Source organism: Hansschlegelia sp. (assembly GCF_035538955.1).
In the GTDB taxonomy this organism is placed as follows: domain Bacteria; phylum Pseudomonadota; class Alphaproteobacteria; order Rhizobiales; family Methylopilaceae; genus Methylopila.
This window is the reverse complement of sequence record NZ_DATLJK010000004.1, coordinates 1-113,128: the sequence shown is the minus strand read 5'-3', so window position 1 is coordinate 113,128 and position 113,128 is coordinate 1. Positions and strand designations below refer to the sequence as shown.

The following is a 113,128-nucleotide window of genomic DNA, read 5'->3' as shown; positions in this document are numbered from 1 at the left end:
CGAACTGGCGGCTGCCCGCGCGCGAGGAGACACGCCGCGCGGGCTGAGCTCGCGGAAGGCTCACGCCCTGCTGTCGTCGTGCTCGGTACCAACCGCCAAACAGCGGGCCGGTTCATCTGCGCCGATGGAGTCGAGCGCCTAAAGCGATTGAAGCGACGCGCCGGCCTTTTCAAAGAACGGCGCGACGCGTTCGAGTTGGTCTGTCATTCCTTCGCGGAAGAGGACCTTCTTCATCCGTTTCGCGATCCAGCGCTTTTTCATCGGCGAGGACCACTCATTGGCGATCGCGTCCGCGACCGCCATCGCCCCGGCGAGTTCGGCGTCGCGATCGTTCAAGAGACGGGCGGCCTCCATTTCCCATCCGCCTGCCTGATAGGCCACCCTCTCGCTCCATTCCCGCGCCTGCTGGAAGAGGCTGAGGGCTCCAGCGGCGTCGCCATTGAGCAACTTGGCCCGTCCACGCTGCATGCGAGCCCAGGGGCTTGGAAAGCGCTCGGCAAGGATCGTGGTTATCCGCTCCGCTTCGGCGAGCAGATTGGCGCCCGTCGCCGCGTCGGCGAACGCGGTCCAGAACCTGGCGTCGTCCGCAAACTGGTCCTCCAGACCAAGAAAACTCGCATGAGCTGCTTCATACTCGTGGCGCTCGAGCTTGGCCGTCGCGTCGGCGTAGGCAGCGGCCGTCGCGGCGGCGTCTTCAGCGGCGAAATAGCTGTTGAAGAACTTCTGCATGACCGCGCCGACCATCGAGTCGCGCACGTGCCGGAGATCGTCGCTCCACGCCAGGTCCTGAGACGAGAGCGTGACCATTTCGTAGCTCGGAAAATAGTCGACGAAGCTGAACTGCTCGGAGATCTCCTCCGCCACGACCCTCAGAACAGATTTGGAGTAAGCGTTCGCGACGATGACGTCAGAGGCCATTTCCGTATGAGAGAGGGGGACGGGCGACGTCGTCAGGACGATGTTCGCGTCTCGATTGGCGGAATGGATGATCTCGATCGTCCTTTGGACCAGCGCGTAGTTTTCCGCATATCCGAGCCTCTTGAACGAGAAGCGTCCCGGGTAGCGCGACTGCACGAGTGGCCCGGGGTTTTGGTTCATGTAAACGCCAAGCTTGTTGTCGAACCAATGCTCTACGAGACCGAGAGTGATCACCAGAACGTCACTTCTGGCGATTGATCCGAAGATATCGCGGATCTGAAGCCGACGCTCTACAACACGCTCAAAGCTCGCTGGCGGCGCCGCGAGCGGCAGGTGAATATCCTTGAACCCTCCCGAAGCATTGCAGGCGACGACATAGTCCGCCGGCTCATGCCTGAACTCGTCAGTGAGCGCGTAGGCGACCTCGAAATGGATCGCACCCGGCGTATACTTCACAAACAGCCCTGATCTCCGGGTCGGATCGCCCACTTCCGGAAACGGATGCGGGAAATCCGCGGAGGCTACCGTCACCCCGGCGCGCCCGAGATACTCTTCGATATTCCGCGCGAAGCACGAGCCGATCGCGAACACCACGTCGTCGTGAGAAAGTTTGAACCGCGGGTGGTGGAACGGCTCGCATTTACCCAGAAGGCGCGACCCAGCCTGACGGCGGGGCCAGTGGGTCCGTTCGCGGCGCGCCGCCGCCGTCTCCGCCTCGTGAGGCTCAGCAACTTCCATCGGCGGATCGCCTCCTACGGGGCTCGCACGGGTCGGTGCGGCGTTCACTTTCGCCTCGACCGTACTCCTTCCCAGTCTTCAGGCGTATGATGTTCTTATAGAGCGCAAGGTCGGCGTTCTGACGGAGAGCGCCCCCTCAGCGAGGCTCACCGCGCTTCGCCGCCTCGCGCATATTCCGCGTCGCTCACCTGCTCCAGCCAGTCGACGAGCCTGCCGTCCTCAGCCTCGCCGATCGCGATGTGGCTCATGGCGGTGGTCGCGGTCGCGCCATGCCAGTGCTTCTCGCCCGGCGCGAACCACACCACGTCGCCCGGGCGGATCTCTTCGACCCGGCCGCCCTCGCGCTGCGCCCAGCCAAGCCCGGAGACGACCACCAGCGTCTGACCGAGCGGATGGGTGTGCCAGGCGGTGCGGGCGCCGGGCTCGAACGTCACGGTCGCCGCCGAGGCGCGCGCCGGCGCCGGCGCCTGGAAGCGGCCGTCGATCCGCACCGCGCCGGTGAAATACTCCGCCGGACCAGCGGTGGAGGCGATCGTTCCGTTGCGCTGGATGTTCATCGGCTTCTCTCCGCCCGTCGTCCTGAGCCTTCTAGCGCAACAGCCGGCGAGTTCGAGGCGCCGACGAAAACGCATTCCGATATATCTTGAATGTCGATATATCTCGACCTACATCGAAGCTCATGAGACACACACATCATCACGGCGGCTTTGGCCGCATGTTCGCCCATTCCGAAGACCGCGAGCGCGGCTTCGGCCATCCCGGTCATCATCGTCGCCATGACCATCACGGGCCGCGGCGCGGCGGGCGTCCCGGTCGGATGTTCGACTATGGCGAGGTCCGCCTGCTGCTGCTCGCGATGCTGGCCGAACGCCCGGCGCACGGCTACGAGCTGATCCGGGAGATCGAGGAGCGCCTCGGCGGCGCCTACAGCCCGAGCCCGGGCACGATCTACCCGACGCTCTCCTGGCTCGAGGACATGGGCTACGCTTCCGTCGAAGCCGAGGCCGGCCGCAAGCGCTACAGCGTGACGCCCGACGGGGAGGCTTTCCTGACCGCCAACCGCGCGGCGGCCGACGAACTGCTCGCTCGCGGCGCTAGGACGGAGGGCCATCGCCACGGCGCACCCGCGCCTGTGACGCGCGCCATGGAGAACCTGAAGCTCGCCATGCGGCTGCGCCTCAAGGCCGGGCTCGACGACGGCGCCGCCGAAAAGATCGCAGCGGCGCTCGACGCGGCCGCCCAGGCCGTGGAGCGAAGTTGATCGCCTCACTTGAAAGAGAGGGCGCGGCGGAAGCACAGGCGCTCGCGGCCGGCTGTCAGGAATATCTTCTGAGATCCAGCCTCCGCTTGGCAGGCTAACCTCCTCGCAATCCAGAGAGGCGCCGCCGGACCGTCCGGCGCGAGTCTGCGCGGCAGGGATCGACTCTCCCGGCCCTGGACCGACTCGCTACGGCGAGCGGCACAAACGTGGCGCTACGATCGCGGACCGCAGATGGGCTAATGCCGGGCCTGCCTAAACCAGCGCGCGGGCGCCGCAGCGCGGCAAACACAAAAAAGTGAGGAGTCCCCGCGCCTCCATGCGCTGGCTGAAGCATCTGCGCCACCCGCCCGCTTCCTGCGCCGTGGCGCCGGAGCGAACAACCATGGCGGGGCAAGTTCTTCTTGCCAGTGATCAGATGAAAACTTTCGGGCCTAAGACAAAAGGTTAGTGGCGGCGGCTTCCGCGCCATCGGAAAACAATCCGCCGCATTTTGGCCACAGGCCGCGGCGGCGGCCGTGGGCCGTCCGCAACAGGGAAGTCGGGGACTCGCATGGAGGAAATCGGCGCGCTGCTCGGCGGCTTCGCGGTCGCCATCACGCCGTACAATCTGATGCTGATGGTCGTCGGCATCGTGCTCGGCGTGATCATCGGCGTGCTGCCGGGACTGGGCGGCGCCAATGGCGTCGCGATCCTGCTGCCCCTCACCTTCTCGATGGAGCCGACCTCGGCGATCATCATGCTGAGCAGCATCTACTGGGGCGCGCTGTTCGGCGGCGCGATCACGGCGATCCTGTTCAACATACCCGGCGAACCATGGTCGGTGGCGACCACCTTCGACGGCCACCCGATGGCCCAGCGCGGCAAGGCCGACGAGGCGCTGGTCGGCGCCTTCACCTCGTCGTTCGTCGGGGCGATCTTCGCCGTCATCCTGATCACCTTTCTTGCGCCGGTGATCGCCAAGTTCGCGCTGCGCTTCGGCCCGGCCGAGTTCTTCGCGGTCCAGTTCCTGACCTTCGCAAGCTTCCTCGGCATGGGGCGCGGCTCGCCGTTCAAGACGCTCGCCTCGATGTGCCTTGGCTTCGCGCTCGCCTCGGTCGGGCTCGACGGCGTCACCGGCTCGCTGCGTCTGACCTTCGGCCATGAGGAGCTGCTGAACGGCTTCAAGTTCCTGGTCGCCGTCATCGGCCTGTTCGGCATCGGCGAGATCCTGTCCTCGATGGAGGAGGGCCTGAGCTTCCGGGGCGCGCACGCCAAGCTGAAGATGGACGCGGTGATCCGCACCTGGCGGCAGCTGCCGCGCATGGGCTTCACCTTCCTGCGCAGCTGTGTGGTGGGTTGCTGGATGGGAATCACGCCCGGCGGCGCGACGCCCGCGTCCTTCATGGGTTACGGCCTCGCCAAGCGCTTCTCGAAGAACGGCCGGAATTTCGGCAAGGGCGAACTGGAAGGCGTCGTGGCGCCCGAGACCGCGGCGCACGCCGCCGGCACCGCCGCGCTGCTGCCGATGCTCACGCTCGGCATCCCGGGCTCGCCGACCGCCGCGGTGCTGCTCGGCGGCCTGCTGATCTGGGGCCTGCAGCCCGGGCCGCTGATGTTCGTCGAACAGAAGGAGTTCGTCTGGGGCCTGATCGCCTCGATGTACATGGGCAACCTTGTCGGCCTCGTGCTGGTGCTGACCTGCGTCCCGTTCTTCGCCGCCATCCTGCGGGTGCCGTTCTCGATCATCGCGCCGGCGATCGTCGTGATCTGCGCGATCGGCGCCTACACGGTGAACAACGCCATGTTCGACGTCTGGATGATGCTGGTGTTCGGCGTCATGGGCTACCTGTTCACCAAGCTCGGCTACCCGCTGCCGCCGCTCGTCCTCGCGCTCGTGCTCGGCGACCAGGCGGAGAGCTCATTCCGCCAGGCGATGCTGAGCTCGCAGGGCGACGTCTCCGTGTTCTGGTCGAACTGGCTGTGCGGCGGGATCATGACGCTCGGCCTCGCGCTGGCGCTGTGGCCGATCGTCCAAGGCCTGCTGGGAAGATGGAGAGGCGGGCCGGTCGCGACGCCCGCCTGAGGGCGCGGCCGGCCGAACTGCGCGTGACGTGTCGAGAAAAGCCGCGACCACAAGCGGCGACCTGGAGGGATAAGATGTTCGTTCGTTCGCTAAAGACCTCGGCTCTGCTGCTGGGCGCCGCGCTGGGGCTCGCGGCCGGCCCGGCGGCCGCGGCCTGGGAGCCGACCAAGGCGGTCACCTTCATCATCCCGGCCGGCACCGGCGGCGGCGCGGACCAGATGGCGCGCTTCATCCAGGGCGTGATCCAGAAGAACAACCTGATGAGCAAGCCCGTCGTGGTGCTCAACAAGGGCGGCGGCGCGGGAGCCGAAGGCTTCCTGGAAATGAAGGCCTCCGCGCGCGATCCTCACAAGATCATCATCACCCTCTCGAACCTGTTCACGACCCCGCTCGGCACCGGCGCGCCGTTCAACTGGAAGGACATGAAGCCGGTCACAATGCTGGCGCTCGACCAGTTCGTGCTGTGGACCAACGCCGAGAAGAACTACCCGGACGCCAAGGCCTATATCGACGCCGTGAAGGCCGCGCCCGACCGGCAGTTCAAGATGGGCGGCACCGGCTCCAAGCAGGAAGACCAGATCATCACCGCCGCGATCGAGCGGCACACCGACGGCAAGAAGTTCATCTACATTCCCTACGACGGCGGCGGAAAGGTCGCGGTCCAGCTGGTCGGCGGCCACATCGACTCGAGCGTCAACAACCCGATCGAGGCGGTCGCGCAGTGGCGCGGCAAGCAGCTCAAGCCGCTCTGCATCTTCGACGCCAAGCGCTCGACGCATACGGCGAAGATCACCGAGGACATGGCCTGGAGCGACATCCCGACCTGCAAGGAATCCGGCCTGCCGGTCGAATACCAGATGCTCCGCGGCATCTTCACGACCAGCGGCGCGACCGACGAGCAGGTCGCCTTCTATGTCGACCTGTTCAAGAAGGTGATGGCGACCGAGGACTGGAAGGCCTTCATGGACAAGGGCGCGTTCAACGAGACGACGATGAGCGGGCCGGAATTCGAGGCGTGGCTCACAGAGGCTGAGAAGACCCATCGCGAGCTGATGCAGGAAGCCGGCTTCCTGGCGCAGGCGCAGTAATCCGGCGACACGCCTGAACCGAGACGACGAGGCCAGCCATGAGCCACGCCCCTGAAGTGCAGGACGAACGCGCGCTGGTCAGCACCCGCGCGGCGGACATCGTCGTGGCGCTGCTGTTCCTCGTCGCCTCCGCCATCGTGATCGCCGACAGCACCCGCCTCGGCTTCGACTGGCGGCCCAATGAGGGGCCGGCGCCCGGCTATTTTCCGTTCTACATCGCCGTGATCATGGCGTTCGCGAGCGCCGTCAACCTCGCCCGCGCCGTGCTGGTCGCGCCGGAAGGCGAGCAGACGCTGACCACGCGGCCGGGCTTCATGCGGATGATGGCGATCTTCGTCCCCGCCGTCGTCTATGCGTTCGCGACCAGCTGGATCGGCATCTATGTGTCGTCCGCGATCTACATCGCGGCCTTCATGATCTTCTTTGGCCGCTTCGCGGTGTGGAAGGCGGCCGCGGTCTCGCTGTCGATCGCGCTGATCGCGTTCCTGATGTTCGAGATCTGGTTCCTGGTGCCGCTGCCGAAGGGCCCGCTCGAAGCTGCGCTCGGCTACTGAGGCAAGAGCTCAGTCGGCGAAATAGGCGAGCTCGGCGGCAAGCCGGGCTGCTTCCCGGCTGGCCGAGACGCCCTCGAAGCCGTGCGGCGCGCGGTCGCCGCGAAAGCCGGTCCATTTCCACCGATCGTCGCGCGCCGAGAACCCGACCCGGCTGACCTGCAGGAAATCCTGCGCCGCGATCTGGCCGGGCGCCGGCACGAGGTGTTCCACCGAAAGCGCTCCGGCCTCGGGGCTGATCCATTCAAGCTGAGAGCTGCGTTCCAGGCTCATGGGCTACTCCGACGCGCCGCCGCATCCTGCGGGGCCGGATCTCTTTAGCGCGTCTTCCCCTTCGGCCGGGTTAAACCCGTTCCTCGGATTCGAGCGGCCTTCTTCACGACCGCCCGGCGTGCTACCGACCGCCCATGTCCCGCCTCTATGTCATCCTCGACGTCTTCGCCGACAAAGCTCTCGCGGGTAATCCGCTCGCAGTGGTGCTCGACGCCTCCGGGCTCGACGCTGCGGCGATGCAGCGGATCGCGCGCGAGTTCAACCTGTCCGAGACGGTGTTCCTGCTGCCGCCGGAAGACGAGGACCGCAAGGCGCGGGTGAGGATCTTCACGCCGCAGCGTGAGCTTCCGTTCGCCGGCCACCCCACGGTCGGCGCGGCTGCGCTGCTCGGGCTGATGGAGGCCATGGCCGGCAAGGGTCGAGAGGCCACGTTCGAGATCGAGGAGGCGGTCGGCGCGATCGCCTGCCGGACGGTCGCGAGCGGCAAGCGCGCCGGTCGTGCGACCTTCGACCTGCCGCGCCTGCCGCAGCCGTCGGGCGCGGCGCCGGATGCGGCCGCCGTCGCCGCGGCCCTGGGGCTGGCGCCGGGCGACGTCGGCTTCGAAGGCCACGCGCCGTCGCGCTTCGACGCCGGCAACGCGTTCTGCTTCGTCCCGCTCGCCGGCCTCGACGCGCTCGCGCGCGCTGCGGCTGATCCAGGGCGCTGGAGGACGGCGTTCGGCGGCGATCTCGGCGCGTTCCTCTACACGCGCGAGACCGCCGACCCCGCCCTCGCCTTCCGCGCCCGGATGCTGTCGCCCGGCATCGGCGAGGATCCGGCGACCGGCTCCGCCGCCGCCGCTTTCGCCGGCGCCGTGATGACGTTCGACCGCCCCGCCGATGGCGAGCATCTGCTGCGCATCGGACAGGGCTACGAGATGGGGCGCCCGAGCGTGATCGAGCTCGGGCTCGTGGTCCGCGACGGCGCGCTGAGCGCCGCCAGCATCGGCGGCGCAGCCGTCGTGGTCGCCGAGGGCACGCTGTTCCTGCCCTGAGCCGCTAACCTGAAAATTTGTTGGAGGCGGAGAATCCGCGTGGCGGCAGGCGACCGGCCTCGGCGCGGTTGCCGACCCAGTCGCGCAGCTCCTCGCCCTTCAGCGACCAGACCTTGCCGCCATTGGTGACGAAGGAGAATCCTTCCGCGAGGTTGAACACCTTCACGTCCGAAACGCTGCCGTCCCGGTAGCGCTGCAGCCGCACGCCGCGCCCGCGCGCCATCTCGGCGACCTGCGAGATCGGGAACAGCAGCAGCTTACGGTTCTGTCCGATGATCGCGACCGTGTCGCCCTCGGCTGGCGCAAAGCACAGGACAGAGGCGCCGTTGTCCAGATTGGCGACCTGCCGGCCCTTGCGGGTCGAGGACAGCAGCTGGTCCTCGCCGACCAGGAAGCCGCGCGCGTCGCTCGCCACGACGAGCCGGCGCGCGCCGGGCCTGTGGGCGAACACGTCGAGCACGTCCGCGCCCTCGTCGACGTCGACCATCAGCCGGATCGGCTCGCCGGCCCCGCGGCCTCCGGGGAGCTTGGAGGCGTCGAGCGTATAGGCCTTGCCGTTCGTGGTGGCGACGACGAGCTTCGCGGTGGTCTCAGTCGGAAAGGCGAGCTTGAGGCTGTCGTCGGCCTTGAAGGTGAGGCCCGAGACGTCCTGGACGTGACCCTTGAGCGCGCGGATCCAGCCCTTTTGGGAGACCACGACGGTGATCGGCTCGCGCTCGATAAAGGCGTCCGCCACCTCGGCTGCGGTCGCGGCGGGCGGCGCCTCGAAGGTGGTGCGGCGCTTGCCGAGCGCAGTTTCGGGCCCGAAGCTCTTGGCGAGACCGTCGAGCTCCTTGCCGACGCGGCGCCACTGCTTCGCTTCAGAGCCGAGCAGGCCGCGCAGCTCCTCGCCTTCCTTCGTGAGCTTGTCGTGCTCCCGCCTGATCTCGATCTCCTCGAGCTTGGCCAGGGAGCGCAGGCGGATGTTGAGGATCGCGTCGGCCTGCAGCTCGGTCAGCGAGAATGCAGCGATCAGCTCGGCCTTCGGCTCGTCCGCCTGCCGGACGATGCGGATCACCTCGTCGATGTTGAGGTAGGCGATCAGCAGCCCGTCGAGGATCTCGAGCCGCCGGACGATGGCGTCGAGCCGATGCTGCGACCGGCGCTGGATCACCTCACGGCGATGGTCGAGCCAGTGCCGCAGCGCATCCTTGAGGCTGAGCACCATCGGCGTCTGGCCGCGGACCAGCACGTTCATGTTGAGCGGGATGCGCGTCTCGAGCTCGGTCAGGCGGAACACCGACTCCATCATCATCGCCGGGTCGACCGTGCGAGCGCGCGGCTCGATCACCAGGCGGATCTCGTCAGTAGATTCATCGCGCACGTCGACGACGAGCGGCAGCTTGCGGTCGGTGATCAGCTCGGCGAGCCGTTCGACCAGCCGGCTCTTCGGCACGAGCCATGGAATCTCGGTGACGACTGCGACCCATGTGCCGCGGCCGAGATCCTCGACCTTCCATCGCGCGCGGGTCCGGAATGCGCCGCGGCCGGTGCGGTAGGCCTCCGCAATCGTCGACGGGCCGTCGATGATGACGCCGCCGGTCGGAAAGTCCGGGCCCTGCACATGGGCCAGCAGTTCGTCGGTCTCGGCGTTCGGGTTCGCGAGCAGCGCGCGGGCGGCCTCGACGAGTTCGGCGACATTGTGCGGCGGAATCGCGGTCGCCATGCCGACCGCGATCCCCTGGCTGCCGTTGGCGAGCAGGTTCGGGAACGCCCCCGGGAGCACGACCGGCTCCTGCTCGGAGCCGTCATAGGTCGGACGGTAGTCGACGGCGTTCTCTTCGAGGCCGTCGAGCAGCAGCCGCGCCACCTCGGTGAGCCGCGCCTCGGTGTAGCGCATCGCCGCCGGATTATCGCCGTCGACATTGCCGAAATTGCCCTGCCCCTCGACCAGCGGCCAGCGCTGCGCGAAGTCCTGGGCCAGCCGGACCAGCGCGTCATAAACCGACTGGTCGCCATGCGGATGGTATTTGCCGATGACGTCGCCGACGACGCGGGCGCATTTCTTGAAGGCCGCCCCCGGGTCGAGCTTCAGCTCCCGCATCGCCCACAGCACCCGGCGGTGGACGGGCTTCAGCCCGTCGCGGACGTCCGGCAGGGCGCGCTGGGTGATGGTCGAAAGCGCGTAGGCGAGGTAGCGCTCCTCAAGCGCCGAGCGCAGCTCGACGGGGAGGACGCCATCCTCCGGCGGAGGCGCGAGTTCGCTCATGCCCCTCGCTTAAGGGGTCGGCCGATTCGGCGCAAGAAGCTCAGGGGCTACGGCGCAGACGCCAAAAAAGATCCCGGCGCGCCGGAGGCGGCCGGGATCTTGGAAAGCGTCTGGTCTCAGGCGTTCGGCAGGTGCTGCAACGGATCGACGGTGGTCGCGCCCTTGCGGACCTCGAAGTGCAGCTGCGGCGAGGAGACGTTGCCGGTCGAGCCGGATTTCGCGATCACCTGGCCGCGGCGGACGCTGTCGCCGCGCTTCACCTTCAGCGCGCTGTTGTGGGCGTAGGCCGTGACCCAGCCGTTCGAATGCCGGATCAGAACCAGATTGCCGAAGCCTTTGAGCTCGCTGCCCGCATAGGCGACCACGCCGTCGTCCGAAGCCTTCACGTCGGTGCCCTCGGGGACCGCGACATTGATGCCGTCATTGGACGAGCCGCTCGCCTTCGAGCCATAGGCCGAGATGACGCGGCCACGCACCGGCCAGCGGAAGGCAGGCCCGGTCTCCGCCGCCGGCGACGGATCGACCTTGAGAGCCGCGGTCTTGACGTTGTCGTCGGCGGGCTTCGCCTCCGCGACGGGCGCGGGCTTGACGACGGGCGCAGCCGCCGCCGGCTGCGCCGCGGGCTTGGGCGCAGGCTCCGCGCCCTTGGCCTGCGGGCCCTGGACGAACTTCATCTCGCCCTTAGGCTCGGCGCTCGCGACCGGGGCGGGCGCAGGGTGACGCGCCGGCGCCGGAGGCGGCGCCATCCGGCTCGCCGGGGCCGGAGCGGCCGCGACCCGCACGGGGCTCGGCGCCGGCGCGGCAGCGGCGTGCTGGCCGGAATAGGACGGGATCACGATGCGCTGGCCAGGCGCCAGCCCATTCGCGTTCTGCATGTTGTTGGCCTGCATGATCGCGCTCGCCGGAACGCCGTAGCGCTGCGAGAGCGTGCGCAGGCTGTCGCCCTGCTGAAGCGTGACGACCGTGCCGCCGTTCGAGGACCAGCCGGGGCCGCCCGAACGAGGCTCGGGGCTCGGCGCCGGCGGCAGGGCCCCGGTCGACGGAGGATCCATGGACGAGGAGCGGTAGCCGCCGCCCGAGCCTTCGAAACCGCGCATCGGCCTCGCCTGAGCCGCAGGAGGCGCGCCAAGCGGCGCGCGCTCGACCCGGCTGCTCGGCGCCGCCTGGACGGAGCTCGTGTAGTTCGGCTCCGGAGCGGGGCTTTCGGCCGAGGAGGTCGAGAACGGGTTGGAGAACGGATCCTCGCCGAAGCGAGTGGTATCGGAGCTGCAGGCCCCAAGAGCGCCAGCGCCAAGAGCGACCACAGCGGCGCGCGCCAGAAGCCGGGAACGCAGGCACGGAACGAAGTTACGCATGTTGGACACTCGCGACGAACTCGACCGACATGATCAGAGTTAAAGCGCGTTGAGGTAAACGGAGCGTTTAGGACGGCGATTTTGGCCACGATGCGGCCGCAAATCTTGCCGGCGGCCCTGCCGTCAGAGGGCCAGCGCCACGCCTTCGAGCATGGGCTGCTGGCGGATGGACCCGATCGTCGTTTCGTCGAGCGAGCCGTCCTTGCCCTTGATGAAGCGGGTGAGCCGCTGGCCGCTGGCGTCGCCGACCGGCGCGATCATCACGCCGCCGGGCTTGAGCTGGTTCAGCAGGGTCGAGGGAGGCTTGTCGACCGCCGCAGTGACGAGAATCCGCTCGAACGGAGCCTGCGCAGGGCGCCCGAGCGCGCCGTCGGCGAAGACAAGCGTGCAGTTCGGCGCGCCGCCAAGCTCCGCCAGGCGACGTTCGGCATTCTCGATCAGGGTCCGAAACCGGTCGACGCTGACCACCCGGCGCGCAAGGCGCGAGAGGATGGCGGCGCAGTAGCCTGTGCCGGTTCCGATCTCGAGCACGTTGTCGAGATCGCCGACCGCGAGCCCATCCACCATCATGGCGATCTGTGAGGGCGATTCGAGCGTCTGCCCGCACGCGATCGGCAGCGAGCGGTCGGCGTAGGCGACCGCCCGGTGGCGCGCCGGCGCGAACAGCGCCCGCGGAATTGTCTCGAGCGCCTTCAGGGTGCGGGTGTGCAGCACGCCCCGGCTTCGCAGCGCGAGCACCAGCTCGGCGCGCCGGGTGCGTTCGGCGTCGTCGGCGCTCATGCTCATGCGACTCGCATCCTCAGACGTCGGCGAAGGCCGCAGCCAGTCCGTCGAAGAGGGCCTCGTCCGTCAAGTCGATCTTCAGGGGGGTCACCGAGATCTGACGCGAACGGACGGCGGCGAGGTCCGTGCCCTCCTGCGCCACGGCATCCGCGCGGCCGAACACGATCCAGAAATACCGGTTGCCGCGGCCGTCCTTGCGGCCTTCGATCTTCAGCAGCTCCTGGTTGCGCTGGCCCTGCCGGGTCACCGCCACGCCGAGCACCTCCTCGCCGAGACAGCCGGGGAAATTCACGTTGACCAGCCGGTCGCGCTGAAAGCCCGCCTTGACGATGCGCCGCACCACCTCGGCGCCGTGCCGCCGCGCAGAGTCGAAAATGTCGTCGAGCTCGCGGGCGCGGTTGAAGTTCTGCGACAGCGCGATCGACGGCACGCCCAGCAGGGTGCCCTCGATGGCGCCGGCGATGGTGCCCGAATAGGTGACGTCCTCGGCCACGTTCTGCCCGCGATTGACGCCCGACAGGATCAGGTCCGGCCGCTTGTCCGCCAGCAGGTGGCGCACCCCCATGATGACGCAGTCGCTCGGCGTGCCGCGCACCGCGAAGCGCTTGTCGCCGATCTGGCGCAGCCGCAGCGGATCGCTGAGCGAGATCGAATGCGAGGCGCCCGACTGGTCCGTTTCGGGCGCGACGATCCAGACGTCGTCGGAGAGCTCCAGCGCGATCTGCTCGAGCGTCTCGAGCCCTTCGGCATGGACGCCGTCGTCATTGGTGAGGAGGATTCTCAAGACGCGCGCTCTATTCTGGCGAGGCCGCCCATATAGGGCTGCAGCGCCGTCGGGATCGTGATCGAGCCGTCCTCCTGCTGGTAGTTCTCCAGCACCGCGACGAGCGCGCGGCCGACCGCGACGCCGGAGCCGTTCAGCGTGTGGACGAAGCGCGGGCCCTTCTGGTCGGCCGGGCGATAGCGGGCGTTCATGCGGCGCGCCTGGAAGTCGCCGCAGACGGAGCAGCTCGAAATTTCCCGATAGGCGTTCTGCGCCGGCAGCCAGACCTCGATGTCGTAGGTCTTCTGCGAAGAGAAGCCCATGTCGCCGGTGCAGAGCGTCACGGTGCGGAACGGCAGGTCGAGCCGCTTCAGCACCTCCTCGGCGCAGCCGAGCATCCGCTCGTGCTCCTCGAGGCTCTTTTCCGGCGTCGTAATGGAGACCAGCTCAACCTTGGTGAACTGGTGCTGGCGGATCAGTCCGCGCGTGTCCCGCCCGGCCGCTCCCGCTTCGGCGCGGAAGCAAGGCGTCCCGGCTGTGACGCGGAGCGGCAGCTCCTCCTCGGAGAGGATCTGCTCGCGCACGAGGTTGGTGAGAGAAACTTCGGCTGTGGGAATGAGCCAGAAATCGAAGCTCGCCCGGAACTGGTCGTCAGCGAACTTCGGCAGCTGCGCGGTGCCGAACATCGCCTCGTCGCGCACCAGCAGCGGCGGGGCGATCTCGGTGTAGCCGTGTTCGCCCGTGTGCAGGTCGAGCATGAAGCTCGCAAGCGCACGTTCGAGACGCGCCACCTGCCCCTTGAGCACGGCGAAGCGGGCGCCGGACATGCGGGACGCCGCTTCGAAGTCGATCAGGCCAAGGGCCTCTCCGAGCTCGTAATGCGCCTTGGCGTCATGAATTTCGCGCGGCGTTCCAACGCGGTGAAGCTCGACATTGCCGCTCTCGTCCTCGCCGTCCGGCACTTCCTGAAGCGGGATGTTGGGGATCTCGGCGAGCGTCGCCTGCAGCTCATCCTCGATCGCCTTCTGCTCCGCCTCGGCGGCCGGGATATCCTGCTTGAGCTGGGCGACCTCGGCGATCAGCGCGGCGGCGCGGGCCTCGTCCTTCTGGGCTTTCGCCTGGCCGACTTCCTTGGAGGCTGCGTTGCGGCGCTCCTGCATGACCTGCAGCCGGCCGATGATCTCGCGCCGGCGCTCGTCGATCGCAATCAGCCGCGGGCTCTGCGGCGTCAGCCCCCGACGCGCGAGGCCCCGGTCGAACGTCTCCGGATTGTCGCGGATCAGGCGGATGTCATGCATGGGGGAGACGGTCCTTCAATAGATCTCGAGCGGAGGTCGCGCGGCGCGACCGCCTCGTCTGGATCGGGAGAGAAGTCGGTTCGCGGCCCAGTCTCGCGCACAGGACGAACAGGGGCGAGGCGCCGGCCGGGCTACTCCGGCGGGCTTGCCGCGGCGTCCGCTTCGGCCCGCTTCTTCTCGACCATCTTCACGACGAAGATGGAGGCTTCGTAGAGAAGCAGCGTCGGCACGGCAAGCGCGACCTGGCTGATGACGTCCGGCGGCGTGAGCACCGCGGCGATGGCGAACACCGCCACGATCGCGTAGCGCCGCTTGGCGATCAGCCACTTGGAGTCAATGAAGCCGGCCCGCGCCAGAAGCGTGAGGATCACCGGCGTCTGGAAGCAGATGCCGAAGGCGAAGATCAGCGTCATGATCAGCGACAGATATTCGCTGGTCCGCGCGACTAGTTCGATCGAGGCATGCCCCTCCCCGCCGGTCTGCTGCATCGACAGGAAGAACCGCATCGCAAGCGGCATGGCGGCGAAATACACGAAGGCCGCGCCAAGCAGGAACAGGATCGGGGTCGCGATCAGGTAGGGCAGGAAGGCCTGCCGCTCGTTCTTGTAGAGTCCCGGCGCGACGAATTTGTAGATCTGGTTCGCGACCAGCGGGAAGGAGATGAAGCCCGCGCCGAACATCGCAAGCTTGATCTGCGTGATGAAGAACTCCTGCGGCGCCGTGTATTGCAGCCGGATCGCCTCGGCAGAGCCGGCCGCGATCTCGTAAGGCACGAGCAGGATGTTGAAGATGTGACCCGCCACGGAGAAACAGAGCGCGAAGGCCACCACGAAGGCGAGGATCGACTTGATCAGCCGCGAACGCAGCTCGATCAGATGATCCATCAGCGGGGCTTTGGTGGCGTCGATGTCCGCCTGGCTCACGCGCGCGCTCCGGGAGCGGGCGCGTCAGTCGTCGCCTCGGGTTCCGAGCCGGCGGGATGCGCCGCGCCGTTGGCCTTGGCGGCGAGCTCCGGACCAGGCGCGGTCTCGCCGCTGGGCGCCGGGATCGCCTCGGGCTCAGGCGCGAGCGCCGAGGGAGCGTCCGCGGCGCCGTTCGCCGCGGATCCGGCGAGCGCGGACGGCGCAGGCTTGGACGGCGTGTTGAGCGCGCCCCTGATTTCGTCGCGCGCCATTTTGAACGGGTCCGGGGCGCTGACCATCTTGCTTGCAGTATCCCTCAGGCACGTGAGGTCCTTCTGCAGGTCTTCGAGTTCGGCCTCGCGCAGCGCCTCGTTGAACTGCGACTGGAAATCGCCCGCCATGCGCCGCAGGGTCGCGACGGTCTTGCCGAGCTGCCGCAGCAGGGGCGGCAGGTCGCGCGGCCCGATGACCACGAGCGCGACCACGGCGACGACCAGGAACTCGGACCAGGCTATGTCGAACATCTGTCAGGCCGCCGGCGGGCAAGGCGAAGAGCGGCTCCTCGCGGCGCCGCCCGTCCAAGCCTGCGGGTTACGACTGGCGGCCGTCGACGCTGCCGACGGTCGGGCGAACCTGCGGATCGGCGCGGTGCTCGATCGTCTGGGCGCCCCGCTGCTGGGACATGCCCTCGGCGACCTCGTCCTCTTCCGAAAGGCCCTTCTTGAAGCTTTTGATGCCCTTGGCCATGTCGCCCATGATGTCGGAGATCTTCCCGCGGCCGCCGAACAGCAGCAGCACGAGAACGCCGACGACCAGCCAGTGCGTGAGGCTCATGACGATTCCTTTCGATCAGCCGGAGGAGCGGTCGCAGCGGCCCGGCGCGCGACGGAGACCCGTCCGACATGACCGGAACCTAGGTCCGGGGAGTCGGAAACACAAGGACTTCCGGCAGTTGTGGCTTCACGCCGCCGTCAGGCGCTAGACGAGAGAGCTAGAGGCTCTCAGCCTTCCTGCGAAGGCTCGCTCTCGTGACGCTCCGGGCCAAGCGCCGCCTCGAACGCATCCTCGTCGTCAAGTGGATCCTCGTCCTCGCGCAGCCCGTCTTGGTCGCTCGGCGGCGACAGGTCGAGGCCCGGCGGGAGGCGGGCGTCAAGCAGTCCCGCAGCCTTGAGCTCGGACAAGCCGGGCAGGTCCGACACCTGCTCCAGCCCGAAATGGTCGAGAAACGCCGGCGTCGTGCCGAAGGTCACCGGTCGGCCCGGCGATCGCCGCCGCCCCCGCAGCCGTATGAAGCCCGCCTCGAGCAGCGTCTCGAGCGTGCCGCGCGAGGTGGCGACGCCGCGGATCTCCTCGATCTCCGCCCGGGTGGCGGGCTGGTGATAGGCGATGATCGCGAGCGTCTCGATCGCGGCCCGGGAGAGCTTCCTGGTCTCCCGCGCGCCCGTGACGACGGCGGCGGCGACGTCGGGCGCGGTGCGGAACGCCCAGCCAGAGCCCACGCGCCGCAAATTGACGCCGCGGGCGGCATAATCCTCGACGAGCGCTCTCAGCACGAGCCGGAGATCGGCGCCGGGCGGCAGTCTTGCGGCGAGCGCGGCCTCCTCCACGGGCGTCGGAGACGCGAACAGCACCGCCTCCACGATGTTCCGATGGAGCAGGTCGAGCCGCGCCCGCTCGTCGGCCGTGAGCCGGCCGTCGAGGCCTTCCAGCGGCAGCGGAGGTGCGTCGCCGCGATCCGTCACTCCTCCTCCCTCGGCGCCAGCGCGAGCGGCGCCCCGCTGCGCACGAAGAGCGGCCCAAAGGCGCGATGCTGCCGGAGTTCCACCCGACCCTCGCGGGCGAGCTCAAGCGATGCGCCGAAGCCGGCGGCCAGCACTGAGGCGCGCATCTCCGGGCTCATGTAGCGCAACAGCAGCGTATCGAGGCGGGACCAGTCGGCGGAGCGTCCCACCAGCCGCTCCAGAGCGGCTCTGGCTTCCGCCAGCGTCCATGTCGGGCGCCGCTCGACCGTGACTGCGGTCTTGAGATTGCGGGTGCGCTGTCGGGCGTAAGCGCTGAGAAGATCGTAGAGAGTCGCGGTCCACCGCGGCGGCGCCTGTTCCGCCTGCGCGGGCGGCTCGCCGCGCGCGAACACGTCGCGGTCGAGCAGCGGACGGTCGAACAGCGCATGGCCTGCGGCCCGCATCGCCTCAAGCCTGCGCAGCCTGAACGCAAGCGCTGCGGCGACCATCGAGGCCGGTGGCTCCTCCTCATCGGCGGGCGCGTCGGGCGCAAGCAGCCGGGACTTTAGGTAGGCGAGCCAGGCGGCCATCACGAGGTAGTCGGCCGCAAGATCGAGACGCTCCGCGCGCGCGATCTCGACAAAGGCAAGATACTGTTCGGCAAGCTCGAGGATGGAGATCCGCGCCAGATCGACCTTCTGCCGACGCGCGAGGTCGAGCAGCAGGTCGAGCGGCCCTTCGAAGCCCTCCAGGTCGACGACGAAGGCGGCCGACGCCTCGGGCCGCTCATCGGCCTCGAATGCGCCTAACGTCTCGCGGGTGGTTTCTGCCAAGGCCGCGCCTCCGGCGGCGTCAGGCGCTTGAGCGTTCGAGCAGCCCGTCGCGCGCCGCCGCGAGCGCCGCGACGTCGACCTCCGGCCGCGGCCGCAACAGGGCGAGCGCCTTGGCGGCCCTTTCGGCCGAACGTCCCTCGAGCCGCGGCGCCGCCGCCGCGACCTCGACCATTTCACTCATCACGCCGTTGCAATGCAAGGCGACGTCGCAGCCGGCGGCGAGCGCCTTCGCCGCCGAACAGCCGACCCCCTCGGAAAGCGCCTTCATGGAGAGGTCGTCGGTCATCAGCAGGCCGTCGAAGCCGATATGGCCGCGGATGACGTCGCCGATGATGATCGGCGACAGCGTCGCCGGCCGGTCGGGGTCGATCGCCTCGAACACGATGTGGCCGGTCATGCCGAGCGGCGCGTCCGCAAGCGCCCGGAACGGGCGGAAATCGGTCGCCTCCAGCGTCTCGCGATCGGCCGCGACGCGCGGCAGGTGGAAGTGACTGTCGACGGTGGCGCGGCCATGCCCGGGCATGTGCTTGACCACCGGCAGCGCCCCGCCGGCGAGAAGGCCGTCGATCACGGCGCGCCCGAGATCGGCGATCGCCTCGGCGTCGGCCGCATAGGCGCGGTCGCCGATCGCGTCCGTCATGCCCTGCGCCGGAAGGTCGAGCACGGGAAGGCAGTCCACGGTCACGCCCAACGCGGCGAGTTCGGCCCCGAGAAGCTCGGCGCCCAGGCGCGCGGCCGCGAGCGCAGCCTGACGGTCGTCGCCGTAGAGCCGGCCATAGGAGGCGGCCGGCGGGTGGATGGAGGCGAGCGGCGGCCGGATGCGCTGGACGCGCCCGCCTTCCTGGTCGATCAGCACCGGAGCGTCGGCGCGGCCGACGGCCTCCCGGAAGTCAGCGCAGAGGCTCCGGACCTGATCGGCCGACGCGATGTTGCGGCCAAACAGGATGAGGCCCCAGGGCTCGGCCTCGCGGAAGAAGCCACGCTCCTCTGGCGTGAGCGCGACTCCGTGGCAGCCTGAGATGAATGCGCGGGTCGCCATGAAGCCGAGCCGAGGGAGGGGCTGTAAGGAGCGAGCCGCGCGGAAGCCCTGCTCCGCGCGGCGTCTCGGTCGGCCGAGGCCTTAGTTGCGCGCGACCACGCAGTCGCCGCCGGCGGCGCGCAGATTGTTGCACACCGTCGAAGCGTCGGTGCTGCTGCCGAACGGCCCAACGCGGACCCGGTAGTAGGTGCCGCGATCGCCGACGGTCGCCGTCTGGATGGAGGCCTGGTAGCTCCCGAGCACCTGCGGGAACCGCTTCTGCAGCGCCGCGAAGGCGGAGCGGGCCTCATCCTCCGAGCGTTGCGAACTCACCTGGACGACGTAACCGCCCGCGGTCGTCCGGGCGGGCGACGGCGTCGGAGCGGGCGCGCGCGGAGCGACGGCCGCGACCTGTTCGGGCTCGGAGCGAGCCGGCGCGGCAGGTTTGGGAGCGGGCTTCGGAGCGGCGGCCGGCGCCGGCTTGGGCGCGGCGGCCACGCGCGGCTCCGTCGGCTGCTGCGAACCTTCCGCCATGATGCCGTCGTCGAAATCGCTGCGCGGCGCCTCGCCGGTCCGCGCCGCCTCGGCGATCGGGTCGACAGGCTGCGCGGGCTGCGCGGCCGGCGCGGCGGGAGCCGCCGGCGCAGCGGGCGCAGCCGGCGCCTCGGCCATGGAGCCGTCAGGGCGGATCGTCATGGTCTTGACCTTGCGCGGCCCCTCGCCGGCCGTCGACGGCGCGGTCCGCTCCGCCGAGGCGGTGGCCTGCGGCAGGATGATGCGTGCGCCCTCGTTTCTCGGCGCGGCCGACGGGGCCGGAAGATCGACCGGCTCTTCCTCGCGGGAAACGACCTTGGAGTTTGCCTGGCCGCCCGCGTCGACCCGGTCGTAAACCGCCTTGGTCGGCTGATGCGCCGTCTCGGACTTCTCGGGAACCGTCTTGACCGGCTCGGTGTCCGCCTTGATCAGCGGCGCCTCGCCGCTCGCGCCGCGTGAGCCGAGCATCTTGTAGCCCACGACGCCGAGGCCGCCGACGAGCGCGACCGCGAGAACGGCGCCGACCATCATCAGTCCGCTGCGGCCGGCGCCGAGCTGCCGCTGCTCCGGCTCGTACTCGTAGTAGAGCGGATTGCCGTCCTGGTCGTAGCCGTAGGGCTCGTCAGGATTGGGCGCATAGGCGCGCGGGTCGTAGATCGGCTCCTGATCGGGATATCCCTGCTGATCGTCCGCCGCCTGCGGACGCCCGGCCTGATCATAATGCTGGCCGGCGCGCAGTTCGTAGTCGTCATACACGCTGAACTCGTCGTTCCGCGCGCCCGCGGCGCCGCCGCGCCTTACAGCTTGGTTTTGCATTTCACCGGCCTCCGCGCGCCTTCCGTAAGAGCGGCTGCGCCCGGTGCGCCGAATTTTTCGGCGTCGGACGCATCACCGCATCTCGTCAGGAGCCGCGACCCCCAGAATACCAAGGCCCGACGCGAGGACCAACACGAGGGCCCTCACCAAGGCCAGGCGAGCATGGGACAACAATGCATTGTTTTCCATAATGAAGCGTAAATCCGGCGAATCCTTGCCCCTGTTCCAATGGGCATGGAACTCGCTCGCGAGGTCGTGGAGGAAGAACGCGATCCTGTGCGGCTGCCGCGCCGCCGCCGCCTGCTCCACCGCCCGCGGCCACGCCGCGATGCGCTTGATCAGCGTCTGCTCGCCCGGATCGCTCAGCAGCGACAGGTCCGCAGTGGCGCTCTCCCCGTGCATCGCCAGCCCGTTCCTGAGGATCGATTGGGCGCGGGCGTGAGCGTACTGAACGTAGAACACCGGATTGTCGCGCGACTGCTCGGTGACCTTGGCGAAGTCGAAATCCAACACGGCGTCGTTCGAGCGGAACAGCATCATGAATCGCACCGCGTCCCGCCCGACCTCGTCGACCACGTCCCGCAGCGTGACGAAGTCCCCGGCCCGCTTCGACATCCGCACCGGCTCGCCGGCGCGGAACAGCCGCACGAGCTGGCAGAGCTCGACGGTCACCCGGGCGGCGCCGCCTGAAAGCGCCCGACCGACGGCCTCAAGGCGCTTCACATAGCCGCCGTGATCGGCGCCGAGGACGAAAACCATCTCCTCGAAGCCGCGCTGGTACTTCGCCCGGAAATACGCCACGTCGGCCGCGAAATAGGTGTAGGAGCCGTCCGACTTCATCAGCGGCCGGTCGATGTCGTCGCCGAAGTCGGCCGAGCGGAACAGCGTCTGCTCCCGGTCTTCCCAATCTTCAGGAAGCTGGCCCTTGGGCGGCGGCAGCCTGCCCTCGTAGACGAGCCCCTGCGCGCGCAGATCCTCGACGGCGCGAACGATCGGTCCGTCGGGCCCATGCAGCGTGCGCTCGGAGAAGAACACCTCGTGCACGATGCCGAGGCTCGCGAGATCCTCCCGGATCATTTCCATCATCGCCGAGATCGCGGCTTCGCGGACGATCGGAAGCCATTCGTCCTCCGCCATCTCGCGCAGCGAAGCGCCGTAGAGATCCACCAGGCCCGTGCCGACGGGCTTCAGATAGTCTCCCGGGTAAAGCCCCTCCGGGATCGCGCCGATGTCCTCGCCGAGGGCCTCGCGGTAGCGCAGGAAGGCGGAGCGCGCGAGCACGTCGACCTGCGCCCCGGCGTCGTTGACGTAATATTCGCGGGTCACCTCGTCGCCCGCGAAAACGAGCAGGTTCGCGAGCGAGTCGCCGAACACGGCGCCGCGGCAGTGCCCGACATGCATCGGGCCGGTCGGATTGGCGGAGACGTATTCGACATTGACCTTGGCGGGGCTCGCCTTCGCCGGCTTGCCGTAGTCCACGCCGGCCGCGAGCGCGCCTTCGAGCGCGCGGCGCCAGAAGTCCTGGGTCATCGTGGCGTTCACGAAGCCCGGCCCCGCCACGCTGACGGCCGCCACGTCGGGGTCGTTCTGCAGCTTGTCGGCGATGACGCCGGCGAGATCGCGCGGCTTCAGCCCGAGATCCTTGGCCAGAACCATGGCGGCGTTGGTCGCCATGTCGCCGTGGCTCGGGTCGCGCGGAGGCTCGACGACGATGCGCGAGAGCTCCGGAAGACGCGCGATCGCGCCCTCGGCGGCGAGCGCCTCGAGGATCGAGCGCAGGCGCGCGGCGAAGTCGGCGAAGACGTTCATGGGCTTTCCGGATGCCAGGGAGGCCCGGCGGCTAACGCAATTCCGGGGTCGCGTCAAACAGACGGCGGTGCTCGGTCAGCGCATAGCGATCCGTCATGCCGGCGATGAAGTCCGCGACCGCACGCGCATGGCTGGTCTCGCCGCCACGGCCGGCCTCGCGCGCCCATTCGGCGGGAAGCGCCTCCGGATCGGCAAAATAGCGGTCGAACAGGTCCGACAGCACGCCCGCCGCCGCCGACATCACCCGGTCGACATGAGCGTGCCGGTACATGCGCGCCGTCAGCAGCCGCTTCACCCCGCGTTCCGCCTCCGCCATCGCGGGCGAGAAGCCGATCAGCGCCTGCGGGGCGGCGCGCACCTCCTCGAGATCGGCCGGCGCAAGCGCTTCGATGCGGCGGGCGCTCTCGGAGATCGCATCCTCGACAAGCCGGGTGATCACGCGGCGCACGGTTTCATGGCCGCGCCGATCGTCATCGAGCCCGGGATAGCGCGCGTCCACCTCGGCGAGAATATCGGCGAGCATCGGGTCCTCGCGGAGCTCGTCCAGCCGGAACAGACCTGCACGCAGCCCATCGTCGACGTCGTGGGCATCATAGGCGATGTCGTCAGCGATCGCGGCCGCCTGGGCCTCGGCGCTGGCATGGCCTTGGAGCGGAACGCCGGAGCGCCCCGCGACCTCCACGATCGCCGGCGTCAGCTCATGGCCGACCAGTGGGCCGTTGTGCTTCGCCACGCCCTCCAGCGCCTCATAGGTGAGGTTCAGCCCGTCGAACTCCGCGTAGCGCCGCTCGAGCCGCGTCAGGACCCGCAGCGACTGCGCGTTGTGATCAAAGCCGCCATAGGCGGCCATCCGCGCGTCGAGCGCCCGCTCGCCCGCATGGCCGAACGGCGCGTGGCCGAGATCGTGCGCAAGCGCCACCGTCTCCGCGAGATCCTCGTCGAGCCCGAGCGCGCGGGCGATCGAACGCGCGATCTGGGCGACTTCGAGCGTATGGGTGAGCCGCGTCCGGAAGTGGTCCCCTTCGTGGTAGATGAAGACCTGCGTCTTGTGTTTCAGCCGCCGGAACGCGGTCGAGTGCAGCACCCGGTCGCGGTCGCGCTGGAATTCGGTGCGGGTGGCGCTCGGCGGTTGCGGAACCGCCCGGCCTTGGCTCAGCCTCGGATCGGCCGCATAAGGCGCGCGCGGCCGCAGAATCCAGCTGGTGACGTCCACGCGCCCTCCGGGTCGGCTGTCGCGCCGCGTTGACCACGCGACGAGGCGTGCTTACCTCTCTGGCGGAAGGCGCGGCAATGGCCCCCGCCCAAATCGATCGAATGTCGCGATAGCCCATGAGCATCGACACAGTCGCCCCCGTCAACGTCACCGAGCGCGCAGCCGGGCGTATCCGCGAGATCCTCGCCCAGGAGCCGCCGAACACGATGCTGCGCGTCAGCGTCCTCGGCGGCGGGTGCTCCGGCTTCCAGTATGATTTCGGCTTCGACACGCAGGCCCAGCAGGACGATCTCGTGATCTCCCGCGCGGGCGCGACCGTTCTGATCGACCCGATCTCCCTGCCCTATCTGGCGGGTTCCGAGATCGATTTCGTGGACGAGCTGATCGGCGCGGCGTTCAAGATCGTCAATCCGAACGCCACCTCCTCCTGCGGCTGCGGAACCAGCTTCTCGGTCTGAGCCGGAGACGCGCGGGATTTTCCCTGCGCGGCTTGACAGGCGCCCGCGCGTGAGTAGGTTGCGCGCTCGCTCGAATTCCAGACTGCGGCGCTTCGCGCCCGCCCGCTCGAGGTTCCGTCATGGCGAAAGCCGCCAACATCAAGATCAAGCTGCTGAGCACGGCCGACACCGGCTTCTTCTACGTGACCAGCAAGAACTCGCGCACCAAGACCGAGAAGATGGTGCTGAAGAAGTACGATCCGGTCGCGCGCAAGCACGTCGACTTCAAGGAAACCAAGGTCAAGTAACCTGGTCTCCTGGTCCAGATCGAGGCGCCCTCCGGGGCGCCTTTTTCGTTTGAGGTCAGGCCGCGTCAGCGACCACGCGGTTCCGGCCGGCCGCCTTGGCGCGGTAGAGCGCGAGATCCGCGCGCTTCAGCAGAGCGGCCGCGTCGTCTTCGGCCCCGAGGAAACTCGCCACGCCGATCGAGACGGTGACCTCGATGGAGCGCTGTCCGCCTGAGATCGCGAATGGCGCAGCCGCGGTCTTGGAGCGGATTCGCTCGGCCACGATCTGGGCCACTGCGGCGTCCGTCTCGGGCATGATGACGACGAATTCCTCGCCGCCGAGACGGCAGGCGAGATCGATGCCGCGAACGCTCGCCTTCAGCCGCCGGGAGAACTCGCGCAGCACGTCGTCGCCTGCGTCATGACCGTAGCTGTCGTTGACGCTCTTGAAGAAATCGATGTCGACCACGAGCGCCGACAGCGGCCGACCGCGCCCCGTCGCCTGATCGAGCAGGCTCTGGAGATGCATCTCCATGTAGCGGCGATTGTGCAGCCCCGTGAGGCCGTCGGTGATCGCGAGCTCCATGCTGGCCTGCAGGTTCGACCGGAGCTGCGCCGTATAGCGCTTGCGGCGGACCTGCGTGCGGATCCGTGCGGTCAGTTCGGCCGGATCGAGCGGCCGGACGACATAGTCGTTCACTCCGACCTCGAGCCCGCGCAGCACGCGCGCATTGTCGTCGGGCCCGGCGATCAGAACCACCGGGGTCATGCGCGTGCGCTCCAGCGAGCGCAGCTGGGCGCACAGCCTGAGCGCGTCGAAGCCGTCGAGCGAAAGCGAGACCAGCACGACGTCGTAGTCGCCCTCGGCGGCGCGGAACAGCGCCTCCTGGGGGCTGGTCTCGACATCGACCGTCTGCGACGCCGCGAGCGCCGCCGCGATCCGCCTCCACGAGTTTTCGCGGTCGTCGACGAGCAGGACGCGACCGTCCATGCCGGGGTCGCTGACCGCCTCCATCAGCGCGTCGGACAGGCCGATCTCGCGCGTGGTCTGAGCCCGCAGCCGTAACTCGTCCCCGAGCATCTTGAGCCGCGCCAGGGAGCGCACGCGCGCAAACAGCGCGACGTCCACCACCGGCTTCGTCAGGAAGTCGTCCGCGCCGGCCTCCAGTCCGCGGACGCGGTCCGCCGGCTGATCGAGGGCGGTGACGATGATGACGGGGATGTGGTGCGTCTTCGGGTCGGTCTTCAGCCGGCGGCAGACCTCGAAGCCGTCCATGCCCGGCATCATGACGTCGAGCAGCACGATGTCGCACTGGGCGCGCGCGCAGACCTCCAGCGCCTGGAAGCCGTCCGAGGCCGTCGTGACCTCGAAATATTCGGCCGTCAGCCGGACCTCGAGGAGCTTGCGGTTGGCGGGGATGTCGTCGACGACGAGAACGCGCGCGGTCATCCGGGCGGCTCAGTCTTCGCCGAGAAAGTGCCGGACGGTCTCGAGGAACTTCGACACCGAGATCGGCTTGGACAGATAGGCCTCGCAGCCGCCGCCGCGGATTCGCTCCTCGTCGCCCTTCATGGCGAAGGCCGTCACGGCGATCACCGGGATGTCGCGGGTGCGCTCGTCCTCCTTGATCCATCGCGTGACGTCCAGTCCGGAAACTTCGGGCAGCTGGATGTCCATGAGGATGAGGTCGGGCATATGGGTGCGGGCGAGATCGAGCGCCTCGATGCCGTTGCGGGTCTCGATGGTCGCGTAGCCGTGCGCCTCCAGCAGATCGTGGAAGAGCTTCATGTTGAGCTCGTTGTCCTCTACGATCAGGACGGTCTTGGGCATGTCGATCCTGTGCTCTTCCGCGCGGACGCTCGCGGGGCCCGAGGCCATCCGGGACCAGAGCGGCCAGGCGGAAATATACGCCGCCTGGCGATCTTCGCCGAACTCTCGTTGTTTCCAAAAATGTTACAGATCATTCGTTGCGAAAAGGCGAACGAACATGCTGAAGCGCCCGTCCGAAATGCCCCCGGCCGAGGCGATCGGCGCGAAGGCGCTGAGCTTTCTGGCGGGCGACATGGAGCGGCTGGGGCGGTTTCTGGCTTTGTCGGGGCTGGAGCCTCGCACCATCCGTGACGCGGCGCGCGACACGTCCTTCCTGCCCGCCGTGCTCGATTACGTGCTCGCCGACGAGCGGCTGCTGTTCGACTTCGTGGAGGCCGAGGGCCTGCCGCCGGAGGCGGTGTCGCGCGCGCGGCGCGAGCTCGGCCCCCGCGAGCCGTTGGTCGACTGAACCGGCCGCCGAAGGCTAACGGGCCATGTCCGACCGGACGCTGCGCTTCTGTCGGGACTGCTTGGCGCCGGCGGACGAGGCGCGGCGCTGCGCCCGATGCGGCAGCCCGCGGATCGCGAGCCATCCGGCGCTTGGCGACATGACGATCGCCCATGTCGACTGCGACGCCTTCTTCGCGGCGATCGAGAAGCGCGACGACCCTTCGCTCGCCGACAGGCCCGTCATCATCGGCGGCGGCAAGCGCGGCGTCGTCTCGACCGCCTGCTACATCGCGCGCATCAGCGGGGTGAAGTCGGCCATGCCGATGTTCCAGGCGCTGAAGCTCTGCCCCGACGCCGTCGTGATCAAGCCGAACATGGCGAAGTATGTCGAGGCCGGCCGCGCCGTGCGGGCGAAGATGCTGGCTTTGACGCCGCTCGTGGAGCCGCTGTCGATCGACGAGGCGTTCCTCGACCTCGGCGGCACCGAGCGCCTGCATCATGCGCCGCCCGCCATCGTGCTGGCGCGCTTCGCCAAGGAGGTCGAGCGCGAGGTCGGGATCACGGTCTCGGTCGGCCTCGCGTCCAACAAGTTCCTGGCGAAGATCGCTTCCGACCTCGATAAGCCGCGCGGCTTCGCGGTGCTGTCGCTGGAGGAAGCGCCGAGCTTTCTGGCGCCGAAGCCCGTCGGCTTCCTGTGGGGCGTCGGCCCGGCCTTGGCCGCGACGCTGACGCGCGACGGGCTGCGCACCATCGGCGATCTACAGCGGGCCGAGCCGCGCGAGCTGGCGCGTCGCTATGGCGAGCACGGCATGAGGCTGTCCCAGCTCGCCTTCGGCCGGGACTCGCGCCCGGTGCGGCCGGACCGCGAGCGAAAGAGCGTCGGGGCCGAGACCACCTTCGAGACGGACATCACAGATCCGGAGGCGCTCGCCGCGCATCTTTGGCGTCTTTCGGAAAAGGTCGCAGGTCGCCTGCGCGCCGATGCGATCGCAGGGCGGACGGTCACGCTGAAATTGAAGACGGCGGACTTTCGACTGCGGACGCGCGCTCAGGCGCTGTCGTCCTCGACCCGACTCGCCGGCCGGATTTTCGAGGCGGCGCGAGAGCTGCTCGCGCGCGAGGCCAACGGCGCGAGCTTTCGGCTCATCGGCGTCTCGATGTCGGATCTGGCGCCCGCCGCGGAGGCGGACCCGCCTGATCTCGAGGGCCGCCTCGCCAAGCTCGACGCGATCGAGGGCGCGGTCGCAAGCCTGCGCGCGCGCTTCGGGGGCGATGCGGTGGAGAGGGCGTTCGCGCAGCGCTCGCGCGAACGATAAACCGTCACCGACAGGCGGTCGGCTTCAGGAACTCGAGCTCCTTCAGCTCGCCGTCGAGCACGAACTCCCCGTAGTCGATCCGGAGCGCGCGACTGACGCCGTTCTCATAGAGGTCGAAGCTCATCTGATAATCGGGCGTCTGCTCGCCATCCGCTTTCTTGCCGCGCTCGAAATAGCTGACCGTCACCGGCCAGTAGCGCGCCTTCGCGAGCTCCTGGACGCGCGCCGGCGCTTCGAGCACGGCGGGCGGCGCATCGCTGCCTTCGCCGACGACGCTGAGCGTGTCGTAGCTCTTGTCGCCATTCTCCGAGCCGTCATAGACCCCCGCCTCGAGCAGCGGCTCGCCGCGCTCGCCGGCCTCGATGATCTTGACCAGATGCTCCGTCGGAAACAGCGTCTTGGGATCGAACGAGCTGGAGGCGCCCGCCGGCTTCTTCAGCGTGACCTTCAGGGCCCCGCCGGAGCGGTCGGCCCGGCCGTCGGTGTCGCGATCCAGCTGCTGATTCAGAAAATTCTGCGCCGTGAACCGGAAGCTCTGCGCCTTGCCGTCCTCCCACGTCGCGGACCGCAGGTCCGAGACATTGGTGCCGCCCTCATCGCTCGCGATCTCGGTCACCTGACGGAAGTTGAGCGCGTAGCCCTCACAGGCGTTGCCGGTGAACTCGTAGACGATGCGGCCCCTCACCTGGTCGACCTGGGTGGAGCCGCGGGTCTCCCGCAGCTTCAGCTCATAAACCGCCCTGTGCGGCGCTAACGTCACCGCCGCCTGGACCGACTGAGCCGCCGCGAGCGGGACGACCAGAGCCGCGGCTGCGACAAAATATCGACGGAGCTGGATCACTGAATGACGGTCTCGCTCGGTTGTCGTTTCATTGTGCGACGCCGTCATCTAAACGCAATCAGGCGACGGACGCGGCGCGTCGATAACGACGCGACGCGGCGGAAATAGGTCCTTTCCACCTCGAGCGGGAGAGACGGATGGCTGGACGCATCGAAACGCGGCTCACGGAACTGGGCGTGGTCCTGCCCGAAGCTCCGGCGCCGGCGGCCAATTACGTGCCGGCCGTCATCAGCGGATCGACCCTTTATGTCTCCGGGCAGCTGCCCTTCGGTCCCGACGGGCTGACGGCCACGGGGCGGCTGGGCGAGAACGTGACGGTTGAGCAGGCTCGCGAAGCGGCGAAGCTTTGCGCCGTGAACATCCTGGCGCAGGCGCGCGCTGCGCTGGGCGATCTCGACCGCATCGGCCGCGTCGTGAAGCTGACCGGGTTCGTCGCCTCGACGCCGGAGTTTTACGACCAGCCCAAGGTGGTGAACGGGGCTTCGGACTTCCTCGCCGAGGCGCTGGGAGAGGCCGGACGCCACGCGCGTTCCGCCGTCGGGGTCGCCGCCCTGCCGCTCGGAGCGGCGGTCGAGGTCGAGGCCATCATCGAAATCTCCTCAGGAGCCGGAGCTTGAAGCTCGACTGGCTGATCGCGGCGCCGATCGCTCACCGCGGTCTCCATGACGCAGCGCTCGGCGTGCTCGAAAACACTCCGGCGGCCGTATCGCGCGCGTTGGACGCGGGCTTCTCTGTCGAGATCGACGTGCGAGAAACCGCTGACGGCGAGGCCGTGGTGTTCCATGACGCGACCCTCGAGAGGCTGACGGGCCGCAAGGGTCGTGTGAGCGAGTCGACCCTGGCGGAGCTGAGCAAGCTGGAGCTGCTCGGCTCCACGGACCGCTTCTGGACCCTCGCGGAATGCCTCGAGCTCGTCGCCGGCCGCGGCGCGCTGGTGATCGAGATCAAGGCGCCCTGGCGCAAGGATCCGGATTTCGCCCGGCGGGTGGCCGAACAGGTCGTCGGACGGGGCGAGCCGATCGCCGTGAAGTCGTTCAATCCCCGGGCGATAGCGGCGGTTCGCGAGGTCGCGCCGAAGCTTGCGCGCGGAATCATCGGAGAGGCCTTCGCCGATGATAACCCGGCGTGGAAGCATCTGACGGCGAGGCAGCGGGCGAGCGCGCGCGATATCAAGCACCGCAAGAAGACGAAGCCGCACTTCTTGTCCTGGGACAGGAACGATCTGCCGCGGCCAGCCGTCGCGGAAGCCCGGGAGCGTGGCCTGCCGGTGCTGACATGGACCGTGACGAACCCCGACGAACAGGTGCAGGCGCTCGCTTATGCGGACCAGATCGTCTTCGAAGGCTTCACGCCAGCCGCGGCCGCGGGCGCCGAAGACGCTCAGGAGCGGCGGGCTTAAAACCGGTAGCCGATCCCGACCGAGCCGCCGCGCTCGTCCATGGCGTCCTTGCCGATCGGGGTCGCGAAGACCGCGCCGTAGACCGTCAGCCGCTCCGTCAGATCGAACAGCGCCGCGCCCTGAAGCTTGTGGATGCGCTGCCTGAGGGCGTAGGGGCCCTTCCATCGCTCAAGACCGATCGTGTTGAACGATTGCGCGAGGATCAGCCAGCGCGGCGCGATCCTGACGCCGAGCGTCGCGTCGAACCGAAGCTCGTCCGCAGGATCGCCGCTGCGCGTGCGGTAGCCGGCCTGCAGGTCCAGGAACCAGGGTCGGCCGAACGCCTCAAAGCTGCGCGCGACGAGGCCGCGAAGATCGATCTGGTCATCCGTCTCGCCGACCGCTGCGAAGCCCTCGCTCTTCTTGGCGCCAGCGAGGGTGACGGAGGCCTGCGCCGAAGCGATCCAGCCGTCCGCCTCGAACAAACGAAGGCGCGCCCCGAGCTCCGACCGGCCAAGCCCCTTCCGGGTGGAGCTGGTTCCGTCTTTCGCCGATATCCTCTCCAGCGCTGAGGATCCGAAGATCGTGAGGCCATCGCGGAGCCCGTACTCTGCGAACGCCTGCAGATCGTATTTCCGGTATCGGCCTCGCGACCTGAGCTTGCCGCCACCGTCGAAATAGCGGTCGCCGGACGTCAGCAGCCCGGAGACGAAGAGCTTCGCTTCGCCCTCCTGAAGCGTGAAAGCGCCCGCGCGCGCCGGCGCCGCGCCTGCCAGCAGCCACGCCGCGGCGATGACCCAGACGATCACACGGCTTCCCAGCCGAAACACCCGACCGTCCCCCGATCGTGACGGATACGCTGCGCCGTCGCCCGGGGCTAACGGCCACCCTCAGATACTGAAGCGGCTCGGGCGACGCCCGCAATGGTTTTGATTCGGCGTCAGCTCGCCACAGAGGCGAGCGCCCTCAGATCGCGCCGGAGACGCTGCGCGAATTCCGCGGTCAGGGGGCCCGTCGGCGCGGCGACGAGCGTCGCTTCGAGGTCGCGCGCGCGGGCGCCCACGACCGCCAGGCCGATCGTCGGAGCGCTTCCGGCGAGGTTGTGCAGCGCCATCCTGAGCGCGTCGCGGGCCGCCTGCGCGGCAGCGTCATCGCCGGAGGCCGTCTCAACGAGCGCTGCAAGCTCCTCGGTCCGCTGCGCAAGGCTGTCGAGCAGCCGCGTGCGCGCCACATCGATCCGCGCGGCGAGCAGAGTTCGGACATGGTCGTCCCGAGCGGCCATGTGGTCCCTTGGACTGCGCTGCCCTGTCAGTAGTCCCACTGCACGGCCACGCCTGCCGAGGCGTTGCCGGCCGCGCCTGCTTCGGCGCGCGCCTTGACGTTCTTGGTCAGATCGATGTCGGCGGTGACGCCGGTGTCCTCGGGCGTCGTGCCGGTGCGGAAGCCGAGATAGATGTTGTCGGAGATGTAGCGGCTGACGCCGACGCCGAAGCCGCCGCCCTGGCCGGCTCCGAGGTCGAGACTGTCGACGCCGAGACCCTTGCGAAGACTTTCGAGCGGCCCCGTCCCGCCGCCGCCGACGCCGCTGTATTCCGCGACCGCCTGGGCGAGCTGCAGCGCCTGCGTCGGCGACAGCTCGCCGGATGACTTGTTGAACAGCAGGCGCGCTAGAACCTCGTCGGTCGGCAAGGTGGGATTCGAGGTGAAGCTGACCTGTGGAGCCGAGGCCGTGCCGGTGATGACCACTTGCGCGGTGATGTCGCCGGCCTTCGTCTCCGCCAGGAAATCCAGCGCGGGATCCAGGTCTCCGGCGAAGGAGACGGCGCCGCGGGTGAAATCGAGCCGGTGGCCGATGACGGTGATCTGGCTGCGCCCCTGACGCAGCTGGAAAGCGCCGACCGGCACGGGATTGGCGGAGGTGCCGGTGATCTTGATCTGGCCGCCAGCCTCGGCCTGCATGCCCATGCCGCGGATGAAGATGCGGTTGTTGGCCTCGACGTCGATGTCGAGCGTCGCGAGGAAGCCCTCGTCGGAGCCGCCCTTCTTCTTGCCGGCGTTCACGCTGTTGAACTGGCGGAGCACGGCGGGCGGCGCGCCCTTGTGACGGACGTCCGGCAGCGGCGTGTAACGGGCCGGGATGCGGTCCGGGATCTGAATCTCGACCGAACGTGTGCGGATCGTGCCCCGCACCACCGGCCGCCGCGCCAGTGGGCCCTGCAGGCGGAGATCCGCGTCGGTGATGGCCGTCACGATGTCGGTGCCGATCACCTCAGCATTGCTGGCCTGGAAGTTGATTTCGCCGGGGAAGCCAGCCGCGGGATTGACCGCGACTCGGCCCGAGCCCGAGATCGTGCCGCCGTTGCGGGTGGTGGCGCGCAGGCTCCGGACGTCGATGTTCGGTCCGTCAGCGACGATGGAAGCCTGCATTCCGCGCAATTGCAGCCCTGCGGCGCGGTTGAAGTAGGAGGCGTTCTCAAGCCGCCCCGCGCCGTTGACGCGCGGCGCGCTGGTCGGACCGGCGAGCTTCACGTCGAAGGTCGCGACCCCGTCGATCCGATCGCCCGAGACGGACAGCGTGTCGTTGAGGAAGGCCAGCGGCGCGCGGCCGGCGACCGCGAGATCGAGATTGCCGGCCCCGAGAGGCGCGGTTCCGCGCGCGGTGACCCGCAGGCCGCGGGCCGCGGTGACCACCGCATCGGTCGAGACCCGATCGCCCTGCAGCTGGCCCTTGGCGTCGATCTGGGCGGCCGGCACGCCGGCGCTGCGGGTCGCTGCTGTCGAGAGGCTGCTGACCCGAAGCGTGTAACTGCCGGTGGGCGCGGCGATCGTCCCGCCGATCTTGGCGTCGCCCTGCAGGGTCCCCTGCGCGCCGAGCCCGGGTGAAAAGCCATTGGCGAGCGCGACCGGCACGCTGCGGAGCGCCACCGTGACGTCGAGCGCGCCCGCGGCGCCGAGCGGCGCCGAGCCGTTCGCCGTCAGGCGGAGGCCGCCGCCGCCCGTCACCGCCGCGTCGGTCGTCACCCTGCCATTGGCGAGATCGCCCTTGGCGGCGACCGTCATGGCCGGCACGCCCCGCGCCTGCGCCGCGGTCAGGTTGGTCACGCGCAGGTCGTAGCGTCCGCCCGGGGCGGTGAGCGGCCCCGTCACACGCGCAGAGCCTGCGAGCGATCCGCCGAGGCCGAGGCTCGGCATGAAGCCATTGGCGATGGCGAGCGGCAGTTGCGCGATGTCGATCGCCAGATCGGCGTCGCCCGACCCGAGCGGGATCGCGCCCTTTGCAGTCGCGCGTACGCCGCCGCCGCCGGTGATGGCGGCGTCGGTCGTCACACGTTGTCCCTCAAGCGCGCCCTTGGCGACGACCTGGAGCGGCGCGACGCCGCGCGCCTGAGCGGCGGTGAGGTCGGTGACCGCGAGGTCGTAGGTCCCCTGCGGAGCGGCGATCGTGCCGCTGACGCGGGCGTTCGCCTTGAGCTTGCCGCCGAGACCGAGCTCAGGCGAGACTGCATTGGCGAGCGACAGCGGCAGGTCGTTGACGGCGAGAGCCATGTCCACCGCGCCCGCGCCATCGAGCGGCGCAGAACCTTTTGCGGTGAGGTTGACGCCGCCCTCTCCGGTCACCGTGGCATCGGTCGTGACCCGCTCGCCCTGCAGTTCGCCGCGCGCCGCGATCTGCAGCGGCGGCGCGCCCTTGGCGCGCGCGGAGCTCAGGCCGGCGACCGCGAGGTCGTAAGTTCCCCGCGGCGCGGTCAGCGGGCCCGCCACTTTGGCGGTCCCGCGCACGGACCCCGCGAGCCCGAGGTTGGGCGCAAAGGCGTTGGCGAGCGCAAGCGGCAGCTCGCGCAGGGCGACGTCCATATCCAGGTCGCCCTCGCCGATCGGGGCGGAGCCGCGCGCCGTCGCCTCGATCCCGCCGCCGCCCGTGATCGTGGTGTCGGTGGTGACCCGCTGCCCCTCCAGGGCGCCCTTGGTGACGACCTTCAGCGCCGGCACGCCCTTGGCGGCGGCGGAGGTGAGGTCGACGATGGTGAGGTCGTAGTCGCCGCGCGGCGCCGTCACCGGCCCCTTCACGATCGCGTCGCCCCGCACGGTTCCGGCGAGGCCGAGCTCCGGGCGAAAACTATTCGCAAGCGCGAGCGGCAGCTCGCGGATCGTGACCGCCATGTCGAGCTCGCCGTCGCCGAGCGGAGCCGAACCCTTGGCGGTGAGGCTGATCCCGCCCTTGCCGGTGATGGTGGCGTCTGTCGTCACGCGCTCGCCCCGCAGCTCGCCGCGGGCCGCCACCTGCAGGGCGGGAACGCCCTTGGCGTGCGCGGAGACAAGGTCCGAGACCTGCAGATCGTAGGTTCCGACAGGCCGCCGAACCGGGCCGGTGAGCTTTGCATCCCCACGCAGCAGTCCAGCCAACCCGAGATCGGCGCGGAAGTTGTTCGCGAGCGCGAGCGGGAGTGACCGGATCGACGCGGTCATGTCGATGTCCCCGTCGCCGAGCGGCGCGGACCCATTCGCGACGACGTCCAACCCACCGCCGCCGGTGATCTCCGTCTGCGTCGTGACGCGTTTGCCTTCAAGCGTTCCGCGCGTGTCGACCTGAAGCGGCGGCGCGCCCTTCAGCAGAGTGGCGTCCAAGCCCGAGATCCGCAGCGCATAGGTTCCGCGCGGCGCGCCGATCGGACCGAGGAGCTTCGCCTCGCCCTGGGCGGCGCCCGCAACGCCGAGTTCCGGGACGAAGGCGTTGGCGATGGCGAGTGGGAAGGCGCGGAGCGCGACGTCAAGGTCAAGGTCGCCGTCGCCGATCGGCGCGGCGCCCTGCACTGTCGCCTCGATGCCGCCGCCGCCCGTGATGGCAGCGTCGGTCGTGATGCGTTTCGGCGCAAGGGCGCCCTTCGCGGCGACGCGGAGCGCCGGCACGCCGCGCGCTTTGCCGGAGGCGACGTCCACCGCCGTGACGTCGTAGCTGCCGCTCGGAGCGGCGATCGGCCCCGCCAGATGCGCCGAACCGCGCAGCGTGCCGCTGACGTCGACATCGGGCGCGACGGCGCTCGCGAGCTGCAGCGGCAGCGCGCGGATCACGACGTCCATGTCGAGATCGCCGTCGCCGATCGGGGCGGCGCCCTGCGCGGAGAGATCTACGCCGCCGCCGGTCACGGTCGTCTGGGTCGTCAGGCGACGCCCTTCGAGCGCGCCATGCGTGGTGATCTGCAGGGCGGGCGCCCCCTGCGCCATGGCGGCGGTCAGACCCGTGACCTTGAGGTCATAATTGCCGCGCGGCGCGTCGACTGGGCCACTGAGCCGGACGTCGCCGCGCAGAGCGCCGCCGAGGCCGAGGTCGGGCCGCACGGCGTTCGCGAGCTTGAGCGGCAGATCGCGGATCGCGATCGCCATGTCGATTTCGCCCTTGCCGAGCGGCGCGACGCCCTGGGCGGTGACGCTGATCCCGCCCCCGCCGGTGATCGTGGCGTCGGTGGTCACGCGTGAACCCTCGAGGGCGCCCTTGGCCGCGACGGCGAGAGGAGGAACGCCCTGCGCCCTGCCGCTCACGAAATTGGCGACTTTGACGTCGTAGGTCCCGCGCGGCGCAGAAAGCGGCCCGGCGATTTTCGCGTCGCCCTGCAGGACGCCGCCGAGCGCGAGGTCGGGCATGTAGAGATTGGCGAGCGCGAGCGGCACGCTGCGGAGCCCCACGGTCATGTCGAGCTCTCCCGCGCCCAATGGCGCGGCGCCCCGTGCGGTGACGCTCAGCCCCCCGGCGCCGCTGACGCTCGTGTCGGTCACCACCCTGTCGCCCTCGAGGCGGCCCGTGGTGGCGAGCGCGAGCGGCGGGACCTTGGCGTCGCGCAGCTGCGCGATGGAAAGATCGCGGCCCTTCAGGCTGAAGGTCGCCTCCGGCGCAGTGGCCGCGCCCGTCACGCGCGCGTCGCCTTCGAGCACGCCGCCGAGCCCGAGCCCCGGCGTAAACGCGTTGCCGAGCGCGAGCGGCAGCGCCCGCAGACCGACCGTGAGGTCGAGCTGACCGCCCGCCTTGCCGGCGACGTTCAGCACGCCGCCTTCGTTCGCCCGCAGCGAGAACGCGTCGATCATCACGTCGGACCCGACGAGCCGCAACTTCGCGGGCGCGTTCAGCGACGCGGTCTTGCCGCCGCCCGCGAGATCAAGCCGGGGGACGTCGATCTTGGTCTCGGTCGGCGCGTAGACCACCCGACCCGCGGCGGAAGCCGACGAGCCCTGCGCGCTCATGTCGAGCGTCACGTCCATGCCGTCCGGCGCGCCTTTGGCCACGATGGAGAGCTTGTCGATCGCCTGGCCGCCATAGGACAGGCCCGACGCGTCGGCGGTCCCGTCCAGCCTGATCTTGCCCGCGGGATCGACCACATTGGCGGCGATCTGAAGCTGGCCGATCCGGGCGCCGGCGCCTGCGACGTTCGCGCCTGTGGCGTTGATCGCGATGCGCTGGACGTCGTTCTCGGCGGAGAGCGCGACGTCGCCCTTGAGGCTGCCGGCGAGCTCCGTCAGCGCTAGGGCACCTACGTCAGAGAGGTCCGCGGCGTCGATGGCGAGCTTGCCCGTGGCGAGGCCGCTGGGCGCGACTGCGACGTCGCCCTTGATGTTCGCGGAGGCGACTGTGAGGTCCAGCGCTTCGACGCGACGGACGCCCGATTCCTCGGTCACCAGCCTTCCGCCGCCCCGCATCGGGTTGCCGTCGAGCGAGCCCGAAAGAGCGAATGTGGCCCGCAGATTATCGGTCACGTCGGTCGCACCGACGTCGAAGGCGAGGTCCTTCAGCCTGCGGTCCATGGCGCGCCCGTCCGGCACAGAGAGCCGCGCCTTGACGCCGAGATCCTCCAGCCGGCCGCTCAGCGTGGCGTCGACCGTGGCGGCGCCGCTCAGCCGGGGGTCGACCAACGCAAGATCGTCCACCTCGGCTTTCGCCCTGGCGTCGGCGTTCGTCTGCGTCGCGGAGCCGTCCGCCGTCACCCGGACATGCTCGCCTTTGACCCGGAGGTCGCGGAACGCAAAAGAGCCGTCGGCGCCGCGGGTCACGCCGCCATTCAGCGCGAGAGAACCGCCGGACAGCGCGTCGACCTGCGGAACGCCCGTCTTGAGCCCGCTGGCGTCGCCGGCGACGTCAGCCGACAGTCGGGAAAGATCGTAGGCGAGATCGAAATTCGACGTCAGGTCGACAGCGCCCGCAAGTGGTCGACCCACGAGCGGCGCAAGCGTGGAAAGGTCGCTCGCCTTCAGGGTCGCCTTGCCCTTTGCGGCTTCAGGCGAGACCTGCCCGGAATAGGTGGCGACGGCGTTCGCAAGTTTGATCTCGGCGCGGCGGACCTCGGCCTCGCCCCGCAGGGTCGTGGTCGCATCGGCGGACAGCGCGAAACTGCGCCCGAGCGTAAACAGCCGGTCGTCGGCGAATTTCACCCCGTCGGCGGTTGCGTCGACGACCGCGGCGACGCGAGTGCTGTCCTGCGTCAGCGGGCCGTCAGGAGTCGCGGTGAGCGCGATCCGCGCCGTCTCGGCGCCGCCTTGCGGCGCGGCCAGTCCGCCGCCGTCGATCGTCGCCTTGATCTCGGGATGGTCGAGCGGGCCCTTGGCCGTGCCCACTGCCGAAAGCGAAACCCAGCTGACGCCCGCCGGGAGCATGCTGCCGAACCGCCCGACCTCGCCGGCCTTCAGATCGTAGGAGATCGCGATCGTCTCAGCCGTCGGGTCCACCGTTCCGCGCGCGCCGAGCTGGAGCGACGGCGCGTCGAGCGTCACGTCGCTGATCTCGATCGGCCCCTCGTCGGGCGCGAGCGCCTCCGCCGAAAGCTTCGTGGTGCCCTCGACGAGGGGCGCATAAGCGGGCTGCACGAGGCGGCTCACGTCGCCGTTGAGGCCGATCTTGATGCGGCGCGCCCTGCCCTCTCGGCTGACCTCGGCGGCGCCGTCGATCCGCCCCTGATCGCCCGCGATGAGCACGAGTTGCGCGCGCAGCGCGTCGAGCGTGCCGGAGCCCTGCATGCCGATATTGACCGGCGGCAGCCCGGGGATTTCGGCGAGCCGCGCCACCAGGCCGCCGGCCGGCTCGCTGCCCTTGAGCGAGAGCTCGACGCCATTGTTGGCGGGGATAAACCTTCCCTTGCCTTCGATCTGGCCTGCGGCGTCGTCGATCCGGTGCACCTCGAACTCGGCCGCGACGCCCTCCGACGGCTGGCGGATCGTCGCCGAAGCGCTCGCCGCAAGCCGCGCGGGCGCGCCGATCACAGGCTGCGCGAGATCGAGGTCCGCCAGCAGCAACCGCCCGAGGCGGATCTCGATCGGCAGTTGCGGGAACAACGGCGCATTGGGATCGACGGGGACTTGAGGCTCCTCGGACGGCGGAATGTCCGGAGTCCGCGCGACCTGGACATGGCCGACATCGACGAGATCGACGGTCAGCTTGCGCGAGAACAACTGCAGCGGCGACCACACGATGCGCGCGCGGTCGACGGCGAGCCACTCGCCTTTGCGATCGGCGAGCCGAAGGTCCCGAACGGTCAGATCGGTCGGAAAAGAGCCTTCGATCTTGCCGATGGAGATCTTCGCATCGGCCGAGCTCGCATAGCGCGACGTCAGGCTTGCGACCGTAGCCAAGCCAGGCGCGGTGGTGAGGTAGAGGAAGGCCGCCGCCAGGACGACCACTGGGATCAGCAGCAGGACGCCGAGCACGATGAGAGCGCGCTTCAGGATCGCCATCAGGTCGCCTCCCCCGCCGCAGCGGAAAGGATCGTCGCGTCGACGGCCATCAGAACGCCTGCCCGATGCCGATGTAGAGCGCGACGCGCGAGTCGTTCTTGCTGCGGCCCATCACGGGGGTCGCGACGTCGACGCGGATCGGGCCGATCGCCGTATAGTATCGCAGACCGATGCCGGCGCCGACGCGAATGTTCTCGCTGAAGTCCGGATAGGTCTTGTCGAAGGCCGCCCCGGCGTCGACGAAGGGCACGATCCCGATCGTGTCCGTCACCTTGATCCGGGCCTCGATCGAGGCCTCCAGCAGGCTGCGTCCGCCGATCGGCGTGTCATCGTCGCATTTCAGCGCGTGTTTCGGCCGCGGATTGATCGGCGTGCAGTAAGGGCTCGCGCTCTGATAGGCGAAACCGCGGATCGAGCCGCCGCCGCCCGCGAAGAAGCGCCGGTTGGCCGGCACGTCCGCGAGATCCTTGGGACCGACGATGGATCCGACGCCGATCTTCCCCGCCAGGATGAAGCGGTGAGCCTCGTCGAAGCTGAGATAGCTCGACACTTGCCCCTTGAAGATGTTGAGGCTCTTGGTGTCGCCCTGGAAATTGTAATACGGCGCTGCGCTCAGCGTTGCGCGAATTCCCTTGGAGGGGTCGAGCGGGCTGTCTGTGCTGTCGAAAGTCGCGAGCAGCGGGATCCCGGCGAGCAGGTAGTTCTTCTCGCCGAAGGTGTCCCGAATGGTCGAAGCCTCGACCTCCAGGCCAGCCTGGATGGAGAGTTCGCTCGTCAGCCGCCGCCTGATCGCTGCCGCGCCGCGGACGCCGTCGCGGTCATAGGCATCGGGCCGCTCGCGCAGCGCCTCGAGATCGACGAGCAGATCGTCGAAGCCGGTCCAGATGCCGGGCTTCTCGAAATGCGCCTTCAGCGTGTACTCGTAGTCGCGCGGCTTGTTGGTGATCAGCCGTGAAGCGCCCGCGTCGATCCGCAGCTTCTCCGCGCCTCCGAACAGGTTCCGGTGCCCCCAGAAGGCGTTGACGCTGGCGCCGTCGATCGTGTCGTATTTCGCGCCCGCGCCGACGTAGCGGAACTTTTTTTCCTCGACCTCGATGGCGACCGGCACCCGGCCTTGCGCGTCCGGCGCGGTCGCCTCGCGGATGCGGATCGAGGAGAACACGTCGAGCTTGGCGAGCTCGGTGCGCAGCTCGGCGACCTTCTTCGGGCTGTAGCGTTCGCCGGCCCGGAACGGCACGCGGCCCAGCACCACCGACGGATCGACCTCCCGCGTGCCCGTCACCGTGACGTTGCCGAAGGGCGCCCGCGGCCCCGCCGCGACTTTGATCGTGACGTCGAGCTGGTTGCGCGAATGGTCCGCGACCGCGTCACGACCCTTGACGGCTGCGAAGGGATAGCCGTCGTCGCGCAGCTGATCGACGATCCTGGACTCGGCGGAGAAAATCGCCGTCGAGGGCGCCGGCTGGCCCGGAGCGAGGCCGATCTTCGCGGGATCGAGCGAGGCCGCCTTGCCGGCGCCGCCGTCGAGACTCACGATCCGTACCCGCCCAAGCGTGAACACCGGCCCGGGATGCACCCGGATCACCACCGGAACAGGCTTTCGCGCCCGCTGCGCGGCGTCGGCCGCGCGCTCGGAGGTGACGGAGACGCCCGCCACGGTCACGTCGACGGTCGCCGCATAACGGCCGGTCGCCATCAGGGCGGCGGCGATGCGTTCGATATCCGCCTTGGCGCGTCCGACGAGGCCAGGAGGCCCGGGCGGCGCATCCTTCTGGAGCGTCTGGAGCGATGAGGTCTCGCGCGCGATCTTCTCGACTTCGGCGTCGCCGCCGTCGACCGCGAAACTCGTGTCGTAAGTGATGCCCGGAATCGCGGCCGCCGCGGCCGGCGGAGGGCCCGACGGGGCGGGCTGCGCAAGGGAAGAGCCGCCGCCGGCGAAGGCGAGACAGGCGACCGCGATCGCCAGGCCCGGCGCGCTTCCGCGGCCCTTACGCACTACATTCAAAAGAGCCGTCCCCGCGTAACACTCGGATACCTTCATAGCCGGTTACCCTGCCGGCGGGAAGGCGTAGCCCTCCATTCGTTGCGGCGTCACAGCCGCTGGTCCAGCAGACGGCGGCATGCGATCAGCTCCTGCAACGCGGTCGACAGCCGCGCTGTCTGCTCCGCGGTGAGCCGCGCGGCGGCCTGTGGGGCGTCCGGTTCCGGAGACGCAGCCGTCACGGAAGGGCCTTCATCCTCCTCCGCATCCTCGACATACGTCGGCTCCGCCGGGATCAGATCAGGCTTTTGGGGCGCCGGCGCCTCTCTTCGGCCGCGAGGCGCCCACACCTCAGGCCCGGCCGCTCCGCCGGCGAGCCCATATGGCGGCGCCGCCTCTTCCGGCCCGGCGGTCTCTGGAACCTCGCCTGAGGCGGCCAGAATGGCGGTCTTCCGGCCGCCCTGTTCGCGCAGAATCCGCTGCACGCCGCGGATCGTGTAGCCTTCCCCGTAAAGCAGTTGCTTGATGCCGCGCAGAAGATCGACGTCGTTCGGACGATAGTAGCGACGGCCGCCGCCGCGCTTGATCGGCTTGATCTGCGGAAAACGCGTCTCCCAGAAGCGCAGCACGTGCTGCGGCAGGCCGAGCTCCTCCGCCACCTCGCTGATGGTGCGGAACGCGCCGGGGTCCTTGCCCCCCTCGCGTGCAGCGTCGCCGGGATCAAACGTCAAGTCGAGCCGTTCCTCTTCGCCGGGGGTTCTTCGACGTGGTTGATCCGGCTCTTCAGGATATTCGAAGGCTTGAACACCATGACGCGCCGTGGCGGAATCGGAACCTCCTGCCCGCTTTTCGGATTGCGTCCGACCCGCTGCCCCTTGTCACGCACGACGAAGGAGCCGAACGAGGAGAGCTTCACCGTCTCTCCGCGCTCCAGGCAGTCGCCGATCTCGGCAAGAACCATTTCTACCAGCGAGGCGGACTCGGTGCGTGACAGGCCGACCTTCTGGTAGACCGCCTCGCACAGATCCGCGCGTGTAACGGTGCGCCCCGTCATCCCCCGTTCCCCCTGCCCTTGAAGTCGCCCGCGCGATCTGACGCCGCGTCTTTCGACCTCCGGAAGGCTATGTGTCCCGCCAGCGGCGGTCAACGCTCCTAATCGCCGACGGCGTCAGGGATATTCACCTACCAGCGCAGCAGCGCCGAACCCCAGGTGAATCCCCCGCCCATGGCTTCAAGCAGGACAAGGTCGCCTTCCGCGATCCGCCCGTCCGCCCGCGCCTCCGCAAGAGCCAGCGGAATGGAGGCGGCCGAAGTGTTGCCGTGGTGGTCCACGGTCACCACCACCTTCTCGGGCGCAATCGCGAGCTTCTGGGCGCTCGCGTCGATGATCCGCCGGTTGGCCTGATGGGGCACAAACCAGTCGATCGTCTCGGCGCTCTCGCCTGTCGCCTCGAAGGCGTCGCGGATCACGTCGGTGATCATGCCGACCGCGTGCCGGAACACCTCGCGTCCCTCCATCCGGACATGGCCGGTGGTGCCGGTCGAGGACGGCCCGCCGTCGACGAACAGCTTGGCCTTGTGTCGGCCATCGGACCGCAGATGCGTGGTGAGGACGCCGCGGTCCTGGGACGTGCCGGGCTGCTCCACGGCCTCCAAGACGACCGCCCCGGCGCCGTCGCCGAACAGCACGCAGGTGGTGCGGTCGGTCCAATCCAGGATGCGCGAGAACGTCTCGGCGCCGATCACCAGCGCGCGGCGATGCTGGCCGGAGATCAGAAACTTGTCGGCGATCGCGAGCGAATAGACGAAGCCCGAGCAGACCGCCTGAACGTCGAAGGCGAAGCCATGCGTGATCCCAAGCGCCGCCTGCACGGAGGTCGCCGTCGCCGGGAACGTGTTGTCGGGCGTCGAGGTTCCGAGCACGATGAAGTCGATGTCGGACGCTTCGAGTCCCGCGTCGGCAAGCGCAGCCTTGGCGGCCGCGGTCGCAAGGTCCGAGGTCATCTCGCCCGCGGCCGCGATGTGGCGGCTTCGGATGCCGGTTCGCTGGACGATCCACTCGTCCGACGTGTCGACCGTCTTGGCGAGGTCGTCATTGGTGAGGACTTCGGCCGGCAGATACGATCCGCAGCCCTTCACGACGGAACGGATGCGGGTCACGAGGCGGCCTCGGCCAGGACCGGCTCGGCGTTCCCGTCGCCCGCAGCCCTCGCGGCGCGTTCGTGAACATGGCCCTGCAAGATCTTGGCCGTCAGGTCGTAACGGGCCATGTCGTAGCCGAGCTCCACGGCCGACGCGAAGCCTTCCGCATCGGTTCCGCCATGGCTCTTGATGACCACTCCGTCGAGCCCGAGAAACACGCCGCCATTCACCTTTCGGGGATCCATCTTGTCCTTGAGAGTGTCGAAGGCGTGCTTCGCCAGGAGATAACCGATCTTCGACAGAAAGGTTCGGCCGAGCGCGGAGCGCAGATATTCGCCGATCTGGCGCGCGGTGCCTTCCGCGGTCTTCAGCGCGATGTTGCCCGAGAAGCCCTCGGTGACGACGACGTCCACCGAACCCTTGCCGATGTCGTCGCCCTCTACGAAGCCGCGGAAGTCCATGCCCGGGAAGGCCTGCTCCTTCAGCAGCCGCGCGGCCTCCTTGACCTGCTCGACGCCCTTGATCTCCTCGACCCCGACATTCAGGAGGCCGACGGTCGGACGCTCGATGTCGAACAGGATGCGGGCCATCGCCGAGCCCATGACGGCGAAGTCGACCAGTTGCTTGGCGTCCGCGCCGATCGTGGCGCCGACGTCGAGCACGATGCTTTCTCCGCGCAGCGTCGGCCAGATCGCGGCGATCGCCGGGCGATCGATGTCGGGCAGCATGCGCAGGCAGAAACGCGACATCGCCATCAGCGCGCCGGTGTTGCCCGCAGACACTGCGACGTGCGCGCGCCGGGTCTTCACAGCCTCGAGCGCGAGCCACATGGACGACCTGCGACGACCCTGACGCAGCGCGACGCTCGGCTTGTCCTCCATCCGCACCGCCACATCGGTGTGCTGGATCTCGGAGACGGCGGCGAGCTTCGGCTGAGCGTCGAGCAGCGGGCGAATCCGGGCCTCGTCGCCGACGAACAGAAAGCGCGTGTCAGGCTTGCGGGTGAGCGCCACGGCGGCCCCCGGCACGACCACCTCGGGGCCGTGATCGCCGCCCATGGCGTCGAGTGCGATGCAAACCTTGTCTGTCATTCGTCTTTGAAGCCGGAGACCGTGCTCTACGCGATTGGGGCGCCGAGATGGACCGGCGACATGCGCGGTTCGGACGCGCGCGGACCATAGCGTCTGCCGCTCAGGTGGCAACCCTTACGGGCCGGGGCTCAGCCTTCGCCGGAACCGTCGCGCGCCAGCCGGCGCAGCACCGCGAACGGCGATTCGGCCTCGCCGGGCGCCGCCTTGGGCTCGAACGCGGCGCCGGGCTTGCGTGGATAGGGGTCAAGCCCGAGCGTGAAGAACTCAGACGCGATGGCTCCAAGATCCACGGCGCCGCCAACCAGCGGGTCCGGCGCGTCCTCGTCGACATCCTGTTCGCCGCCCCCGAGCGGCGCCCGCGGCGAGAACCTGACCGACACATCTTCGTGCACGGGCTCCTCGAAGGGCTCGAGCGTGAGGACGCAGGTCCGCGTCGTCCGCGCGTCCACGACGCCACGCACCTCGAGGCCCTCCGCGCCGAAGGGGCGGACATGGAAGCGCGCCACGAGGGATTCGACGGAGATCACGTCGTTCAGCGCCGCGACCGCCTCGCGCTCGCGCGGCGAGGCGACGATCTCGACGTCGAGCCCCTCTGACGGAACCGAGGCCGCCTGAACGGGGTGGGAGAGCGGGGCGTCGCTCACGGCGCGACCTCCTGAATGGCCGGGAAGGCAGGTCCGATGGCGACCAGGCTTTCAACCGACTGGGACTGCACGGCGTCAGCCGCACCGAGAACATAGGCCGCGAGGTTCGCAGGAGCGTCCGCTGCGGCGGGAGCGTCGCGATAAACGATCCTTGTGAGCGCCGCTGCGAGCGCCGGTCCGTCCCGCCGGTCAAGCGCGGCGTCATATTGCGCCGCCCCATCGTAGAAGGCGCGGATGATCGGCTTCATCTTCTTCGGCACCGACAGGTCGCCCACCCCCATCTCCCGCAGGCTGGCGTCGAGACTGCGGAACATCTCTTCGATCACCTCCTGGGCTCTCGCGGCGGCGTCCGGGCCGCCGCGGCGCAGGCCGCGGAGATAGAGCGCGACGTGCAGCACGATGAGCTCGAAGCGCGCCGGCAGCGTGTCCGGAACAGACAACTCCCGATAAAGCGCGGGCCGGCGGGCGGCGGACACCAGGTCTGCGTAAATCCGCTCGGCCGCCGTCGGCTCGGCGGCGGCGCGTCTCCTGAGAAGCCCGAAAATCATCGCCGCCACGCCCGAGGTGAAGGCGCCGGCCGCGCGCCTCCGCTGTTGAACTGGGGCCTCCCGCGAGGTACGCCAAGAGCGGCGGAGCGGCAAGCCTCGGGGGCAGAGGCGCGTGCTGCGCCGGCGCCGCGTCCGGGCGCCCTGTTGGGTCGCGTTTCGGGAGGAAGCTTCAGGCATGAGCATCAAGAGTTCGCCGGCGCTGGTCCGGGCGGCCGGTCTGATCGTGGCCTCCGCTCTGGCCCTCGGGGCCGCCGGCTGCGCCGAAGACCAGTCCAAGGGCTATGTCTTCTCCGAGACCGCGCTGCAGCAGGTTGCCGTGGGCTCCAGCCAGGAACAGGTCCTGGTCGTGCTCGGAACGCCCTCGACGACCGCGACCCTGAAGGGTCAGGTCTTCTACTACATCTCCCAGAAGACGCACCGGCCGGTCGCCTTCATGAACCCGAGCATCACAGATCAGCGCGTGCTCGCGATCTTCTTCGACCAGAACCGCAAGGTCGAGAAGATCGCCGATTACGGCATGAAGGACGGCCGCGTGTTCGACTTCAGGAACCAGGTCACGCCGACCGCCGGTCAGGAGCAGAACTTCATCGAACACATGTTCAAGGGCCTGCTCTCCAACGACGAGTGAGAGCACCGTGTCGCGGGAGGTTCCGATCGTCACGCTGAGGCGGGCTGTCGCCGTTTTCTGCCTGGCGGGCATGGCGCTCGCCGCTCCCGCCACAGCCGCGCCCGGCGACAGGCAGTTCGTCGGCGTCGACCGCCACGATCCGTCCGCCTTTCTGCGCGCGGTGCGGGCCGGCGCTGATTTCGTAAAGGGCGGCCGCGGCCGGCAGTTCAGGGTGATCCTCGCAAATTCCGGCGTGATCGTCGCGATACCCGGAACATCGACGGTGCAGATGCAGTTCGTCGAGGCCACGCGGGGCGCGCGCGGACTGCAGATCATCGCCTGTCGCGAAACGATCGACGCGCTCTCCAAGGCGAACCGTCGGCGCGTGCCGGTGCTTCCAGGCGTCACTCTGATGCCGTGCGCAAGCCTGAGGAACAAGATGACGGTCGCGGGGTGGCAGGAGGCTCCGGGACTCGGGTATTAGCCTGCCGAGAGGACGCGCCGGCGAACGGGCAATGCCGCTTCATCTGCAAAAGCTCTGCGTGGGATGCGATTCGCCGGAGGACCTCCGCAGCTGGATCGACGAGCGCATGTCGGAGCGCCGGCGTCGCGGCGCCCCCGAGGAGCAGATCCACGTCACCCGGATGGCCCCCAAGCGCGCGGCGGAGCTGCTCGACGGCGGCTCGCTCTACTGGGTGATCAAGGGCGTCATCCTGGTCCGTCAGCCGCTGATCGATCTCAGATCCGTCACGGGGGCGGACGGCGTGGAACGTTGCGAACTCGTGCTGCGGCCGGAGCTGACGGCCGTGCGGCCTGCGCCGCGCCGGCCGTTCCAGGGCTGGCGCTATCTTCCCGACGCCGACGCGCCGGCCGATCTCGCCGAGGACGAGCGGCGCGCGCCCGGCCTGCCGCCTCACCTCGTCACAGAGTTGCGCACGCTGGGGCTGCTGTGAGCGGCCCGGTCCGACCCGCAGGGGCGCGGCCGTGACCCCGTTCACGATTCTGGACCTTGCGGCGCTCTGCGTCTTCTTCGGCGTCTGGTTCGCCCATCACCTGATCTCCGAGTTCTCCTCGGGCGGCCTCAGCACCGTGATGGCGCGCCGGCGCCGCGAGTGGATGGGCAGGATGGGCGCACGCGAGGCCCGGATGCCGGACTCGATCACCATGCAGGGTCTGCAGAACGGCTCCGCCTTCTTCGCCTCGACTTCGCTGATCGCAATTGGCGGCGGCCTTGCGGCCCTGCAGGCGAGCAATCAGGCGATCGAGGTGTTCGCCGCCCTGCCCTTCGGCGTCACCACGACCCCGCAGCTATATGACGTCAAGGTCGTCGGCTTCTCGGCGATGTTCGTCTACATCTTCTTCAAGTTTGTCTGGGCTTACCGGCTGTTCAACTACTGCTCGATCCTGATCGTCGCGGCGCCGCCGCCGGATCAGTGCGGCACGCGCGAGATGGAGATCGCAGTCGAGCGCGCCGCGCGCATGAACATCGAGGCCGGCCGGCACTTCAACCGCGGCCTGCGCGCGCTGTTCTTCGTGCTGGCCTATCTGGGCTGGTTTCTCAGCCCTGCCGTGCTGATCGTCTCGAGTCTCGCGGTCTGGCTCGTGCTGTACCGTCGCCAGTTCGCCTCGGAGTCGCTACGCGCCGCAAGCTTCGGCGAGTGAGGCGGCGCCTGCGGGCGCGTCCGCCTTGAGCAGCTTGTACGTCACGCTGTCGACCAGCGCCTCGAAGGAGGCGTCGATGATGTTCGGCGAGACGCCCACGGTCGTCCAGCTCTCGCCATTGCCGTCGGTCGACTCGATCAGCACGCGGGTCACGGCCTCGGTGCCGCCGTTCAGGATCCGGACCTTGTAGTCGGTGAGCTTCAGGTCGGCGATGAGCGGCTGATAGCGGCCGAGGTCCTTGCGGAGCGCGACGTCGAGCGCGTTCACCGGCCCGATGCCCTCGGCCGCCGTGATCAGCGGCTCTCCGTCGACGATGACCTTCACCACCGCCTCCGAGACCGTGACGAGTTCGCCGACCGCGTTGTGCCGACGCTCGACCATGACGCGGAAGCTCTCGACGGAGAAGTAGTCCGGCACCCGGCCGAGCGCGCGGCGGGCGAGCAGCGCGAAGGAGGCGTCCGCGCCCTCATAGGCGTAGCCCTGCGCCTCGCGCTCCTTGACGAGCGCAAGCAGCGCATCGACGCGTGGATCTGCGCGGTCCGCCTCGACGCCGACGCGCGCGAGCTCTGCGAGCAGGTTCGACTTGCCGCCTTGGTCGGAGACCAGCAGGCGGCGGTGGTTTCCGACGCTCTCCGGCGGCACGTGCTCATAGGTGCGCGGATTCTTCAGGATCGCGGAGGCGTGAATGCCGGCCTTGGTGGCGAACGCGTTGGCGCCGACATAGGGCGCGTAGCGGTTCGATGGCCGGTTCAGCAGCTCGTCGAAGGAGCGCGACAGCTGCGACAGCGAGGCCAGCGCGTCGTCGCCGACGCCGATCTCGAACAGCTCGGAGAATTCCGGCTTGAGCTTCAGGGTCGGGATCAGCGTCGTCAGGTTCGCGTTGCCGCAGCGCTCGCCGAGCCCGTTCAGCGTGCCCTGGATCTGCCGCGCGCCGGCCCGCACGGCCGCGAGCGAATTGGCGACGCCGAGGCCCATATCGTCATGGGCGTGGATGCCGAGCTTCTCTCCAGGAACCATCCGGGCCGCCTGCGCGACGATGGCCGCCACTTCGTCCGCAGTGGTCCCGCCATTGGTGTCGCACATCACCGCCCAACGGGCGCCGGCGGCGATCGCCGCCTCGAGGCACGCCAGCGCATAGGATGGATTGGCCTTGAAGCCGTCGAAGAAATGCTCGCAGTCGATCATCGTCTCGCGGCCGGCGGCGACGGAGGCCTCGACGGTCTCGCGGATCTGCCGAAGGTTCTCGTCAAGCGAGATGCCCAAGGCCTCGGCGACGTGGAAGTCCCAGCTTTTCGCGACGAAGCAGCAGGCCTGAGCCCTCGCCTGCAGCACCCCCTGAAGACCGGGGTCGTTCGAGGCCGAACGTCCGGCGCGCTTGGTCATGCCGAAGGCGGTGAAGATCGCGCGCGTGGTGCGCGGCGCCGAGAAGAACTCGGTGTCCGTCGGGTTCGCGCCCGGAAAACCGCCTTCGACGTAGTCCACGCCCAACCCGTCCAGCAGCCGCGCCACCAGGATCTTGTCCTGGAGCGTGAAATCGACGCCCGCCGTCTGGGCGCCGTCACGCAGCGTGGTGTCGAACAGGTAGACGCGGTCGCGGCTCATCTGGCGATTTCCCAGCTTGTGCCCGACGCGCCGTCCTTCAACACGACGCCTTTCGCGAGGAGCTCATCGCGGATGCGGTCGGCCTCGGCGAAGTTGCGCTCCTTGCGGGCCGCGATGCGGGCGTCGACCAGACGCTCGATCTCCTCACGCGGAAGGCTTGGCTCCGGAACGCGGGACGCCTGCCAGTCCTCATAGACGTCCTGCCGGAAACCGAGGAAGCCGAGCGTCCCGGCGAGCGCCTTGCGGCCGCCCTCGGAGCGCAGCCGGTGCATCTCGGCGATCATTTTCGGCGTGTTGAGATCGTCGGCGAGCGCCTCGACAACCCCCGGCGCGGGCCGCGGATCGGCGTCGGTCGCCGCCGCTTCGAACCACTGGCCGAGCGTCCGCTCCGCCTCCTGCAGCCCCTTCAGCGTCCAGTTGATCGGCTGGCGGTAATGCGCGGTCAGCATCGCAAGCCTGGCGACGTCGCCGGGCCAGTCCGCCAAGACCTCGCGGATGGTGACGAAGTTGCCGAGCGACTTCGACATCTTCTCGCCCTCGACCTGCAGGAAGCCGTTGTGCATCCAGAAATTGGCCATGCGGTCGTGGCCGAAGCAGCAGGTCGACTGCGCGATCTCATTCTCATGGTGCGGGAAGATCAGGTCGATGCCGCCGCCATGGATATCGAACACCTCGCCAAGCAGGGCGGCCGACATCGCGGAGCATTCCAGGTGCCAGCCCGGGCGCCCCATGCCCCACGGGCTCGGCCATGCCGGTTCCCCCTCCTTCGAGGGCTTCCACAGCACGAAGTCCATCGGGCCCTTCTTGTAGGACGCGACCTCGACGCGGGCGCCGGCCTCCATCTCGTCGAGCGAGCGCCGCGCCAGGCGGCCGTAGGCCGGCATCGAGGCGACGTCGAACAGCACATGGCCGTCCGCCTCATAGGCATGGCCGCGCGCAATCAGCCGCTCGACCAGCTTGACCATGTCGAGCTCGCCCTCGCCACGGCAGATATATTCCGTGGCCCGCGGCTCCTCGGTCGGCGGCAGGCAGCCGAGCTCGGCGACGTCGGCGTGGAAGCCGCGGGCCGTCTCGGCGGTCAGCTCGTGGATGGAGACGCCGCGCTCCGCCGCCCGGGCGTTGATCTTGTCGTCGACGTCCGTGATGTTGCGCACATAGGTGACGCGCTCGGCGCCGTAGACGTGGCGCAGCAGACGGTACAGCAGGTCGAAGACGATGACGGGGCGCGCGTTGCCGATATGCGCCCGGTCATAGACGGTCGGGCCGCACACATACATCCGCACGTCCTGCGGATCGATCGGCGCGAAGGCGTCTTTCGCGCGCGTCAGGGAATTGTAGAGCTTGAGCGCGGTCACGCCCCGTCCTCCTCGTGGGCCGGGGTGTCGTTCTTCTCTCAAAAGATCAAGAAAAAACCGCCGCGGCCAGCCTCAGCTATCCGCAGATGATGACGATCCGGTTGATGGCGTCGGCGCGTCGGGCGGCGTTCATGGCCGGGACAATGATCACGCGGGCAGGCGCCGTCAAGCCTCGGCCGCAGCGAACGAAATCGTCACGCCGGCGCGGTCGGAATTGGGCGATGATGTGGCCGAGGCGCCGTCTCCTAGCGCCCATTGTCCTGCGGTAATCCTAAGAATATCTTGAGGAATTCTGGCTTGGATTACCAAGATTTAAGGCGCGATGCGCTGGCGCCGCCGCGGGCGCAAAGCTATCTTCCCTGGCGCGCCAAGAGAAGCGGCTCCGCTTCTTGAAGGTGCGAAGTCTTAGGGAACCTTAGGAGGCTATCATGGCCATTTGGACCGCTCCGATCGTCGAAGAGACCCCCGTCGGTCTCGAAGTCACGTCGTACAGCCCGGCTGAGCTCTGAGCTGAAGCCGTGACTGTATTCGGGACGATCTGAGGAAGGATCGGCTTACGCCATGTCTCTTCGGATGATCGTGCTCGGATCAGCCGCCGGCGGCGGCTTTCCCCAGTGGAATTGCCGCTGTCCGGTGTGCGCTCTGGCGTGGGACGGCGACCCGCGCGTCAAGCGCCGCACGCAGTCCTCGATCGCGATCGAGACCGGGCGCGGGACCTGGACGCTGTTCAACGCCTCGCCCGACCTGCGGGCCCAAATTCTCGCGACGCCGAAGCTGCAGCCGACCGGGCTGCGGGAGACGCCGATCCGCTCGGTAGTTCTCACCAATGGCGACGTCGATCATGTCGACGGGCTGATCACTCTGCGTGAGAGGTCGCCGCTGACGGTTTACGCGACGTCGCAGATCTCCGCTGTGCTGGACGCCAACCCGATTTTCGGCGTGCTGGCGAAGGACGTCGTCGGGCGGCGGACCGTCCAGCTCGACAAGCCGTTCGCGATCGACGAAGCCACGATCGAGTTCTTCGGGGTGCCGGGTAAGGTGCCGCTCTACCTTGAGACCGAGGATCTGAAGATCGGCGACACGTCCGGCGACACGGTCGGCGTCGACATCCGCAAGGATGGCCGTCGTCTGGTCTACATACCCGGTTGCGCGGTCGTGAACGAAGACGTGCTGCAACGGGTCGACGGCGCAGACGTTCTGCTGTTCGACGGCACCGTGTTCGAGGACGACGAGATGCGAAGAGCCGGCGTCGGCGAGAAGACCGGCCGGCGCATGGGCCACGTGCCGCTGTCCGGCGACGGCGGCTCGATGACGGCTTTCGACGGCGTGAAGGTGGGTCGCAAGATCTACATTCACATCAACAACACGAACCCGATCCTGATCGCCGGCTCGCCCGAGCGCCGGGAGGTCGAGGCTCGTGGCTGGGAAGTGTCGGAAGACGGGCTTGAGGTGACGGTCGGAGAGGCCGTCCGGCCGGTCGAGCGACAGGATCGCGGGTCAACCGCGGCGTAGACTGCGGAGGATTGCGATGACGGACCTGCTCACCGCGAGCCAGCTTGAGGAGCGCCTCCGCGAGGTCGGCGCGACCCGTTACCATCACCTTCACCCGTTCCAGTTGCGGCTGCAGTCCGGCGCGTGCTCGCGCGGCGAGGTCGAGGCCTGGGCGCTCAACCGCTACCTCTACCAGGCCTGTATCCCCCAGAAGGACGCCATCATCCTGTCCCGGATGGAGGACGCCCAACTTCGCCGCGAATGGCGCCAGCGCATCATCGATCATGACGGTGAGCGCGAGGGCGAAGGCGGCATCGCCAAATGGTTGAAGCTGACCGACGATCTCGGGCTCGACCGCCAGACGGTCATGAGCGGCAAGCTCGCCTTGCCGGCCACCAAGTTCGCGGTGAACGCCTATCTGAGCTTTGTGCGCGACCGTTCGCTGCTGGAGGCGATCGCCTCCTCGCTCACCGAGCTGTTCTCGCCGATGGTGATCGCGACCCGCGTTTCCGGAATGCTGGCGAATTACGACTACGTTACCAAGGAGACGCTCGCCTATTTCACGGCGCGGCCGGTGCAGGCGAAGCGCGACAGCGATTTTGCGCTCGACTACTGCAAGAGCCACGCGCGGACGCCGGAGCAGCAGCAGGCGGTGATCGGCGCGCTCGAATTCAAATGTTCGATGCTGTGGACCATGTTGGACGCGCTCGAGCATGCCTATCTGTACGCCAAGCCTTGGCCCGACGCTTTCCAGCCGGCGGGCCAAGCTGATCGGCAGGCGGCGGAATGACCGAGGTTTCGTCCGACGCCACGCCAAAACTTCCGCGAGGCGTGCGTCTGCGGAAGGATGAGGTTCGGAACCAGTGGCTGCTGCTCGCGCCGGAGCGCGTGCTGCATCCCGACGCCATCGCGGTTGCGGTGCTCGAACGCTGCGACGGGGTAAGGACGGTCTCGGCGATCGTCGACGACCTGGCGACGGCCTATGCCGCGCCGCGCGAGACGATCGAGACGGACGTCAAGGCGATGCTCACGGACCTCGCCAACAAGCGCGTGCTGGACCTCGGCTGAGGAGGCCGAAGCCATGAACGACATGACGATTCCAAATCCGGCGGAAGCGGCCCGCGTGCCGCCGCCGGCGCCGCTCGGCATGCTGGCTGAGCTGACCCATCGTTGCCCGCTGTCGTGCCCCTACTGCTCGAACCCGGTGGAGCTCGACAAGCGCTCCGGCGAACTCGACACCGAGACCTGGAAGCGGGTGTTTTCCGAAGCCGCCCAGATGGGCGTGCTGCACCTCCACCTTTCGGGCGGCGAGCCGACTGCGCGCAAGGACATCGTCGAACTCACGGCGCACGCCGTGAAGATCGGGCTCTACACCAACCTCATCACCTCGGGCATCGGCGTCACCCGCGAGAAGCTCGAGGAGCTCGCCAACGTCGGTCTCGACCACGTCCAGCTGTCGATCCAGGACGCGCTGCCGGAAACGGCCGACCGGATCGCGGGCCTGAAGGGCGCGCATGAGAAGAAGCGGATCTTCGCCGGCTGGGTTCTGGAGCTCGGGCTGCCGCTCACCATCAACGCCGTGATCCACCGCGCCAACATCGAGAACATCGAGCCGCTGGTGAACATGGCGCTGGATTTCGGCGCCCGCCGGGTCGAGATCGCGCATTCCCAGTACTACGGCTGGGCTCTCGAGAACCGCCGGATGCTGATGCCGACCCGCGAGCAGGTCATGCGCGCGGCTGAGACGGTCGAGCGGCTGCGCGACGAGCTCAAGGGCAGGCTCGTGATCGACGCCGTCGTGCCGGACTATTACGCGCGCCGTCCGAAGCCCTGCGTCGGCGGCTGGGGACGCCAGTCGCTCAACGTCACCCCCTCCGGCAAGGTCCTGCCTTGCCACGCGGCGGAGACCATCAAGCACCTCAAGTTCGACTACGTCACCGAACGCAGCCTGCCGGACATCTGGGCCAACTCCTCGGCCTTCGAGGCCTATCGCGGCACCAGCTGGATGAAGGAGCCCTGCAAGGGCTGTCCGCGCAAGGAGATCGACTTCGGCGGCTGTCGCTGTCAGGCGCTCGCGATCACCGGCGATCCGGAGCAGGCCGATCCCGCCTGTTCGCTGTCGCCGTTCCACGCGAAGATCGTGGCGCTGGCGATCAAGGACGCCGCGGTGGACCAGACGGACTATGTCTACCGCCGGTTTGGCGGCGCGCCCGATCCCCGCGTCACGATCACGCGCAGCAACGCCCCGACGCCGGCGGACGCCGTCGACTGACACGACGCCGGCGCGGCGCCCTGGCCGCAGCCGGGGCCCCACGCCGGCTCCTCACTTCAAACTCATTGCTCGGCCTCTGTGCGGATCGGGTCCCAGCGGCTAAACAAGCCGGGGGCAAGGCGGCGCCGACTCGCGTTAAGGACTGGCATGAGGTCGTTTCTCGCCGCGGTCGCGGCATTTCTGCTCGCCGTCACGGCCAGCGACGCTCAGGCGCAGGAGGGCTCGGAGACCTGCCTTCGGCTCGAGGCGCAGCTCGCCTCGCTCGGACGCCCGCGCCAGGCCGACCCGCGCCAGCTGCAGCAGTCGGCCGCCCGCCAGCAGGCCGAGCTGGACCGCACGACCGCCTACGCCAAGGGTCTCGGCTGTGGGCGGCGTTTCTTCTTCTCGCCCGATCCGCCTGCGGAATGCGGCCCCCTCAACGAGCGGATTCGCCAGATGCAGGCGAATCTCGATCGGCTGAACGCGCAGACCGCCCAGGCCGCGCAGGGCGGCGGCGGCGATCCGCGCCGGCGCGACCTGCTGATCGCGCTGGCCCGCAATCAGTGCGGGCCGCAATACCGTCTGGTCGAGCGGCGCGTGCAGGGTCCGCAGCAGAAGCGCGGCTTCTTCGACTTCCTGTTCGGCGGTTCCGGCTCCGAAGACTCGTCTCAGGGCGAGACTGTGATCGAGCCGGAGATGTCGCCGGAGGCGACGCCGCGCGTCTCGACCTTCCGAACGGTCTGCGTGCGGACCTGCGACGGCTTCTTCTTCCCGATCTCGTATCAGACCACCCGCAACGCTTTCGAACGCGACGAGGCGATCTGTCAGGCCACCTGTCCGGGCGCGGAGGCGAAGCTCTTCGCCTATCCCAACCCGGGCGGCCAGATGGAGCAGGCGACAGGCGTCGAGGGCGAGCCCTACGCCAAGCTCCAGAACGCGTTCCGCTACCGCAAGGAGTTCGTGTCGGGCTGCTCCTGCAAGCCGGAAGGCATGAGCTGGGCGCAGGCTCTGCAAGGCGTCGAGGATAAGACCGTCAAGAAGGGCGACATCGTCGTCGACGAGCAGAAGGCGCAGGAGCTGTCGCGTCCGCAGGGAGAGGCTGCGCTGCGCGCCGCCCCAAAACCGCAGAGCCCGTCTCCCCGCCCCGCGCAGGGCTCCGACACGCCACAGGCGAGGGACGACGACCGGCCGACCGGCGGGGCCGCGCCCTCCCCGTCCGCGCCGCCGGACGACGTGATCATCCTGAAGCAACCGCCGCTCGACCGCGGGCAGATCGAGCGACGGCCGCTCGACGGGCCGCCGGTCGAACGCGCGCCACAGCAATGACAGCGGCGCTGCCGCCCTTGACGCGAGGCGCCGCTGCGCATTGAGTGCGCGCCTTGAGAGAGCCGCCGCGATGACCGCCGTCACCCTGATCGACAATTACGACAGCTTCACCTGGAACGTGGTCCACGCGCTTGGCGCGCTCGGGGCCGAGGTGAAGGTCGCGCGCAACGACAAGGTCACCGTCGAAGAGGTTCTGGCGGAAGGCCCCGATGCGATCGTGATCTCGCCGGGCCCCTGCACGCCGCACGAGGCGGGCATCTCCTGCGAGCTGATCGCGCGCTCCGCCGGTCACGTGCCGGTCTTCGGCGTCTGCCTCGGCCACCAGGCGATCGGCGAAGTCTTCGGCGGCGCTGTCATACGCGCCCCAAGCCCCGTTCACGGCAAGCTGGCGCAGGTCAACCATGGAGGGCGCGGCGTCTTCCGCGGCCTCAACGGTCCGATCCAGGCCACGCGGTATCACTCCCTTGTGGTCCAGCGTGACGGGCTGCCCGACGTCCTCGAGGTCACGGCCGAAACAGAGGACGGGCTGATCATGGGCCTCTCGCATCGCGCGTTCCCGATCCATGGCGTGCAATTTCATCCCGAGAGCATCGCCTCGGAGCATGGGGCGTCGATCTTCGGGAATTTCCTCGCCGACGCCGCCGAGTGGAACGCCGCGCGTCGGCGCCTCGCGGCTGCGCGCGCCTTCTGAGACGCCGGCCATGAACGGATTCAAGGCGGTGCTCGCCCGGGTAGCCGACGGACGTCCGCTCGACCGCATGGAGGCCGAAGCCGCGTTCGGCCAGCTGATGGCGGGCGAGGCCACGTCGGCGCAGCTGGGCGGCTTCCTGATGGCGCTGCGGGTGCGCGGCGAAACCGTCGACGAGATCGCCGGCGCGGTCGCCGCGATGCGCGCCCGCATGACGCCGGTGGCCGCGCCCGCGGACGCGGTGGACGTGGTCGGCACCGGCGGCGATGGCTCCGGCTCCGTCAACGTCTCAACCTGCGCCGCCTTCGTGGTGGCCGGCTGCGGCGTGCCCGTCGCCAAGCATGGCAATCGCGCCCTCTCATCGAGGTCCGGCTCCGCCGACGTGCTGCGCGCGCTGGGCGTTTCGGTCGACATCGACGCGAACCGGATCTCCGCCTGCATCGCCGAGGCCGGGATCGGCTTCATGTTCGCGCCGAACCACCATTCCGCCATGCGGCATGTCGGTCCCGCTCGCACCGAGCTCGGCGTGCGGACGATCTTCAACCTGCTGGGACCGCTCTCGAACCCGGCTGGCGTGAGGCGGCAGATGGTCGGCGTGTTCGCGCGCAGATGGGTCGTGCCGATCGCCGAGGCGCTGGCGCAGCTCGGCTCGGAGCGCGCCTGGGTGGTGCACGGCTCCGACGGGCTCGACGAGATCACCACGTCCGGGCCGACCTTCGTGGCCTCGCTCGAGAACGGCGCCGTGACGACCTTTGAGGTCTCGCCCGAGGACGCCGGCTTCGCGCCGCATCCGGTCGGGGCGCTCGCAGGCGGCGACGCCGAGAGCAACGCGCGCGCCATGCGGCAGGTGCTGGAAGGCCGGCCCGGCGCCTATCGTGACGTCGCGATCCTCAACGCGGCCGCCGCGCTGGTCGTCGCCGGCCGCGCGGCGACTCTTGGCGAAGGCGCAGCGCTCGCCGTCGCCGCGCTCGATTCCGGCGCAGCGCTCGCCCGGCTCGAGGCGCTCGTCCAGGTCTCGAATGCGGAGCTCGCCGCGTGAGCGACATCCTCGACCGCATCGGCGCGTATAAGCGGCGCGAAATCGCCGAAGCCAAGAGCGTCCGCCCCTTCGTGGAGGTCCGCCGCGCCGCCGACGTGGCCTCGCCGCCGCGGGGCTTCGCCGACGCCATCCGCCGCAGGATCGACGCGGGCGGCACGGCGCTGATCGCAGAGATCAAGAAGGCAAGCCCGTCCCGGGGCCTGATCCGCGCCGACTTCGACCCGCCCGCGCTCGCCCGCGCCTATGCGGAGGGCGGCGCGACCTGCCTGTCCGTGCTGACGGATGGGCCGTCCTTCCAGGGCGCGCCGGAGTTTCTGGTGAGCGCCCGCGAGGCGGTTTCCCTGCCGGTGATCCGCAAGGACTTCCTCTACGAGCCCTATCAGGTCGCCGAGGCGCGGGCGCTCGGCGCCGACTGCATCCTGGTGATCATGGCCGCGGTCACCGACGCCGAGGCGCGTGACCTCGTCGCGGCGGCCGCAGATTTCGGCATGGACGCCCTGATCGAGGTGCACGACGCCGCAGAGCTCGACCGCGCGCTGCCGCTCGCCGCGCCCCTGCTCGGCGTTAACAACCGGAACCTCAGAACCTTCGAGGTGACGCTCGAGACGACGGAGAGGCTCGCCCCTCTGGTTCCCGCCGGGCGCATCCTCGTCGGCGAGAGCGGCATCTTCACGCCGGCGGACGTGGCGCGGCTCGCCGCCGTCGGCTGCCGGACGCTGCTGGTCGGCGAAAGCCTGATGCGGCAGGCGGATGTCGCCTCCGCCACCCGCGCGCTGCTGGCGCCGCCGCCGGCGTCCTGAGCGGAACAGGGCGGGCCCTATGTCGAACGACCGGCACGCCGAGCTCGACCACGCGGCAGAGCGCTGGTTCGGGAAGAGCGCCGAGACGCTGACCGAAGCCGAGGCGCGCGTGCTGAAGCACGCCAAGCATCGCAGCGTCCTGATCCGGCATCCGGCGCTCCGCGACGAGGAGAAGACGTTCGGAGAGAACCTCGCCGATCATGTGGCGTCGTTCGGTGGCTCCTGGACCTTCATCATCAGCTTTGGGGTGTTTCTCACCCTGTGGGTCGGGGCCAATGTCTGGCTGCTGTCCCGGCCGTTCGACCCATACCCGTTCATCTTCCTCAACCTCATGCTGTCGATGCTCGCGGCGCTTCAGGCGCCGGTGATCATGATGAGCCAGAACCGCCAGGCGATTAAGGATCGCGAGAACGCCGCCCGCGACTACGAGGTCAACCTGAAGGCGGAGATCGAGATCATGGGGCTGCACGAGAAGCTGGACCGGCTGCGGGACGAGCACATCATCGTGCTGCTGGGCAAGCAGCAGGAGCAGATCGACCTCCTCGCGAAGCTCTTGAACAAGGATGACGGCGCAGGTGCTTAGGGAGCCGGAAGCCGAGCCGAGGGATGCAGAGTCCCGGCCTCCGGTCCCGGCAGAGGCCATGATCGAGGCGGTCTTCCGCAACGGCACGATCACGGCCTTCGGCATCACCGTCTCCTTCACGCTCGGCTTCCTCTCGCAATGGGCCTCGAGCCCCGGCGTGTGGCGCTGGTATGATCTTCCATCCGTCTTTGCGGTGTTCTGCGGGGCGCTGCTTCAGATCCGCGCCCTCGCGCTGCTGCTGCCGGTCGAAGGCTTGCTGAAGACGGTCTATGACCGGGCCACGCGCCTTTATCTGATCGGACTCGCGTTCACCGGGGCCGGCGTTTTCGCGGCCGTGTCGTTCGACGTCGCGACCGGAATTCTCACCAGGAGCCCCAAGTGACCTCGGAGCAGACCGGCCTCACCCATCTCTCCGCCTCCGGCGAGGCCAATATGGTCGACGTCGGCGACAAGCCTGCGACGACGCGCGAGGCGACGGCCGAGGGCATGATTGTGATGGCCCCCGAGACCCTGGCGCTGATCCTGGCCGGCGACGCCAAGAAGGGCGACGTGCTCGGCACGGCCCGGATCGCGGGCATCATGGCGGCGAAGCGGACGCACGAGCTGATCCCGCTCTGCCACCCGCTGGCGCTGTCGAAAGTCTCGGTCGATCTCAGGCCCGACGAGACGCTGCCGGGCGTCGTGGTGACCGCGACCGCGCGGGTGACCGGCCCCACCGGCGTTGAGATGGAGGCGCTTACCGCGGTCTCCGTCGCGTGTCTCACGGTGTACGACATGACGAAGGCGGTCGACCGCGGAATGCGGATCGAAGGCGTGCGGCTGCTCGCCAAGTCCGGCGGCCGCTCCGGAGACTTCAGGGCCGAAGGATGAGCGGCCTTCTCCCTGTCGCGGAGGCTCGCGCCCGTATCATCTCGGGCCTGAAAACGCTTCCGTCCGAGCAGGTTCGATTGGGCGAGGCGCTCGGCCGAACGCTTGCCGCGCCGCTCCATGCGCTCCGGACGCAGCCGCCATGGGATTGCTCCGCGATGGACGGCTATGCGGTGCGCTCGGCCGATGTCGCGACCGCCCCGGCGCGTCTGCGCGTCGTCGGTGAAGCCGCGGCCGGAAAGGCTTTCGGCGGCGAGATCGGCCGCGGAGAAGCCGCACGGATCTTCACCGGCGCTCCGCTGCCCGCGGGGGCGGACGCGGTTCTCCTCCAGGAGAACGCCGCGCGCGAGGGCGACGAGGTGGTCGCGCACGAGGCGGTCCCGGTCGGCCGCCATGTCCGTCGGGCGGGCCTCGATTTTACGGCCGGCGAGACACTGCTGCCCGAGGGCCGGCGGCTCGGGGCGCGCGATCTCGCGCTCGCCGCGGCGCTCGGCCACGCCTCGGTCCCCGTCGCGCGGCGGCCGCGCGTGGCGATTCTGGCCACTGGCGACGAACTCGCCCTACCCGGCGCAGAGACTGGCCCGGACCAGATCTTCGCATCGAACGGCTTTGCGATCGCGGCCGCCGTGACCGGCGAAGGCGGCCTGCCGCTCGATCTCGGCGTCGCGCCGGACGATCCAGCGGCGATCCGCGCCGCCATCGAGCGCGCCATCGACGAGAGGGCCGATGTCCTCGTCACGCTCGGCGGCGCTTCCGTGGGCGACCACGACCTCGTCCGGCCGGCGCTGGAGGCCTGCGGCGTCGCGCTCGACTTCTGGAAGATCGCGATGCGGCCCGGCAAGCCGATGATGGCCGGGCGGCGGGGCGAGATGCTGGCGCTTGGCCTTCCCGGCAATCCCGTCTCGGCCATCGTCTGCGCCGTGCTGTTCTTGATGCCCGCGCTTCGGCGTCTCTCGGGGCGCGCCGACATCGAGCCGCAGATCATCCCGGGGCGGCTTGGCCGGGACATGCCGGCCAACGACCATCGCGAAGACTATCTGCGGGCCGCCCTGACCTTCGATCCGGATGGAGTCGCCGTCGCGACTGGCTTCCCGCGGCAGGATTCGTCCATGCTGCGGCGGCTCACCGAAGCCGAATGCCTGCTCGTTCGCCCGGCCGGCGCGGCCGCTGCCCGGGCGGGCGATCCCTGCATGATTCTGCCTCTGCCGCATCCGCTCTGAAGCCGAAGCGCAGGAGCGGATTCCCGACGTCCGCCCCGGCATGAACCGAACGTTAACTGTTGCAGAACACATCTAGAACAGGTAGATTTCTGTTCATGATTTGTTTTGCACCGTCGCGGACCCGCCCATGTTGACCCGCAAGCAGTACGAGCTTCTGCGCTTCATTCATGAGCGGCTGAAGGAGGCCGGCGTGCCGCCCTCCTTCGAGGAGATGAAGGAGGCGCTCGACCTCAAGTCGAAGTCGGGCATTCATCGGCTCATCATGGCTCTCGAGGAGCGCGGCTTCATCCGGCGCCTGCCGAACCGGGCGCGCGCGCTCGAAGTGCTGAAGCTGCCAGAGGCCGCGGCCCCCTCGGTCACGCGGCCGACCCCCCGGTTCTCGCCGAGCGTGATCGAAGGCAATCTCGGGCGGCTCAAGCCCGCTTCTTCGAACGACGACGACGGCGAAGATCGGCGCTCGGCCGTGCATGTGCCGGTGATGGGCCGGATCGCCGCCGGCGTGCCGATCTCGGCGATCCAGACCAGGAGCCACACGATCGCGGTGTCTCCGGACCTGCTGTCGACCGGCGAGCACTTCGCTCTCGAGGTGCGCGGCGATTCGATGATCGAGGCCGGCATTCTGGATGGCGACCTCGTCCTCATCCGCCGTCAGGACACCGCCGACACGGGCGACATCGTGGTCGCGCTGGTGGACGAGGAAGAGGCCACTTTGAAGCGGCTGCGGAAGCGCGGCGCCTCGATCGCGCTTGAAGCCGCAAACCCCGCCTATGAAACGCGGATCTTCGGCCCCGACCGCGTCGCCATCCAGGGACGGCTCGTCGGGCTGATCCGCCGCTACTGATCGTCCGGAGAGGTCTCGTCTTCCTCCTCCGCCTCGGCGGAACCGGTGGGGTCGACCGGCGGAGGCCTGAGGTCCTTGACGGGCGCCGTCGGGGCGAACGCCAGACGCGCAGCGGCGGCCGGAGGCGGCGTCGGGGGCTGGCGCGTCCATGGCCTTGAGCCCGCGGGGTCGAGGGCGGCGACGCCCGAAAAGCCATCGCCGGAGCGCGTGAGGCTCAGCGCGCCGGTCGCTGCGAGGATTCTTCGGTCAACCACCGCCGCCGTCTCCGCGCAGGCCGCCGGCGCGTCAAGGCGCGTGACGACAAGCGCCGCCCGCCGGCAGTCCTCCTCCAGTCCCCTCGGGTCCCACGACAGCGCGACGACGCCACCGCCCGCGAGGGGCGCGGTGCAGCCATAGGCGTCGCACCGCACGTCGCGTGCGGCGTCCCGCGTCGGCGCAGGCGAGCCGTCGGCCGCAAACCAGACCTTGGCGGCGAACCGGCCCGGGCTGGCGCCGAGCAGCGCGAGCCGGCCATCCGGCGCCCGCGCCGCAAGCGCCCGACCCGATGCGTCGATCACGACGTCCGGCCGCGCCGGAAACGCCGCAAGCGCGAGCGCCGCCCCGAGAATCGGGAGCCCGCCCCAGCGCAGCGCCGTTCGCCAGAGGCAGAGCCATGCGATCCCCAGCGCGAAGAGGCTGAGGGCGCCCGGCCCGAACGCCACGACGTTGCGTTCGGCGCCTGGCCAGGCGGCGACCGCTCCAGCGACGGCGAGCACGCCCTCGAGTCCGAAGCCCATGAGACGCCACCAGATCGCGTCCAGTCCTAGGGGCGCGAACAGCAGCCCGGCGATCGCCGCCGGCATCACGATCAGCCCGACTAAGGGCTCCGCGAGCGCGTTGCCCGCCAACGCGTAAGGCGTCAGGCGCTGGAAATGATAGGCGGCGAACGGCGCGGTCGCGAGCCCGGCGATGAGGGTCGTCATAACCGCGAGCGTCGCCGCGCGTCGAAGGCGGCGCGTGAGCGCCGCGCCGCGCGAGGCCGGCGGCGGCGCGGGAGGCAGGTCACGCCTGGTCTCGAACCACGCCACCAGGCCGGCCACGGCGGCGAAGGACATCTGAAAACTCGGCCCAAGCAGCGCATCGGGCGTCCAGGCGGTCACCAGCAGCCCGGCGAGCGCGAAGTTGCGGGGCGCCAGCGCGGACCGGCCGATCATCACGGCGAGCAACGCGACCGCGATCATGACGTAGGAGCGCTGCGTCGCGACCTCCGCGCCGGAGAGCGCGAGATAGAAGGTGGCCCCGGCGAGCGCCACCGCTGCGCCGATTTCCTTGACCGGCAGGCTGAGCGCCGCGCGCTGGGAGAGCGCGAGCAGCGCCCGCGCGAACCAGAACAGCGTGCCGGCCACGAGCGCCATGTGCAGCCCGGAAATGGACAGGATATGGCTGAGGCCGGCGGCGCGGAGGTCGTCCGAGACCGAGGGCGGGATCGGGCCTTGCACGCCCGTGACCAGAGCCGCCGCCACCGCGCCTTCCGGGCCGCCCACGGCGGCCGAGATGCGCGCGGTGAGGTCCGCGCGCAGTCGCTCCAGCCGCGCCGCCGCGTCCGACATGACGCCACCCGGAGAGGCCGGCAGAATACGGATGTCCTTCGCGCCGTAGCCGGTCGCGCCGATCTGCTCGAAGAAGGCCACGCGCGCGAAGTCGTAGCCGCCGGGGCGCACGGGCCCCTCCGGCGGCCGCCAGAGCGCCGTCAGCGCAATGCGGTCGCCGGCCGCCAGCGGCGGATCTGCGCGCGCGGTCACCCGAACGCGGGCCGGCATGTCGCGCGCGGCCAGCGTGATGAACCGTTCCGGCGCGATCGTCAGCCGCCGCATGCCGCGCGCGCGCGGCTCGACGAACAGGACGCGGCCGACCACCTCCCCGCGCAGCGGCCGCTCGAGCGTCGGCGCTTCTGCGCGGACCGTCGCGAGCTTGCCGGCGAGAAAGCCCGCGCCGCCGAAGGTCAGGCCGAGCGCGAGCCAGAGCGCGAGGAATCTGCCGCGGGCAAGCCAGAGCAGCCCGAGCCCGAGACCGAGGGGCGCTGCGCTCGCCCACAGTTCGGGCTCGCGGCCCGCCGAGAAGTAGATCGCGGCGCCGCAGCCGAACGCGACGGGAAGCCAGAGCGCCGGTCGACCGGCCTCCGCCTCCTCGGCGAGCAGCGCCGACAGTCGGGCGGAAGCCGCGCCGCCCCATGCCGTCGCCGCGCGGTCGGGACCGGCCGCCCGATCCTCCGGAATGGCCGCTGCGCGCGCCCTGCCCCGCTTTGGCCGGCCCGGCTGCTCCGCCATCGGCGCGTCTTTCCCCCGGTCGCAGGCCCATGCTACACCGGCGCGCCGCGGCGTACAGACGACGCCGCACCCCTCCCCCGAGCGCGAGAGAACGACCTGAAGTGAGCGAGACCGTCGTCACACGCTTCGCGCCGTCGCCGACGGGCTTCCTGCACATTGGCGGCGCGCGGACCGCGCTGTTCAACTGGCTGTTCGCCAGAAGTCTCGGCGGCACGATGCTGCTGCGGATCGAGGACACCGATCGCGCCCGGTCGACCGACGCCGCGATCGCGGCGATCCTCGACGGCCTGAAGTGGCTCGGTCTCGACTGGGACGGCGAGCCTGTCTTCCAGTTCGCCCGCGCCGCCCGGCACCGCGAGGCGGTGGAGCGGATGCTGGCCGAGGGCCGCGCCTATCGTTGCTACGCGACGGCCCAGGAGCTTGAGGAGATGCGCGCCAAGGCGCAGGCCGAAGGGCGTCCGCCGCGCTACGACGGCCGCTGGCGGGACCGGCCGGAGACCGATTGGCCGACGGACCGCCAGCCGGCGATCCGGCTCAAGGCGCCGATCGAGGGCGAGACCGTCATCGACGATCTCGTGCAGGGGCGCGTCGTCATCCCCAACAAGGACCTCGACGACCTCGTGCTGCTGCGCTCGGACGGAACGCCGACCTACATGCTGGCGGTCGTGGTCGATGATCACGACATGGGCGTGACGCACGTCATCCGCGGGGTCGACCATCTCACCAACGCCGCCCGCCAGGCGCAGATCTACGACGCCATGGGCTGGAGCGCGCCCAAGATGGCGCATATCCCGCTGATCCATGGCCCGGACGGGGCGAAGCTCTCGAAGCGCCACGGCGCGCTCGGCGTGGAGGCCTACCGGGAGATGGGCTTCCTGCCGGCAGCGCTGCGCAACTACCTCGCCAGGCTCGGCTGGAGCCATGGCGACGATGAGATCTTCTCGACCGAACAGGCGGTCGAGTGGTTCGATATCGGCGACGTCGGCCGTTCGGCGGCGCGCTTTGATCAGGTCAAGCTGCAGAACCTGAACGGCCATTACATGCGGGCGACGCCTGACGCGGAGCTGATGGAGGCTTTCCGCGCCGCGCTTCCCTACCTGCCGGGCGGACCCGCCGCGATCGCGCGGCTCGATGAAACCGGCCGCTGGCCGGCGCTTGAGGGAGCGCTTCCGGGCCTCAAGGAGCGCGCGAAGACTCTCGTCGAACTGCTGGACGGCGCGCGCTTCCTTCTCGATGAGCGGCCGCTGTCGCTGGAGCCCGCCGCAGAGCAGTTGCTGACGCCCGACGCGCGCCGGCTGCTCGCGCTGCTCGCCGAGCGCCTCGCGGCGATCGACCCCTGGACGGCCGCCGAGGCGGAAGCCGCCGTGCGTGCGGTGGCGGAGGAGGCCGGCGTCAAGCTCGGCACGGTGGCGCAGCCGCTGCGGGCCGCCCTGACCGGACGCAAGACTTCGCCGGGCATCTTTGACGTCCTGGTCGCCCTCGGACGGCAAGAGAGCCTGGCGCGGATCGCGGATCAGGCCGCGCAGCCGGCGTGATCCGGCCAGGACTGGCGCTGACGTTTGACAGCGCTAGTTCGCACTGCAACAAAAGTAGCGTCGCGCCGTCCCTGCGCCCTCCCCCTCCTGCGAGCCGGAGAGCCACGTGCCGTTCCTGGCGCGACAAGGCCATAATTCCAGCGAAGGGGCATGGCGCATGAATGCGACGACCAGCACGCTCAAGGTTCAGGAAGGCTCGCCGGAAGCCGGTCATCTGAGCGTCGAAGGGGCGGAGCTTGATCTTCCGATCAAGCACGGCTCGATCGGCCCGTCCGTTCTCGACGTCCAGACGCTCTACAAAGACACGGGCCTGTTCACCTACGACCCGGGCTTCACCTCGACCGCCAGCTGCGAGTCGAAGATCACCTATATCGACGGCGACGCGGGCCTGCTGCTCTACCGCGGCTACCCCATCGACGAGCTCGCGGAGCACGGCGACTTCCTTGAGACCTGTTATCTGCTGCTGTTCGGCGAGCTGCCGACCTCGGCGCAGAAGGCGGAGTTCGACCGCCAGGTCACGCGCCACACCATGGTCCACGAGCAGATGTCGCGCTTCTACAGCGGCTTCCGGCGCGACGCGCATCCTATGGCGGTGATGTGCGGCGTCGTCGGCGCGCTCTCGGCCTTCTATCACGACTCGACCGACATCACCGATCCCGAGCAGCGGCTGATCGCCTCGATCCGCATGATCGCCAAGACGCCGACGCTTGCGGCCATGGCGTACAAATATTCGATCGGCCAGCCCTTCGTATATCCGCAGAACGCGCTCGATTTCTCCGCGAACTTCCTCAACATGTGCTTCGCGGTGCCGTGCGAGGAGTACAAGGTCAACCCGGTCCTGGCGCGCGCGATGGATCGGATCTTTATCCTGCACGCCGATCACGAGCAGAACGCTTCCACCTCGACGGTGCGGCTCGCGGGCTCTTCGGGCGCCAATCCGTTCGCCTGCATCGCGGCCGGCATCGCCTGCCTGTGGGGTCCGGCGCATGGCGGCGCCAACGAGGCCGCGCTCAAGATGCTTGGCGAGATCGGCACGCCCGACAAGGTCGAGCTCTATGTCCAGAAGGCCAAGGACAAGAACGACCCGTTCCGCCTGATGGGCTTCGGCCACCGCGTCTACAAGAACTACGACCCGCGCGCCAAGATCATGCAGAAGACCTGCCACGAGGTCCTCGCCGAGCTCGGCATCCAGGACGACCCGCTGCTCGAGGTGGCGGTGGAGCTCGAGAAGATCGCGCTCAAGGACGAGTACTTCATCGAGAAGAAGCTCTACCCGAACATCGACTTCTATTCGGGCATCACGCTCAAGGCGATGGGCTTTCCGACGGCGATGTTCACGGTGCTTTTCGCAGTGGCGCGCACCGTCGGCTGGATCGCGCAGTGGAAGGAGATGGTGGAGGATCCGTCGCAGCGGATCGGGCGTCCGCGCCAGCTCTACACCGGCGCGCCCGAGCGCGACTACGTGCCGATCAATGAGCGCCGCTGAGGCGGCCGCCTGAGCATGAAAAAAGCCCCGCCTGCCGGCGGGGCTTTTTTTATTTGTCGACCAGCATGGCCGAAATCTCGGCCTCGCACACCAGCGCGCCGGCCACCTTCGCCTCGCCGCGGAACCACCACATGTTGGCGCGCTTCCTGATCTGCGTCATGTGGTACTCGACCACGTCGCCAGGCGTCACCGGCTTGCGGAACTTCGCCTTGTCGATCGTCATGAAGTAGACGATCCGCGGCGAGTTCGGCGCGGTGCGGGACGCGACGCAGATCGCCCCCGCCGTCTGCGCCATTCCCTCGATCAGCAGCACGCCCGGCATCACCGGCGCCTGGGGGAAATGGCCCTGAAAATGCGGCTCGTTGAACGTGACGTTCTTGATCCCGACGCCGGACCTGTCGCCGTCGATGTCGATGATGCGGTCGACCAGCAGGAACGGATAGCGGTGCGGCAGATAAGACATGATCGCCGCAATGTCGGCGGCGGCGAGCGTGGTCGGCTCCGAGGATGGCGTCGCGGTAACGTCGTTCATCTCAATTCTTCCCTGGGCGCCGGGTCGGCTCTGCGGCCGGCGTTTCAGCGCATGACATCCGAGGATCCGCCGAACCCGGTGGACGGCAGGAACCTTCGCCCCCTTCGCCGCTCTCGGCGCAGATCTAAATGGTGGGCTCGAAGCTCCCCACGACGGCGAAATCGTCCAGCGTCGCCCCAGGAGGAACCTGGCTTCGGGCGAGCACGACGCAGTGGCGGCCGACGGTGACGTTGTGGCCGATCCTGACCAGGTTGTCGATCTTTGCGCCCTCGCCGATCACGGTGTCGCGATCGGCGCCGCGGTCCACCGTGGCGTTGGCGCCGATCTCCACATCGTCCTGGATAATCGCGCGGCCGACCTGAGGAAGCCGGGTCCGGCGTCCGTCCACGGACGCCAGCGCCGGGCCGTCCTGACCGATCCGCGCGCCCTGCCTCACGATCACCCGGTCGCCGACCAGCGCATGCACGATCGAGGCGCCGGGTCCCACGACTGCGCCGCGGCCAAGCCTGACGTCGGCCCCGATGACCGCATTGGCGCAGATCACCGCGCCGCAGCCGATCTCGGCGCGGGGGCCGACGACGGCTCCGGGATCGACGGTGACGTCGTTCTCGAGCTTCGCCTCAGGGTGGATCACAGCGCCCGGCGCCACTCCGTCCCCAAAGATCGGTTGCGGGCGCAGGGCGGCCGGAAACAGCGCGCCCGCCACTTTCGCGAAGGCCCGGGCGGGGTCGGGCGTGACCAGCGTGATCGCGCCTTCAGGGGCGAGCGCCTCGAATTCGGCCGCCACCAGGATCGCCCCTGCGAGGCTGTAGCGGATTGCGTCGGCGCCCTCCGATCCGAGCAGCAAAGCGATGTCGGCCGGACCGGCCCAACCGATCGGCGCGAGGCCGGTGATCGAGACGTCCGCCGGCCCCCGCCCGCGCCGGGCGCCGGTGAGCGAGACGAGCGCGGCGAGATCGAGCGGCTGCGGTGCCGGAAAGAAGCGGGGTTCGGTCATTGGGCTCCGGCCGCCGCCGGCGAAAACGAAACGGGCGGCGGATGTTTCTCCGCCGCCCGTTTATGAGATTTGTGTGAAACCCGAAAGCCTGTTCTCAGAACCGGGTGCCGCCCGAGAACCGGAACACCTGGGTCTCGTCATACTTCTCCTTCGACAGCACCTTGGCGAAGTCGAAGCGGATCGGGCCGAGCGGCGAGTTCCAGAGGATCGAGGCGCCGACGGACGAACGGATCTTCTTGCTGTCGGCCGCATTCACCGTGACGGTGCTCGTGCCGCCACCGCCGCCGACGCCGTTCGGAACGCCGCTGATGCTCTTGATGCCTTCGTAGCCGAAGACCGTGCCGGCGTCGGCGAAGACCGCGCCCTTCAGGCCGATCTCCTTGGGCAGGCCGAAGATCGGGAACTGCGCTTCAGCAGACGCGCCGAAGTAAGTCGTGCCGCCGAGCGGATCGTCGTTCGGGCTGCCGCGCAGCGGGTTGGCCGTGCCAAGGTCGCGCGGACCGAAGCCCTGGGGCTCAAAGCCGCGCACGAGATCGGGGCCGCCCGGGAAGTGATCGAGCACGCGCAGATCGTCGCTGCCGAACGCCTTCACGTGACCGCCCTGCAGCCGCAGAATGCCGACCACGTCGTCAACGAACAGCGGATGATAGTAACGGCCGTCAAAGGTGCCGCGGACATATTTGGCGTCGCCGCCCAGGCCCGCCACGTCGCCCTTGAGCTCCGCATAGATGCCCTGGGTCGGGTTCACCGGATTGTCGAGCGTATTGTAGATCAGCGAGATGCCGGCGAGAGACGTCAGCGTCTTGCCTTGGGCCTCGAAGATGGCCGCCGACGCGCGGTCGCGGTTCACGGTGCCGTCGCTGTTATAGATGTCCCGATAACGGCTCGGGATCTTCAGATCCTGCTGGTAGACCTGATAGCGGGTGCCGATCGTGAACTCGTCCGTGATCGGGAAGCCGAAGCGCAGGCCGCCGCCATAGGTGTCGACCTTGTAGGAGGTGTAGTCCGTGTCGTCGCGGCGCTTCACATAGGCGTCGACGCCCGCCGACACGCGATAGCCGAGGAAGTACGGCTCGGTGAAGGAGAAGTCGAAGCCGGAGGTGTTCTGGCCGAACTGCGCCGCGATCCGGGCGTACTGACCGCGGCCGAGGAAGTTACGCTCGCCGAGCGCGACTTCGCCGATGATGCCGTCCTGCGAGGAGTAGCCGCCCGCGACCGAGAACTCGCCGGTGGGCTGATCCTCGACGTCCACATTGACGATGACGCGATCCGGCGCCGAGCCGGGCTCGGTCGTGATGCGCACGTTCTTGAAGAAGCCGAGCGCCTTGATGCGCCGCTCCGCGCGGTCGATGAAGATCTGGTTGTAGGCGTCGCCCTCGCCGATATCGAACTCGCGGCGGACCACATAGTCGCGCGTGCGGGTGTTGCCGCGCACATTGATGCGCTCGACATAGACCCGCGCGCCTTCTTCGACGACGTAGGTGATGGCGATCGTGCGGCCGTTCACGTCGCGATCGCCGCGCGGACGAACCTGCGCGAAGGCGTAGCCGCGCGAGGCGAGCTCGAGCGACATGTTCTCGACCGACTTGTCGACGTCCTTGGCGCTGTAGACCGAGCCCGAAGAGGACTCGATCCGGCTCTTCAGGGTCGCGGCGTCGACTTCGGCGACGTGCGACTCCACGTCGACCGGGCCGAAGCGGTACTGCTGACCTTCCTCGACCACGATCTTCAGCGTGAAGGCGTTGGTTTCGCGGTTGAGGTCGGCGTTGGCCGAGACCACCCGGAAATCAGCATAGCCGTGGTTCAGATAGAACTTGCGGAGCTGCTCGAGGTCCGCGTTGATCCGGTCCGGATCATAGACATCGGAGGTCTTGATCCAGCTCAGCCAGTTCGACTCGGTGGTCGACATCTGGTCGCGCAGCGTGCCGTCGCCGAAGGCGTCATTGCCTTCGAATTCAATGGCTTGGATCTTCGTCTTCTCGCCTTCGTTGATCTCGAAGACGAGGTCGACGCGGCCATTCGACTGATTGATGGTCTTCGGCTCGACGGTGACCTGGTAGCGGCCCGAGCGGCGATAGATCTCGGTGATGCGCTGGGCGTCGGCCTGGACGACCGCAGGGTTGAACGGGCCGCGCGCCTTCGACTGGACTTCCGAGGACAGGACAGCGTCCTTGACCTTGGAATTGCCCTCAAACGCCACCCGGTTGATGACCTGGTTTTCGCTGACGCTGACCACGATGCCGCCGCCGGCGCGCGTGACCCGCACATCGGAGAACAGGCCGCTTGCGTAGAGCCCGCGAATGCCTTCGTCGACAACCGGCTGGGTCAGCGGACCACGACCCGTGAAATAGGAACGGATCGTCTCCGCGTCGACGCGCTGGTTTCCCCGGACGGTGATGCCGCTCGCGCTCTGCGCGCTGGCCGCCGTAGCGCCGAGAAGGCCGGCCCCCACGCCCGCTATCATCGGCGCGACTGCGACCGACGAGGCAAGGGCAAGGCGCCCGACTACTCGAACCATACGCTTCATGGGCTGACGGACCCCCGTGCCGTGTGCCGCGCTTCCGCAACCGCTTGCAACGGCTGAAATCCGCGGAGCGACCCCGTCCGCTTCTATAGAACTTTGACGCACGTGCAAACTCGCTACTCAACGCTTGCCGACGTTTCGCCCCTGCCGTTGCGGCGGGGCCACGCCACCCCGATTTCAGCCTAGTGACGAAAGATGAACGATGTCGTTCCACGTCGCGAAGACCATCAAGGCAAGCACGAGAGCGAAGCCCACGCGCATGCCCATTTCCTGCGTGCGCGGCCCCAACGGCCGGCCGCGCAGCGCCTCGATCGCGTAGAAAAGAAGATGGCCGCCATCGAGCATCGGGATCGGAACGAGGTTCAGCAGCCCGATCGAAACCGACAGAATCGCTGCGAGATTCAGCAGCGCCAGGAAGCCGAGGCTGGCGAAATCGCCTGAGGTCTTGGCGATCCTGATTGGGCCGCCGATCTGGTCCGTCGACTCGCGGCCGACCAGCATCCGCCCGAGATAGGCGCCGGTGCGCGACACCTGGAACCAGGTCTCCTGCGCCCCCGCCCAAACAGCGTCGAGCGGCCCGTAGCGCTCGAACCGCAGGTTCTGCGGATTGGTCGAGCGCTTGATGCCGAGCAGGCCGATCTTGAGCTTGTTGCCGAACGGGTCGGAGACCTCCTTCAGCTTCGGCGTCGCCTCCAGCGTCAGCCGCTGGCCCGCGCGCTCGACGATTACGCGCAAGCTCTGATCGGCGCTGACCTCGACGATTCTCTGCATGTCGCTGAACGAGCGGATGGCCGAGTCGTTGATCTGCAGCACCAGGTCGCCAGGCGCGAATCCCGCCGCGGCCGCGGCGCTGCCCGGCTCGATCTCGTCCACCACCGCGTCCGTCACTGGCCGACCGGCGGCCATGAAGACGCCCGCGAAGATCGCGATCGCCAGCAGGAAATTCGCGATCGGCCCGGCCGCCACGATCGCGGCGCGGCTTGGCAGCGGCGCGAAAAAGAAGCTGCCGCGGCGTTCCTCTGGGGACATCCGCTCGAGCAGTTCGACGTCGGGCGCACTGGCGCCGTTCTCGTCGCCCGCGAAGCGGACATAGCCGCCGAGCGGGATCGCCGCGACGCGCCAGCGCGTGCCACGCCGGTCAAAGAAACCGAACAGTTCCGGTCCGAAACCGATTGAGAAGGTCAGCACGCGCACGCCGGTCCAGCGCGCGACAAGGAAATGACCAAGCTCGTGGAAGAAGATCACGAGCGTGAGCACGAAGAGGAACGGGACCAGATAGCCGAGAGTGGCCGACCCCGCGCCCAGCATCTCGTGGAGAAACGTCATCAGATCCTCGATTCAGGCGGCGCTTCCGGCCGGGCCACGACGGCGAGACTGCGCCCAGTCTACCGCGCCCGGAGCCGGGTCTCCAGCAGACAGGCGGACGCGATCGCGCGAGCCTCGCAGTCGAGTTCGATCGCCTCGTCGATGGAGGCCGGCGCCGCGTTGAGTCCGAGCCGACCCGCCTGATCGAGAGCATCGGCCACGATCCGCGGAATGTCCATGAAGCCGATCCGCCGCTCCAGGAACAGCCCGACCGCGACCTCGTTCGCCGCGTTCAGGATCGTCGCCGCCGCGCCGCCGGCCGCGAGCGCCTCGCGCGCCAGGCGAAGCGCCGGGAATCGGCCGACATCCGGCGCCTCGAAGGTCAGCGCGCCGGTGCGGACAAGATCGAGCCGGGGAGTCGGCACCTCGATCCGCTCGGGGAAACCGAGCGCATGGGCGATCGGTACGCGCATGTCGGGAGCCGCCAAGCCGGCTGTAACGGCGCCATCCCTGAACGCCACGAGCCCGTGCACGACGGACTGCGGATGCACCACCACGTCGAGTCGCTCCGCCTCGATGGCGAACAGATGATGCGCCTCGATCAGCTCAAGGCCCTTGTTCATCAGGGTGGCGGAATCGATCGTGATCTTGGCGCCCATCGACCAGGTCGGGTGCCTCAGCGCGTCCTCCGGGCGGGCGGCCGCGATCCGCTCCGCAGGCCACAGCCTGAACGGTCCGCCCGAGGCGGTGATCGTCATCTTCTCGACGTCCGCCACCGACTGCCCGCCGAGCGCCTGCAGCAGGGCGTTGTGTTCCGAATCGACCGGCAGCAGCGTCGCGCCGGCGCGCGCGACCTCGGCCATGAAAGCCGCCCCCGCGCAGACCAGGCATTCTTTGGTCGCGAAGGCGACCGCGCCGCCCGTGCGCACCGCCGCGACAGTCGGGGCGAGCCCGGCGGCGCCGCTGATCGCCGCCATGGTCCAATCAACCGGCAGCGAGGCCGCATCGAGGCAGGCGGTCGGGCCGGCGCCGGAGGAGACGCCGGAGCCGTCGAGCGCAGCGGCGAGCCGAGCGCCCTGCGCTGGATCGGCGATCACGGCCCGGCGCGCGCCGACCCGGATCGCGAGTTCCGCGAGCGCAGCGGCGTCGCTTCCGCCGACGAGCGCCTCGACCTCGAAGCGCTCGGGATGGCGCTCGATCAGGTCGAACGTCGCGCGGCCCACCGAGCCGGTCGCGCCCAGAATGGTGACGCGGCGCTTGCCGCCCTGGCTCACCATCGCAGGAGCCCCTGCCCCGCACCGTCGAGCCCGCCGCGCGCGATCCCGATGGCGGCGGCGAAGGTCGCTGCGACAAGAAAGCCGTCGAGCCGGTCCATCAGCCCGCCATGGCCCGGAATGAGCTGGCTCGAATCCTTGGCGCCGAAGGCGCGCTTGACGCCGGATTCGAACAGATCCCCGAGTTCGGCCAGGATCGCCGTCGCCAGAGCGACCGCCGCCACCGGCCAGAGATTGACCACGCCGCCAAGCGCCGCGACCGCTACGCCCGCTCCGGCCGCAGCAGCCGCGCCGCCCACGGCGCCCGACCACGTCTTCTTGGGTGAGATGCGCGGCGCGAGCTTGGGGCCGCCGAGCGCCCGACCCGTGAAATAGGCGGCGATATCGGTCGCCCAGACGACTGCGAAGAGCCAGAGCGTGGCGAGCAGCCCATCTTGCGCATCGCGCCGCAGCAGGATGACGCCCACGAAGGCGGCCGCCCCATAGGGAACGGCGGCGGCGGTCAGATAGACCGGCCGCGCCACCACGGCCGCAGCGGCGGCGCCGAGGGCGAGCGCCGCAGCGACCACCCAGAGCGAGATGGTCAGGTAGCTCGCAAGGCCGACCAGCGCGCCGGCGATTCCGAGCGTAAGCGCGACCGTCTGCGCAGCCCGCCGCCGCGCCTTCGGGTCAGGGGCCGAAAGCCACGCCCATTCGACCCCGACCGCAACGCCGGCGATGGTCCAGAAGATCGCGAACAGAATGCCGCCAAGTCGCGCCACGAGCAGCGCCGCGGCGATCATGACGACCCCCGACAGGACGCGCCTCATGAGCTCGGACGAGCCCCCGGACGCCTTGGAGCCTCCCGTCACGCGCCGGCCCGCGCGGCGCGCCCGCCGTAACGGCGCTGCCGCGACCGAAAACTCGCGATTGCCTCCTCGAAGTCGGCCCGGTCGAAATCCGGCCAGAACCGCGGGAGGAACACGAACTCCGCATAGGCGCTCTGCCACAGGAGGAAGTTCGACAGGCGAAGTTCGCCGCTCGTGCGGATGACGAGATCCGGATCCGGCATGTCGGCGGTGTCGAGATGGTCGGAAATCGACGCCACGTCGATCGCGGCGGGATCAAGCCGGCCTTCCTGCACCGCCGTCGCGATGCGGCGGACGGCGCTGACGATTTCCTGACGGCCGCCATAGTTGAAGGCGACGACGAGGTTCAGCCCGGTGTTGGCGCGCGTGAGGCTTTCGGCGTCGTCCAGCAGCTTCGCGATGTCCCGGGGCAGGCCTTCGCGCTCGCCGATCACCCGCACCCTCACATTTTCGCGGTGCAGATCCGTCAGGTCGCGACGGATGAACAGCCGCAACAGGTTGAGCAGATCGGAGACTTCCTCTGCGGGCCGCGTCCAGTTCTCCGACGAGAAGCTGTAGAGCGTGAGGTAGCGGACCCCGAGGTCATAGGCGGACCGGACGGCGCGCCGCAGCGCCTCGACGCCGCGGCGGTGGCCTTCGAGGCGCGGCAGGCCGCGCGCCGCGGCCCAGCGGCCGTTGCCGTCCATGATGATCGCGACGTGTCGCGGCGCCCCGCCGTCAGCCGGCTGCTCGGCCGGGCTCCCACTCAATCGGCTCAGACTGCTTGGCGACATGGCAGGGCCCGGACCAGAATGCTCAAAGTCCCGGTCCGGCGCGGCCAGGACCTTCGTCATGTTCGGCCTGACGCGGCCGAGTCGGCTGTCGAGCCCGCAGGATATCACACCTGCAGGATATCTTTTTCCTTCGCCGCCACCGCCTGATCGATGTCGGTGACCGCAGCGTCAGTCGCCTTCTGGACCTGATCCGCGAGCCGGTCGTGATCGTCCTGACTGATGTCGCCGTCCTTTTCGTTCTTCTTCAAGGTGTCGAGGCCGTCGCGGCGGACGTGGCGCACCGCGACCCGCGCCTGCTCGGCGTATTTGTGAGCGACCTTGACGAGCTCCTTGCGCCGCTCGGCGTTGAGCTCCGGCAGCGGGATCCGCATGAGCTGACCCTCGGTGATCGGGTTGAGGCCGAGATTGGCCTCGCGGATCGCCTTCTCGACGGCGCCCACCATGGAGCGGTCCCAGACCTGCACGCTCAGCATACGGGACTCCGGCACGCTTACGGTGGCGACCTGGTTGAGCGGCATCTCCGCGCCGTAGGCGGTCACCGTGACCGGATCCAGCAGGTTCGCCGAGGCGCGCCCGGTGCGAAGCCCCTGGAGATCGGTCTTCAGCGAGGCGATCGCCCCCTGCATGCGGCGCTTGATGTCATCGATGTCGAACGAACCGGCGGACATGATGGAAATGCTTCCTGCTTGCGGGCCTGGAGGAGCGCTCGGTGCCTCTGTCAGCTCGTGACGATCGTCGCGCGCCCTCCGCCGCAGATGACCGCCGGGATCGAGCCGGGCTCGTGGATGGAAAACACGATTAGCGGAAGTGCGTTCTCGCGGGCAAGCGCGAAGGCGGCGGCGTCCATCACCTTGAGATCCCGCTGCAGGACTTCGTCATGGCTGACGCGATCGAACCGCGTGGCGGTGGGATCACTCTTCGGATCGCCGGTGTAGACGCCGTCGACCTGCGTCGCCTTGAGGAGCGCCTCGCAGCCGGTCTCGATCGCGCGCAGCGCCGCGGCGGTGTCGGTGGTGAAGAACGGATTGCCGGTTCCGGCCGCGAAGATCACAACGCGGCCGCGATCGAGATGGGCGAGCGCGCGCGGCCGGGTGTAGGTCTCGCACACCGCCGGCATGTCGAGCGCCGACAGCACCCGCGTCTGGACGCCCTGGCGCATCAGGGCGGCCGCGAGGGCGAGCGCGTTCATGACGGTCGCCAGCATGCCCATATAGTCGCCGGTCGCCCGGTCGACGCCCTGGGCCGAGACCTGCACGCCCCGGAAGATGTTGCCGCCGCCGACCACGACCGCGAGCTCGACCCCGAGCGCATGCGCCGCCGCCAGATCGGCGGCGATGCGGTCCACGGTGGGCTGATGGAGCCCGAAGGCCGAAGGCCCCATCAGGGCCTCGCCCGACACCTTGACGAGGACGCGTCGATAGAGCGGCGTCGTCTCGGAGGCGGGCGTCACGGCGTCAGCTTTTCGTGCCGGCCGCCGCGGCGACTTCCGCCGCGAAGTCGGATTCCTCGCGCTCGACGCCCTCGCCCAGCGCCAGCCGGACGAAGCCGGTGATCTGGATCGGCGCGCCGACCTCGGCCTCGGCCGCCTTCACGGCCTGCGCGACGGTCTTGGACCCGTCATGCACGAAGGGCTGATCGACGAGGCAGACCTCCTTGTAGAAGGTCTTGACGCCGCTCTCGACGATCTTCTCGACCACGTTCTCGGGCTTGCCCGAGGCGCGCGCCTTGTCGGCCAGCACGCCGCGCTCGCGCTCGACCACCGCCGGATCAAGCGACGCCGCGTCGAGAGCCTGCGGGTTGATGGCCGCGATGTGCATCGCGACCTGACGGCCGAGCGCAGTGAGCGCGTCGACCTTGCCTTCCGACTTCAGCCCGACCAGCACGGCGATCTTACCGAGGTTCGGCCCGACCGGCGAATGCACGTAGGAGCCGACGACGCCGGCCGGCACGACGACCTGCGCCGCGCGACGGAGCGTCATGTTCTCGCCGATCTTGGCGACGGTCGCCTGGATCTTCTCCTGCACGCTGCCGCCGCCCGGATAGCCGGCCGCCTCGATCGCCGCGACGTCGTCGCCGGCCTCAAGCGCCACGGTCGCGATGGTCGCGACCATCTCCTGGAATTCCGGATTGCGCGCGACGAAGTCGGTCTCGGCGTTCACCTCGATCGCGACGCCCTTCTGGCCCGCGACGGCAAGCGCCACCAGACCCTCGGCTGCGACTCGGCCAGCCTTCTTGGCGGCCTTGGCGAGACCCTTCTTGCGCAGCCAATCGACCGCGGCCTCCATGTCGCCGCCGACCTCGGCGAGCGCGTTCTTGCAGTCCATCATGCCGGCGCCGGTCTTCTCGCGAAGCTCCTTCACCATGGCTGCGGTGATGTTGGCCATTGTTTCCTCTAACTCGCGTCGTCCCGCGGGGCGACGAATTCCGGTTGGGACCCGCGCCCGAAGGCGCGGGCGTCCCGATCGATTCAGGCCGCGACGCCGGCGAGGTGCTCGCGCGCCTGCGCGACCCAGCCTTCACGCTCGATGCGGCCGTTGAGCTTCATGTCGGCGTCCGCCTTGGCGACGTCTTCCGGCTTCATCGCCGAGAGCTGCCAGTAGTGATAGATGCCGTACTCGTTGAGCTTCTGCTCGAGCTGCGGACCGACGCCCGAAAGCTTCGACAGATCGTCCGGCGCGCCGCGCGGCGCCGCCAGCAGCTCGAACGCCTCGCCGGGCGCTTCCGGCTCGGCCGTGTCGGCGGCGAGCGTCGGCTCCTCGAGCGCGGGCTCTTCCTGCGCGCCGAGATCGACGCCGAGGTCGCCCTGGCCGCGGCCGATGCCGTCAAGCGCGGCGCGGGCGATCAGGTCGCCGTAGAGCGCCAGCGCGCGGCCAGCGTCGTCATTGCCCGGGATCGGATAGGTGATGCCTTCCGGATCCGAATTGGTGTCGAGGATCGCGGCGACCGGGATGCCGAGGCGCTGGGCCTCCTTGACCGCGATCTGCTCCTTGTTGGTGTCGATCACGAAGATCAGGTTGGGCAGGCCGCCCATGTCCTTGATGCCGCCGAGCGTCTTCTCGAGCTTGTCGCGCTCGCGCGACAGCGTCAGGCGCTCCTTCTTGGTGAAGCCCTGGGCCTCGCCGGAGAGCATCTCCTCGAGCTTGCGCAGCCGCTGGATCGAGCCGGAAATCGTCTTCCAGTTGGTCAGCATGCCGCCGAGCCAGCGGGAGTTGACGAAATACTGCGCGGACCGGCGGGCGGAGTCCGCCACGATCTCGGCCGCCTGGCGCTTGGTGCCGACGATCAGCACGCGGCCGCCGCCGGCCACGACGTCGCTCACCGCCTGCAGCGCGCGGTGGAGCATCGGCACGGTCTGCGCGAGATCGATGATGTGAATGTTGTTGCGGGCGCCGAAGATGTACGGGCCCATCTTCGGGTTCCAGCGGTGGGCCTGATGGCCGAAGTGCACGCCAGCTTCGAGCAGCTGACGCATCGTGAAGTCGGGAAGCGCCATTTTCGTATTCTCCGGTTGCCTGCGCGGGCGCCGCTGGCTCATTGGGCCAGCGCCGGAACGGCTTGGTTATCGCCGCCTACCCGCGTGTGGGATGGCGCGGCTTATAGGCGAAAGGCGCAGCCGAAGGCAAGCCAAGAGCCAGCGCGCCGTTCGGCTCCGCGGCGGCCGAAGCCGAACGGCCGGCGTTCGCGTCAGGCGGCTTCGACCGCCACCACGCCAGGCACCGTCTTCAGCGCGCCGGCGATCTGCGGCGAGACCCGGTAACGGCCGGGCAGTCGAATCTCGACCTCAGTCTCCTCCTCGTCGAGCAGCAGCACGACCGAGACCTCCCCGTCGCCCGCCTCGAGCCGGCGCGACACGTGCTCGATCGGCTCCGCCGCCCGCATGAAGATTCGCACCGAGCGCTGCAGCCGCTCCGCCGCCTGGTCGAGCGGCTCGACATGCTCGAGCCGCAGCCGCAGCTCGTCGCCCTCCACGGCCGCCGCGACCGAGACGATCACCGGCGTGTTGGGCTCCAGCAGGTCGCGATATTTGGCGAGCCCTTCGGAAAAGATCACCGCTTCGTAATGCCCTGTCGGATCCGACAGGGTGACCACGCCCATCCGGTTGCCGGTCCGGGTCTTGCGCTCCTGCCGCGTCAGCACGGTCGCGGCAAGCCGACCCGCCGTCGCGCCGGCCTTGGCGGCCGCCGCGAAGTCCGCGAAGCGCCGCACCCTCAGCTTCTCGAGCAGCGTCTGGTAGTCGTCGAGCGGATGGCCGGACAGGAAGAAGCCGACCGCCTCATACTCCCGCTTCAGCCGGTCGCCCGCCGACCAGGTCTCATGCGGCTGGGGGCGGATCGGCTCCTCGGCGGCCTCGAAGAAGCCGAACTGCCCGATCGCCTCGTCGTCCCGTGTGCGCGACGCGATCGCCATCACGGCGTCGACGCTCGCAAGCGCTCGCGCCCGGTCCGGCTCCAGAGCGTCCAGCGCGCCGGCCTGCACCAGGCTTTCCAGCGCGCGGCGCGGCAGCGCCTTGGCGTCGAGCCGCTTGGCGAAATCCCGCAGGTCCCGGAACGCGCGCTCGCGCCGCTGGGCCACGATTCCCTCGACGGCCTGCGGGCCGACTCCCTTTAGCGCCGCGAGCGCATAGAAGATCGCGCCGTCCTGCACGTCGAAGGCGACGTTCGAGCGGTTGACGCAGGGCGGCCGCACCGGAATGCCGAGGCGCATCGCCTCCTGGCGAAACTCGGCAAGCTTGTCGGTGGAGCCCATGTCGAGCGTCATCGACGCCGCCAGGAACTCGACCGGATAGGTCGCCTTGAGATAGGCGGTCTGGTAGGCGACCAACGCGTAGGCCGCCGCATGGCTCTTGTTGAAGCCGTAGTCGGCGAACTTCGCGAGCAGCTCGAAAATCGTGCCGGCGTCCGCCTTGCCGATGCCGCGCTCGACCGCGCCTGAGACGAACCGCTCGCGTTGCGCGTCCATCTCGGAGCGGATCTTCTTGCCCATCGCGCGGCGCAGCAGGTCGGCTTCGCCGAGCGAATAGCCGGCGAGCGACTGCGCGACCTGCATCACCTGTTCCTGGTAGATGATGACGCCGAAGGTCTCGGCCAGGATCGGCTCGAGCTTGGGGTGGAGATATTCCGGCTTCTCCAGCCCGTGCTTGCGCGCGCAATAGGTCGGGATGTTCGCCATCGGCCCTGGGCGGTAGAGCGCGACCAGCGCGATGATGTCTTCGAACCGGTCGGGCTTCATGTCCGCGAGCGCGCGCCGCATCCCTGCGCTTTCGAGCTGGAACACCCCGACCGTCTCGCCACGCGACAGCATCGCGTAGGTCGCCTCGTCGTCGATCGGGATCTTCTCCAGATCGAGCTCCACCCCGCGCTGCCGCAGCAGCTTCGCAGCGGTCGAAAGCGTGGTGAGCGTCTTGAGGCCGAGGAAGTCGAACTTCACCAGGCCCGCCGGCTCGACCCACTTCATGTTGAACTGGGTGACCGGCATGTCGGAACGCGGGTCGCGGTAGAGCGGGACCAGCTGCTCGAGCGGCCGGTCGCCGATCACGATGCCGGCGGCGTGGGTCGAGGCGTGGCGGTAGAGGCCTTCGAGCTTCAGCGCGATGTCGAGCATGCGGCCGACGGTCGGGTCCGTGGTCCGGGCCTCCGCGAGCTTCGGCTCGTCGCCCACCGCCTGCTTCAGCGTGACCGGGTTCGCCGGGTTCTGCGGCACGAGCTTGCAGAGCTTGTCGACCTGCCCGTACGGCATCTCCAGCACGCGGCCGACGTCGCGCATCACGCCGCGCGCCTGCAGGGTGCCGAAGGTGATGATCTGCGCCACGCGATCCTGGCCGTAGCGGTCCTGGACGTAGCGGATCACCTCCTCGCGCCGGTCCTGGCAGAAGTCGATGTCGAAGTCGGGCATCGACACGCGCTCGGGATTGAGGAAGCGCTCGAACAGCAGCCCGAACCTGAGCGGGTCGAGGTCCGTGATGGTGAGCGCATAAGCGACGAGCGAGCCGGCGCCCGAGCCGCGGCCCGGCCCGACCGGGATTCCCTGCGCCTTCGCCCATTTGATGAAGTCCGAGACGATCAGAAAGTAGCCCGGATATTTCATCCGCTCGATCACGCCGAGCTCGAACTCCAGCCGCGCCTCATAGTCCTGGACCGAAAGTCCCGGCGCGGGATCATGGGCGGCGAGCCGCGCCGCGAGGCCGGCCTGCGCCTGCCGCCGCAGTTCCGCGGCCTCCGCGTCGGCGCCGTCGGCGGTCGCCTCCCCCACCGTGAAGCGGGGCAGGATCGGCTTGGCGGTGCGGGGCCGATAGGCGCTCCGGCGCGCGATCTCGACCGTGCTCTCGAGCGCCTCGGGCAAGTCGGCGAACAGCGCCGCCATCTCGGCGCGGGTCTTGAGGTAATGATCCGGCGACATCTGCCGGCGGTCGGTCTCGGCCAGCACACGGCCGTCGGCGAGGCAGATCAGCGCGTCATGCGCCTCGTGGTCGGCGCGCTCGACGAAGCGCGCCCCGTTGGTCGCGACCAGCGGCAGACCCCGCTCATAGGCGAGCCCGACCAGCGCCGGCTCGACCGCGACCTCTCGGGGGAGGCCATGACGCTGGAGCTCGACATAAAGGCCGTCGCCGAAAAAGCCGGAAAGCCTGCTGAGCCGCGCGCCCGCGACATCGTCCGCGCCTTCGGCGAAGGCGCAGTCGAGCGGCCCCTCGGGCCCGCCGGTGAGGGCGATCAGCCCGTCGCAGAGCCCTTCCAGCATTTCGAGCGTGGCGTGCGGCGGCGCGTCCGGGTCGCTCTGCAGGAAGGCGCGGCTGCTGAGCGCCATCAGGTTGCGATAGCCCTCGGCGGACCGCGCCAGCAGCACGATCGAGGGCCGCCGCAGATCGCGCACGGGTCGCCCGCCCCGCTGCTCGCGATCCTGGAAGTCGATCGGCAGCGTCAGCCCGACGATCGGCTGGACGCCGGCGCCGGCGAGCTTTTCAGAGAATTCCAGCGCGCCGAACAGATTGTCGTCGGTGAGCGCGATCGCCGGCATCCGGTCGGCCTTCGCCGCCGAAGCGAGCTTCGCGATCGTCAGCGCGCCCTCCAGCAGCGAGAAGGAGGAACGCACGTTCAGATGCACGAAGCCTGGGTCGCTCGTCAGCCCTCCCGTCGCCATGTCGTTCCTCCCACGCTCGCTGCGACCTTATCCGGCCTCGTGCAGAAGCGCCCGGCCTCCCCGCCGGTCTCCACAGAAGACGACGTTCAGGCGGCTCCGAGCGCCGCAGCCCATACCATGACCGCGCCGGCGAACAGCGCCACCGAAGCAAGCTCGAGACAGAAGACAGTCACTGCGCGGACGCCGCGATAGGCCATGGTTCTCTCCCCGTTCTTCTATGTACCTATTTTGTTCTCCATCGATGATCCGGAGTCAAGCCCTCGCGCCAATCCGGTGGAGCGTCAGCGCTCGCCGAACAGTTCGCGCTGCGCCTTCTCGAGCTCCTCGGCGTAGCGTCGCCGCACGAAGGTCTCGGACAGCACGCCCAGCACCTCGCTCTCGGGACCGATGACGGCGAGTTCGTCGACCTGGGCGGAGTCGAACAGGCGCATCACGGCACCGATGTCCATCTCGGGCCTCAACGCCACGTCCTTTGCGCTCGCGAGCTCCGCGACCGGAGCGGCGGGATCGACGCCCTCGCCATAGGCGGCGGCCGTGACCAGCACTCCGGCGTATTTGCCCGCATCGTCCTCCAGCACCACGCGGCTGGTCGAGCCCAGCGGGAACCGCCGGCGGAACTCTGCAATCGTCGTCGTGGAGGGCGTCGTGTTGGCTTCGCGGCGCATCATGCGGCCGGCTGTCAACGTCCTCACCCAGCCGACGTCCCGGGCGCTCTTCACGGTCTCGCCGCGCAGATGCAGGCGCCAGGTGGAGAACGAATAGCCGAACGCCTCGCGCACGATGGTGCTCGCGACCAGCGCCGCCGCCAGCACCGCGCCGGTCAGCGTCAGGTCGCGCGTCGCCTCGAGGACGAGCATCGCCATCGTGATCGGACCGCCGACCACGGCGACGGCGAGCGCCGCCATCCCGACCAGCGCCGCGTCGGTGACGTTGACGACGCCGGGGCCGAGGATGACGGCCGCGCCCTCGGCGAACAGGTGACCGGCCAGGGTGCCGAGAAACAGCGAGGCGAAGAACAGGCCGCCACGGAAGCCGAAGCCGAGCGAGACGACCGAGGCGAGGCACTTGGCGACGAACACGATGGCGATGAAGCCGAGCGCCGCGCCGCCCGCCAGATCGAGATGCAGCGCCCCATGGCCGGCCGACAGCACCTGCGGCGAGATCATCGCGAGCGGGATCAGCAGCAGTCCGCCGATCGCCGGCCGCGCATAAGGCGGCAGCTTGATCTTGCGCGTGCCGATCTCGACGAGCGCCGCCGCGCGCATCAGCAGGATGCCGATGACTGCGCAAAGCGCGCCGAGCGGCGCGAGCAACAGAAGATCCGTCGTGCTGAGCGCGCCCCCGGTCGGCGCGCTGACCAGATAGGGCGTCGAGCCGAGCGCATGCGCCGTCACGACGCCGGCGAGCGCCGCGGCCGCGATCGGCGCGATGGCGGACGGCGTGTAGGCGCCGATCACGATCTCAAATGCGTAGAAGGCGCCGGTCAGCGGCGCGCCAAAGGCGGCGGCGATCCCGGCGCCGGCGCCCGCGCCGACCAGCGTCCGGACATCCGACCGCCTGATGCGGAAGCCGCGGCCGGCCAGCGAGCCTCCGGCGGCCCCCATCTGAGCGTAGGCCGCCTCAAGCCCGACCGAGGCGCCGAAGCCGTTCGAGATGAGCGTCTGCCCCGAGATCACGAGGCTGTCGACGAGCGACATCCGTCCGCCATGCAGCGCATTGGCCTCGACCGCGTCCACGAGCGCGCGGCGGCGCGCCCGGACCAGCAGGGTGAAGGCCGCGAGCGCCACGCCGCCCAGCGGCAGGATGAGGAGCTGCGTCAGGCTCAGGGACGGCATGGCGCTGAGCCGCGCCTCGGCCGGCAGGCGGAACAGCAGATGCTGGAGCGTCTCGGAGATCTTGCCCTGCAGCACGGTCATCGCGCCGGCCGCGGCGCCGACCACGAGCGCAAGCGCGACGAACCAGGCCTCGCTCGCCCTCAGACGGCCGCTGATCCAGTCGAGCAACGCCGCGGCCGCGGGCGCCCGCTGGAGAACCGCGCCCTGCTCCGCCGCCTTCAGCTCCCGGGCCCGCTCCGGCTCCGCCGTCGGCGCGGACGCGTCGACCTCGCGGGGGTCCCGGGACGCCAAGCGGCGGCGCCGTTCAGGTCTCGACCAGCACGCCGTCCCGCAGCGTGAGGCGTCGATCCAGCGTGGCGGCGAGCTCGAGATTGTGCGTGGCGACGATCGCGGCGAGCCCGGAGGCGCGGGCCAGCGCCGTCAGCGTCGAGAAGACATGCGCCGAAGTCGTCGGGTCGAGATTGCCGGTCGGCTCGTCCGCCAGCAGCAGGCGCGGCGCGTTGGCGACGGCGCGCGCGATCGCGACGCGCTGCTGTTCGCCGCCGGACAGCTCGGCGGGGCGATGATCGAGCCGCTGCCCGAGTCCGAGATAGGACAGCAGCTCGGCCGCCCTGGCGCGCGCCTCGGCCGCGCCGAGCCCACGGATGAGCTGCGGCATGACGACGTTCTCGAGCGCCGTGAACTCCGGCAGCAGATGATGGAACTGATAGACGAAGCCCACCTCGTTGCGGCGCAGCGCCGTCCGGGCGTCGTCCGAAAGACCCGCGGTGGGCTCGCCGTCGAAGAACACCTCGCCGCCGTCGGGCCGTTCGAGCAGCCCCGCAATGTGCAGCAAGGTCGACTTGCCGGCGCCCGAGGGGGCGACGAGGGCCACCACCTCCCCGGCCGCGACCTGCGCGGAGGCGTCGATCAGCACGTCGACCGCGGACTCACCCTGCCGGTAGCGCCGGGCCACGTGGTCGATCACGAGCAGCGGCATGCCGACCGCTTCGGTCGCGGGGCCGTCCTGTTCCTCCGGAGCGTCCTGAGCTTCGTTCATTCGTAGCGCAGCGCCTCGACCGGATCGAGCTTGGCGGCCCGCCAGGACGGATAGAGCGTGGCCGCGACCGAAAGCGTGAGCGCCATGAGCACCACCGTCAGCGTCTCGCGCAAGTCGGGATTGGCTGGGAGCCGGCTGAGGAAATAGACCTCCGGCGAGAACAGCTCCGTCCCGGTGAGGGACGCCAGAAAGCCGCGGATCGTCTCGATGTTCCAGCAGACGATCATGCCGAGCGCGAAACCAGCCAGAGTCCCGACCACGCCGATGCTCGCGCCGGTGATCAGGAAGATGCGCATGATGGCGCCGCGGGTGGCCCCCATGGTGCGCAGGATGGCGACGTCGCGGCCCTTGTCCTTCACCAGCATGATCAGCCCGGAGACGATGTTGAGCGCGGCCACCAGCACGATCAGCGTCAGGATCAAAAACATGACGTTGCGCTCGACCTCGAGCGCCGAGAAGAACGTCTTGTTCCGGTCGCGCCAGTCCAGCATGTAGAGCGGCCGGTCGGCGGCCTCCTGCAGCTTCGGCTTCACGGCGTCGACCTTGTCCGGATCGTCGAGATAGATCTCGATGCCGGTGACGTCGTCATCCCGGTTGAAATAGGCCTGGGCCTCCTGCAGCGGCATGAACACGAAGGCGCTGTCGTATTCCGACATGCCGATCTCGAACACGCCCGCGACGCGGTAGCCCTTGATGCGCGGGGTGACGCCCATCGGGGTCACGGCACCGCGCGGCGTCACCAAGGTCAGCGTGTCCCCGGCACGCAGCGCGAGCTGGTCCGCGAGGCGCTTGCCGATCAGCACGCCGCCGCCGTCGTCAAAATTCTCGAGGCTGCCGTCGCGGATCGTGCGGGAGACGAACTGCAGCTTGCCGAGGTCCTGGGCGCGCAGGCCGCGCACCAAAACGCCGCCGGAGGCCGAAGGCGACGACGCCAGCGCCTGCCCCTCGACGAGCGGGATGACGAACTTGACGCCGGAGACCTTGCTCAACCGGTCGGCGACCGCCGCATAGTCGGTCAGCGGCCCGTCGAGCGGCTGGGCGACCACATGGCCGTTGATGCCAAGGATCTTGTTCAGAAGCTCGGTGCGGAAGCCGTTCATCACCGCCATCACGATGATCAGCGTGGCGACGCCGAGCGTGATGCCGAGGAAGGAGAAGCCGGCGATGACCGAGATGAACCCTTCCTTCCGCCGGGCGCGCAGGTAGCGGCCCGCGATCAGCCACTCGAACGGCGCGAACGGCCGCGTGGCGCCGAGCGGCGGAGCGGAAGAGGATCTGGGCCCGGCCACGCGCCCTCAGCCGATGATCGCGGCGAGCGCGGAGTCGGGGCTGAGCTGCTCGGCCGCCCCGCCCGACCGCCGCTTCAGCTCGACCGTGCCGGCGGCGAGCCCCTTCGGTCCGACCACCAGCCGCCACGGCAGGCCGATCAGCTCCATGGTGGCGAATTTGGAGCCGGCGCGCTCGTCGGTGTCGTCGTAGAGCACGTCGATGCCCTGCCCTGTCAGCTTGGCGTAAAGATCTTCGCAGGCGGCGTCCACGGCGGCGTCGCCCGGCTTGAGGTTCACCAGCCCCACCCTGAACGGGGCGACCGCATCCGGCCAGATGATTCCGGCGTCGTCGTGGCCGGCTTCGATGATGGCCGCCGCAAGCCGGCTCGGCCCGATGCCATAAGAGCCCATGTGCACAGGCGCGTCCTTGCCGTCGGGGCCGGTCACGAACGCCTTCATCGGCAGCGAATACTTGGTTCCGAAATAGAAGATGTGGCCGACCTCGATGCCCCGCGCCGACAGCCGGTCGGTGGCGTCCAGCGCCTCGAACGCGCCTGAATCGTGCATGTCCTCGGTCGCTGCGTAGAGGGTCGTCCAGCGGTCGACGATCGCCTGAAGCGCGGCCGGATCGCCGAAATCGACGTCTGCGGGCGGCGTATCGAAGTCGAGGAAGTTCTTGTGGCAGAACACCTCGCTCTCGCCAGTCTTGGCCAGAATGATGAACTCGTGGCTGAGGTCGCCGCCGATCGGGCCGGTGTCCGCCCGCATCGGGATCGCCTTCAGGCCGAGCCGCGCGAAGGTCCTGAGATAGGCGACGAACATGCGGTTGTAGGACGTCCGCGCGCCTTCCGCGTCGAGATCGAACGAATAGGCGTCCTTCATCAGGAACTCGCGGGAGCGCATCACGCCGAAGCGCGGCCGCCGCTCGTCACGGAACTTCCACTGGATGTGGTAGAGGTTCTTCGGCAGGTCCTTGTAGGAACGGACGCCGGCGCGGAAGATCTCGGTGATCATTTCTTCGTTGGTCGGCCCGTAGAGCATCTCCCGCTCGTGCCGGTCCTTGATGCGCAGCATCTCCTCGCCATAGGCGTCGTAGCGCCCGCTCTCGCGCCACAGATCGGCGAGTTGCAGCGTCGGCATCAGCAGTTCGATCGCGCCGGCGCGGTTCTGCTCCTCGCGCACGATGTCGGAGATCTTGTTCAGCACGCGCAACCCGAGCGGCAGCCAGGCGTAGATCCCGGCGGCCTCCTGCCGGATCATCCCGGCGCGCAGCATCAGCCGGTGCGAGACGATCTCGGCCTCTTTGGGCGCCTCACGAAGGATGGGGAGGAAATAGCGGCTCAGGCGCATGGAGATCTCAGGCTGACGCGAATCCGGCCGCCGCGCGCCGGCGGCCATGGCCGCGCACGAAAGCGGAAGGGCCCGGGAAACACAAGCGCGGGCTTGGCTGATGGCCGGCGCGCGATCACGCTTCTTTTTTCGGCGCCCTCTGCACAAGGAGGTGACAAACCTTCCCCGCTCGGCTAGCTTTACTTTCATAACAAGGGCCACCGGCGAAGTTGCCTCGCCGGATCCAAAGGCCCGCGCTTGGGAGGATGTCCGCAGGGCGCGCCGCTGAGGTGATCGCCCATCAGACGCCGAAGTCCCGCACCGCTCGCGGCGTCAGAGCGCGGACCATTGCGAACTGCCACAAAACGCAAGGCTTCGGCCTTGCTTTTTTTTGGCCGCTTTCCTGGCGACCGCTCAGCGCGCCTGCTCGAAACGCGGCAGGAACGGGATGTCGTCCAGCCCGAACAGCTCCTGCGTCAGCAGCAGATTGATGGCGACGAAGACCAGCGTCGCGACGATCGTAGTGATCACGATGACGCGGCCCATGCGGGCGCTGAACGGCGCGCCCGGCTCGGTTCCGGGCGTAACGTCGCCTGCCTCGGACTGGCTGCGGCCGCTGAACGGCAGCACGAGGAACAGCGCCGTCCACCAGACGAGGAAATAGATCGCAGCCCAGCTCGCCGCCGAGAAGATCAAGCCTGTTCGAGCTCCACAAGCGCGCCCAGCATGTCCTTCGGGTGGAGGAACAGCACGGGCTTGCCATGCGCGCCGATCTTCGGCTCGCCGTCGCCCAGCACCCGCGCCCCCTGCGCCTTCAGCTGGTCGCGGGCGGCGACGATGTCGTCGACCTCATAGCAGATGTGGTGGATGCCGCCCGCCGGCGAGCGCTCAAGAAAGGCCGCGATCGGCGACTTTTCGCCAAGCGGCTCAAGCAGTTCGATCTTCGTGTTCGGGAGCTCGATGAAGACGACGCTGACGCCGTGCTCGGGCTGCTCGGTCGCCGGAGTGACCTTGGCGCCGAGCGTGTCGCGATAGACCGCAGTCGCCGCCGCCAGATCCGGAACCGCGATGGCCACGTGGTTGAGGCGCCCGATCATGATGATCTCCAGTCATCCAGAAGCGTGTGAAGCTGCGTCGCCCGGCGCGCGGCCGGGCTCGCGTCGCTCATACGCCGAGCACAGAGACGTGGCAAACCGGCTTCTTGCCCCAGACGAGGTTAAGCTCCGCCCTGACCGCGCGCTCGATCGCCGAGGCCACGAGGCCGGCGTCGCGCCGCCGCGGGCGGGCCAGGCCGTCCAGGCAGTCGAGCACGGTGTCCCGGATCACCTCGAGCATCGGCGTGCCCTCGTCGTCGCGCGGCGGCAGCCCGCTGAACCTGACGTCCGGATCGCCGGCGATGTCGCCAAGCTGGTCGATCGCCACCGCGATCGACACCACGCCCGCGAAAGCGAGCTTGCGGCGCTCGGAGATTGTCGCCTCGGTGGCGTAGATCAGCACGCGGCCGTCCTTGAGCATGCGCCCGGAGACGACCTCGTCAACGACCTCCGGTGGACCGCCGGCGATGCGGATCATCTGCCCGTCGCGGACGCGCGCGACGCTCTTGGCGCCGGCCGACTTCGCAGCTTCCAGGTGCTCGGCCATGTGGAGCTCTTCGCCATGAACCGGCACGACGAGCTGCGGCTTGAGCCAGCCGTAGAGGGTCGCGAGCTCCTCGCGGTGCGGATGCCCCGAGACATGGACGAAATGGGTGCGGTCGGTGATGACCTCGGCGCCGCCGGCGATCAGCCCGTTGATGACGCGCCCTACCGCCTTCTCGTTACCCGGAATGGCGCGCGACGAAAAGATCACCCGATCGCCCTTGGCGAGCGTCACCAGCGGATGGTCGCCATTCGCGATCCTGGCGAGCGCGGCGCGCGGCTCGCCCTGGCTGCCGGTCATCAGGGCCACGACCTTCTCGCGCGGCAGATAGCCATAGGCGTCAGCGTCGAGAAAATCCGGAATGCCTTCGAGATAGCCGAGCATCCGGCCGACCTCGAGCGCGCGGTGCATGGCGCGGCCGATCACGACGACCTGGCGGTCGCAGGCGAGCGCCGCCTCCGCGACCGCCCGCAGCCGCCCGACATTCGACGCGAAGGTCGTGACCGCCACGCGGCCGGGCGAATTGCCGATCAGCTCGGCGAGGCTCGCCGCGACCTCCTTCTCGGAGCGCGAGAAGCCCTCGCGCAGGGCGTTGGTGGAATCGCCGATGACGGCGGCCACGCCCTCCTCGCCGATGGCGCGCAGACGCGTCTCGTCCGTCGGCGGCCCGAGCACGGGCGTGAGGTCGATCTTCCAGTCGCCGGTGTGCACGACCGTGCCGGCCGGCGTGCGGATCGCGAGCGCGTTCGATTCCGGAATCGAGTGCGCGACGGCGACGAACTCGACCTCGAAAGGCCCCGCCGTGAAGCGGCCGCCCTGCGGAATGACATGGACGTCGATCTTGGGCGCGCCCTTCTCGGAGACGCGCTTGGCCTCGAGCATCGCGGCCGCGAAAGGCGTGGCGTAGACCGGGCAGCGCAGCTCGGGCCACAGGTCGAGCACCGCGCCGTAGTGGTCCTCATGCGCATGCGTCAGCACGAGCGCCTCGATGTTGGCGCGCTGCGCCTTGGCGAAGCGGATGTCCGGCATGATCAGATCGATGCCGGGCGTGACGGCGGGATCGCCGAACAGAACGCCGCAATCGACCATCAGCCAGCGTCGTCTGGGTCCCTCGCCAAAGCCATAGAGACCGGCGTTCATGCCGATTTCGCCGACTCCTCCGAGCGGCGCGAAAACCAGATCCTGAGCCATTCTCACCCTTGCGCGGCGTGCGTCGCCGCCGCGCCGAAATAAACGTCGCCCGCGGCGATCGCGGTCGCGACCCCGGTGGGGGCGCGGATAACCAGCCGGCCGCTCTCGTCGATCGACTCGAAGCGGCCTCGAATTCTGCGGTCGCCCATATCGACCTCAACCTGGGCGCCAAGCCCTGCCGCCCTTGCCATCCAGGCCTTGCGGACAGCCGGGAGCCCTCTGCCCTCGTTCCAGACCTCGAGCCAGCCGACAAGCGCGTCGGCAAGCGAGGCGAACAGTTCCTCGGCGGTGATGCGGTCGCCACGCGCGGCAAGGCTCGTCGCCGGATAGGGCAGGCCCTCCGGCGCCGACGCCACGTTGACCCCAAGCCCGACCACGACGGCGAGTCGTCCTTCTGAAACCACGTCGGCCTCCAGAAGGATCCCGGCGAGTTTCGCCCCATCGACCACCACGTCGTTGGGCCATTTGAGCTCGGGCCGCGAGGTGCGCGCCTGCAGCGAGGGCGCCGTCAGGCGCAGCGCGGATTCAAGCGCCAGCCCCGCCGCGAAACCGAGCGTGGCGGCGACCGCCGGCGTCGCCTCGACAGTCAGGCCGAAGCTCGCCGCAAGATTGCCGCGCTCCGTCGACCATTCCCGCCCGCGCCGGCCGCGGCCTTCGGTCTGCGACCGCGCGACGACCCACACCAGCCCCCTGCCCTCCCGCGCCAGCGCCAGCGCCTCGGTATTGGTGGAGCCGACGGTGTCGTAGGCGACGAGAGAATGTCCGGCGGCGATCGCGACAGGGCCAAGAGCGAAACTCATGCGGCCTGCCGCGCCGACAAAGCGTCCTTGGCGTTCTGCATTCCGGCCTCAGAAAAGAGACTGCGCGGCGGCGGCGGCCGCGACGCCGAGGGGAGCCGGATAGACGAAATAGAGAATCGTGAAGCCGCCCGCGATCGTGAGCACCGTCTTAGCCGCGAACGTCATCGGCGCGAACTCGACCTTCGGCTCGTCGAGATAGATGATCTTCACGATGCGCAGATAATAGAACGCGCCGATGACGCTGAGCACGAGGCCGATCACCGCGAGCGGGGCCAGCCCGGCGTTCACCGCCGCGTAGAACACGTAGAACTTGGCGAAGAAGCCCGCGAGCGGCGGGATGCCCGCCAGCGAGAACATGATCATCGCCAGCACGAAGGCCATCGCGGGCTTGGTGCGCGAGAGCCCCGCCAGATCGTCGATGTCCTCGACATAGCGGTCGCCGACCCGCATCGACAGGATGCACGCGAAGGCGCCGAGCGTCATGGCGACATAGATCGCCACATAGATCGCGACGCCGCGGACGCCTTCCGGCGTCCCGGCCGCGAGGCCGACCAGCACGTAGCCCATATGGCCGATCGAGGAGTAGGCCATCAGGCGCTTGATGTTGCGCTGGCCGATCGCCGCGAAGGAGCCGAGCGCCATGGAGGCGATCGCGACGAACACCACCACCTGGCGCCATTCGACCGTGACGGTCGGAAACGCTTCGGAGACGGCGCGCACGAACATCGCGACGCCGGCGACCTTGGTGGCCGAGGCGAAGAAGGCGGTGATCGGCGTCGGCGCGCCCTCATAGACGTCCGGCGTCCACATATGGAACGGCACGGCCGAGACCTTGAAGGCGAAGCCCGACAGCAGGAACACGATGCCGAAGATCAGGGCGATCGAGGCGTGGCCGTCGCCGAGCGACGCTGCGATATCGGCGAAGCCGACCGCGCCGGTCGCGCCATAGATCAGCGAGGCGCCGTAGAGCAGCATGCCGGAGGAAAGCGCCCCGAGGACGAAGTATTTCAGGCCCGCCTCGGTCGAACGCCGGTCGTCGCGGTGGATCGCGGCGATGACATAAAGCGCCAGCGATTGCAGCTCGAGCCCCAGATAAAGCGCGATCAGGTCCGAGGCCGAGATCATCAGCGCCATGCCGAGCGTCGAGAGCACGACCAGGATGGCGTATTCGAAACGAGCGAAGTTCTCGCGACGCATGTAGTCGAAGCTCAGCGCGAGCGCCGCGAAAGCGCCGATGAAGGCCAGAACCTTCATGAAGCGCGCAAAGGCGTCGAGCTTGAAGGCGCCGCCGAAGGTCGCCGGCCCGTCGGCGGGGACCGCCAGCACCAGCACGGTCGCAAGCGCGATCACGCCGAGCGCGAGGCCGTTGACGAGGCCCGTCGCGCGGTCGCCCATGATCGCGCCGATCAGGACAAGCCCAAGCGCGCCGATGGCGAGCGCGATCTCGGGCAGTGCAGGGCCGAGCAGCGGAAGGGCGGAGGCGTCCATGCGTCAGCGCTCGATTCTGGAGAAGGAGGCGGCGTGCGTCATCACTGCCCCGCCATGGCGGCCTTGCCGGCCGAGGCGATGGCGGCCTGCGCGGACTGCAGCATGCCGTCGACGGACGCGGCGGACATGTCGAGCACGGGCGCGGGCCACACGCCGTAGATCACGGTTAGGACCGCGAGCGGGACCAGCAGCGCGATCTCACGGCGCGACAGGTCCGGGATCGCCTCGAGGCCCGGCTTGATCGTTCCGAACACCACGCGGCGATAGAGCCACAGCGCATAACCGGCCGAGAGGATGACGCCGGTGGTGGCGAACAGCGCGACCCAGGTGTTGGCCTGGAACGCGCCGACCAGCGTCAGGAACTCGCCGACGAAGCCGGAGGTGCCGGGCAGGCCGACATTCGCCATGGTGAACACCATGAAGGCCGCGGCGTACCAGGGCATCTTGTTCACGAGGCCGCCAAAGGCCGCGATCTCGCGGGTGTGCAGCCGGTCGTAAACGACGCCCACGCACAGGAACAACGCGCCCGAGACGAGCCCGTGGCTCACCATCTGGAACACCGCGCCCTGCACGCCCTGCGGGTTCATCGCGAAGATGCCCATCGTCACGAACCCCATGTGGGCGACGGACGAGTAGGCGATCAGCTTCTTGATGTCCTCCTGCATCAGCGCGACCAGCGAGGTGTAGATGATCGCGACCACGGAGAGCGCGAACACCAGCGGCGCGAAATCGGCGCTCGCGATCGGGAACATCGGCAGCGAGAAGCGCAGGAAGCCGTAGCCGCCCATCTTGAGCAGGATGCCGGCGAGGATCACGGACCCGGCCGTCGGCGCCTCGACATGCGCGTCCGGCAGCCAGGTGTGCACCGGCCACATCGGCATCTTGACCGCGAAGGACGCGAAGAAGCCGAGCCACAGCCACCACTGCATGCCCGCCGGGAACTTGTAGGCCAGCAGCGTCGGGATGTCGGTCGTCCCCGCCACGCCGTACATCGCGAGGATCGCGACCAGCATCAGCAGCGAGCCGAGCAGCGTGTAGAGGAAGAACTTGAAGCTGGCGTAGACCCGTCGCGCCCCGCCCCAGATGCCGATGATCAGGAACATCGGGATCAGGCCGCCTTCGAAGAACAGGTAGAACAGCACGAGGTCGAGCGCCGAGAACACGCCGATCATCAGCGTCTCGAGCACCAGGAACGCGATCATGTACTCCTTCACCCGATGGGTGATCGAGTTCCATGAGGCGAGGATGCAGAACGGCATCAGGAAGGCCGTGAGGATGATGAACGGCGTGGAGATGCCGTCCACGCCCATTCGGTAGTTGATCGCGCCGCCCAGCCATTCCGCGTTCTCTACGAACTGAAAGCCCGGATTGGCGTGATCGAACTTCGCCCACAGCACGAGCGCGATCACGAAGTCGACCACCGTGGTCCACAGCGCGACGTGGCGCACGTTGCGGAGCGCGGCCTCGTCGGTCCCGCGGATCATCAGCAGGAAGCACACGCCGACCAGCGGCAGGAAGGTGATCAGGGAGAGGATCGGCCAGTCGGTCATCCCGTCACATCCCCCGAACCATGAACCAGGTGAACAACGCCGCGACGCCGATCAGCATCGCAAAGGCGTAGTGATAGACGTAGCCGGTCTGCAGCCGCACCACCCGGTCGGTGACGTCGATCACCCGCGCCGACACGCCGTTCGGCCCGAGCCCGTCGATGATCTTCCCGTCGCCGGTCTTCCAGAGGAAGCGGCCGATCCACTTGGCGGGGCGCACGAAGACGAGATCGTAGAGCTCGTCGAAGTACCACTTGTTGAGCAGGAACCGGTAGATCAGCACCTGCTGACGCGCGAGCCGGCCCGGCAGGTCGGGCCGCTTGACGTAGAACAGCCAGGCGATCGCGAAGCCGATCACCATCACGATGAAGGGCGCATAACGGACGAGCGCCGGCACGTCATGCATGTGATGCATGATCTCGTTGTGCTCGCCCGTGAAGAGCGCCTCGCGCCAGAACGCCTCGTGCCCCTCGCCCACGAAGGCGCCGTGGAACACGATGCCGGCGAAGAGCGCGCCGACGCTCAGCAGAAGCAGCGGGACGAGCATCACGCGCGGGCTCTCGTGGACATGGCTCATGGTCTCGAGCGATGCCCGCGGCGCGCCGTGGAAGGTCAGGAAGATCAGCCGCCACGAGTAGAACGAGGTGAGCAGCGCCGCCGTGACCGTCATGACGAAGGCGTAGGTCCCCACGCTCGAATGCGCCGCATAGGTCGCCTCGATGATCGCGTCCTTGGAGTAGTAGCCGGCGGTCAGCGGGAAGCCGGTGAGCGCGAGCGTGCCGATCACCATCATCCAATAGGTGACCGGGATCAGCCGGCGCAGGCCGCCCATGTTCCGCATGTCCTGCTCGTGGTGCATCGCATGGATCACCGAGCCGGAGCCGAGGAACAGCAGCGCCTTGAAGAAGGCGTGGGTGAACAGGTGGAAGATCCCGACCCCATACGCCCCGACGCCGAGCGCCGCGAACATGTAGCCGAGCTGCGAGCAGGTCGAATAGGCGATGACGCGCTTGATGTCCGTCTGCACCAGTCCGATCGTCGCGGCGAAAATCGCGGTCGTGGCGCCGATGAAGGTCACAAAGGCGAGCGTGTCCGGCGCATGCTCGAAGATCGGCGACATGCGCGCGACCAGGAACACGCCGGCCGTCACCATCGTGGCGGCGTGGATCAGCGCCGAGACCGGCGTCGGCCCTTCCATCGCGTCCGGCAGCCAGGTGTGCAGACCGATCTGCGCCGACTTGCCCATCGCGCCGATGAACAGCAGGAAGGAGATGACGGTCAGCGCGTGCCAGTCATGGCCGAGGAAGTGGATCGTCTTGTCGGCGACGCCCGGCGCGGCGGCGAAGATCGTCTCGAAGGAGAGGCTGCCGAACACCGCGAAAGTCGCGAACATGCCCAGCGAGAAGCCGAAATCGCCCACGCGGTTGACCACGAAGGCCTTGATGGCCGCCGCGTTCGCCGACGGCTTCTGGTACCAGAAGCCGATCAGCAGATAGCTCGCGAGGCCGACCCCTTCCCAGCCGAAGAACATCTGGACGAGGTTGTCCGACGTCACCAGCATCAGCATGGCGAAGGTGAAGAGCGACAGATAGCCGAAGAACCGCGGCCGGTGCGGATCCTCGTGCATGTAGCCGATCGAGTAGAGGTGGACGAGCGCCGACACCGAGTTGACGACGACCAGCATCACGGCCGTCAGCGTGTCGACCCGGAAGGCCCAGTCGAGCTGCAGGCCGCCGGCCGAGATCCAGCGCATCACCTTCACATGCGCGTCGGCGTCGTTGAGCGTGACGTCCACGAAGGCGAACCATGACAGGACCGCCGACACCATCAGCAGGCCGGTGGTGACGATCTCCGCCGCGCGGGAGCCGGCGGCGGCCGGCTCGGCCGGACCGTGGGCGTGGTCGTCGTGGCCATGGTCGCTATGCGCGTGGTCGTCGTGCGGCGCAAAGTCCGCGGCCGTCGGGTGCGCGTCGTGGTGGTGACCGTGGCCATGGTGGAAGGCGTCGACCGGGCCGACCGCGCCGGGGTGGCGCTGGCGCGCGCCCGCGAGCGCGATGCAGCCGGCGATGATCGCGCCCAGCAGGGGCAGGAAGACGATGAGATAGTACATCGCGTCCTCAGCCCTTCATCATGTTGATGTCGGACACCGCGATGGTGCCGCGGTTGCGGAAGTAGACCACCAGGATCGCGAGGCCGATGGCCGCCTCGGCCGCCGCGACCGTCAGCACGAACAGCGCGAACACCTGGCCCTTCAGGTCGCCCAGATGGGTCGAGAAGGCGACGAGGTTGATGTTGACGGCGAGCAGGATGAGCTCGACCGACATCAGGATGATGATCACGTTCTTGCGGTTCAGGAAGATGCCGAACACCCCGATCGTGAACAGGATCGCGGCGACGACGAGATAGTGCTCGAGCCCGACGGTCATCGGACGCCTCCCCCTTCGGCGACGCCCTGCCCGACCGGCGCCTTCACGACCTCGATCGCGGCGGCCGGCCGGCGGCCGACCTGCTCGGCGATGTTCTGGCGTTTCACGCCCACCCGGCGCTCGCGCAGCGTCAGCACGATCGCGCCGACCATCGCGGTCAGCAGCACGAGGCCCGAGGCCTGGAACAGCAGGACATAGTCCGTATAGAGCACCCGGCCGAGCGCCTCGGCGTTGGTCATGTCGCTCGGGATCGGCGTCTGAGCCGGCGTCTTGGGCAGCGCGCCCGACACGCTCCAGGCGCCGACGACCAGCACCAGCTCGGACAGCACGACCAGCCCGACCAGCAGGCCGACCGGCAGATATTGCAGGAAGCCCGCGCGCAGCTCGCGATAATCGGCGTCGAGCATCATCGTCACGAACAGGAACAGCACCGCGACGGCGCCGACATAGACGACGACCAGGATCATCGCGAGGAACTCGGCGCCCATCAGCACGAAGAGGCCGGCCGCGTTCACGAAGGCGAGGATCAGGAAGAGCACCGAGTGCACTGGGTTGCGCGCCGAGATCACCATCACGGCGGCCGCGACCGTCACGCTGGCGAACACATAGAAGAAGATGTCGGGCAGGGTCATGGGCGGCTTCCTGAGCCTGGTCCGGCTGAGCGGCGGCTGAGTACGGCGCGACGGGCGGAACGTAAAGGCGCGAGCGGCGCTCCGATGGATTTCCGGCTCACCGGAACGGCGCGTCGAGCGCGATGCGGCGGGCGATCTCGCGCTCCCAGCGGTCGCCGTTCGCGAGCAGGCGCTCCTTGTCGTAGTAGAGCTCTTCGCGGGTCTCGGTGGCGAACTCGAAGTTCGGGCCCTCGACGATCGCGTCGACCGGACAGGCCTCCTGGCAGAAGCCGCAATAGATGCACTTCACCATGTCGATGTCGTAGCGGGTGGTGCGCCGCGTGCCGTCATTGCGGCGCGGCCCTGCCTCGATGGTGATCGCCTGCGCCGGGCAGATCGCCTCGCACAGCTTGCAGGCGATGCAGCGCTCCTCGCCGTTCGGATAACGGCGCAGCGCATGCTCCCCCCGGAAGCGCGGCGAGAGCGCGCCCTTCTCATAGGGGTAGTTGATGGTCGCCTTTTCCCGGAAGAAGTAGCGCATCGACAGGAAGAACGCCGATACGAACTCCTTGAGGAACAGCGAGCGGGCCGCTTGGTCGAGCCGCATTCCAGAACCCTCTCCGCGAGCCTCAGCCCGCCAGCATCTCAGCCGCGACATAGCCGACGACCGCGATCTCCACGATCGTCGTCGCGATGACGATCGGACCGGCGAGCCGGCGGATCGTCGTGAACTTGCGGGCGTCTTCGGGCGACGCCCCAGCGATCTGCCGGTCGAGCCCGGCGTTCAGCGCCTTGGCGCCAAGCGCCCCGATCAATGCGCCGAGGAGCGCGCCGACCGCAGCGCCGACGAGGCCGTAATTCACCCGGGCGCCCAGCCCGTGAACTGCAGCACGCCCGCGACAAGCACCACCATGAACAGCGAGATCGGCAGGAACACCTTCCAGCCGAGCCGCATCAGCTGGTCGTAGCGGTAGCGCGGCACGAACGCCTTCACCATCGCGAACATGAAGAAGACGAACGAGCCCTTCAGGATGAACCAGACCACGCCGGGCACCCAGGTGAAGGGCGCGAACGGGATCGGCGAGAGCCAGCCGCCGAGGAACAGGATGGTGGTCAGCGCGCACATGGTCAGGATCGCCACGTACTCGCCGAGCATGAACAGCAGATACGGCGTCGAGCCGTACTCGGTCATGAACCCGGCGACGATCTCCGATTCCGCCTCGACGAGGTCGAAGGGCGGCCGGTTCGTCTCGGCCAGCGCCGAGACGAAGAAGATCACGAACATCGGAAACAGCGGCAGCCAATACCAGCCGAACAGGCCGGCGGCGGTGTCCTGCGCGCGCACGATGTCAGAAAGGTTCAGCGAGCCGACGCAGAGCAGCACGGTGATGATCACGAAGCCGATCGAGACCTCGTAGGACACCATCTGGGCGGCCGAGCGCAGCGCGCCGAGGAACGGGTATTTCGAGTTCGAGGCCCAGCCGCCCATGATGACGCCGTAGACGCCGAGCGACGAGATCGCGAACACATAGAGCACGCCGACATTAATGTCCGCGATCGCCCAGCCGTCGGCGAGCGGCACCACCGCCCAAGCGGCGAGCGCCAGGAAGCAGGTGACGAGCGGCGCGAGCAGGAAGATGCCCTTGTTCGCGCCCGCCGGAATCACCGGCTCCTTGAGCACGAACTTCAGCAAGTCGGCGAAGGACTGCAGCAGCCCGAACGGCCCGACGACGTTCGGGCCGCGCCTGAGCTGCACCGCCGCCCAGACCTTGCGGTCGGCGAGCAGGATGTAGGCGATGAACACCAGCAGCGCGACCAGCAGCACGACGCTCTGGAGCACGATCAGCAGGACGTGGAGAATCGTGTCCATGGCTTACTCCGCGGCCTGCGCAAAGCGGGCGGCGCGCAGCGCGCTCATCTCGGCCATGACGGCGGACGCGCGGGCGATCGGATTGCTGAGGTAGAAGTCCGGCACCGCGGCGCGGAACGGCTCGCGTCCAAGTGCGCCGCCGGTCCCGGCGAGACGCTCGACGTCCGCGGCGTCGCCCGACGCGATCTCGTTCAGCGCCCGCATGTGGGGATGCGCAGCGAACAGAGCCGAACGGAGCTGAGCCATGGTGTCGTAGGGCAGCCGCGCCCCAACCTGCTCGGACAGCGCCCGCAGGATCGCCCAGTCCTCGCGGCCCTCGCCGGGCGCGAAGGTGGCGCGGTTGGCGAGTTGCACCCGGCCTTCCGTGTTGACGTAGAGGCCGGACTTCTCGGTGTAGGCCGCGCCCGGCAGGATCACGTCCGCGCGGTGCGCGCCGCGGTCGCCATGGGTGCCGACATAGACCACGAAGGCGCCCGGCTGGACGTCGATCTCGTCGGCGCCGAGCAGGAACAGCAGGTCGAGCGCCCCGGCCTGCGCCATTTCGCGCGCGGTCAATCCGCCCTCGCCCGGGACGAGCCCGAGGTCGAGCGCCCCGACGCGGCTCGCCGCCGCGTGCAACACGGCGAAGCCGTTCCAGCCCGCCGCCAGCGCGCCCGCATTCTTCGCAAGCTTCGCCGCTGCCGAGAGCACAGCCGCGCCGCCCTCGCCCGCCGCCGCGCCGGCGCCGACGATGATCAGCGGCCGTTCGGCTTCGGCGAGGACCTTCCCGAAGGAGTGCTTGCCTTCCACGAGCTCGGTCAGGGTCTCGGGACCGGCGCCGAGATGCTCCGCCCCATACGTCAGGTCCACCCGCTCGCCGACGAGGCCGACGCGCACGCCGCCGCGCCGCCAGCGCTTGCGGATGCGGGCGTTCAGCACCGGCGCCTCGTGGCGCGGATTAGTCCCGATCAGGAGGATCGCGTCCGCCTGCTCGACGCCCGCGATGGTCGGGTTGAAGATGTAGCTCGCCCTGCCCTGCGTCGGATCGAAGGCCGCGCCGTCCTGGCGCGCATCGAGGTTCTGCACGCCGAGCCGGTCGAACAGGTCCTTGAGCGCGAACATCTCTTCGACCGCCGCAAGGTCGCCGACGATCGCGCCCACGCGGCCCTTATGCGCAGCCGTGAGCCGGGCGGCCACGACGCCCAGCGCCTCGCCCCAGCTCGCCGGCCGCAGCCGGCCGTTCTCGCGCACGTAAGGCCGGTCGAGCCGCTGCGTTCCAAGGCCGTCCCAGACGAAGCGGGTCTTGTCGGAGATCCACTCCTCGTTCACGTCCTCATTGACGCGCGGCAGGATGCGCATCACCTCGCGGCCGCGCGCGTCGACCCGGATCGCCGAGCCGAGCGCGTCCATTACGTCGACCGACTCGGTCTTGGAGAGCTCCCAGGGCCGCGCCTTAAACGCATAGGGCTTCGAGGTCAGCGCGCCGACCGGGCAGAGGTCGATGACGTTGCCCTGCAGCTCCGAGGTCATCGCGGTTTCGAGATAGGTCGTGATCTCCATGTCCTCGCCGCGGCCGATGGCGCCGATCTCCGGCGAGCCGGCGACCTCCGCCACGAAGCGGACGCAGCGCGTGCAATGGATGCAGCGGTTCATCTGCGTCTTCACCAGCGGGCCGATATATTTGTCCTCGACCGCGCGCTTGTTCTCGAAGAAGCGCGAGCCTGAGACCCCGTAGGCCATCGACTGGTCCTGCAGGTCGCACTCGCCGCCCTGGTCGCAGATCGGGCAGTCCAGCGGGTGGTTGATGAGCAGGAACTCCATCACCCCCTCGCGCGCCTTGCGCACCATCGGGGAGCGGGTGGAGACGACCGGCGGCTCACCGTTCGGGCCGGGCCGCAGGTCGCGCACGCCCATCGCGCAGGAGGCGACCGGCTTCGGCGGCCCGCCTTTCACCTCGACGAGGCACATCCGGCAATTGCCGGCGATCGACAGCCGCTCATGGAAGCAGAAGCGCGGGATCTCTGCCCCCGCCGCCTCGCAGGCCTGCAGGATCGTGTATTCGGCCGGGACGTCGATCTCGGCGCCGTCGACGATGATCTTGGTCATGGTCGCCCTACTCCGCCGCCACGGCCGGCATCGCGTAATCCGCCGGCGTCGAGCGGGCGGTGTATTCGTCGATCCGACGCTCGATTTCATGGCGATAGTGCCGGATCAGCCCCTGCACCGGCCATGCCGCCGCGTCGCCGAGCGCGCAGATGGTGTGGCCCTCGATCTGGGTCGTGACCTCGAGCAGCATGTCGATCTCGCGCTTCTCGGCGCGGCCCTCGGCCATGCGGCTCACCACCCGCCACATCCAGCCGGTGCCCTCGCGGCACGGCGTGCACTGGCCGCAGCTCTCATGCTTGTAGAAATACGAGATGCGGGCGATGGCGCGGATGATGTCGGTCGACTTGTCCATCACGATCACCGCCGCGGTGCCGAGGCCGGACTTCAGGTTGCGGAGCGTGTCGAAGTCCATCGACAGATCCTGGCACTGGTGCTCCGGCAACACCGGGACGGAGGAGCCGCCCGGGATCACGCCCAAAAGATTGTCCCAGCCGCCGCGCACGCCGCCGCAATGCTTCTCGAGAAGCTCGCGCAGCGAGATGCCCATCTCTTCCTCGACATTGCACGGCCGCTCGACATGGCCGGAGATCGAGAACAGCTTGGTGCCGGTGTTGTTCGGCTTGCCGAGGCCGGCGAACCAGTCGCCGCCCCGCCTGAGGATCTCGCCCGCGACCGCGATCGACTCGACGTTGTTGACCGTCGTGGGGCAGCCATAGAGGCCCATATTGGCCGGGAACGGCGGCTTCAGCCGCGGCATGCCCTTCTTGCCCTCGAGGCTCTCGAGCAGCGCGGTCTCCTCGCCGCAGATGTAAGCGCCCGCGCCGTGATGGACGTAGATGTCGAACGGCCAGCCATGCTTGTTGTTCGGCCCGACGAGGTTTTCCGCATAGGCCTCGTCGACCGCGCGCTGCAGCGCCTCGCGCTCGCGGACATATTCGCCGCGGATGTAGACGTAGCAGGCGTTGGCGTGCATCGCGAAAGACGCGATCAGGCAGCCTTCGATCAGGAGATGCGGGTCGTTCCGCATGATCTCCCGATCCTTGCAGGTGCCGGGCTCCGACTCGTCGGCATTGACGACGAGATAATGCGGCCGGCCTTCCTGCGGCTTCGGCATGAACGACCATTTGAGGCCGGTCGGGAAGCCGGCGCCGCCGCGGCCGCGCAGGCCCGAGGATTTCATCTCGGCGATGATCCAGTCCCTGCCCTTCTCGAGCAGGAGCTTGGTGCCATCCCAGGCGCCGCGGCGCAGCGCGGACTTCACGTCAGCGCCGTGGCGGCCGTTGAGGTTGGTGAAGATGCGGTCGCGGTCGGTCAGCATGTTCAGGCCTTCCCGTCCTTGCCCGTCTTCGGCGCGCCTTCGACGGGCGCGACGCCGGGGTCGGCCGGCTTGTCCGGCGAGGTTCCTACGGTCGGCGAACCGGAAGCGACGTCGGTCTTCGGCGTCGGCTGGGCGCCGGAGCCGAGATAAGGCTGGCCCTCGCGCCGGCTGCGGTCGCTCGCGCGGGCGCCCGGAGCAGCGTCAGCGTCGCGCTTGTCCGCGCTGGACTTGGCTTCCGGCCGCGTGGTGTCGCCCGGCCGCCCTGCCTTGTCGGGCGACGTCTGCTCGCCCTCTCCATGGCCCTCGAAGCGCTTGCGCCAGGCGCCGACGCGCGAGCCGTCATAGAGCGTTTCGTCGGTCAGCGAGGTGTCGCCGCCGAACGGCGCGGAGCAGGAGCGGCCCGTCTGCGAGCCAGGCTGAACCTCGCGCCCGGCGCGCAGATCCTCGAGCAGCGCCTCGAAGCTCGCCGGATCGAGATCCTCGAAATAGTCGTAGTTGATCTGCGCCATCGGCGCGTTCGCGCAGGCGCCGAGGCACTCGACCTCGAGCCAGCTGAGCTTGCCGTCCGCGGTGACGTGGCGCTCTTCGCCGATCACCTTCCGGCAGACCTCCTTGAGAGCGTTCGCGCCGCGCAGCGCGCAGGGCGTCGTGCCGCAGAGCTGGACGAAGTGCTCGCCGACCGGGGCCAGGTTGAACATCGTGTAGAAGGTCGCGACCTCCATGACCCGGATCGTCGGCATGCCGAGCATCTCGGCGATCGCCCGGATCGCCGGCTCCGGCACCCAGCCGCCGTTCTGCTCCTGCGCCTTCCACAGCAGCGGGATGACGGCCGACATCTGGCGGCCTTCCGGGTATTTGGCGATCTGCCCTTCCGCCCAGCGCAGGTTATCCTGCGTAAAGGCGAAGCTCTCGGGCTGGACCTCGGCGAGGCGACGGACGGACATTAGCGGCCCTCTCCCTGCCGTTTGAAGCAGTTCACGAGCGCGCTCGAGCGCGGGTCGATCATCATGACGTTCACGTCGCCGAACCGGGAGCGGTTCGCGATCTGGTAGCCCTGCCGGGCGAGGTCGTCGCCGCGCACAGTCTTATCCTCGGTCGGAAGCGAGCAGTCGTAGCGCGCAAGATCGAGCGCCTTCTCGGCCAAGCCCGGGACGGAACTCCCGAACAGCAGCGCAGTCGCGACAGCGGCCCTCACCGGTCGACCTCGCCGAACACGATGTCGAGGGAGCCGAGGATCGCCGAGACGTCGGCCAGCATGGTTCCGCGGCACAGATGGTCCATGGCGGAAAGATGCGCGAAGCCCGGCGCGCGGATCTTGCAGCGATACGGCTTGTTGGTCCCGTCGGAGATCAGATAGACGCCGAACTCGCCCTTCGGCGCCTCGACGGCGGCGTAGACCTCGCCCTCCGGGACCCGATAGCCTTCGGTGTAGAGTTTGAAGTGATGGATGAGGCCCTCCATCGAGCGCTTCATCTCGGAGCGCTTCGGCGGCGCGACCTTGCCGTCGAGCGTCGCGATCGGGCCGGTCTCCTTGCGCAGCCGGGCGCAGCACTGCTGCATGATGCGCGTCGACTGGCGCATCTCCTCCATGCGGATCAGGTAGCGGTCGTAATTGTCGCCGTTCTTTCCGACCGGAACGTCGAAATCCATCTCGGCGTAGCACTCATAGGGCTGCGACTTGCGCAGATCCCAGGCGGCGCCGGAGCCGCGGACCATGACGCCCGAGAAGCCCCACTCCCAGGCCTCATGCAGCGGCACCACGCCGATGTCGACGTTGCGCTGCTTGAAGATCCGGTTCTCGGTCAGCAGCGCGTCGATGTCCGCGAGCGCCTGGAAGAAGCCGTCGCACCAGACGTCGATGTCGTCGACGAGCTCGGTCGGCATGTCCTGGTGCACGCCGCCGGGACGGAAATAGGCCGCATGCATGCGCGAGCCGGACACCCGCTCGTAGAACACCATGAGCTTCTCGCGCTCCTCGAAGCCCCAGAGCGGAGGCGTCAGCGCGCCGACGTCCATCGCCTGCGTGGTGACGTTGAGGAGGTGGCTCAGGATGCGGCCGATCTCGCAATAGAGCACGCGGATGAGCTGCGCGCGGATCGGGATGGCGACGCCGAGCAATCGCTCGGTCGCAAGGCAGAAGGCGTGCTCCTGGTTCATCGGCGCGACATAGTCGAGCCGGTCGAAGTAAGGCATCGCCTGCAGGTAGGTCTTGGCCTCGATCAGCTTCTCGGTGCCGCGATGCAGCAGCCCGATATGCGGATCGACGCGCTCCACGACCTCTCCGTCGAGCTCCAGGATGAGGCGCAAAACACCATGGGCCGCAGGATGTTGCGGGCCGAAATTGATGGTGAAGTTGCGGATGTCCTGCTCAGCCATCCGTCCTGGACTCCCGCCACGCTGCGATCTCGTCCCCGCGCCATTTGCGGGTGGGGTTGGCGAATTCGTAATTGGCTGGCTTCTCTTCGTAGAAGACTTCGCTCTCGAACGGGAAGCGGCCGGGATCGTCGACGGCCTGAGACGAGACGTCCGCGCTGCGGCCGTCGAGCGCGCGCCAGAACACCGTCGAGCCGCAGACCTTGCAGAAGCCGCGCTCCGCGTTCGCGGACGACCGGTATCGTCCGACCGCGTCACCGCCCGTGAGCTCCAGGCTCGCCGGATCGATCGGCAGATACAGGAACGGCCCGCCGACCCAGCGCCGGCACATGCCGCAGTGACAGGCGTGCATCGCGCCGTCCTTGAGCGTCGCGGCGAAGCTCACGGCCCCGCACAGGCACCTGCTCTGAACCCTGTCTCCGGCCGCCATGGCTTGGCTCACTGCGGCTGCTTGGCCTTCTCGTCGCCGGGCAGAACGTAGTCCACGCCCTCCCATGGCGACAGGAAGTCGAAGTTGCGGAACTCCTGGTTGAGCCGGACCGGCTCGTAGACCACGCGTTTGGCTTCGTCGTCCCAGCGGACCTCGACGAAGCCGGTCATCGGGAAGTCCTTGCGCAGCGGATGACCGTCGAAGCCGTAATCGGTCAGCAGGCGCCGCAGATCCGGATGACCCGAGAACAGCACGCCGTAGAGGTCATAGGCCTCGCGCTCGAACCAGAGCGCGCCCGGGAAGACGCCGGTGACGGACGGAACGGGCGTCTCGTCGTCGGCCTCGACCTTCACCCGGATGCGCGTGTTCTTGTACGGCGAGAGCAGGTGGTAGACGACGTCGAAGCGCTTCTGGCGCGCCGGCCGGTCGACCCCGCAGATGTCGATGAAACAGACGAAGCGGCACTCGGGATCGTCGCGCAGGAACGTCAGCAGCGAGACGATGTCGGCGGCCTCGGCTTCCAGCGTCAGCTCGCCGAACGCGACCCGCGCCGCGCGCACGGAGGCGCCGAGGTTTTGCGCGATATGCGCGCCGAGCGCGGTCAGAAGGTCTTCGGCCATCGCCCCGCCCTCACCGCTCGATCGTGCCGGTGCGGCGAATCTTCTTCTGCAGCAGCAGCACGCCGTAGAGCAGCGCCTCCGCGGTCGGGGGGCAGCCCGGAACGTAGATGTCCACCGGAACGACGCGGTCGCAGCCGCGCACCACCGCATAGGAGTAGTGGTAGTAGCCGCCGCCATTGGCGCAGGAGCCCATGGAGATGACGTAGCGCGGCTCCGGCATCTGGTCGTAGACCTTGCGCAGCGCCGGAGCCATCTTGTTGGTCAGCGTGCCGGCCACGATCATCACGTCCGACTGGCGCGGGCTCGCGCGGGGCGCGAAGCCGAAGCGCTCCACGTCATAGCGCGGCATCGACGCCTGCATCATCTCGACCGCGCAGCAGGCGAGCCCGAATGTCATCCACATCAGCGAGCCGGTGCGGGCCCAGGTGATGAGGTCTTCCGCGGTGGTGACCAGGAAGCCCTTGTCGGAGAGCTCGGCGTTGACGTCGCCGAAGAAGCGGTCGTCATGGCCGATGGGGCGGCCGGACCCGTCCACCAAGCCCTTTGGGGCCGGCGCGACCAGGGTCTCGGCGCGGGGAGCGTTCAGTCCCATTCCAGAGCTCCCTTCCGCCACTCATAGACGAACCCGACGGTCAGCACGCCGAGAAAGATCATCATCGACCAGAAACCGAACAGCCCCACGGCCTTGAAGGCGACCGCCCAGGGGAACAGGAAGGCGACCTCGAGGTCGAAGACGATGAACAGGATGGCGACGAGGTAGAACCTGACGTCGAACTTCATCCGCGCGTCGTCGAACGCATTGAAGCCGCACTCATAGGCGGAGAGCTTCTCGGGATCCGGATTCCGATAGGCGACCAGGAACGGCGAGACGAGCAGCGCGACGCCGATGAGCAGCGCGACGCCGAGGAAAACCACCAGCGGGAGATAGTCGGAAAGCAGGTCCGTCATCGCCTTTTCGCCTCCGGCTGACGCCTGAGCCGTCGCGCCAGCGGGCTCCGCCGCGCGCCAGTGCGACGCAGCAAAGCGCCTCGGCGCGGAGGCTTAGACCCCTGCGCCAAAAGGCGCAAGGCATGCCAGACGCGAAACGGAAGAATTCCAAAGAGCGCCGCCGGGTTCTCCCCGAGGGGCCGGCCGTCGCCCTAGCGTGCGGCGGGGCGCAGGGCTGCCCCGCCCCTGACGTTACTCCGCGGTCTCCCGGGCGAGCGGCCCTTCGTCGGTCGAGCCGCCATTGCGGTCGATCTCGAGACAGTCCGATACGGCCTGCATCAGCCGCTCGCAGTTGCGGTCGTCGACATGCCGGAAATACTGCCGCCGCGCCCGCTCCAGCGCGCTGTCCGCGGCGCCCCGGCGGCTCCAGATCTGCCGCACCTCGCGTTCGACCTCGTCGGGCGTCGCCGCCCGCGGCCCTGGCAGGTCGCGCTCGACGTCGATGAAGGCATTCTCGGCGAACCGGTACTCCTCGGCGTCGAAGGTGAAGAACACCGTCGGCCGGCCGATATAGAGCGCGTCGAAGGCGATCGACGAATAGTCGGTGATCACGCAGGCCGCACCGGCGAGAATCTCCTGGATGTCGCTGACGTCGGCGATGTCGTGCGCGCGGGCGCCGAACTGCTCGACATGCCGGGCGATGATCGGGTGGCCGACGAGCCTCAGATTCGCGCCGAGTTCGTCCGCCGCCTCACGCAGCCTGTCGATCGCCGCCGCCCATTGGCCGCAGAAGTTCGACGCGGCGAACTCGTCCAGCGTCATCCGCTCGAGCCCCGGCCGCCAGGTGGGAAATACGATGATGTCCCGGCTTTCGCCGACGCGCGCCTGGGCCAGCCGCACGAGGTTGTCGAACCGCGGGAAGCCGGCGGCGCGGATGCGGCTCGGCTCGTATTTGCAGGCCTTCATCACGAAGCCCGCCTCCTGGGTGGAGCACACCGCGAAGACGTCGAAGGCGCGCCGCGAACTCGCATAGGCGTCCATGCTCTTCTTCAGCGCGGTCACGCCGTGCTGTAGGAAGATCGTCCGCGGGTATCGCGGCAGCAGCGTCTCGGCGAAATAGGGATAGACGTAGGAGGGATGATGCGTGAACGCGATCACGCCGCACTCCACGCATCTCCTGAGGTGCTCGTAGCTGCCGAACGACAGCACGTGCTCGCCGCCCACCTCGGAGCGGAACTCCTCCTCGATCACGTAATAGGAGCGCACGTGGCCGCGGTCGAGCGCGTAGCGGAAAAGATGGGTCGCATTGTCGCGCGCGGCGTTGGTGTATTCGCCGAACAGGCACACATCGCGCGCCGGCGCGCTCGCGGCGTAGCGGGCAAGCTCGTCCCACTGAGCGCTGGTGATCGCCAGCCGTTCGAAGCGTAGCGTTGCGGAAGCGCGGTCGATGAACGGATGAACCACCACTCCGCCGACCGCGAGCGGCTTCTGACGGCCAGAGAAATGCGCGTTGAACGCGTGCAACCCGGTAGCGCGGTCGTCGACATGCAGCGTCACGCTGTAGATCGAGGCCGGCAGCAAGGACCAGTCGAGCGAGAGCTTGACCTCGAAGCGATAAGCCTGCTCGCCACGATAGACCTGGTAGGCGCTGCCGGGCTGCCGGAACACCCAGCCGGCCCGCTTCAGCTTCACCGGCTCCGTCCAGCACTTCCCCTCATCGCGGAATTTGCGGATGCCGAGCGTGGCAGCGCCGATCTTTCGATTGGCGATCAGCACGCCCTTCAGCACGACGGCGTCGTCGGCTGTCTCGACATACTGGATGAAGGCCCGCTGCATCGGGGCGTCCGACTTCGGCATTCCGTATTCGAGATACAGGTGATGCGCCGAAAAGCCCCAGCCGGGCGGCAGGTCGATTCCGGTGTGGAACGGCCGGATGACGCGGTGCCAGGCGTCGTCCTGTCGCAGGAAGAACCGCGCCTGCTCGACGATGTGCCGGGGCTTCAGGGTGAGCGTGTAGAGCACGATCGTGTCGTCCTGGTAGACGAGCTCCGGCTTGAGCGTCGAGCGCGGCTGCCCGCGCGGTCGCAGATAGACGGCGTCAGGGCAACCCGTCGCCGCGCGCGCGACGAGGAAGAGACGGAGCCCCGCTGCGCCCTCGCTCATCCTCACCAGATAGTGCATGTCGCGATCGAGCTTCTGCACCCGATCGGCCTCACGCTCCCAAAGCGACATGACTTCGCGAACGACCTCGAAGGTCGAAATCTCCGCCACCCCAACCTCCGGTTCAAATACAACCCTGCCGCGCGCCATGCTTGCCAAGTGATCACATGATCAAATTCTGTGGCTTGCGATGCTGCGCCGCGCAAAGTAGATAACATATTTATGACGAGACGGGCTAGCTGGGGGACGCGACTTGCATAAATCCGTGTACGGACACCTGAGCGAAGCCGTCCGGGACTTCCTCGACCCGAAGCTAAGCTATACGGTGGTCGACTTCGGCGCTAAAGCAAGCAACGACGCCGCCCTGAAGATTGCCGATCTCTTCAAGGGCTATAGACATGAGTTAACTGGCGTTGACATCGAAGCTGGCGCTGGCGTCGACATAGTGCTGTCCAGCCCCTACGAGATTCCTCTGGAATCGGGCTCTGTGGACGTCGTCATCTGCAGCCACCGTTTCGAAAACATTCCATATTTCTGGACCACCTTCCTTGAGATGGCTCGCCTCCTTAAGGTTGGCGGACGGATCATGCTCGGGGCGCCTTCGCGCGGACACCCCCACGGCGGAGCCATCGACGCTTGGCGCTTCTACTCCGACGGCTTCAAAGCCTTGGCAGCCTTTGCGCATCTTCGCCTGGTGAGAGTCCACAGCGATCAACCCGCCCGGGCCGATAATGGCCGTTATGAATATGGCTCGGTCACGCCCTACAGATATTGGGGCGATACGATCGGCATCTTCATGAAAACAGCGGAATACGACCAAGGATTGATTGATCAGGTACGGACGCCGCTCATTTCATGGTCGAAAGCTGTCGCTGACGTCGACGCGACGCTTTCTCAGTTCGGCCCTGCTCCGCTCGGCAGGGGACAATCTCCAAAGATCACGCATGCGGCCTTCGGTATTGATTTTCCGTTCGATCCGAACCTGATCAATAAAAAGGTCGCGGACAAGATGAAGAACGGGCGCTACGAGATCCGCGAGGCTTCGGCGATTCAGTCCTATATGAAGGGCGGAGAGCGGGTGCTGGAGCTCGGCGGCGGGCTCGGCTTTATCTCGACGCTCGTGTCGCGCTTTAAGCGCCCGGCCTCCTACACGGTCGTGGAGGCCGACCCGCGCCTGATCCCGGTCATCAAGGAGACGCACAAGCTCAACGGCGTCACCGGAATCCGGGTCGAAAATTGCGTTGCGACCTCTGATCCCGCCGCGTTGGCGGCCGGCTTCTGCAAGATGAAGATCGCAAAGACGTTCTGGGGATCAAGCATCAAGGCTGAAGCGCAGGGCTCGGAAGGCGTTCTCGTCGAGGCCATTCCGCTGGAGAAGTTCCTGCAGGAGGACGAACCGGAGGTTCTGATCGCCGACATTGAGGGCGGCGAGCTCGACCTGTTCACCGGGATCGAAATGCCGACCGTCAATCTCGTCATCCTGGAACTGCATCCCACGATGATCGGCGACCACGGCGTGGCGCATGTCGAGGCGGAGCTCGCCCGTATGGGGCTTAAGGCCGAGCCCTACGATCCGGCGACGCGCGTCGGAATCTACAGCAGGCGCGATTGATCTCAGTCGAAGGCCCGGTTCAGAACGGCGGCTAGCCGGATTCCGGCTAAGCGGAGCCTCTGATTGATCAGGGGGGTGGCTCTCTCGGCGTAATCCGGAGCGAGCTCCACGGCTTCCTCCTGCGTACGGCCATCGCGAAAATCGATGCCGTAGGGACCGCTATAGATAAAGTCGCGCGAGATGTCCCTGCTCTCTCCGGCCCAGCTGCCTGGAGTTTTCAATGGGAGCGCCCTAGCTTCCGCTACCGCGCCCTGATCAGCCATGAGCTTGTCCGCGAGGGTTTTGGGGTCGCGGCCCTCCCTCTTTAGCAGGGCGGTCTGCCACAGCCGGTTGATGGTCACGGGCCTGCCGTTGAGGACGACCCACTGGCGGCCTTTGCCCCGCGTGGCATGGGTGGGCTGATGCACCTCAGCCACGAAGTGAACCACGAACTTCAAGGCGCGGAGCCGCTCTGCGTCGGACCGCGTACGATCCTGCAGGACGGCTATGTAGCCATCGAGAGCCTTGACCAGGCACGGCCGAGGTTGGCTGCAGTAGCGCGCGTTCGGACTGTATGCCTGGTGATCGAGCGGGAGCTGAACGGTGTGCCGAGGTCCATCTGGAGCGGCGCTTCTGATCTCGTCCGCCCAGGTGGCGATCGAAGCCAGATCTCCGCCGCCCTCCGAGCTCAATAGCTGCCGAACGCCGTTTCGCGCTGTAGGCGTAAGCAGGGCTTCGGCCTCATAAGCCACCGTCCGATGCCCAAGAGCCCCCCAGGCGCCTGCGGGGGAAGCGATCACCAACGCGAACATCAAGAGCAGTGATCGCATCGGCCTCTCCCAACGGTTGCTGCGTCCCAGAACGACCCATCCGTCAATCCAGGAAAAACGTGGCGCGCCCGTGGCGCTCGGCCCACTTGAACGCCGCACCCGACCGTTGGTTCAGCTTGCCCGACGAGGGAACTGCCAGAATATCAATGAGACCTCGAGCCGATCGGACGCGTCGATCGCCTGGTCGCGTCGAACGCGGCATGCGCCTGACATAATCAGCCCCCTCAGAGACTGGCGGTGGAGGCCGTTGCAGGGCGAAGACGCGCCGTTCGCGTTCGCGGTTCGAGCGGCGTCACCAGGACCCGTGATCACGACGTTTATCAAGGCGCAGGCGGCGCGATTCACTCGGCCGCCCTGATGTCACCCGATTAGTACGGCGCGTTGAGCCACTCGCGCGCCGGGCCGCCGAAGGTTTCGGCGCATGCCTTTCGCTCTGCTTCAAAAAGATGCCGCATAAGGCGCTGCACCGGCTCCGTTCGGGAGGAGACGAATGGCTTTGCCTTCCTGTTATAGCCAGGGTCAAGGAAGGACGATTTGCTGGGGTCGCCGCCAAGCAGCGAGATGAACCGCTCGCGAACCGAGGCCGGGTCGCTCGTCACCTCGTCGAGGAAAAAGAAGTGGAACCGGTCCTCGCCGAAGGCGTCGCGCCACCGTTTCGCGATCTCCGTCGGGTATGACAGCGAACGGTTGAACGGTCTGCGGAAGAAGCGCCGAAGCGAGGGCGCATCCTGCTCGGCCTCCGCTGGTATCTGCCCCCGCGAAATCACCATTCTCCAGTGGGACCAGGCGCGCTCCACGGGATCTCGAAGCATCAGGATGACCTTCGTTCGTGGAAATCGATCCGCCAGAGCCTGTACGGTTTCGCCGTCGAGGACAGAGAAACGCGGCGTGACGTCGCCGCTCAACAATTGGCCTTTCGGCGAGAACAGGCGCGCGTAGTCGTCCATGTCCCGCGTCTTGTTGATCATGTCATAGACGATCTCGAAGAACACGAGATCGGGCTTCTCCAGAGGCCTTACGCCGTCTTTAAGACGGCGGAGGTTCACCTTCTTGATCTTTTTGGGATTGGCGTGGAATCGCTGGGCCGCAAGAACGGCGCTGCCATTTTGGAACTGAGGGAAGAAGAAGTTCAGCTCCTTGATCGGCGTCATCCAGAAATCCGGATGAAACTGAAGCTGATCATAAAGCCACTGCGTCCCCGCCTTCTGTAGCCCGATACAGATGAAATCAGGCCCATCCTCGCGCGCCGTCTCCGCCACTACATTTCCCCTTACGCTCAACCACCGGCGCCGCAAAATGGAACCGCGCGGCCAAAGCCCCGCGGTTGAAGTCTCAGGACGCTGGCGCGCCCCGCGCCCTGATATGCCAGCTCAGCCCGGCAGGCGACCAGTCACGCCGCCTTGCTGGCGAGGCCGTTCTGAAGGATACGCGCGCACTTCCGCGGCGCCTTGATCGTATTGTTGGCCACCGCACGGATCACGGCCCGCATCAGCCGCACCCGCATGCGCTTGGCTTCCTTCGGGGTCGGCGCTTCAGAAATCTTCTTGACTCGATTTCGCACCTTGCGCGGCGTCATTATCTTGGGAGCGGCTGACTCTGAAGTCATTTTAGCCTCCTTAGCGCTTCTTGAAGCGAATATTTAGGACGATTGCAGTGGCCCTGGGAAGAGCTTTGCCCCACTCTGGGTATAGTTCAATTTCCGTCTATGTTGTCAAGTCGGGTCTATGAGGCCTTTTCGGGTGATGAGGCTGATGACGTGGTCGGCGAGTTGTTCGGGGGTGTTGGCGGTGGTGTCGAGGGCGAGGTCGGGGTTTTCGGGCCGTTCGTAGGGGGAGGAGACGCCGGTGAAGT

The 113,128-nt window shown here is 68.5% G+C and carries 107 protein-coding genes (1 of these 107 cut by a window edge); 33 read left to right on the top strand and 74 right to left on the bottom strand.

The features are described 5' to 3' along the window. Positions 1 to 47, top strand: partial view of a peptide-methionine (S)-S-oxide reductase MsrA gene (gene msrA, locus VM780_RS01965; RefSeq protein ID WP_325444570.1) — the 3' portion only. The gene continues 478 nt to the left of window position 1, outside the view; only the last 47 of its 525 coding nucleotides appear in the window; its start codon lies beyond the left edge, outside the window; the stop codon is at positions 45 to 47. Positions 48 to 138: 91 nt separating this feature from the next. On the opposite strand, the gene VM780_RS01960 is transcribed toward msrA, so the two are convergent. Further along, positions 139 to 1,704 (bottom strand): GSCFA domain-containing protein, encoded by a 1,566-nt coding sequence (locus VM780_RS01960; RefSeq protein WP_325444568.1) that lies wholly within the window; start codon positions 1,702 to 1,704, stop codon positions 139 to 141. Between the two features lie 98 nt (positions 1,705 to 1,802). Further along, a complete protein-coding gene (locus VM780_RS01955; RefSeq protein WP_325444566.1) occupies positions 1,803 to 2,213 on the bottom strand; it encodes a (R)-mandelonitrile lyase in 411 nt (136 codons plus the stop codon). 122 nt (positions 2,214 to 2,335) lie between these two features. Here VM780_RS01955 and VM780_RS01950 point away from each other — a divergent pair, with 122 nt between their 5' ends. The 4 genes from VM780_RS01950 to VM780_RS01935 all read left to right on the top strand — a co-directional run bounded on the left by VM780_RS01950 (position 2,336) and on the right by VM780_RS01935 (position 6,621). Continuing rightward, a complete protein-coding gene (locus VM780_RS01950) occupies positions 2,336 to 2,917 on the top strand; it encodes a PadR family transcriptional regulator (RefSeq protein ID WP_325444564.1) in 582 nt (193 codons plus the stop codon). A gap of 550 nt (positions 2,918 to 3,467) precedes the next feature. Next, positions 3,468 to 4,979 (top strand): tripartite tricarboxylate transporter permease, encoded by a 1,512-nt coding sequence (locus VM780_RS01945; RefSeq protein WP_325444562.1) that lies wholly within the window; start codon positions 3,468 to 3,470, stop codon positions 4,977 to 4,979. 74 nt (positions 4,980 to 5,053) lie between these two features. Then, entirely contained in the window at positions 5,054 to 6,067 is a 1,014-nt protein-coding gene (locus VM780_RS01940; protein WP_325444560.1) for a tripartite tricarboxylate transporter substrate binding protein, read from the top strand. Positions 6,068 to 6,105: 38 nt separating this feature from the next. Then, on the top strand, positions 6,106 to 6,621 hold the full coding sequence (locus tag VM780_RS01935; protein WP_325444558.1) for a tripartite tricarboxylate transporter TctB family protein: 516 nt from the start codon (positions 6,106 to 6,108) through the stop codon (positions 6,619 to 6,621). A 9-nt stretch (positions 6,622 to 6,630) separates the two neighbouring features. On the opposite strand, the gene VM780_RS01930 is transcribed toward VM780_RS01935, so the two are convergent. Next, entirely contained in the window at positions 6,631 to 6,891 is a 261-nt protein-coding gene (locus VM780_RS01930) for a hypothetical protein (protein ID WP_325444556.1), read from the bottom strand. 134 nt (positions 6,892 to 7,025) lie between these two features. On the opposite strand from VM780_RS01930, the gene VM780_RS01925 reads away from it, so the two are divergent. Beyond that, entirely contained in the window at positions 7,026 to 7,925 is a 900-nt protein-coding gene (locus VM780_RS01925) for a PhzF family phenazine biosynthesis protein (RefSeq protein WP_325444554.1), read from the top strand. A 4-nt stretch (positions 7,926 to 7,929) separates the two neighbouring features. On the opposite strand, the gene parC is transcribed toward VM780_RS01925, so the two are convergent. The 14 genes from parC to VM780_RS01855 all read right to left on the bottom strand — a co-directional run bounded on the left by parC (position 7,930) and on the right by VM780_RS01855 (position 23,218). After that, positions 7,930 to 10,173, bottom strand: a complete 2,244-nt coding sequence (gene parC / locus VM780_RS01920) for a DNA topoisomerase IV subunit A (protein WP_325444552.1) — start codon at positions 10,171 to 10,173, stop codon at positions 7,930 to 7,932. Between the two features lie 116 nt (positions 10,174 to 10,289). Beyond that, entirely contained in the window at positions 10,290 to 11,528 is a 1,239-nt protein-coding gene (locus VM780_RS01915; RefSeq protein ID WP_325444550.1) for a M23 family metallopeptidase, read from the bottom strand. Between the two features lie 123 nt (positions 11,529 to 11,651). Continuing rightward, a complete protein-coding gene (locus tag VM780_RS01910) occupies positions 11,652 to 12,314 on the bottom strand; it encodes a protein-L-isoaspartate(D-aspartate) O-methyltransferase (protein WP_325444548.1) in 663 nt (220 codons plus the stop codon). Positions 12,315 to 12,327: 13 nt separating this feature from the next. After that, positions 12,328 to 13,095: a 5'/3'-nucleotidase SurE gene (surE, locus tag VM780_RS01905; protein WP_325444546.1), complete on the bottom strand. Its 768-nt coding sequence runs from the start codon at positions 13,093 to 13,095 to the stop codon at positions 12,328 to 12,330. After that, positions 13,092 to 14,372: a serine--tRNA ligase gene (gene serS, locus VM780_RS01900; RefSeq protein ID WP_325444544.1), complete on the bottom strand. Its 1,281-nt coding sequence runs from the start codon at positions 14,370 to 14,372 to the stop codon at positions 13,092 to 13,094. The genes surE and serS overlap by 4 nt, the downstream gene beginning before the upstream one ends. Before the next feature lie 131 nt (positions 14,373 to 14,503). Beyond that, entirely contained in the window at positions 14,504 to 15,295 is a 792-nt protein-coding gene (tatC, locus tag VM780_RS01895; RefSeq protein WP_325444542.1) for a twin-arginine translocase subunit TatC, read from the bottom strand. Beyond that, positions 15,292 to 15,798 (bottom strand): Sec-independent protein translocase protein TatB, encoded by a 507-nt coding sequence (tatB, locus tag VM780_RS01890; RefSeq protein ID WP_325444540.1) that lies wholly within the window; start codon positions 15,796 to 15,798, stop codon positions 15,292 to 15,294. Before tatB ends, tatC begins: the two co-directional genes overlap by 4 nt. A 67-nt stretch (positions 15,799 to 15,865) precedes the next feature. Then, the gene (locus VM780_RS01885) at positions 15,866 to 16,108 is read right to left on the bottom strand and encodes a twin-arginine translocase TatA/TatE family subunit (protein ID WP_325444538.1); all 243 of its coding nucleotides are present in this window, start codon (positions 16,106 to 16,108) and stop codon (positions 15,866 to 15,868) included. A gap of 167 nt (positions 16,109 to 16,275) precedes the next feature. Further along, complete coding sequence (gene scpB, locus VM780_RS01880) at positions 16,276 to 17,016, bottom strand: SMC-Scp complex subunit ScpB (RefSeq protein WP_325444536.1); 741 nt, start codon at positions 17,014 to 17,016, stop codon at positions 16,276 to 16,278. Next, positions 17,013 to 17,828, bottom strand: coding sequence for a segregation and condensation protein A (locus VM780_RS01875; protein ID WP_414652764.1), 816 nt, complete (start codon positions 17,826 to 17,828; stop codon positions 17,013 to 17,015). The genes scpB and VM780_RS01875 overlap by 4 nt, the downstream gene beginning before the upstream one ends. A gap of 19 nt (positions 17,829 to 17,847) precedes the next feature. Then, positions 17,848 to 18,867 (bottom strand): beta-N-acetylhexosaminidase, encoded by a 1,020-nt coding sequence (gene nagZ / locus VM780_RS01870; RefSeq protein WP_325444534.1) that lies wholly within the window; start codon positions 18,865 to 18,867, stop codon positions 17,848 to 17,850. Positions 18,868 to 18,948: 81 nt separating this feature from the next. Then, on the bottom strand, positions 18,949 to 20,196 hold the full coding sequence (locus tag VM780_RS01865; protein WP_325444532.1) for an SPOR domain-containing protein: 1,248 nt from the start codon (positions 20,194 to 20,196) through the stop codon (positions 18,949 to 18,951). Between the two features lie 72 nt (positions 20,197 to 20,268). Beyond that, positions 20,269 to 22,005, bottom strand: a complete 1,737-nt coding sequence (gene argS / locus VM780_RS01860; protein ID WP_325444530.1) for an arginine--tRNA ligase — start codon at positions 22,003 to 22,005, stop codon at positions 20,269 to 20,271. Between the two features lie 31 nt (positions 22,006 to 22,036). Continuing rightward, a complete protein-coding gene (locus tag VM780_RS01855; protein WP_325444528.1) occupies positions 22,037 to 23,218 on the bottom strand; it encodes a deoxyguanosinetriphosphate triphosphohydrolase in 1,182 nt (393 codons plus the stop codon). Positions 23,219 to 23,334: 116 nt separating this feature from the next. Between VM780_RS01855 and erpA the strand changes: the two genes are divergently transcribed. Then, a complete protein-coding gene (erpA, locus tag VM780_RS01850; RefSeq protein ID WP_325444526.1) occupies positions 23,335 to 23,676 on the top strand; it encodes an iron-sulfur cluster insertion protein ErpA in 342 nt (113 codons plus the stop codon). A gap of 119 nt (positions 23,677 to 23,795) precedes the next feature. Next, entirely contained in the window at positions 23,796 to 23,963 is a 168-nt protein-coding gene (gene rpmG, locus VM780_RS01845) for a 50S ribosomal protein L33 (RefSeq protein ID WP_271169780.1), read from the top strand. A 55-nt stretch (positions 23,964 to 24,018) separates the two neighbouring features. Here rpmG and VM780_RS01840 read toward each other — a convergent pair whose 3' ends face one another. Beyond that, positions 24,019 to 25,392 carry a PleD family two-component system response regulator gene (locus tag VM780_RS01840; protein ID WP_325444522.1) on the bottom strand — a complete coding sequence of 458 codons (1,374 nt, stop codon included), beginning with the start codon at positions 25,390 to 25,392 and terminating at the stop codon, positions 24,019 to 24,021. A 9-nt stretch (positions 25,393 to 25,401) separates the two neighbouring features. Then, on the bottom strand, positions 25,402 to 25,773 hold the full coding sequence (locus tag VM780_RS01835; protein ID WP_325444520.1) for a response regulator: 372 nt from the start codon (positions 25,771 to 25,773) through the stop codon (positions 25,402 to 25,404). 157 nt (positions 25,774 to 25,930) lie between these two features. Between VM780_RS01835 and VM780_RS01830 the strand changes: the two genes are divergently transcribed. After that, on the top strand, positions 25,931 to 26,221 hold the full coding sequence (locus VM780_RS01830) for a DUF3572 domain-containing protein (RefSeq protein ID WP_325444518.1): 291 nt from the start codon (positions 25,931 to 25,933) through the stop codon (positions 26,219 to 26,221). A gap of 25 nt (positions 26,222 to 26,246) precedes the next feature. After that, positions 26,247 to 27,518 carry a DNA polymerase IV gene (locus VM780_RS01825; RefSeq protein ID WP_325444516.1) on the top strand — a complete coding sequence of 424 codons (1,272 nt, stop codon included), beginning with the start codon at positions 26,247 to 26,249 and terminating at the stop codon, positions 27,516 to 27,518. A 4-nt stretch (positions 27,519 to 27,522) separates the two neighbouring features. Here VM780_RS01825 and VM780_RS01820 read toward each other — a convergent pair whose 3' ends face one another. After that, a complete protein-coding gene (locus tag VM780_RS01820) occupies positions 27,523 to 28,359 on the bottom strand; it encodes a cell envelope integrity EipB family protein (RefSeq protein ID WP_325444514.1) in 837 nt (278 codons plus the stop codon). A 137-nt stretch (positions 28,360 to 28,496) separates the two neighbouring features. Here VM780_RS01820 and VM780_RS01815 point away from each other — a divergent pair, with 137 nt between their 5' ends. Together VM780_RS01815 and VM780_RS01810 are read left to right on the top strand one after the other, a co-directional pair. Continuing rightward, the gene (locus VM780_RS01815; protein ID WP_325444512.1) at positions 28,497 to 28,976 is read left to right on the top strand and encodes a RidA family protein; all 480 of its coding nucleotides are present in this window, start codon (positions 28,497 to 28,499) and stop codon (positions 28,974 to 28,976) included. Next, on the top strand, positions 28,973 to 29,758 hold the full coding sequence (locus VM780_RS01810) for a glycerophosphodiester phosphodiesterase family protein (RefSeq protein WP_325444510.1): 786 nt from the start codon (positions 28,973 to 28,975) through the stop codon (positions 29,756 to 29,758). Before VM780_RS01815 ends, VM780_RS01810 begins: the two co-directional genes overlap by 4 nt. On the opposite strand, the gene VM780_RS01805 is transcribed toward VM780_RS01810, so the two are convergent. The 10 genes from VM780_RS01805 to VM780_RS01760 form a co-directional block, all read right to left on the bottom strand. Further along, on the bottom strand, positions 29,755 to 30,546 hold the full coding sequence (locus tag VM780_RS01805) for a hypothetical protein (protein ID WP_325444508.1): 792 nt from the start codon (positions 30,544 to 30,546) through the stop codon (positions 29,755 to 29,757). The genes VM780_RS01810 and VM780_RS01805 overlap by 4 nt on opposite strands. A 131-nt stretch (positions 30,547 to 30,677) precedes the next feature. After that, complete coding sequence (locus VM780_RS01800; protein ID WP_325444506.1) at positions 30,678 to 31,019, bottom strand: Hpt domain-containing protein; 342 nt, start codon at positions 31,017 to 31,019, stop codon at positions 30,678 to 30,680. A gap of 26 nt (positions 31,020 to 31,045) precedes the next feature. Continuing rightward, positions 31,046 to 38,449: a translocation/assembly module TamB domain-containing protein gene (locus tag VM780_RS01795; protein ID WP_325444504.1), complete on the bottom strand. Its 7,404-nt coding sequence runs from the start codon at positions 38,447 to 38,449 to the stop codon at positions 31,046 to 31,048. Positions 38,450 to 38,498: 49 nt separating this feature from the next. Further along, the gene (locus tag VM780_RS01790; protein WP_325444502.1) at positions 38,499 to 40,445 is read right to left on the bottom strand and encodes an autotransporter assembly complex family protein; all 1,947 of its coding nucleotides are present in this window, start codon (positions 40,443 to 40,445) and stop codon (positions 38,499 to 38,501) included. Positions 40,446 to 40,540: 95 nt separating this feature from the next. Beyond that, positions 40,541 to 41,161 carry a MerR family transcriptional regulator gene (locus tag VM780_RS01785; protein WP_325444500.1) on the bottom strand — a complete coding sequence of 207 codons (621 nt, stop codon included), beginning with the start codon at positions 41,159 to 41,161 and terminating at the stop codon, positions 40,541 to 40,543. Then, positions 41,158 to 41,484 carry an integration host factor subunit alpha gene (locus tag VM780_RS01780; protein WP_325444498.1) on the bottom strand — a complete coding sequence of 109 codons (327 nt, stop codon included), beginning with the start codon at positions 41,482 to 41,484 and terminating at the stop codon, positions 41,158 to 41,160. The genes VM780_RS01785 and VM780_RS01780 overlap by 4 nt, the downstream gene beginning before the upstream one ends. A 128-nt stretch (positions 41,485 to 41,612) precedes the next feature. Beyond that, positions 41,613 to 42,590, bottom strand: a complete 978-nt coding sequence (locus VM780_RS01775) for a beta-ketoacyl-ACP synthase III (RefSeq protein WP_325444495.1) — start codon at positions 42,588 to 42,590, stop codon at positions 41,613 to 41,615. After that, entirely contained in the window at positions 42,587 to 43,663 is a 1,077-nt protein-coding gene (gene plsX, locus VM780_RS01770) for a phosphate acyltransferase PlsX (protein WP_325444493.1), read from the bottom strand. Before plsX ends, VM780_RS01775 begins: the two co-directional genes overlap by 4 nt. 128 nt (positions 43,664 to 43,791) lie before the next feature. Continuing rightward, a complete protein-coding gene (locus VM780_RS01765) occupies positions 43,792 to 44,307 on the bottom strand; it encodes a DUF177 domain-containing protein (protein WP_325444492.1) in 516 nt (171 codons plus the stop codon). Then, positions 44,304 to 44,855, bottom strand: a complete 552-nt coding sequence (locus VM780_RS01760; protein ID WP_325444797.1) for a ubiquinol-cytochrome C chaperone family protein — start codon at positions 44,853 to 44,855, stop codon at positions 44,304 to 44,306. The genes VM780_RS01765 and VM780_RS01760 overlap by 4 nt, the downstream gene beginning before the upstream one ends. A gap of 175 nt (positions 44,856 to 45,030) precedes the next feature. Here VM780_RS01760 and VM780_RS01755 point away from each other — a divergent pair, with 175 nt between their 5' ends. The 4 genes from VM780_RS01755 to VM780_RS01740 are packed head-to-tail and all read left to right on the top strand — an operon-like array spanning position 45,031 to position 47,124. Continuing rightward, a complete protein-coding gene (locus VM780_RS01755) occupies positions 45,031 to 45,483 on the top strand; it encodes an outer membrane protein assembly factor BamE (protein ID WP_325444490.1) in 453 nt (150 codons plus the stop codon). Positions 45,484 to 45,490: 7 nt separating this feature from the next. Then, complete coding sequence (locus tag VM780_RS01750) at positions 45,491 to 45,946, top strand: hypothetical protein (protein ID WP_325444488.1); 456 nt, start codon at positions 45,491 to 45,493, stop codon at positions 45,944 to 45,946. Positions 45,947 to 45,977: 31 nt separating this feature from the next. Next, positions 45,978 to 46,415 carry a DUF1489 domain-containing protein gene (locus tag VM780_RS01745; RefSeq protein WP_325444486.1) on the top strand — a complete coding sequence of 146 codons (438 nt, stop codon included), beginning with the start codon at positions 45,978 to 45,980 and terminating at the stop codon, positions 46,413 to 46,415. A gap of 31 nt (positions 46,416 to 46,446) precedes the next feature. Continuing rightward, positions 46,447 to 47,124 carry a DUF599 domain-containing protein gene (locus VM780_RS01740; RefSeq protein ID WP_325444484.1) on the top strand — a complete coding sequence of 226 codons (678 nt, stop codon included), beginning with the start codon at positions 46,447 to 46,449 and terminating at the stop codon, positions 47,122 to 47,124. On the opposite strand, the gene cimA is transcribed toward VM780_RS01740, so the two are convergent. Further along, positions 47,098 to 48,726 (bottom strand): citramalate synthase, encoded by a 1,629-nt coding sequence (gene cimA, locus VM780_RS01735; RefSeq protein WP_325444481.1) that lies wholly within the window; start codon positions 48,724 to 48,726, stop codon positions 47,098 to 47,100. The genes VM780_RS01740 and cimA overlap by 27 nt on opposite strands. Further along, complete coding sequence (gene cysS / locus VM780_RS01730) at positions 48,723 to 50,081, bottom strand: cysteine--tRNA ligase (RefSeq protein ID WP_325444479.1); 1,359 nt, start codon at positions 50,079 to 50,081, stop codon at positions 48,723 to 48,725. Before cysS ends, cimA begins: the two co-directional genes overlap by 4 nt. A gap of 428 nt (positions 50,082 to 50,509) precedes the next feature. Here cysS and pqqA point away from each other — a divergent pair, with 428 nt between their 5' ends. The 14 genes from pqqA (at position 50,510) to lexA (ending at position 61,187) form a co-directional block, all read left to right on the top strand. Continuing rightward, the gene (gene pqqA / locus VM780_RS17570) at positions 50,510 to 50,590 is read left to right on the top strand and encodes a pyrroloquinoline quinone precursor peptide PqqA (protein WP_128776471.1); all 81 of its coding nucleotides are present in this window, start codon (positions 50,510 to 50,512) and stop codon (positions 50,588 to 50,590) included. Between the two features lie 52 nt (positions 50,591 to 50,642). Further along, positions 50,643 to 51,593, top strand: coding sequence for a pyrroloquinoline quinone biosynthesis protein PqqB (gene pqqB / locus VM780_RS01725; RefSeq protein WP_325444477.1), 951 nt, complete (start codon positions 50,643 to 50,645; stop codon positions 51,591 to 51,593). Positions 51,594 to 51,609: 16 nt separating this feature from the next. Continuing rightward, positions 51,610 to 52,362 (top strand): pyrroloquinoline-quinone synthase PqqC, encoded by a 753-nt coding sequence (pqqC, locus tag VM780_RS01720; RefSeq protein WP_325444475.1) that lies wholly within the window; start codon positions 51,610 to 51,612, stop codon positions 52,360 to 52,362. Beyond that, positions 52,359 to 52,640 (top strand): pyrroloquinoline quinone biosynthesis peptide chaperone PqqD, encoded by a 282-nt coding sequence (gene pqqD, locus VM780_RS01715; RefSeq protein ID WP_325444473.1) that lies wholly within the window; start codon positions 52,359 to 52,361, stop codon positions 52,638 to 52,640. Before pqqC ends, pqqD begins: the two co-directional genes overlap by 4 nt. A gap of 13 nt (positions 52,641 to 52,653) precedes the next feature. Continuing rightward, positions 52,654 to 53,844, top strand: a complete 1,191-nt coding sequence (gene pqqE / locus VM780_RS01710) for a pyrroloquinoline quinone biosynthesis protein PqqE (protein ID WP_325444470.1) — start codon at positions 52,654 to 52,656, stop codon at positions 53,842 to 53,844. A gap of 147 nt (positions 53,845 to 53,991) precedes the next feature. Continuing rightward, a complete protein-coding gene (locus VM780_RS01705) occupies positions 53,992 to 55,149 on the top strand; it encodes a DUF2865 domain-containing protein (RefSeq protein ID WP_325444468.1) in 1,158 nt (385 codons plus the stop codon). Positions 55,150 to 55,219: 70 nt separating this feature from the next. Beyond that, positions 55,220 to 55,840, top strand: a complete 621-nt coding sequence (locus tag VM780_RS01700) for an aminodeoxychorismate/anthranilate synthase component II (protein WP_325444466.1) — start codon at positions 55,220 to 55,222, stop codon at positions 55,838 to 55,840. 10 nt (positions 55,841 to 55,850) lie between these two features. After that, positions 55,851 to 56,876 (top strand): anthranilate phosphoribosyltransferase, encoded by a 1,026-nt coding sequence (gene trpD, locus VM780_RS01695; RefSeq protein WP_325444464.1) that lies wholly within the window; start codon positions 55,851 to 55,853, stop codon positions 56,874 to 56,876. Next, positions 56,873 to 57,676, top strand: a complete 804-nt coding sequence (gene trpC / locus VM780_RS01690) for an indole-3-glycerol phosphate synthase TrpC (RefSeq protein WP_325444462.1) — start codon at positions 56,873 to 56,875, stop codon at positions 57,674 to 57,676. The genes trpD and trpC overlap by 4 nt, the downstream gene beginning before the upstream one ends. Positions 57,677 to 57,695: 19 nt before the next feature. Then, positions 57,696 to 58,259, top strand: a complete 564-nt coding sequence (locus VM780_RS01685; protein ID WP_325444460.1) for a DUF1003 domain-containing protein — start codon at positions 57,696 to 57,698, stop codon at positions 58,257 to 58,259. 58 nt (positions 58,260 to 58,317) lie between these two features. Then, positions 58,318 to 58,641: a hypothetical protein gene (locus VM780_RS01680; RefSeq protein ID WP_325444458.1), complete on the top strand. Its 324-nt coding sequence runs from the start codon at positions 58,318 to 58,320 to the stop codon at positions 58,639 to 58,641. Next, complete coding sequence (gene moaC, locus VM780_RS01675) at positions 58,638 to 59,129, top strand: cyclic pyranopterin monophosphate synthase MoaC (protein WP_325444456.1); 492 nt, start codon at positions 58,638 to 58,640, stop codon at positions 59,127 to 59,129. The genes VM780_RS01680 and moaC overlap by 4 nt, the downstream gene beginning before the upstream one ends. Continuing rightward, positions 59,126 to 60,346 carry a gephyrin-like molybdotransferase Glp gene (gene glp, locus VM780_RS01670; RefSeq protein WP_325444454.1) on the top strand — a complete coding sequence of 407 codons (1,221 nt, stop codon included), beginning with the start codon at positions 59,126 to 59,128 and terminating at the stop codon, positions 60,344 to 60,346. The genes moaC and glp overlap by 4 nt, the downstream gene beginning before the upstream one ends. Positions 60,347 to 60,473: 127 nt before the next feature. Next, a complete protein-coding gene (gene lexA, locus VM780_RS01665; protein ID WP_325444452.1) occupies positions 60,474 to 61,187 on the top strand; it encodes a transcriptional repressor LexA in 714 nt (237 codons plus the stop codon). Here the strand turns inward: lexA and VM780_RS01660 are convergent. Continuing rightward, positions 61,181 to 63,493 carry a ComEC/Rec2 family competence protein gene (locus VM780_RS01660; protein ID WP_325444450.1) on the bottom strand — a complete coding sequence of 771 codons (2,313 nt, stop codon included), beginning with the start codon at positions 63,491 to 63,493 and terminating at the stop codon, positions 61,181 to 61,183. The genes lexA and VM780_RS01660 overlap by 7 nt on opposite strands. Before the next feature lie 101 nt (positions 63,494 to 63,594). Here VM780_RS01660 and gltX point away from each other — a divergent pair, with 101 nt between their 5' ends. Both gltX and gltA read left to right on the top strand, forming a co-directional pair. Continuing rightward, on the top strand, positions 63,595 to 65,028 hold the full coding sequence (gltX, locus tag VM780_RS01655) for a glutamate--tRNA ligase (RefSeq protein ID WP_325444448.1): 1,434 nt from the start codon (positions 63,595 to 63,597) through the stop codon (positions 65,026 to 65,028). Between the two features lie 157 nt (positions 65,029 to 65,185). Further along, positions 65,186 to 66,514, top strand: coding sequence for a citrate synthase (gltA, locus tag VM780_RS01650; RefSeq protein WP_325444446.1), 1,329 nt, complete (start codon positions 65,186 to 65,188; stop codon positions 66,512 to 66,514). Positions 66,515 to 66,563: 49 nt separating this feature from the next. On the opposite strand, the gene fabZ is transcribed toward gltA, so the two are convergent. From fabZ to VM780_RS01460, 38 genes are all read right to left on the bottom strand, one after another. Next, complete coding sequence (fabZ, locus tag VM780_RS01645; RefSeq protein ID WP_325444444.1) at positions 66,564 to 67,046, bottom strand: 3-hydroxyacyl-ACP dehydratase FabZ; 483 nt, start codon at positions 67,044 to 67,046, stop codon at positions 66,564 to 66,566. 124 nt (positions 67,047 to 67,170) lie between these two features. Continuing rightward, the gene (locus tag VM780_RS01640) at positions 67,171 to 68,043 is read right to left on the bottom strand and encodes a UDP-3-O-(3-hydroxymyristoyl)glucosamine N-acyltransferase (protein ID WP_325444442.1); all 873 of its coding nucleotides are present in this window, start codon (positions 68,041 to 68,043) and stop codon (positions 67,171 to 67,173) included. Between the two features lie 94 nt (positions 68,044 to 68,137). Beyond that, positions 68,138 to 70,561 (bottom strand): outer membrane protein assembly factor BamA, encoded by a 2,424-nt coding sequence (gene bamA, locus VM780_RS01635; RefSeq protein ID WP_414652767.1) that lies wholly within the window; start codon positions 70,559 to 70,561, stop codon positions 68,138 to 68,140. 183 nt (positions 70,562 to 70,744) lie between these two features. Next, the gene (gene rseP / locus VM780_RS01630) at positions 70,745 to 71,893 is read right to left on the bottom strand and encodes an RIP metalloprotease RseP (RefSeq protein ID WP_325444438.1); all 1,149 of its coding nucleotides are present in this window, start codon (positions 71,891 to 71,893) and stop codon (positions 70,745 to 70,747) included. 59 nt (positions 71,894 to 71,952) lie between these two features. Further along, on the bottom strand, positions 71,953 to 73,149 hold the full coding sequence (dxr, locus tag VM780_RS01625) for a 1-deoxy-D-xylulose-5-phosphate reductoisomerase (RefSeq protein WP_325444436.1): 1,197 nt from the start codon (positions 73,147 to 73,149) through the stop codon (positions 71,953 to 71,955). Beyond that, positions 73,143 to 73,955 (bottom strand): phosphatidate cytidylyltransferase, encoded by an 813-nt coding sequence (locus VM780_RS01620; protein ID WP_325444434.1) that lies wholly within the window; start codon positions 73,953 to 73,955, stop codon positions 73,143 to 73,145. The genes dxr and VM780_RS01620 overlap by 7 nt, the downstream gene beginning before the upstream one ends. Positions 73,956 to 73,993: 38 nt before the next feature. Then, the gene (locus tag VM780_RS01615) at positions 73,994 to 74,767 is read right to left on the bottom strand and encodes an isoprenyl transferase (protein WP_325444432.1); all 774 of its coding nucleotides are present in this window, start codon (positions 74,765 to 74,767) and stop codon (positions 73,994 to 73,996) included. A gap of 104 nt (positions 74,768 to 74,871) precedes the next feature. Then, positions 74,872 to 75,435 (bottom strand): ribosome recycling factor, encoded by a 564-nt coding sequence (gene frr, locus VM780_RS01610; RefSeq protein ID WP_325444430.1) that lies wholly within the window; start codon positions 75,433 to 75,435, stop codon positions 74,872 to 74,874. A 50-nt stretch (positions 75,436 to 75,485) separates the two neighbouring features. Next, on the bottom strand, positions 75,486 to 76,217 hold the full coding sequence (gene pyrH, locus VM780_RS01605) for a UMP kinase (RefSeq protein ID WP_325444428.1): 732 nt from the start codon (positions 76,215 to 76,217) through the stop codon (positions 75,486 to 75,488). Between the two features lie 4 nt (positions 76,218 to 76,221). Next, positions 76,222 to 77,151, bottom strand: a complete 930-nt coding sequence (gene tsf / locus VM780_RS01600) for a translation elongation factor Ts (RefSeq protein WP_325444426.1) — start codon at positions 77,149 to 77,151, stop codon at positions 76,222 to 76,224. Between the two features lie 83 nt (positions 77,152 to 77,234). Then, entirely contained in the window at positions 77,235 to 78,260 is a 1,026-nt protein-coding gene (locus VM780_RS01595) for a 30S ribosomal protein S2 (protein ID WP_325444424.1), read from the bottom strand. A gap of 191 nt (positions 78,261 to 78,451) precedes the next feature. Beyond that, entirely contained in the window at positions 78,452 to 81,901 is a 3,450-nt protein-coding gene (gene dnaE / locus VM780_RS01590) for a DNA polymerase III subunit alpha (RefSeq protein ID WP_325444422.1), read from the bottom strand. Positions 81,902 to 82,182: 281 nt separating this feature from the next. Further along, a complete protein-coding gene (locus VM780_RS01585) occupies positions 82,183 to 84,027 on the bottom strand; it encodes a chloride channel protein (protein WP_325444420.1) in 1,845 nt (614 codons plus the stop codon). Between the two features lie 13 nt (positions 84,028 to 84,040). Then, positions 84,041 to 84,715 (bottom strand): ABC transporter ATP-binding protein, encoded by a 675-nt coding sequence (locus VM780_RS01580; protein ID WP_325444795.1) that lies wholly within the window; start codon positions 84,713 to 84,715, stop codon positions 84,041 to 84,043. 56 nt (positions 84,716 to 84,771) lie between these two features. Next, positions 84,772 to 86,064, bottom strand: coding sequence for a lipoprotein-releasing ABC transporter permease subunit (locus tag VM780_RS01575; protein WP_325444418.1), 1,293 nt, complete (start codon positions 86,062 to 86,064; stop codon positions 84,772 to 84,774). A 6-nt stretch (positions 86,065 to 86,070) separates the two neighbouring features. Beyond that, complete coding sequence (proS, locus tag VM780_RS01570; protein ID WP_325444416.1) at positions 86,071 to 87,393, bottom strand: proline--tRNA ligase; 1,323 nt, start codon at positions 87,391 to 87,393, stop codon at positions 86,071 to 86,073. Between the two features lie 393 nt (positions 87,394 to 87,786). After that, on the bottom strand, positions 87,787 to 88,068 hold the full coding sequence (locus VM780_RS01565; protein WP_325444414.1) for a DUF1467 family protein: 282 nt from the start codon (positions 88,066 to 88,068) through the stop codon (positions 87,787 to 87,789). Further along, positions 88,065 to 88,469, bottom strand: coding sequence for a methylmalonyl-CoA epimerase (gene mce / locus VM780_RS01560; RefSeq protein ID WP_325444412.1), 405 nt, complete (start codon positions 88,467 to 88,469; stop codon positions 88,065 to 88,067). Before mce ends, VM780_RS01565 begins: the two co-directional genes overlap by 4 nt. A gap of 67 nt (positions 88,470 to 88,536) precedes the next feature. Next, the gene (locus VM780_RS01555) at positions 88,537 to 90,201 is read right to left on the bottom strand and encodes a ribonuclease J (protein WP_325444410.1); all 1,665 of its coding nucleotides are present in this window, start codon (positions 90,199 to 90,201) and stop codon (positions 88,537 to 88,539) included. Positions 90,202 to 90,203: 2 nt separating this feature from the next. Beyond that, on the bottom strand, positions 90,204 to 91,001 hold the full coding sequence (locus VM780_RS01550; RefSeq protein ID WP_325444408.1) for a biotin--[acetyl-CoA-carboxylase] ligase: 798 nt from the start codon (positions 90,999 to 91,001) through the stop codon (positions 90,204 to 90,206). Positions 91,002 to 91,049: 48 nt separating this feature from the next. Then, on the bottom strand, positions 91,050 to 92,489 hold the full coding sequence (gene nuoN, locus VM780_RS01545) for an NADH-quinone oxidoreductase subunit NuoN (RefSeq protein ID WP_325444405.1): 1,440 nt from the start codon (positions 92,487 to 92,489) through the stop codon (positions 91,050 to 91,052). A gap of 41 nt (positions 92,490 to 92,530) precedes the next feature. After that, positions 92,531 to 94,039 carry an NADH-quinone oxidoreductase subunit M gene (locus VM780_RS01540; RefSeq protein ID WP_325444403.1) on the bottom strand — a complete coding sequence of 503 codons (1,509 nt, stop codon included), beginning with the start codon at positions 94,037 to 94,039 and terminating at the stop codon, positions 92,531 to 92,533. A gap of 4 nt (positions 94,040 to 94,043) precedes the next feature. Beyond that, on the bottom strand, positions 94,044 to 96,146 hold the full coding sequence (gene nuoL / locus VM780_RS01535) for an NADH-quinone oxidoreductase subunit L (RefSeq protein WP_325444401.1): 2,103 nt from the start codon (positions 96,144 to 96,146) through the stop codon (positions 94,044 to 94,046). A 7-nt stretch (positions 96,147 to 96,153) separates the two neighbouring features. After that, entirely contained in the window at positions 96,154 to 96,462 is a 309-nt protein-coding gene (nuoK, locus tag VM780_RS01530; protein WP_325444400.1) for an NADH-quinone oxidoreductase subunit NuoK, read from the bottom strand. Further along, positions 96,459 to 97,094, bottom strand: a complete 636-nt coding sequence (locus VM780_RS01525; RefSeq protein WP_325444399.1) for an NADH-quinone oxidoreductase subunit J — start codon at positions 97,092 to 97,094, stop codon at positions 96,459 to 96,461. Before VM780_RS01525 ends, nuoK begins: the two co-directional genes overlap by 4 nt. 97 nt (positions 97,095 to 97,191) lie before the next feature. Next, positions 97,192 to 97,680: an NADH-quinone oxidoreductase subunit NuoI gene (gene nuoI, locus VM780_RS01520; protein WP_325444398.1), complete on the bottom strand. Its 489-nt coding sequence runs from the start codon at positions 97,678 to 97,680 to the stop codon at positions 97,192 to 97,194. Positions 97,681 to 97,702: 22 nt separating this feature from the next. Next, positions 97,703 to 97,936: a hypothetical protein gene (locus tag VM780_RS01515; RefSeq protein ID WP_325444397.1), complete on the bottom strand. Its 234-nt coding sequence runs from the start codon at positions 97,934 to 97,936 to the stop codon at positions 97,703 to 97,705. After that, entirely contained in the window at positions 97,933 to 98,943 is a 1,011-nt protein-coding gene (gene nuoH, locus VM780_RS01510; RefSeq protein WP_325444395.1) for an NADH-quinone oxidoreductase subunit NuoH, read from the bottom strand. The genes VM780_RS01515 and nuoH overlap by 4 nt, the downstream gene beginning before the upstream one ends. Positions 98,944 to 98,946: 3 nt before the next feature. Further along, entirely contained in the window at positions 98,947 to 101,028 is a 2,082-nt protein-coding gene (nuoG, locus tag VM780_RS01505; protein ID WP_325444393.1) for an NADH-quinone oxidoreductase subunit NuoG, read from the bottom strand. Positions 101,029 to 101,035: 7 nt separating this feature from the next. After that, positions 101,036 to 102,346 (bottom strand): NADH-quinone oxidoreductase subunit NuoF, encoded by a 1,311-nt coding sequence (nuoF, locus tag VM780_RS01500; RefSeq protein WP_325444391.1) that lies wholly within the window; start codon positions 102,344 to 102,346, stop codon positions 101,036 to 101,038. 2 nt (positions 102,347 to 102,348) lie between these two features. Further along, positions 102,349 to 103,290 (bottom strand): NADH-quinone oxidoreductase subunit NuoE, encoded by a 942-nt coding sequence (gene nuoE, locus VM780_RS01495; protein ID WP_325444389.1) that lies wholly within the window; start codon positions 103,288 to 103,290, stop codon positions 102,349 to 102,351. Then, the gene (locus VM780_RS01490) at positions 103,290 to 103,541 is read right to left on the bottom strand and encodes a hypothetical protein (protein WP_325444387.1); all 252 of its coding nucleotides are present in this window, start codon (positions 103,539 to 103,541) and stop codon (positions 103,290 to 103,292) included. Before VM780_RS01490 ends, nuoE begins: the two co-directional genes overlap by 1 nt. Further along, on the bottom strand, positions 103,538 to 104,722 hold the full coding sequence (locus tag VM780_RS01485; protein ID WP_325444385.1) for an NADH-quinone oxidoreductase subunit D: 1,185 nt from the start codon (positions 104,720 to 104,722) through the stop codon (positions 103,538 to 103,540). The genes VM780_RS01490 and VM780_RS01485 overlap by 4 nt, the downstream gene beginning before the upstream one ends. After that, positions 104,715 to 105,149: a GFA family protein gene (locus VM780_RS01480; protein ID WP_325444383.1), complete on the bottom strand. Its 435-nt coding sequence runs from the start codon at positions 105,147 to 105,149 to the stop codon at positions 104,715 to 104,717. The genes VM780_RS01485 and VM780_RS01480 overlap by 8 nt, the downstream gene beginning before the upstream one ends. Before the next feature lie 8 nt (positions 105,150 to 105,157). After that, a complete protein-coding gene (locus VM780_RS01475; RefSeq protein WP_325444381.1) occupies positions 105,158 to 105,769 on the bottom strand; it encodes an NADH-quinone oxidoreductase subunit C in 612 nt (203 codons plus the stop codon). A 10-nt stretch (positions 105,770 to 105,779) separates the two neighbouring features. Then, the gene (locus tag VM780_RS01470; protein WP_325444379.1) at positions 105,780 to 106,361 is read right to left on the bottom strand and encodes an NADH-quinone oxidoreductase subunit B family protein; all 582 of its coding nucleotides are present in this window, start codon (positions 106,359 to 106,361) and stop codon (positions 105,780 to 105,782) included. Then, positions 106,352 to 106,717, bottom strand: a complete 366-nt coding sequence (locus tag VM780_RS01465; protein ID WP_325444377.1) for an NADH-quinone oxidoreductase subunit A — start codon at positions 106,715 to 106,717, stop codon at positions 106,352 to 106,354. The genes VM780_RS01470 and VM780_RS01465 overlap by 10 nt, the downstream gene beginning before the upstream one ends. 231 nt (positions 106,718 to 106,948) lie before the next feature. Beyond that, on the bottom strand, positions 106,949 to 108,967 hold the full coding sequence (locus VM780_RS01460) for a CDP-glycerol glycerophosphotransferase family protein (RefSeq protein ID WP_325444375.1): 2,019 nt from the start codon (positions 108,965 to 108,967) through the stop codon (positions 106,949 to 106,951). A gap of 142 nt (positions 108,968 to 109,109) precedes the next feature. On the opposite strand from VM780_RS01460, the gene VM780_RS01455 reads away from it, so the two are divergent. Continuing rightward, positions 109,110 to 110,468: a methyltransferase domain-containing protein gene (locus VM780_RS01455; RefSeq protein ID WP_325444374.1), complete on the top strand. Its 1,359-nt coding sequence runs from the start codon at positions 109,110 to 109,112 to the stop codon at positions 110,466 to 110,468. Between the two features lie 2 nt (positions 110,469 to 110,470). On the opposite strand, the gene VM780_RS01450 is transcribed toward VM780_RS01455, so the two are convergent. From VM780_RS01450 to VM780_RS01440, 3 genes are all read right to left on the bottom strand, one after another. Beyond that, positions 110,471 to 111,277, bottom strand: coding sequence for a S1/P1 nuclease (locus tag VM780_RS01450; protein WP_325444372.1), 807 nt, complete (start codon positions 111,275 to 111,277; stop codon positions 110,471 to 110,473). Between the two features lie 368 nt (positions 111,278 to 111,645). Next, positions 111,646 to 112,536, bottom strand: coding sequence for a sulfotransferase (locus VM780_RS01445; protein WP_325444370.1), 891 nt, complete (start codon positions 112,534 to 112,536; stop codon positions 111,646 to 111,648). Positions 112,537 to 112,667: 131 nt separating this feature from the next. After that, the gene (locus VM780_RS01440; RefSeq protein WP_325444368.1) at positions 112,668 to 112,853 is read right to left on the bottom strand and encodes a hypothetical protein; all 186 of its coding nucleotides are present in this window, start codon (positions 112,851 to 112,853) and stop codon (positions 112,668 to 112,670) included. Positions 112,854 to 113,128 lie beyond the last annotated feature (275 nt).

Excerpts from the sequence above, each read along its gene's own strand:
- VM780_RS01915 (WP_325444550.1), bottom strand. The coding sequence starts at position 11,528 with ATGCGTAACTTCGTTCCGTGCCTGCGTTCCCGGCTTCTGGCGCGCGCC.
- VM780_RS01470 (WP_325444379.1), bottom strand. The coding sequence starts at position 106,361 with ATGGGACTGAACGCTCCCCGCGCCGAGACCCTGGTCGCGCCGGCCCCA.
- VM780_RS01555 (WP_325444410.1), bottom strand. The coding sequence starts at position 90,201 with ATGGCTCAGGATCTGGTTTTCGCGCCGCTCGGAGGAGTCGGCGAAATC.
- nuoI (WP_325444398.1), bottom strand. The coding sequence starts at position 97,680 with ATGCGGCTCGACCAAGCGGCCCGCTCGCTGTTCCTCAAGGAGTTCGTA.
- VM780_RS01440 (WP_325444368.1), bottom strand. The coding sequence starts at position 112,853 with ATGACGCCGCGCAAGGTGCGAAATCGAGTCAAGAAGATTTCTGAAGCG.
- VM780_RS01620 (WP_325444434.1), bottom strand. The coding sequence starts at position 73,955 with ATGAGGCGCGTCCTGTCGGGGGTCGTCATGATCGCCGCGGCGCTGCTC.
- VM780_RS01745 (WP_325444486.1), top strand. The coding sequence starts at position 45,978 with ATGCCGCTTCATCTGCAAAAGCTCTGCGTGGGATGCGATTCGCCGGAG.
- VM780_RS01615 (WP_325444432.1), bottom strand. The coding sequence starts at position 74,767 with ATGTCGCCAAGCAGTCTGAGCCGATTGAGTGGGAGCCCGGCCGAGCAG.
- VM780_RS01485 (WP_325444385.1), bottom strand. The coding sequence starts at position 104,722 with ATGGCTGAGCAGGACATCCGCAACTTCACCATCAATTTCGGCCCGCAA.
- VM780_RS01815 (WP_325444512.1), top strand. The coding sequence starts at position 28,497 with ATGGCTGGACGCATCGAAACGCGGCTCACGGAACTGGGCGTGGTCCTG.
- bamA (WP_414652767.1), bottom strand. The coding sequence starts at position 70,561 with ATGGTTCGAGTAGTCGGGCGCCTTGCCCTTGCCTCGTCGGTCGCAGTC.
- rpmG (WP_271169780.1), top strand. The coding sequence starts at position 23,796 with ATGGCGAAAGCCGCCAACATCAAGATCAAGCTGCTGAGCACGGCCGAC.
- pqqA (WP_128776471.1), top strand. The coding sequence starts at position 50,510 with ATGGCCATTTGGACCGCTCCGATCGTCGAAGAGACCCCCGTCGGTCTC.
- VM780_RS01760 (WP_325444797.1), bottom strand. The coding sequence starts at position 44,855 with ATGATTTTCGGGCTTCTCAGGAGACGCGCCGCCGCCGAGCCGACGGCG.
- VM780_RS01465 (WP_325444377.1), bottom strand. The coding sequence starts at position 106,717 with ATGACGGACCTGCTTTCCGACTATCTCCCGCTGGTGGTTTTCCTCGGC.
- nuoE (WP_325444389.1), bottom strand. The coding sequence starts at position 103,290 with ATGTCCGTCCGTCGCCTCGCCGAGGTCCAGCCCGAGAGCTTCGCCTTT.
- nuoN (WP_325444405.1), bottom strand. The coding sequence starts at position 92,489 with ATGGACGCCTCCGCCCTTCCGCTGCTCGGCCCTGCACTGCCCGAGATC.
- VM780_RS01925 (WP_325444554.1), top strand. The coding sequence starts at position 7,026 with ATGTCCCGCCTCTATGTCATCCTCGACGTCTTCGCCGACAAAGCTCTC.
- VM780_RS01550 (WP_325444408.1), bottom strand. The coding sequence starts at position 91,001 with ATGAGTTTCGCTCTTGGCCCTGTCGCGATCGCCGCCGGACATTCTCTC.
- VM780_RS01825 (WP_325444516.1), top strand. The coding sequence starts at position 26,247 with ATGTCCGACCGGACGCTGCGCTTCTGTCGGGACTGCTTGGCGCCGGCG.
- dnaE (WP_325444422.1), bottom strand. The coding sequence starts at position 81,901 with ATGGCGACGGGAGGGCTGACGAGCGACCCAGGCTTCGTGCATCTGAAC.
- frr (WP_325444430.1), bottom strand. The coding sequence starts at position 75,435 with ATGTCCGCCGGTTCGTTCGACATCGATGACATCAAGCGCCGCATGCAG.
- VM780_RS01835 (WP_325444520.1), bottom strand. The coding sequence starts at position 25,773 with ATGCCCAAGACCGTCCTGATCGTAGAGGACAACGAGCTCAACATGAAG.
- nuoH (WP_325444395.1), bottom strand. The coding sequence starts at position 98,943 with ATGGACACGATTCTCCACGTCCTGCTGATCGTGCTCCAGAGCGTCGTG.
- tsf (WP_325444426.1), bottom strand. The coding sequence starts at position 77,151 with ATGGCCAACATCACCGCAGCCATGGTGAAGGAGCTTCGCGAGAAGACC.
- nuoG (WP_325444393.1), bottom strand. The coding sequence starts at position 101,028 with ATGACCAAGATCATCGTCGACGGCGCCGAGATCGACGTCCCGGCCGAA.
- gltA (WP_325444446.1), top strand. The coding sequence starts at position 65,186 with ATGAATGCGACGACCAGCACGCTCAAGGTTCAGGAAGGCTCGCCGGAA.
- VM780_RS01640 (WP_325444442.1), bottom strand. The coding sequence starts at position 68,043 with ATGACCGAACCCCGCTTCTTTCCGGCACCGCAGCCGCTCGATCTCGCC.
- mce (WP_325444412.1), bottom strand. The coding sequence starts at position 88,469 with ATGATCGGGCGCCTCAACCACGTGGCCATCGCGGTTCCGGATCTGGCG.
- nagZ (WP_325444534.1), bottom strand. The coding sequence starts at position 18,867 with ATGGCGACCCGCGCATTCATCTCAGGCTGCCACGGAGTCGCGCTCACG.
- VM780_RS01840 (WP_325444522.1), bottom strand. The coding sequence starts at position 25,392 with ATGACCGCGCGCGTTCTCGTCGTCGACGACATCCCCGCCAACCGCAAG.
- VM780_RS01755 (WP_325444490.1), top strand. The coding sequence starts at position 45,031 with ATGAGCATCAAGAGTTCGCCGGCGCTGGTCCGGGCGGCCGGTCTGATC.
- glp (WP_325444454.1), top strand. The coding sequence starts at position 59,126 with ATGAGCGGCCTTCTCCCTGTCGCGGAGGCTCGCGCCCGTATCATCTCG.
- lexA (WP_325444452.1), top strand. The coding sequence starts at position 60,474 with ATGTTGACCCGCAAGCAGTACGAGCTTCTGCGCTTCATTCATGAGCGG.
- argS (WP_325444530.1), bottom strand. The coding sequence starts at position 22,005 with ATGAACGTCTTCGCCGACTTCGCCGCGCGCCTGCGCTCGATCCTCGAG.
- VM780_RS01660 (WP_325444450.1), bottom strand. The coding sequence starts at position 63,493 with ATGGCGGAGCAGCCGGGCCGGCCAAAGCGGGGCAGGGCGCGCGCAGCG.
- plsX (WP_325444493.1), bottom strand. The coding sequence starts at position 43,663 with ATGACAGACAAGGTTTGCATCGCACTCGACGCCATGGGCGGCGATCAC.
- VM780_RS01910 (WP_325444548.1), bottom strand. The coding sequence starts at position 12,314 with ATGAGCATGAGCGCCGACGACGCCGAACGCACCCGGCGCGCCGAGCTG.
- VM780_RS01935 (WP_325444558.1), top strand. The coding sequence starts at position 6,106 with ATGAGCCACGCCCCTGAAGTGCAGGACGAACGCGCGCTGGTCAGCACC.
- VM780_RS01480 (WP_325444383.1), bottom strand. The coding sequence starts at position 105,149 with ATGGCGGCCGGAGACAGGGTTCAGAGCAGGTGCCTGTGCGGGGCCGTG.
- VM780_RS01885 (WP_325444538.1), bottom strand. The coding sequence starts at position 16,108 with ATGAGCCTCACGCACTGGCTGGTCGTCGGCGTTCTCGTGCTGCTGCTG.
- VM780_RS01940 (WP_325444560.1), top strand. The coding sequence starts at position 5,054 with ATGTTCGTTCGTTCGCTAAAGACCTCGGCTCTGCTGCTGGGCGCCGCG.
- pqqB (WP_325444477.1), top strand. The coding sequence starts at position 50,643 with ATGTCTCTTCGGATGATCGTGCTCGGATCAGCCGCCGGCGGCGGCTTT.
- nuoK (WP_325444400.1), bottom strand. The coding sequence starts at position 96,462 with ATGACCGTCGGGCTCGAGCACTATCTCGTCGTCGCCGCGATCCTGTTC.
- VM780_RS01540 (WP_325444403.1), bottom strand. The coding sequence starts at position 94,039 with ATGACCGACTGGCCGATCCTCTCCCTGATCACCTTCCTGCCGCTGGTC.
- serS (WP_325444544.1), bottom strand. The coding sequence starts at position 14,372 with ATGCATGACATCCGCCTGATCCGCGACAATCCGGAGACGTTCGACCGG.
- VM780_RS01800 (WP_325444506.1), bottom strand. The coding sequence starts at position 31,019 with ATGGCCGCTCGGGACGACCATGTCCGAACTCTGCTCGCCGCGCGGATC.
- VM780_RS01705 (WP_325444468.1), top strand. The coding sequence starts at position 53,992 with ATGAGGTCGTTTCTCGCCGCGGTCGCGGCATTTCTGCTCGCCGTCACG.
- VM780_RS01680 (WP_325444458.1), top strand. The coding sequence starts at position 58,318 with ATGATCGAGGCGGTCTTCCGCAACGGCACGATCACGGCCTTCGGCATC.
- nuoF (WP_325444391.1), bottom strand. The coding sequence starts at position 102,346 with ATGCTGACCGACCGCGACCGCATCTTCACCAACCTCAACGGCCGCCAC.
- cimA (WP_325444481.1), bottom strand. The coding sequence starts at position 48,726 with ATGAGCCGCGACCGCGTCTACCTGTTCGACACCACGCTGCGTGACGGC.
- VM780_RS01685 (WP_325444460.1), top strand. The coding sequence starts at position 57,696 with ATGTCGAACGACCGGCACGCCGAGCTCGACCACGCGGCAGAGCGCTGG.
- VM780_RS01525 (WP_325444399.1), bottom strand. The coding sequence starts at position 97,094 with ATGACCCTGCCCGACATCTTCTTCTATGTGTTCGCCAGCGTGACGGTC.
- tatB (WP_325444540.1), bottom strand. The coding sequence starts at position 15,798 with ATGTTCGACATAGCCTGGTCCGAGTTCCTGGTCGTCGCCGTGGTCGCG.
- VM780_RS01700 (WP_325444466.1), top strand. The coding sequence starts at position 55,220 with ATGACCGCCGTCACCCTGATCGACAATTACGACAGCTTCACCTGGAAC.
- rseP (WP_325444438.1), bottom strand. The coding sequence starts at position 71,893 with ATGACGTTTCTCCACGAGATGCTGGGCGCGGGGTCGGCCACTCTCGGC.
- VM780_RS01830 (WP_325444518.1), top strand. The coding sequence starts at position 25,931 with ATGCTGAAGCGCCCGTCCGAAATGCCCCCGGCCGAGGCGATCGGCGCG.
- VM780_RS01950 (WP_325444564.1), top strand. The coding sequence starts at position 2,336 with ATGAGACACACACATCATCACGGCGGCTTTGGCCGCATGTTCGCCCAT.
- dxr (WP_325444436.1), bottom strand. The coding sequence starts at position 73,149 with ATGGTGAGCCAGGGCGGCAAGCGCCGCGTCACCATTCTGGGCGCGACC.
- parC (WP_325444552.1), bottom strand. The coding sequence starts at position 10,173 with ATGAGCGAACTCGCGCCTCCGCCGGAGGATGGCGTCCTCCCCGTCGAG.
- VM780_RS01595 (WP_325444424.1), bottom strand. The coding sequence starts at position 78,260 with ATGGCGCTTCCCGACTTCACGATGCGTCAGCTGCTCGAAGCTGGCGTG.
- VM780_RS01580 (WP_325444795.1), bottom strand. The coding sequence starts at position 84,715 with ATGCCGCTGCTCGTGATCGACCACGTGGCCCGGCGCTACCGGCAGGGT.
- VM780_RS01865 (WP_325444532.1), bottom strand. The coding sequence starts at position 20,196 with ATGCAAAACCAAGCTGTAAGGCGCGGCGGCGCCGCGGGCGCGCGGAAC.
- VM780_RS01450 (WP_325444372.1), bottom strand. The coding sequence starts at position 111,277 with ATGCGATCACTGCTCTTGATGTTCGCGTTGGTGATCGCTTCCCCCGCA.
- erpA (WP_325444526.1), top strand. The coding sequence starts at position 23,335 with ATGAGCATCGACACAGTCGCCCCCGTCAACGTCACCGAGCGCGCAGCC.
- VM780_RS01780 (WP_325444498.1), bottom strand. The coding sequence starts at position 41,484 with ATGACGGGGCGCACCGTTACACGCGCGGATCTGTGCGAGGCGGTCTAC.
- nuoL (WP_325444401.1), bottom strand. The coding sequence starts at position 96,146 with ATGTACTATCTCATCGTCTTCCTGCCCCTGCTGGGCGCGATCATCGCC.
- VM780_RS01930 (WP_325444556.1), bottom strand. The coding sequence starts at position 6,891 with ATGAGCCTGGAACGCAGCTCTCAGCTTGAATGGATCAGCCCCGAGGCC.
- fabZ (WP_325444444.1), bottom strand. The coding sequence starts at position 67,046 with ATGAACGACGTTACCGCGACGCCATCCTCGGAGCCGACCACGCTCGCC.
- pqqD (WP_325444473.1), top strand. The coding sequence starts at position 52,359 with ATGACCGAGGTTTCGTCCGACGCCACGCCAAAACTTCCGCGAGGCGTG.
- VM780_RS01955 (WP_325444566.1), bottom strand. The coding sequence starts at position 2,213 with ATGAACATCCAGCGCAACGGAACGATCGCCTCCACCGCTGGTCCGGCG.
- pqqC (WP_325444475.1), top strand. The coding sequence starts at position 51,610 with ATGACGGACCTGCTCACCGCGAGCCAGCTTGAGGAGCGCCTCCGCGAG.
- proS (WP_325444416.1), bottom strand. The coding sequence starts at position 87,393 with ATGCGCCTGAGCCGCTATTTCCTCCCCATCCTTCGTGAGGCGCCCAAA.
- pqqE (WP_325444470.1), top strand. The coding sequence starts at position 52,654 with ATGAACGACATGACGATTCCAAATCCGGCGGAAGCGGCCCGCGTGCCG.
- VM780_RS01475 (WP_325444381.1), bottom strand. The coding sequence starts at position 105,769 with ATGGCCGAAGACCTTCTGACCGCGCTCGGCGCGCATATCGCGCAAAAC.
- trpD (WP_325444464.1), top strand. The coding sequence starts at position 55,851 with ATGAACGGATTCAAGGCGGTGCTCGCCCGGGTAGCCGACGGACGTCCG.
- VM780_RS01945 (WP_325444562.1), top strand. The coding sequence starts at position 3,468 with ATGGAGGAAATCGGCGCGCTGCTCGGCGGCTTCGCGGTCGCCATCACG.
- VM780_RS01795 (WP_325444504.1), bottom strand. The coding sequence starts at position 38,449 with ATGGCGATCCTGAAGCGCGCTCTCATCGTGCTCGGCGTCCTGCTGCTG.